The organism is Achromobacter sp. MUI-25009338 (assembly GCF_057359325.1).
This window is the reverse complement of the sequence record NZ_CM170627.1, coordinates 2,544,554-2,651,969: the sequence shown is the minus strand read 5'-3', so window position 1 is coordinate 2,651,969 and position 107,416 is coordinate 2,544,554. Positions and strand designations below refer to the sequence as shown.

Here is a 107,416-nt window from a genome sequence, read left to right as displayed (position 1 = left end):
ATGTTGCCGGATCGTAGGATGGGTGCAGCGCGAGACTGTCTGGACAAGAACGCAATCAGAAAACGCGCGGAACCCATCGTCCGCAAATCGCCCGTTTCACGCGCCCTTGCTGTCCAGCACCAGCGGCCGCCCGGCGGCGGATCTGCGGTCGTAGCGCGAAATATCCAGCCCGTCCGTGCGGATGGCCGGGCGCTGGCCCATGACCAGGTCGGCCACCAGCTTGCCCGAGCCGCAGGCCATGGTCCAGCCCAGCGTGCCGTGGCCCGTGTTCAGGTACAGGTTGCCGTAGCGGGTCGGGCCGACCACGGGCGTGCTGTCCGGGGTCATGGGGCGCAGGCCGGTCCAGAATTCGGCGCGGGCCACGTCGCCGCTGCCCGGGAACAGGTCGTTGACAACCAGTTCCAGCGTCTTGCGGCGGGCGTCTTTCAGGCGCAGGTCGAAGCCCGACAGCTCGGCCATGCCGCCGACGCGGATGCGCTTGTCGAAGCGGGTGACGGCGATCTTGTAGGTTTCGTCCAGGATGGTGGAGACCGGCGCGGCCGACTCGTCCGTCATGGGGATGGTGAGCGAATAGCCCTTGACCGGATACACCGGCAGGTCCAGGCCCAGCGGCTCCAGGAAGCCCCGCGTGTAGCTGCCGAAGGCGGCGACGTAGCGGTCCGCCGTCAGCACTTCGTTGCCCACGCGCACGCCGGTGATCTGGCCGCCCGCGGTGTTCAGGCCGGCCACGGCCTGGCCGTAGCGGAATTCCACGCCCAGCCCGGCCGCCAGTTCGGCCAGCCGGGTGGTGAACAGCTGGCAGTCGCCGGTCTCGTCGTTGGGCAGGCGCAGGCCGCCGGCCAGCTTGTCGATGGAGCGGGCCAGCGCCGGCTCGGCCGTCGACAGGCGGTTGCGGTCCAGCAGTTCGTAGGGCACGCCCACTTCTTCGAGCACGGAGATATCGCGGCGCGCGGCTTCGAGCTGCGCCTCGGTGCGGAACAGCTGCAGCGTGCCGCGCGTGCGCTCTTCATAATGGATGCCGCTGGAGGCGCGCAGTTCGCGCAGGCAGTCGCGGCTGTACTCGGACAGGCGCAGCATGCGTTCCTTGTTGACGGCGTAACGCTCGGCCGAACAGTTGGCCAGCATGGCGGCCATCCATTTGAGCTGGAACAGGCTGCCGTCCAGGCGGATGGCCAGCGGCGCGTGTTTCTGGAACAGCCATTTGACGGCTTTCAGCGGGATGCCGGGCGCGGCCCAGGGCGTGGAATAGCCCGGCGACACCTGGCCGGCGTTGGCGTAGCTGGTCTCCAGTGCGGCCGCGGGCTGGCGGTCCAGCACCGTCACTTTGGCGCCCTGGCGGGCCAGGTAGTACGCGGTCGTGGTGCCGATGACGCCGCTGCCGAGGACGATCACATGCATGATTCTTTCCGATGTTTGGTTTTATGCAGGAATTTCGGTAGTCTATGACCCTCGTCACAGTGAAAGACACTGAAAAATCCGTTTTGGCAGTGGTTTTTCCCGCCCAATACCCGTTTTCCGATCGCCCGTAGTGAAATGCGCGACCTCGACCGTATCGACCTGAAAATCCTGGATATCCTGCAGCGCGAAGGCCGGATTTCGGTCACCGAACTGGCCGACCGGGTGAACCTGTCGGCCACGCCCTGCTCGGACCGCATCAAGCGGATGGAGCGCGACGGCGTCATCACGGGTTACCATGCGCGCGTCAATCCGGCGGCGCTGGGCAAGAACCTGCTGGTGTTCCTCGAAATCAAGCTCTCGGCCAAGTCGGGCGACGTGTTCGACAAGGTCAAGAACGAGCTGCTGTACGTGCCCGAGGTCATGGAGTGCCACCTGGTTTCGGGCGACTTCGACTACCTGGTCAAGGCGCGCCTGACCGAAATGAACGAGTACCGCCGTCTCCTGGGCGAAATCCTCAAGCGCCTGCCGGCTTCGGCCGAGTCGCACAGCTATGTGGTGATGGAGGAAATCAAGGAAACGCTGTACCTGCCGGTGGACCGCTAGGCGCGCGGCGCGTTCTTCGCGGTTTGTTACCGGATGGGACCGCGCCGGCTGCTATGCTGGCGGCCCCCGGATCGCGCCTCAGCGCACCGACCCCATTTTTACTCCGCCTATGACTCGACTCTACAAGTATTTCTTCCGCGGCCTGATCACCGTGCTGCCGCTGGCGTTGACGCTGTATCTGCTCTATATCTTCCTGGCCTGGACCGAAGCGGTGGCGCTGACCTTCCTGCGCCCGTTCATCGGCGGCTTCTACGTGCCCGGCATGGGCCTGGCGCTGGGCATCCTGGGCATTCTGGCGATCGGCTACCTGGTCTCCAAGGAGCGCGTGCAGCGCGTGCTGGTGCTGCTGGAAATGCCGTTCACCAACCTGCCGGTGGTCAAGAGCATTTATTCGTCGCTCAAGAGCTTTGCCGACTATTTCTCGCCCAGCTCCAAGAACACCGCCCAGCAGGTGGTGGTGCTGCGCGTGCCCGGCCAGCAGCTGGAGCTGGTGGGCCTGGTGACCCGCCGCAGCATGGAAGGCCTGCCCGAAGGCTTCACGCAGGAAAACCGCGTGGCGGTCTACCTGCCGATGGGGTACATGATCGGCGGCTACACCGTGTTCGTGCCGCAGGAATGGGTGCAGCCGATCGAGATGTCGGTCGAGGAAGCCATGCGCTCGTCGCTGATCGCCTGGATGGCGCGCGCCGAAACCAATAACCGCCCGGCCGCGCCGGTCGCGCCCCAGCCTCCCGGCGACGCGCCGCGCAGCCAGGCCTGAGCCAGGACCTTCCATGCCCATCATCGAATTCACGCTGGCGCCAGGCTGCCCTTATATCGAAGTCAACCAATTGCTCAAGGCCGCCGGCGTCTGCGACAGCGGCGGCGCGGGCAAGATGCTGGTGGCCGACGGCATGGTCCAGGTCGGCGGCGTGCCGGAAACGCGCAAGACCGCCAAGATCCGCGCTGGCCAGATCGTGACCTGCGGCGATGCGCGCATCGTGGTGCGCGCCGCCGAGGCCGGCGACGAGCCGGCCTGATCCTCTTTTCCACCGCCCCACCGCGAGCCGCCATGAAATTCAAGATGTCCCAGAACTCCATCTTCGCCGTCCTGCTGCGCTCGCCGTGGTGGATGAGCGCGGGGGTGGCCGTGCTGCTGTCGGCGGGAGGCTTCGCCGCCCTGCCGCTGGAATACGCGGCGATGGGCGTGTTCGCGGCGATCCCGTTCGTGGTGATCGCCATCATGGCGGCCTACAAGCAGATGCGCGCCCCGTCGGACGCGCGCGTGCAGGCCGTGACGCAGGCCGCGGCCGCCATGTCCTGGGCGGAGTTCGCGCGCACCGTGGAGGCGGGCTTCCAGCGCGACGGCTGCGAGGTTCAGCGCCTGCAGGCCGCCGGCGCCGACTTCGCGCTCAGCAAGGACGGCCACGTGGCCATCGTCAGCGCCCGGCGCTGGAAGGCGGCCCGCGTCGGCGTCGAGCCGCTGCGCGAGCTGCAGGCGGCGCGCGAGCAGCGCGGCGCGCGCGAAGCCATCTATATCGCCCTGGGCGATGTTTCGGAAAACGCGCAGCAATACGCGCGCGCGCAAGGCGTGTCGCTGATGGCCGCGCCGGAACTGACCCGGCTGCTGCGCGACCTGAAAACCTGAGGCCGGGATGCGCCGATGAGCTACCGCCTGCTTGCCGACCTGGTGCTCATCGTCCATGCGCTGTTCGTGGCCTTCGTCGCCTTCGGCGGCCTGCTGGCGCTATGGAAACCCCGGATCGCCTGGCTGCACCTGCCGGCGCTGGCCTGGGGCGCGCTGGTCGTGGGCATGGGCTGGATCTGCCCGCTCACCCCGCTGGAGGTCTCGCTGCGGCGCCAGGCCGGCCAGGAGGGCTATGAAGGCGGCTTCATCGAACACTACCTGCTGGGCCTGATCTACCCCGCGGACATCGGCCGCGGTTCGCAGATCGCCCTGGCCGTGCTGCTGCTGGCCGGCAACGCCATCGTCTATGCCTTGTGGGCCCGGCGCCGCCGGCGCTGAACGCCGCGCTACAGATTGCGCGCGATGACCAGCCGCTGGATGTCGCTGGTGCCTTCGTAGATCTGGCAGACGCGCACGTCGCGGTAGATGCGCTCGACCGGGAAATCCTTCAGGTAGCCGTAGCCGCCCAGGGTCTGGATGGCCGCCGAACACACACGCTCGGCCATCTCGGAGGCGAACAGCTTGGCCATCGAGGCCTCGGTCAGCGCGGGCCGGCCGGCGGCGCGCAGGGCCGCGGCGTGCAGCACCATCTGGCGCGCGGCGTGGATCTGCGTGGCCATGTCGGCCAGCCGGAACGACACCGCCTGGTGTTCGAAGATGGGCTTGCCGAACGCCTGCCGGTCGCGGGCGTAGTCGCGCGCGCATTCGAAGGCCGCGCGCGCCATGCCGACCGACTGCGAGGCGATGCCGATGCGCCCGCCTTCCAGGTTGGACAGCGCGATCCTGTAGCCCTCGCCCTCCTCGCCCAGGCGGCAGGACGCCGGGATGCGCAGGTCTTCGAAAGCGATCTGGCAGGTGTCGGAGGCGTGCTGGCCGAGCTTGTCCTCGACCCGCAGGACCTTGTAGCCCGGGGTGTCGGTGGGCACGATGAACGCGGAGATGCCGCGCTTGCCGGCTTCGGGGTCGGTCACCGCGAACACGATCACGGTCTGGCCGTTGCGCCCCGAGGTGATGAACTGCTTGCCGCCGTTGAGCACGTAGCCGTCGCCGTCGCGGCGCGCGCGGGTCTGCAGGCTGCTGGCGTCGGAACCTGCCTGCGGCTCGGTCAGCGCGAAGGCGCCGATGTGCTCGCCGCGCGCCAGCGGCCGCAGGAAGCGTTCCTTCTGCTCGTCGGTGCCGAATTTCAGGATGGGCATGCAGGCCACCGAGTTGTGCACGCTCATGATGGTGGAGCAGGCGCCGTTGCCGGCGGCGATTTCTTCCAGCGCGACCGCGTACGACACATAGCCGCTGTCGTTGCCGTCCCATTCCTCCGGCACCAGCATGCCGAAGAATCCGAGCTGCGCCATTTCGGCGATGGCGTCGGCGGGATAGTGATGGTCGCGGTCCCAGCGTTCGGCGTTGGGCGCCAGGCGCTCCTGCGCGAAACGGCGCGCCATGTCCTGGATGCTGAGCTGTTCTTCGGTCAAAAGCATGTTTGTCTCCTGAGTGCGCCGTCCGGCCTGCGGGGTCGCGGCCCGGCACTGCGCGCGCGTCGCGGCCCGTCATGGGGACCGCGCCGACTGCGAGAATACACCGCCGCGTCAGGCGCGCGGCGCGTCCTGTTCGGCGCGCTGGCGCGCCGGGCCCATGGCGCGGCTCAGGTTGTAGGCGGTGTTGACCAGGCCGATGTGCGAGAAGCCCTGCGGGAAGTTGCCGATCAGGCGCCGGCGCACCACGTCGTATTCCTCGGACAGCAGGCCCAGGTCGTTGCGCAGGGACAGCAGCCGCTCGAACAGGCGCTCGGCGTCGTCGAGCCGGCCCAGCATCACGTAGGCGTCGGCCAGCCAGAAGCTGCAGGCCAGGAATACGCCCTCCTCGCCCTGCAGCCCGTCGTCGGTGAGGTCGGTGGAATAGCGCCGCAGCAGGCCGTCGCGCAGCAGCCCGCGCTCGATGGCCTGCACCGTGCCGGCCACGCGCGGGTCCTCGGCGGGCAGAAAGCCCACCTGCGGGATCAGCAGCAGGCTGGCGTCCAGCGCGGTCGAGCCGTAGCTCTGCACGAAGCAGCCGCGCGCGCGGTCGTAGCCGTTTTCGCAGATGTCGGCGCGGATCTGGTCGCGCAGGCGGCGCCAGGCCGCGACCGGGCCTTTCAGGCCGAAGCGTTCGCAGCCCTTGACCGCGCGGTCGAAGGCCACCCAGCACATCAGCCGCGAATGCGTGAAGGCGCGGCGCTCGCCGCGCACCTCCCAGATGCCGTGGTCCAGCTCCGTCCAGCGCCGCGCCAGCGGCTCCAGCAGCACCTTCTGCAGCCGCCAGGCCTCGGCCAGCGGCGCGAGGTCGGCCGCGCGCGCGGCGTACAGGGTTTCGATCAGCTCGCCGTAGACGTCGAACTGGCTCTGGCCGGCCGCGTCGTTGCCGATGCGCACCGGCAGGCTGGAGGCATAGCCGGGCAGCCAGGGAATCTCCAGTTCCGGCAGCCAGCGTCCGCCGGCGATGCCGTACATGATCTGCAGCTGGTCGGGGTGCCCGGCCACGGCGCGCAGCAGCCATTGGCGCCAGGCCTCGGCCTCTTCGCGGTAGCCGGCGTTGAGCAGCGCGTACAGCGTGAGCGCCGAGTCGCGCAGCCAGCAATGGCGGTAGTCCCAGTTGCGCGCGCCGCCCAGCGTCTCGGGCAGCGAGGTGGTGGGCGCGGCGATGATGCCGCCGGTGGGCTGGAAGGTCAGCAGCTTGAGCGTGATCAGCGAACGCACCACCGCGTCGCGGCGTTCGTCGGCCGGCCCTTCCCAGTGGCAGCGCTTGGCCCATTCCTGCCACCAGGATATGGTGCGGTCCATGCTTTCGACGCGGTCGGGCACGAAGTGCGGCGTGCGGTGCGAGCGGTGGTAGGACAGCGTGAACGGCACCACCCGCCCCTGGTGCACGCTGAAGCGCGCGGTGGTCTTGAGGTCGTGCCCTTCCATCTCCACCGGCGTGTGCAGTTCGACCGCGTCCGGCCCGGCGATGGCGCTCAGGCCGTAGTCGCGCCGCCGCACCCAGGGCACGGCCTGCCCGTAGTTGAAGCGCAGCACCAGGTCCATGTCCATCAGCACGTGACCGGAATCGCCGCGCACCACGCGCACCAGGTCCACGCGCTCGTCGTCTTCGCTCAACGGCATGAAGTCGTACATCGTCGCCACGCCCGAGGCGGTCTCGAAACGCGTTTCCAGCACGGCGGTGTCGGGCACGTAGCGGCGCGAGACGACGGCGCGCTGGCCATGCGGGGCGATGCGCCAGCGTCCGTGGCGCGCGTCGCCCAGCAGCGCGGCGAAACAGGCCGGCGAGTCGAAATGCGGCAGGCAGAGCCAGTCGATGGAGCCGTCGCGCGCCACCAGCGCGGCAGACAGCATGTTGCCGATGAGCCCGTAGTCTTCCAGCGGCTTGGACATACGCGGTCAGCCCGCGCCGCGGAATTCGGGATACAGCGTCATCCCGCCGTCGACGAACAGGGTCGTGCCGGTCACGTAGTCGGACGCGTCGCCGGCCAGCCAGACGGCGGCCCGCGCCACGTCCTCGGGCTCGCCGATGCGGCCGTACGGAATCAGCTTGAGCAGCCTGGCCAGGCTTTCGGGGCTGTCCCAGGCCGGCCGGTTGATGGCGGTGCGTATCGCCCCGGGCGCGATCGAATTGACGCGGATGCGGGCCGGCGCCAGTTCCTGGGCCAGCGACTTCATCAGCATCGACAGCCCGCCCTTGGAAGCCGCGTAATTGACCTGGAAGGCCCAGGGAATAAGCTCGTGGACCGAACTGATGAAGAGGATGTTGCCGCGCGACAGGCCTTTGCGCGCCGGGTCGGCCGGCTGGGATTCGTAGGCCCGGGCCGCGGCGCGGGCGCACAGGAAATGGCCGGTGAGGTTCACGTCGATGACGCGCTTCCAGTCGGCCAGCGTCATGTCGGCGACGGGCGCGGGATGCTCGATGCCGGCGTTGTTGACCAGGATGTCGACGCGGCCGTAGTGGCGCACGGCCTGCTCGAACAGATGCTCGACCTCGGCCTCGCGGCTGATGTCGGCGGCCGCGGCCACGGCCTGGCCGCCCAGGCGCTGCACGGCTTCGACCACGGCGGCCGCGCGCGCCTGCGAGTCGCCGCCCGCGCGGTGATTGACCACCACCCGCGCGCCCGCTTGCGCCAGCGCGATGGCGGTGGCCCGCCCGATGCCCGACGACGCGCCGGTCACCAGCGCGACGCGGTCCTGCAAGTCCGATCCCTGTCGCATGCCGTCTCCTTCAGGAACGGTCAGGTTAGTACCGCCCGACGGGGCGGTACAAGCCGGATGCGCAACAGGGTTTTACACGGCTACCGGACCTTGCCCTCCTTCCAGGCGGCCAGCAGCTTCTCGTACGGAATGGTCTCGCCCTTGGGCTTCTCGTTGTCGAGCTTCTTCCAGGGCGCGTGCTGGTCGGACAGCCACTTGGACGGATTGCTCTTGGCATTGAGCTTGGGCGCGCACTGCGCCATCCCCGCCCGCTCCAGGCGCGCCATGACCTGGTCCATTTCGTTGGCCAGGTTGTCCATGGCGGCCTGCGGCGTCTTCTCGCCGGTGACCGCGGTGGCCACGTTCTTCCACCACAGCTGCGCCAGCTTGGGGTAGTCGGGCACGTTGTTGCCGGTGGGCGTCCAGGCCACGCGCGCCGGGCTGCGGTAGAACTCGATCAGCCCGCCGTAGTTGGCCGCGTTCTTGGTGAAGAACTCGCTGTTGATGTCGCTGTCGCGGATGAAGGTCAGGCCGGTGATGGACTTCTTGAGCGAGACCGACTTGGACGTGACGAACTGCGCGTAGAGCCAGGCGCCGGCCAGCCGGTCGGGGTTGGTGGACTTGAAGAAGGTCCACGAGCCCACGTCCTGGTAGCCGTTCTGCATGCCGTCCTTCCAGTACGGGCCGTAGGGCGACGGCGCCATGCGCCATTTCGGCGTGCCGTCGTCGTTGACCACCGGCAGGCCCTTCTTGGTCATGTCGGCGGTGAACGCCGTGTACCAGAAGATCTGCTGCGCGATCTGCCCCTGGGCCGGCACCGGGCCGGATTCGGAGAAGGTCATGCCCATGGCCTGCTGCGGGGCGTACTTCTTCATCCAGTCCACGTACTTGGTCAGCGCGTAGACGGCGGCCGGGCTGTTGGTGGCGCCGCCGCGCGCCACCGAGGCGCCCACCGGCGTGCACTTGTCGTCGGCCACGCGGATGCCCCACTCGTCGACCGGCATGCCGTTGGGCAGCCCCTTGTCGGCGGCGCCCGCCATGGACAGCCACGCGTCGGTGAAGCGCCATCCCAGCGACGGGTCTTTCTTGCCGTAGTCCATGTGGCCATAGACCTTCTTGCCGTCGAGCTCCTTGACGTCGTTGGAGAAGAAGTCGGCGATGTCCTCGTAGGCGGACCAGTTGGTCGGCACGCCCAGCTCGTAGCCGTACTTGGCCTTGAACTTGTCTTTCAGGTCCTGGCGCGCGAACCAGTCGGCGCGGAACCAGTAGACGTTGGCGAACTGCTGGTCGGGCAGCTGGTAGAGCTTGCCGTCCGGGGCCGTGGTGAACTTGGTGCCGATGAAGTCCTTGAGGTCCAGGCCGGGGTTGGTCCATTCCTTGCCCGCGCCGGCCATGTAGTCCGACAGCGGCAGGATGGCGCCGTAGCGGTAGTGGGTGCCGATCAGGTCCGAATCCGAGATCCAGCCGTCGTAGATGGACTTGCCGGACTGCATCGAAGTCTGCAGCTTCTCGACCACGTCGCCTTCCTGGATCAGGTCGTGGTTGACCTTGATGCCGGTGATCTCGGTGAAGGCCTTGGCCAGCGTCTTGGACTCGTACTCATGCGTGGTGATGGTCTCGGACACCACGTTGATCTCGGTGACGCCCTTGGCCTTCAGCTTGGCGGCGGCGTCGATGAACCACTTCATCTCGGCCATCTGCTGGTCCTTGGACAGCGACGAGGGCTGGAACTCCGAATCGACCCATTTCCTGGCTTCCGGCTCTCCGGCCCACGCCCCCGACGTCCCGATCAGGGCGATGGCGGCCGCCATGGCGTGCATGCGCAATTTCATGACCTGTCTCCTCGATAAGTCTTCCCCGATGTACGCTGCGGACGCTGGCCCGGGAAGACGATGGCCGATAGTCCTTTACCTGCATAACGCAGGGGTCTGCGCCCCCGTTTCAGCCCTTTTTCATGATGAGCGCCAACAACAGCATCGATACCGCGAACCCGATCCAGACCGAGGGCGGTTCGTCCAGCGACAGCCATTCGGCCGCCTTCTCGCCCAGACCCACGAAGGCCAGGTTGACCCAGGCCGCGGCCATCAGGCCGATGAACAGACGGTCGCCGCGGGTGGTGCGCAGGGGCAGGAACCCCTTGCGCTCGACCGTGGGCGATTTCAGTTCCCATATCGTCATGCCCGCCAGCATCAGGCCGACGCAGGTGAAGAACACGGCGACGGGAACGGTCCATACCATCCAGCTGAACATGAGTCGGCCTCCGGGTTGCGCGCGCTACACGCGGCCCATCGCGAAGCCCTTCGCGATGTAGTGCCGCACGAACCAGATCACGATGCCGCCGGGCACGATGGTCAGCACCCCGGCGGCGGCCAGCACGCCCCAATCCATGCCCGAGGCGGACACGGTGCGGGTCATGGTGGCTACGATGGGCTTGGCGTTGACCGAGGTGAGCGTGCGCGCCAGCAGCAATTCGACCCAGCTGAACATGAAGCAGAAAAACGCCGCCACGCCCACGCCGGACTTGATCAATGGCAGAAAGATTGTCAGGAAAAAGCGCGGGAAGGAATAGCCGTCGACATAGGCGGTTTCATCGATCTCTCGCGGCACGCCGGACATGAAGCCCTCCAGGATCCACACCGCCAGCGGCACGTTGAACACCAGGTGCGCCAGCGCCACCGCCAGGTGGGTGTCCATCAGCCCGAACGAGCTGTAGAGCTGGAAGAACGGCAGCAGGAACACCGCCGGCGGCGTCATGCGGTTGGTCAGCAGCCAGAAGAACACGTGCTTGTCGCCGATGAAGCGGTAGCGCGAGAACGCATAGGCCGCCGGCAGCGCCACCGCCAGCGAGATCACGGTGTTGATCACCACGTAGATCAGCGAGTTGATGTAACCGGAATACCAGGCCGGATCGGTGAAGATGGTGCGGTAGTGCTCCAGGGTGAAATCCTCGGGCCAGAACGTCAGCGTGCTCAGGATTTCGGTATTGGTCTTGAACGACATGTTCAGCATCCAGTACAGCGGCAGGATGGCGAACACGAGATACAGCGCCAGGAATACGCCGCGCCACCAGCTCTTGTTCTCACGCATGGATGCGCTCCTCGTCGAAACCGCCGGTGGTGCCGGCGCGCTGCATCCAGTTGTAGAGGATGAAGCACAGCAGCAGGATGATCAGGAAATAGATGATAGAGAACGCGGCGGCCGGCCCCAGGTCGAACTGGCCCACGGCCTTCTGCGTCAGGTACTGCGACAGGAAGGTGGTGGCGTTGCCCGGCCCGCCGCCGGTCAGCACGAAAGGCTCGGTGTAGATCATGAAGCTGTCCATGAAACGCAGCAGCACCGCGATCATGAGCACGCCGCGCAGCTTGGGCAGCTGGATGTAGCGGAACACCGCCAGGCGCGAGGCCCCGTCGATGCGCGCGGCCTGGTAGTAGGCGTCGGGAATCGCGCGCAGGCCCGCATAGCACAGCAGCGCCACCAGCGGCGTCCAGTGCCAGACGTCCATGACCAGCACGGTGACCCAGGCGTCCGCGTCGTTGCCGGTGTAGTTGTAGTCCACGCCCAGCCATGACAGCGTCGCGCCCAGCAGCCCGATGTCGGTGCGGCCGAACACCTGCCAGATGGTGCCCACCACGTTCCACGGAATCAGCAGCGACAGCGCGATGATGACCAGCACCGCCGAGGCGCGCCAGCCGGTCGCCGGCATGGACAGCGCCAGCAGGATGCCCAGCGGGATCTCGATGGCCAGCACCGCCAGCGAAAAGCCGATCTGGCGCAGCAGCGCGCCGTGCAGCTCTTCGTCCTGCAGCACGGCGGCGTACCACTCGGTGCCGACGAACACGCGGCGCTCGGGCGAAATGATGTCCTGCACCGAATAGTTGACGATGGTCATCAGCGGCAGGATGGCGGAGAACGCCACGCACAGCACCACGGGCAGCACCAGCAGCCAGGCCCGGTGATCTATGGGTTTCATCGGATCAGCTCCTCGTCGCGGTAGAAGCAGGTGTGCGGGTTGAGCACCCCCAGCCAGGCCGTGTCCCCGGCCGCCGGGATGGCGCCGCCGTTCAGGCGCGCGCGCACCGCGACGCCCTCGTAGTCGGCCACCAGCAGCGTGTAGGTGCCCACGTCCTGCACGCGCTCGACGCGCATGGGCACGGCGCCCGGCGCCTCGGGCTCGGCCAGGCGCAGGTATTCCGGGCGCACGCCCAGCTTGACCGGCCCGGCGCCGGCCAGCGCCGCCGCCGTGGCCTCGGGCACGCCGGCCACGCGCCGGCTGCCGACCTCCAGCGCGCCGTCGCGCCATTGCGCGGGCAGGAAATTCATGCCGGGCGAGCCGATGAAATGGCCCACGAAGGTATGCGCCGGGCGCAGGAACAGATCGTCGGCGGTGCCCACCTGCACGGCGCGTCCGCGCGCCATCACCATGACATGGTCGGCGAAGGTCAGCGCCTCGGTCTGGTCGTGGGTCACGTAGATCAGGGTCAGCTTGAACTCGCGGTGGATTTCCTTGAGCTTGCGGCGCAGCTCCCATTTGAGCTGCGGATCGATCACGGTCAGCGGCTCGTCGAACAGGATGGCCGACACGTCGCTGCGCACCAGCCCGCGGCCCAGCGAGATCTTCTGCTTGGCGTCGGCGGTCAGGCCGCTGGCGCGGCGGTCCAGCACCGCGGACATGTCCAGCATCTCGGCGATGCGCCCCACCCGCTCGCGCACGCGTTCGGCCGGCATGCCGCGGTTGCGCAGCGGAAACGCCAGGTTCTCGGCCACGGTCATGGTGTCGTAGACCACCGGAAACTGGAAGACCTGGGCGATGTTGCGCGCCTGCGGCGTGCGGCCGGTGACGTCCTGGCCGTCGAACAGAATGCGCCCGTGCGAGGGCCGCAGCAGCCCCGAGACGCAGTTCAGCAGCGTGGTCTTGCCGCAGCCGGACGGCCCCAGCAAGGCGTAGGCGCCGCCGTCCTGGAAGGTGAACTTCAGCGGCAGCAGCGCGTAATCGTCATCCGTCCTGGGGTCCGCGACGTAGGAATGGGAGAGGTCCAGCTCGATCTGCGCCATCAGGCCGCCTCCCCCGCGCCGGCCGGCTGGCGCGGCGCGGCCAGCAAGGCGCCGTCGGCGCCGAAGGCATAGGTCTGGGCGGGGTCGAAGTAAAGCTGCACCGGCTGCTCCAGCGTGTAGCGGTGCACGCCGGGCAGTTGCGCCACCACGTCGCCGGCCGCGGTCTCGGCGTGCACGAACGTGTCGGAGCCGGAAATCTCGGCCAGCTTCACCACGCCCGGCAGGCGGATGTGCCCGGGGCGCGGCTCCACGTCCAGCGCGCCGGCGCGCAGGCCGGCGGTGAGTTCGCCGGCGGCTTCCGGGGGCAGCGCGCGCGCCACTTCCATCTCGCCTTGCAGGGTAAAGCCCGACGCCGTGCGGCGCGCCGGGAACAGGTTCATGGGGGGATCGCTGAAGGCGCGCGCCACCCGCAGGGAATTGGGCCGGTGGAAGACGTCGACGGTCGGCCCGTATTGCAGCAGCTCGCCGGCGTCCAGCACCGCGGTGTGGCCGCCCAGCAACAGGGCCTCGCCCGGTTCGGTGGTGGCGTAGACGACGGTGGAACGGCCTTCGGCGAACAATTCCGACAGTTCGTCGCGCAATTCCTCGCGCAGCTTGTAGTCCAGGTTGACCAGCGGCTCGTCCAGCAGGATCAGCGGCGCGTCCTTGGCCAGCGCGCGCGCCAGCGCCACGCGCTGCTGCTGCCCGCCCGACAGTTCCGACGGGTAGCGTTCCAGCAGGTGGTCGATGTGCAGGCGGGCCGCCATGGCGCGGACCTTGGCGCCGATGTCGCCGGCGCCGCGCAGCTTGAGCGGCGAGGCGATGTTGTCGTAGACCGACATGGACGGGTAGTTGATGAACTGCTGGTACACCATGGCGACGTTGCGCTGGCGCACCGGCACGCCGGTGACGTCGGCGCCGTCGGCCAGCACGCGGCCCTCGGTGGGCCGGTCCAGCCCGGCCATGATGCGCATCAGCGTAGTCTTGCCCGCCAGGGTCGCCCCCAGCAGCACCGTCATTGCCCCCTCGACCGGCGCGAGGCTCATGGGATACAGGTGGGTCTGCGAGCCCGCCCGCAAACTTACCCTGTCCAGGTTCAGCTGCATCTGATCTCCTCTACCTACTAATACGTCCCTGTTTTATTGCAACGCGGACTTCAGTATTCGGTACAGCGGCCCGGCCTGCGCCTGGCGGACGACAGGATGAGCATACTCTTTCAGATAGCTTTCGTTTTTTGTGCGTTTTACTCAAGAAGCGAACAAAAAACAATCTTGCGGTGCGTCATTATTTTTCGCTTTTGTTGTTTTATTATACGAACATGACACTGAATCCCCGCCAGAGCGCCCTGATCGAAATGGTGCGAGCCCAGGGCTCCGCCTCGATCGAAGAGCTCGCCAAACGCTTCGACGTCACGCTGCAGACGGTGCGGCGCGACGTCAATATTCTTTCGGAAGCCGGCCTGCTGTCGCGCTTTCACGGCGGCGTGCGCATCGAGGCCTCCACCATCGAGAACATCGCCTACCGCAAGCGCCAGGGCCTGCACGCCGCCGGCAAGCAGCGCATCGCCGAGGCGGTGGCGCGCGCCGTGCCGGACGGCTGCTCGCTGATCCTGAACATCGGCACCACCACCGAGGCCATCGCCCGCGCGCTGCTGCGCCATCGCGGCCTGCGCGTGATCACCAACAACCTGCACGTGGCCGACATCCTGTCGGACAACCCCGACTGCGAAGTCATCGTGGCCGGCGGCGTGGTGCGTTCGCGCGACCGCGGCATCGTGGGCGAGGCGACCATGGACTTCATCCGCCAGTTCAAGGTGGATATCGGACTGATCGGGATTTCGGGCATCGAGGCCGACGGCACGCTGCGCGACTACGACTTCCGCGAAGTGCGGGTGGCGCGCACCATCATCGAACAGTCGCGCGAAGTCTGGCTGGCCGCCGACAGCAGCAAATTCAAGCGCCAGGCCATGGTGGAGCTGGCGCACATCTCGCAGATAGACCGGTTTTTCACCGACGCGCATCCGCAGGAGCCGCTGGCGCAGGTCCTGCTGGACGCCGGCGTGCGCTGCGACGTCGCCGCGGCGCCCAATACCCTGAAGCAAACACCTTGACATCCATGAACGCTCCCCTCGCCCCCGTCGCCCCGCCCGACCGCAACCGCCTCCTGGCCACGCTGGACAACACGCATTCCTGGGACGTGATCGTCATCGGCGGCGGCGCCACCGGCCTGGGCACCGCGGTGGACGCCGCCTCGCGCGGCTACCGCACGCTGCTGATCGAAGGCGCCGACTTCGCCAAGGGCACCTCCAGCAAGGCCACCAAGCTGGTGCACGGCGGCGTGCGCTACCTGGCGCAAGGCAATGTCAGCCTGGTGCGCGAGGCCCTGCACGAACGCGGGCTGCTCAACCGCAACGCGCCGCACCTGGTGTGGCCGCTGGGCTTCGTCGTGCCCGCCTACAACCTGCTGGACCAGCCCTTCTACGGCGTCGGCCTGAAGATGTACGACATGCTGGCCGGCAAGCTCAACCTGTCGCCCAGCCGCTGGCTGTCGCGCCGCGACACGCTGGCCAACGCGCCGACCCTGGCCGAGGCCGTCAATGGCCGCAAGCTGCGCGGCGGCGTGCTGTACTACGACGGCCAGTTCGACGACGCGCGCCTGGCCGTCAGCCTGATGCGCACGCTGTTCGACCTGGGCGGCACGGCGGTGAACTACGTGCGCGCCACCGGCCTGACCATGACCGGCGGCAAGGTCGACGGCGTGACCGCGCAGGACGTCCTGGGCGGAGCCAGCTTCACGCTGCGCGCACGCTGCGTGATCAACGCCACCGGCGTCTGGGTGGACGCGGTGCGGCGCATGGAAGACAAGAACGCGCAGACCATGGTCGCGCCCAGCCAGGGCGTGCACCTGACTCTGCCGCGCGACTTCCTGCCGGGCGACCGCGCCATCCTGATTCCCAAGACCGACGACGGCCGCGTGCTGTTTGTCGTGCCCTGGAACGGCCACACCATCGTCGGCACCACCGACACGCCGCGCAACGACCTGCCGCTGGACCCGCAGGCCGGCGCCCAGGACGTGGACTTCATCCTCGGCACGGCGGCGCGCTACCTCAGCCGCAAGCCCACGCGCGACGACGTCACCAGCGTCTGGGCGGGCCTGCGTCCGCTGGTCAAGGCCACCGGCGAGGCGTCCACCAAATCCCTGTCGCGCGAGCACACCATCCTGGTGTCCAAGGCCGGCCTGGTCACCGTGACCGGCGGCAAATGGACCACCTACCGCCGCATGGCGCAGGACGTGGTCGACACGGCCATCCAGCACCAGCTGCTGACCCAGGCCAGCTGCCGCACCGAGACCCTGGCGCTGCACGGCGCCGCCGGCCTGGCGCCGTCGCAGGAACACGCCGGCACGCCGGACAGCTACTACGGCAGCGACCTGGCCGCGCTCAAGGCCCTGCCGGGCGCCGAGCGCATGCTGGTCAAGAGCAGCGGCCTGTCCGAGGCGCACGTGCGCTACGCGGCCCGGTACGAACTGGCGCGCAGCGCCGAAGACGTGCTGGCGCGCCGCAACCGCGCGCTGTTCCTGGACAGCGAAGCCGCGATGCTGGCCGCCCCCGAAGTGGCCCGCCTGCTCGCCGAGGAACTGGGCCACGACGCCGCCTGGCAGCAGCGCACGCTGCAGGACCTGGAAACGGTCGCGGCGAATTACCGGTTGTAGGTGGGGATGGTGGGATGGTGGGATGCAGTGATGGCGTGATGGCGTAGGATGGGTGCAGCGCGCAACCGTTAGGGCCAGAACTCGAACGCCAAACGCGCGTAACCCATCAGCCGGCGCAAGCCGGCATTTTTGCGTGCCAAGAAAAATGGCGGCTGGCGCCGGCTGATGGGTTACGCGCGTTCGATGGTTGAGTTTTTGCGCACGCGCTCTCGCGCTGCACCCATCCTACGCATCCGATGCGTCCGACGTATCCGATGCATCCGGCACATCCGATACATCCGATACATCCGACGCATCCGATACATCCGGCACACCCGACGCATCCAACACGTCCCGCTCCTCCCCTCACGGCACCCGCAACGGGCTGTCCTCGATCATCCGCTCGAACGCCCGCAGCAGGTCCGGGTCGCATTTGGCGCCGGCCTCTTGATGCAGGATGCGCATGATTTCCACGTGCGGGCGCGCGGGATGGTAGGGGCGCACGTCGCCCAGCGCGTCGTAGGAATCGGCCAGCGAAATGATGCGCGCATGCAGCGGGATGTGGTGGCCCGCCAGGCCGGCGGGATAGCCGGAGCCGTCGAAATGTTCGTGGTGGTGGCGTACCGCCAGCGCGATCTGTTCGCGTTGCGGGATGGCGCTGCACAGGATGATGTCGGCGCCGGCCGCGGCATGCGCCTTCATGATCGCCCAGTCTTCCGGGCCGAGGCGGCTGGGCGAGAACAGCACGCGGTCGGGCGTGCCGATCTTGCCCAGGTCATGCAGCCGGGCGGCGATGGCGACGATTTCCTGTTCGTTTTCTGGCAGGCCCAGGGCCTGGGCCAGGGCCGCGCTCAAGGCCGCGACGCGGCCGCTGTGACGGCCGGTGGCCGGGTCGCGCGCCTGCATGGCGGCAAACAGCGCGGCGACGCAGGAGCCCGGGGGTGTTGCGGGAACTTCGGAAGGCATTGGAACGGAGCGCGCAAGACGGGCTGGCGCCGTGCGCGGATTTCGCAAAAGGCGCGATTCTGACACATGAGCGGCCGCGCCCGCCGCAATCAGCGCTCCAGCCGCTCCAGCAGCATCTGCGCCACGCCCACCGACGAGGCCGGATTCTGGCCGGTGATGAGCAGGCCGTCGCCGACCACGTGCGGCTCCCAGTCCGGACCGCTGGAGTACTGCCCGCCCAGCTTCTTCAGTTCGTCCTCGACCAGGAACGGCACCACTTCGGTCAGTTGCACGGCGGCCTCTTCCGCATTGGAAAAGCCGGTGAGCCGGCGTCCCTGCACCAGCGGCTTGCCATCGGCCGTCTTGGCGTGGCGCAGCACGCCCGGCGCGTGGCATACGGCCGAGACCGGCTTGCCGGCCGCCAGCATGGCCTCGATCAGCGCCACCGACGCGGGGTCTTCGGCCAGGTCCCACAACGGGCCGTGGCCGCCGGGATAGAACACGGCGTCGTAGTCGGCCGCCTGCACCTCGGCCAGCGGGCGGGTCGCGGCCAGCAGGCGCTGGGCATCGGGGTCCTGGCGGAAACGGCGCGTGGCCTCGGTCTGGGCGTCGGGCTCGTCGCTCTTGGGGTCCAGCGGCGGCTGGCCGCCGGCCGGCGAAGCCAGCGCGACCTTGGCGCCGCCGTCCACGAATACGTAGTACGGCGCGGCGAACTCCTCCAGCCAGAAGCCTGTCTTGCGGCCGGTATCGCCCAGGGTGTCATGCGAAGTCAGCACGATCAGAATATTCATGGTGCGCTCCTGTTGTCGTCCGGGCCGACGCGCACGATGCGCTTGCCGGCGTTCTCGCCCCTGAGCAGGCCGATCAGGCCGCGCGGCGCGTTCTCCAGTTCCTCGACCACGTCCTCCCGGTACTTGATGCGGCCGTCGCGCAGCAGGCCTTCCATGGCCTGGCGGAACTCGCCGTAGCGGTGGGCGTATTCGTTGAAGATGATGAAGCCCTGCACCTTCAGGCGCTTGGTGAGGATGACCCGCATCAGCTGGCCCAGGCGGTCGGGCCCGTCGGGCGCGCGGGTGGCGTTGTAGGCCGAGATCAGGCCACACACCGGAACGCGGGCGCGCGGATTGAGCAAGGGCAGCACGGCGTCGAACACGGCGCCGCCCACGTTCTCGAAATACACGTCGATGCCTTGCGGCACGGCCCGCGCCAGCCGCGCCGGCAGGTCCGGCGTCTTGTGGTCCACGCAATCGTCGAAGCCCAGCTCCTCGACCACGTAGCGGCATTTGTCCGCGCCGCCGGCGATGCCCACGACCTTGCAGCCGTGGATCTTGGCGATCTGCCCGACCACCGCGCCCACCGCGCCGCTGGCCGCGGCCACCACCACGGTTTCGCCGGCCTTGGGCTGGCCGATGTCGAGCAGCCCCATGTAGCCGGTGAAGCCCGGCATGCCCAGCACGCCCAGCGAGTAGGAAGGATGTTCGGGATCGGGCCCCAGGCGCAGCAGGCCCGCGCCGTCCGACAGGGCGTAGTCCTGCCAGCCGGATTGCGCCAGCACCCAGTCGCCTGGCCGGTAGTCGGGATGGTTGGACGCCTGGACCCGCGTCACCGTGCCGCCCACCATGACTTCGCCGATCTTGACGGGTTCGGCATAGGACGGCGCATCGCTCATGCGCCCGCGCATATAGGGGTCCAGCGACAGATAGACGGTGCGTAGCAACACCTGGCCCGGGCCGGGCTGCGGCACTTCGCGGGTTTCCAGGCGGAAATCGCCGTCGCCGGGCTCGCCCTGCGGACGAGAGGCCAGCACGATGCGGCGGTTGATGGAGGACGATTGCGGCATGGCGGTCGGGTCTCCTGCGTAAAGCCGCCAGCGCGGCGGCATGGGGGTCGTCCCATTACACCATCGTTGTCCGAAGCCCAGAACGGTAACCCTGGCGGCCGCCCCCCTTTTAATTAATTAATAATTTAATTAAGATATCGGCCATGAACTCCCCACCGCCTGCCACGCCCCGCCGCCCCGGCCGTCCGCCGCGCCCCGACAGCGCCGCAATGCGCGCCCGGCTGCTCGACCTCGCCACCCAACGGTTCGCCGCGAGCGGCGTGGCCGCGACCACCATCGCCCACATCGCGCAGCTGGCCGGCGTCACGCCGGCCATGGTGCATTACTACTTCAAAAGCCGCGACCAGCTGATCGACGCCGTGGTGCAGGAACGGCTCGTGCCCGTCATCGCCTATGTCTGGGCGCCGGTGCCGGTAGCCGCCGGCGAGGCGCAGGAGCCGCCCGCGGACCCGGCCGCCACGGTGCGGGCCTTCATCGCCGAGATCGTCGGCCGCGTGGTGCGCAGCGCGGCCGAACGCCCCTGGCTGCCGGCGCTGTGGCTGCACGAAGTGGTCAACGAAGGCGGCCAGCTGCGCGAACGCGTGCTGCGCCATCTGCCCGCCGACCGCCTGCACGCCTTCGCCGCCCTGATCGCCGACTGCCACCGCCAGGGCGCCATCACGCCGGGCGTGGAGCCGCGGCTGGTGTTTCTTTCGCTGCTCGGCCTGACCCTGCTGCCCCTGGCCACGTCCAACCTGTGGCGGCGCGTGTGGCAAGGCGACCCGCAGGCCCAGGCCCTGGACACCGAAGCGATCGCGGCCCACGCCATCGCCATGCTGACGGGCGGCCTGTTCTCGCCGGCCGCCCCTTCCCAGGCCTCTACAGGATGCTGACCATGCGCATTTCCACCGCCTTGCGCCGCCCCCTGCCCGCCGCCGCGGCGCTGGCCCTGCTGCTGGCCGGCTGCGGCAAAGACGAGCAGCCGTTCTTCCAGGGTTATGCGGAAGGCGAGTACGTCTACGTGGCCTCGTCCGAGCCCGGGCGGCTGGCCGACCTGCCGGTGCGCCGCGGCCAGCAGGTCGCCGCCGGCGCGCCCTTGTTCGCGCTCGAAGCCGGGCGCGAAACCGCCGCGCGCGAGCAGGCCAGCGCCCAGCTGGCCGCGGCCTCGGCCCAGTTGGCCGACACCGCCACCGGCAAGCGCCCGGCCGAAGTCGACGTCACCCGGGCGCAGCTGGCGCAGGCCGAGGCGGCCAGCCAGCGTTCGGCCGCGCAGCTGCGGCGCGACACCGAGCAGCTGCGCATCGGCGGCATCGCGCGCGCGCAGCTGGACGAAAGCCGCGAACGGGCGCGCGCCGACGCCGCCCGCGTGCGCGAACTCAAGGCGCAGCTGGACGTGGCCGCCCTGCCCGGACGCGACGAGCAGCGCGCGGCGCAGGCCGCCGACGTGGAAGCGGCCCGCGCGGCCCTGGCGCAGGCGGACTGGACGCTGGCGCAGAAACGCCAGGCCGCGCCCGCCGCCGGGCTGGTGTTCGACACCCTGTACCGCGTGGGCGAATGGGTGCCGGCCGGAAGCCCCGTGGTCAGCCTGCTGCCGCCGGGCAACATCAAGGTGCGTCTGTACGTCCCGCAGTCGGCGCTGGGCGGGTTGAAACTGGGCCAGCAGCTCATGGTGCGCTGCGACGGCTGCGGCGACCCCATCCCGGTACGCATCGACTACATCTCGACCCAGGCCGAATACACGCCGCCCGTGATCTACAGCCGCGAAAGCCGCAGCAAGCTGGTCTACATGATCCAGGCCCGGCCCGCGCCCGAGGCCGCTGCGCGGCTGCATCCCGGCCAGCCGCTGGAGGCGGCGCTGCAATGAGCGCGGCGCCCGCCCGGCAAAACGCCGCCCGCCCCTACGTCATCGACGTGCGGGGCCTGAACAAGCGTTTCGGCGACAAGCAGGTGGTCGACGACGTTTCGCTGCAGGTGCGCGAGGGCGAGATCTTCGGCTTCCTGGGTCCCAACGGCAGCGGCAAGACCACCTGCATCCGGCTCATGTGCGGGCTGTTGACGCCGGACTCGGGCAGCGGCACCTGCATGGGCTACGACATCCTGCGCGACAGCGAGCAGATCAAGCGCCACGTCGGCTACATGACGCAGAAGTTCTCGTTCTGGGACGACCTGAGCATCCGCGAGAACCTCGATTTCGTGGCCCGCATGTACGGCATGCCGGCGCGCCGCGAAACCGTGGAACGGGCGCTGGAAAGCCTGGGCCTGCAAAGCCGCGCGCGGCAGCTGACCGGCTCGCTGTCGGGCGGATGGAAGCAGCGGCTGGCGCTGGCCGCCTGCCTGCTGCACGAGCCGCGCCTGCTGCTGCTGGACGAACCCACCGCCGGCGTCGATCCCACGGCGCGGCGCGACTTCTGGGAGCAGCTGCACGAACTCGCCGCGCGCGGCATTTCGGTGCTGGTCAGCACGCACTACATGGACGAGGCCGAACGCTGCCACAAGCTGGCCTACCTGTCCTACGGCCGGCTGCTGACGCAGGGCACGGCCGACGAGGTGATCGCCGAGCAGGGCCTGACCACCTGGGCCATCCGCGGGCACAACCTAGTGCCGCTGGCGCAGCGCCTGCGCGACGCGCCGGGCGTGGACCAGACGGTGGCCTTCGGCTCGGCGCTGCACATCAGCGGCCGCGACGCCGCGCTGCTGGAGCGCACGCTGCGGGACGCCGTCGCCGGCCAGGCGCTTGAACTGGAACGCATCGACACCAGCCTGGAGGACGTCTTCATCTACCTGATGAAGCGTTCCACCGACAACTACGCGAGCCCGCCATGAGTCCACGCCTGCAAGGCTTTTCCTGGTCGCGCTGGTGGAGCATGGTGCTCAAGGAGTTCCTGCAGCTGCGCCGCGACCGCATCACCTTCGGCATGATCGTGGGCATGCCCATCATGCAGCTGGCGCTGTTCGGCTACGCCATCAACACCGATCCCAAGCAGATGCCCACCGCCGTGATCGCCGCCGACCACAGCCCGTTCACGCGCAGCTTCGTGGCGGCGATGAAGGCGTCCGACTACTTCCGCATCACCGAGGAGCTGAAGGACGAGGAAGCCGGGCGCGCCGCGCTGGCCCAGGGCCGCGTGCTGTTCGTGCTGACCATCCCGCCCGACTTCAGCCGCCGCCTGCTGCGCGGCGAACGTCCGGCGCTGCTGATCGAGGCCGACGCCACCGACCCGATGGCGACCGGCCTGGCCATCGGCGCGGCCACCCAGCTGACGCAGGCGGTGGCGGAAAAAGACCTGACCGGCGCGCTGGCGCCGCTGGCCGGCGGCCAGCCGCCCTTCGAGGTGCGCGTGCACCGGCTGTACAACGAGGAGCAGATCTCGCAGTACAACACCGTACCGGGGCTGATGGGCGTGATCCTGACCATGACGCTGGTGATGATGACCGGCCTGGCCATGACGCGCGAACGCGAGCGCGGCACGATGGAGAACCTGCTGGCCATGCCGGTGCGTCCGCTGGAAGTGATGACGGGCAAGATCGTGCCCTACATCGCCATCGGCCTGATCCAGGCCAGCATCATCCTGCTGGCGGCGCGCTTCGTGTTCCACGTGCCGTTCCAGGGTTCGCTCGTCAGCGTCTACCTGGCCTCGCTGCTTTTCATCGCCGCCAACCTGACCGTCGGCATCACGCTGTCGTCGCTGGCGCGCAACCAGCTGCAGGCCATGCAGCTGACCATGTTCTATTTCCTGCCGAACATCCTGCTGTCGGGCTTCATGTTCCCGTTCCAGGGCATGCCGGTCTGGGCGCAATACCTGGGCAACCTGCTGCCGCTGACGCATTTCAACCGGCTGATCCGCGGCATTCTGCTCAAGGGCAACGGCTGGTGGGACCTCTGGCCCAGCATCTGGCCGCTGCTGCTGTTCACCGTGATCGTCATGGCCGCCGCCGTGAAGTTCTACCGCCGCACCCTGGATTGAACCGACATGCTCCGCCGTCCGTCCACGCCCTGTCCTTCCCCCGCCGCGCCGCGGCGCCTGGCCGCGCTCGCCCTGGGCGCGCTGCTCGCCGGCTGTACCGTGGGACCTGACTTCCAGGCCCCCGCATCCCCGCAGGTCGACGCCTATCTTCCGACTACGGCCGACGCCACGGCGGCCGACGCGGGCCAGCGGCTGGTGGCCGGCGCCGACATTCCGGCCCAATGGTGGCGCCTGTTCCGCTCCGAGGCGCTGGACGCGCTGGTGCGCCAGGCGCTGGAGGCCAGCCCCACGCTGGCGCAGGCCCGCGCCCGGCTGCGCCAGGCCGGCGAGGAGCTGAACGCCGAGATCGGCGGGCGCCTGCTGCCCTCTGCCGACGCCAACCTGTCGGCCGCGCGCCAGAAGGTGGACCCCTCGGCCTTCGGCGTGCCGGTGGCCGAGCCGCCGGCCCCGTTCACGCTCTACAACGCCTCCATCGACGTGTCCTACACGCTGGACCTGTTCGGCGGCAACCGGCGCGCGCTCGAAGGCCTGGGCGCGCAGGTGGACTACCAGCGCCACGAATTGCAGGCCGCGCGCATGGCGCTGGCCGCCAACGTGGTCACGGCCGCGATCCGCCAGGCCGACCTGGGCGAACGGCTGCAGGCCACGCGCGAACTGCTGGCGGCCCAGTCCCGCCAGCGCGACATCATGCGCCAGCGCCTGGACGCCGGCGGCATATCGCAGGCCGACCTCAGCAACCAGGAGCTGCTGGTGGCGCAGACGCGGGCCACGCTGGCGCCGCTGCAGTACCAGTTGTCGCAGGCCACGCACCAGCTGGCGGCCTACCTGGGCCAGCCGCCCGCCGCCCTGAGCGCGCCGCCCCTGCGGCTCGCCGACCTGACGCTGCCGCCGGACGTGCCCACCGGGGTGCCGTCGGCGCTGGTGCGGCAGCGCCCCGACATCCTGGCCGCCGAAGCGCTGTGGCACCGGGCCTCGGCCGACGTGGGCGTGGCCACCGCCAACCTATACCCGCAGTTCACGCTGACCGCCAGCTTCGGCTCGCAGCGCACCCGCGCCGGCGACCTGTCCGACGGGGTCAATGTGTGGAACCTGGGACTGGGCCTGGCCCAGCCGCTGTTTCACGGCGGCGAGCTGCGCGCCCGCCAGCGCGCCGCGCAGGCGGCATACGACGCCGCGGCCGCGGGCTATCGCCAGACCGTGCTGGACGGCTTGCGCCAGGTCGCCGACGCCCTGCGCGCCGTGCAGACCGACGGCGCGGCCTTCCAGGCCCAGGACGAGGCCTGGCGGCGCGCCGCCGAGGCCGAGCGCATCGCGCAGGGCCGCTATCGCGCCGGCGGCATCAGCCACCTGAGCCTGCTCGACAGCCAGCGCCAGCTGCTTGAGACGCGCATCGCGCGCAGCGCGGCCGACGCGGCGCGCTACGCCGACACCGCCGCGCTGTTGCAGGCGCTGGGCGGCGGCTGGTGGAACGAGGCGCCCCCGCCCTGAGGGCCGGCGCGCACCACAACGGTGCGGCAAACGCGCTTGGCCGAGAATTCGGGGCTGAAAGTGGCGTTGTGCAAGGTTTAGGAAACCGCAGGGTTCGTTGCATCATGCAGAGGCTTATGCTGCAAAGATAACAACGATTCATGAATGACTTACTCGATTTGATCGTCTTCTCCCCCGATGCCGGTCAATGCAAGCGCCGTAGCGGCGCACTGGCCGGAATGGGCTTCTCGCCGCGCCAGTGCCACGACTCCAACGGCCTGTTCCGCCTGTTCCAGGCCCGCCGCGCGCCCCTGCTGGTAATGGAGGCCGAGCTTTCCGATCTCTGCATGGCGGTGGCGGGCCTGCGCGCCATGGACACCGCCGCCGGCATCGTCGCCATCTCCAGCTTCGACTCCCCCGAAAACCGCATCCTGGGCCTGCATTGCGGCGCGGACGTCTGTTTTCCGGCCTCCGTGGACACGCCGGAAATCGTGGCCGCGCTGCAGGCGCTGGTGCGCCGCGTGCCGGCGGCGGGCCGGCGCAAGCCCGCCGAGTCCGAGCCGCAGCCGTCGGCGCAGGCGCCCAGCGGCGGCGGCAAGTGGCAGTTCCTCGACGCCGCCTGGACCCTGGTCAGCCCGCAGGGCACGCGGCTGTCGCTGACCCAGGCCGAACGCGAATTCCTGCTCAAGCTGACCGCCACCGCCGACAAGCGCCTGCCGCGCGCCGATGCGCCCGGGCTGGAGGCCCAGGGCGGACGCGAATCCATGCGCCGCACCGACGTGGTCGTGAGCCGGCTGCGGCGCAAGGCCCAGGACGTGAACGTGGAACTGCCGATCCGCACCGTGTGGGGATGGGGCTACGCCTTCACCGGCGACATCTAGCCTCCCGTCCCGCGCGGCGTATCATGCGGACCAGGATCCTCTTTCGCCCACGCCGCCATGGAAGTCTTTGAACGCCTGCAGGCCCTGCTGGCCAGCCACCAGGCCCGCTACCGCCTGATCGAACACCCCGCCGCCGGCCGCTCGGTCGAAGTGGCCGCCATCCGCGGCACCGCCGTCAGCCAGGGCGCCAAAGCGCTGGTCTGCCGCGTGAAGCTGTCGTCGAACCAGCGCAGGAACGTGCTGGCCGTTTTTCCGGCCGACCGCCAGGCCGACCTCGCCGCCATCGCCCGCGCCGCCGGCGGCAAGAAGGCCTCGCTCGCCTCGCAGGACCTGGCGCGCGAACTGACCGGCTGCGAGATCGGCGCCATCCCGCCCTTCAGCTTCAATCCCGAGCTGCACCTGCTCGTCGATCCCAGCCTGCGCCACCGGCATGAGGAAATCGTGTTCAACGCCGGCCGCCTGGACGCCTCCATCCTGCTGAACACGGAAGACTACTTCCGGCTGGCCGCGCCCGAAGAGGCGCCGCTGGTCAAGGCCGCCCCCGAACTTCCCGCCAACCAGGTCTGAACCATGTGTCTCGCCGTACTGGCCCTGCGCACGCTGCCGGGCATTCCCGTCCTGATCGCCGCCAACCGCGATGAATTCCACGAACGGCCCACCCTGCCCGCCGCGCAATGGCCCGACGCGCCCGACATCTACGCGGGGCGCGATGGCCGGGCCGGCGGCACCTGGATGGGCGTGAGCGCCCGCGGCCGCTATGCGCTGGTGACCAATTTCCGCGAACCCGGCCATTTCCGCGACCCGGCGCCATCGCGCGGCGCACTGGTCGAAGACTATCTGCGCGGCGCCGAACCGCCCGCGGCCTACCTGGCCCGCGTGCACCGGGGGGACCAAGCCTACAACGGCTTCAACCTGATCGTGGGCGACGCGCGCTCGGCCTGGTATCTGAGCAACCGCGACGGCGGCCCGCGCGAGCTCGCCCCCGGCATCTATGCCCTGTCCAACCATCTGCTGGACACGCCCTGGCCCAAGCTCGCGCGCACCAAGGCGGCGTTCGGCGCGGTGCTGCGCAGCGGCCCGCAGCCCGACCTGCCCGCGCTCATGGCCGCCCTGGCCGACCGCCAGCCCGCCGACGACGCCGACCTGCCCGCCACCGGCCTGCCGCTGGAGCGCGAAAGACTGCTGAGCAGCCCCTTCATCGTCAGCCCCAACTACGGCACCCGCAGCTCCAGCGTGCTGGCGCTGCGCGAGGACGGGGCCGGACAGCTCGACGAAAGGCGCTTCGCCCCGGACGGCTCGGTCAGCGGCGAAAGCCGGCTGACATTTTCCTGGCAGCCGGCCGACACCATCGCTTGAGATCCCGGACGCCATACGCGAACTCCGCGCGCCGGCCAAGGTCGAACCTGTTGCCGCCCCGCGTGGCGCGGCGGCGACTGCAGCCGGCTCCGAGGCCGGCGATCCTATCGAGGAGCATCTCATGAACAAGCGTATCGAACGCTGCACCATGGCCGCCGCGATGGCCGTGGGCAGCATGGCCTTTGCCGGGATACTGTCGACCGTCCAGGCCGGCCTGCCGCCGGTGCAGCGCCAGGGCGCCGTCGAATATGTCAGCGGCGGCATCGGCCTGGATGAATCCGAAGCCATGAAGGCCGCCGCCAAGGACTACCCGCTGGCGCTGACCTTCGCCGCGCAGCGCAACGGCACGGCCGACTACGTGGCCAACGTCGGCGTGTCCATCCAGGACGCGCAAGGCAAGCCGGTGCTGCAGGCCACTTCCGAAGGCCCCTACATGCTGGTGAAGCTGCCGGCGGGCCGCTACAAGGTGTCGGCCACCTATAACGGCGCGGCCCAGGAGCGCGAGGTTTCGGTGCAGGGCGGCGCCACGGCGCGCGCCGTGTTCGAATGGAAGTAGCCGGCGGCCCTACACGCCGGTAAACAGAATCGCGATCACGAAGCCCACGCCGACCGCCCAGACCAGCGAGCGCAGCGCGCCCCAGTTGGCCAGGTACATGGCCAGATAGCCCAGGCGCACGCCCAGCCAGCACGCCATCAAGGTGGCCACGTGCGCGGGCGGCGCCTGGTTGTACAGCGCGAACAGCACCGCCGCATAGAAGAACGGCAGCGCCTCGAAAGCATTGTTCTGCGCCGCGTTGGCGCGGGCGCGCCAGCCTTGCTGCCGCGCCAGCCAGGCGCGCGGGTCGTTGTTGTCGAACTGGCGGCCGCCGGCCTTGGCGATGATCGTGGATACGAAAGGCAGCAACGCCGCGGCCAGCATCAGCCACGCAATGGTCTTCATGGTGCGACTCCCGGGTGAGCGATCCGCCGACGATAACGCAAGCAGCCCGGCCGCGCTTACACTCAGCGCTTTGCGCCCCTTCCCCGCCCGTGCCGCTGCTCAGCCCCTGGTCCGCCCTGTTTCTTGCCGCCGCCATGCTCTGGCCGCCGGCGACGCGGCGCTGGGCGCTGGCGCCGCTGGCCGCGGCCTACGGCTGGGCCTGGGCCGACGGCAGCATCGATACGGTGGCGCTGGCCTGGCTGGCGCTGCTGGCGCTGGCGGCCGCACTGGTGCAATCGCCATCCCGTCCGGCCGCGCGCGGCGCGGGACATGCGCTGTTCCTGGCGCTGGCCGCGCTGCTGTTCATGCATGCGCTGCCGGGCTTTCACAATCTGCGCGTGATCGAGCCGGCGCCGCTCAGCCCCGGCGCCGTGCCTTTCGGCATGTACCTGAACCTGGACAAGCCGCTGGCCGCGTTCTGGGTGGTGCTGGCGCTGGCCCCGCCGATGGCCGCCGCGCGGGCGCGCGCCACGCTGGCGGCGGCGGTGCTGGCCTGCGCCGCGGCGATCGCGGCCTGCCTGGGATGCGCGCTGGCCCTGGGCGTCGTGCAATGGGACCCCAAGTGGCCGCAGGCGGCCCCGGTCTGGCTGCTCAACAACGCCCTGCTGGTGACGCTGGCCGAGGAAGCGCTGTTTCGCGGTTATCTGCAACAGCAGCTGAGCCAGCGCTGGCGCGGCCGTCCGTGGGGCGGCGCGGCGGCGCTGGCGGTCGCGGCCGTGCTGTTCGGGCTGGCGCACTACGCCGGCGGCTGGCAATGGGTGCTGCTGGCCACGCTGGCGGGCGCGGCCTACGGCCTGGCCTACCGCTATGGCGGGCTGGCGGCCGCGGTGCTGGCGCACCTGGGCCTGAACGTGGCGCACTTCGGCCTGTACACCTACCCGATGCGCGCCGCGTTCTGACCGCCTCAGGCCGGCAGCGCCGGATAGTCGGTATAGCCGCCAGGACCCGGCGCGTAGAAGGTGGCCGGGTTGGGCGTGTTCAGCGGCGCCTTGAGCGCGAAGCGGCGCGCCAGGTCGGGATTGGCGATGTACTGCACGCCGAAGGCCACGGCGTCGGCACGGCCGGCGGCGATGGCGGCCTCGGCGGATTCGCGCGTGTAGCCTTCGTTGGCGATATAGACACCGCCGAACGCGGCCTTGAGCGCCGGCCCCAGGCTGTCGGGCGCCTCGTGTTCGCGCACGCACAGAAAGGCGATGCCGCGCCCGCCGAGTTCGCGCGCCACGTAGCCGAAGGTCGCGGCCGGGTCGGAATCGCCCATGCTGTGGATCTCGCCGCGCGGCGACAGATGCACGCCGACGCGGCCCGCGCCCCATACCGAAATACAGGCGTCGGTCACTTCCAGCAGCAGGCGCGCGCGGTTCTCCACCGGACCGCCGTAGGCGTCGGTGCGCAGATTGGTGCTGTCCTGCAGGAACTGGTCCAGCAGATAGCCGTTGGCGGCGTGCACTTCCACGCCGTCGAAACCGGCCTCCATGGCCATCTGCGCGCCGTGGCGGTAGGCCTGGACCACGCCCGGCAGCTCCGAGGTTTCCAGTGCGCGCGGCGTGACGTAGGCGCGCCGCGGGCGCACGTGGCTGACGTAGCCCTGCGGCGCGATGGCGCTGGGCGCCACCGGCAGTTCGCCGTCCAGGAACATCGGGTCGGAAATCCGGCCCACGTGCCACAGCTGCGCCACGATCCGCCCGCCGGCCGCGTGCACGGCGGCCGTGACCTTGCGCCAGCCCTTGACCTGCTCCGGCGTCCACAAGCCCGGCGTGTCGGCGTAGCCCACGCCCTGCGGGGTCACGGCGGTGGCCTCGGTCAGGATGAGGCCGGCGCCGGCGCGCTGCGTGTAGTACTCGACCATCAGGTCGTTGGGCACGCGGCCGGGGTCGGCGTGCATGCGGGTCAGGGGCGCCATGATGACGCGGTTGGGCAGCGTCAGTTCGCCGACGCGCAGAGGTTCGAATAGCTGGCTCATGCAAATCCTCCGCCCCCTGCCGGGGGCTACATATCCTGGTTGAGTTGCCGCAGGAACGCGGCGATCACGGCTTCGTTGCGACGGAAAAACACCCACTGCCCCACTTTCGTGGCCGAGATCAGGCCCGCGCGCTGCAGCACCGCCAGGTGCGAAGACACGGTGGACTGGGACAGGCCGCAGCGGCTGTCGATGTGGCCCGCGCAGACGCCATGCTCGAAGCTGTGGCCCGGGCTTTCCTCGAAATAGGCCTGCGGCGTCTTCAGCCACGCCAGGATTTCGCGCCGCACCGGATTGGCCAGCGCCTTCAGGATGGCGTCGGCGTCGATGACGGGTTGCGCGGCATTGGAAGCAGTCATATTGAAATATCGCAATTTATCGAATCTTATATCGAAACTATTCGATATATAGTCATGCCCATGCGGATTCCAGGGCTATCGGCCGTCCGCCCGGCCCGGCTTGAGGCTGTCGGCCCAGTCGCGCGCCAGGTCGCGCCGGGCCCGCCGGTTCACCAGCGCGGTGAGCGCCATGGCGAGCACCGCGCCGGCCGCGGCCAGCGCCATGTCCTTCTGCGCATCCCAGATATCGCCCTGGGTGCCCAGGTAGGCCGCGCCCAGCTCGCTGCCCACTGTGGCGGCCGCGCCCCACTCCAGCAGTTCGTACAGCGCCGAGGTCGACAGCGTGACGTCCATGGGCAGGAAATACGCCCAGAAACCGCGCACCTCGACCACGCGCAGGAAGATCTCGCGGATGGGATAGGCCAGCAGCAGCCCGTAGGAAAAATGCACCACGCGGTCGAAGTTGTTGCGCTCCCAGCCGACCAGCGCGTTGAAGCTGCCGCCGGTCAACGCGCGCCACCAGTCGTCGTACGGCACCAGCGAATACGTGTAGTGCGCCCCTACCGCGTGCAGGCACAGGTACAGGAAGATCAGCGTGTAGGACACGCGCGAAAACACGAACCAGCGGCGCGTGAGCAGCAGCGCCGCGCCGAAGGCCAGCACCAGCGCGTTCTCCAGCGCCCAGTCGGCGCGGTCGTGCGGCGAGATCGCCAGCGCCGTCCAGATGACCGCGAACAGCAGGCCCAGCGTGTACAGGTAGCGGCGCCGCGCGTCGGCCACGGTCACTCTCCCTCGACCCGGCCGCGCAGGCGCTTGATCTCGCCGTGCCGCACCTTGCGCTGCACGCGCCGGCGCTGCGAGGCGCGGGTCGGCCGGGTGGCGTGGCGCGGCTTGTCGGGCCGCGCCACCGAACGCACCATGGCGAGCAGGCGCTCGACGGCTTCGGCGCGGTTCTTTTCCTGGCTGCGAAACGCCTGCGACTTGATCACGATGATCCCGTCCTTGGAAACGCGGTGGTCGCTGAGCGCGCACAGCGCGTCCTTGATCTCGTCGGGCAGGCTGGAGGCGCGCACGTCGAAGCGCAGGTGCACGGCGCTGGACACCTTGTTGACGTTCTGGCCGCCCGCGCCCTGGGCGCGGATCATGGAGAACGCCAGCTCGCGCTCATCCAGGTAGAGGGAATCTAGGACGTGAAGCATATGGCGGGAGTATATCCATGCCCTTGCGGGCGCGGTTACGCGGCGGCGCTGGCGAGCGATGCGCCGCGCCAAGTAAAATAACGCGCTTTGCCTGCTTTTCCGGCGTCCGGCCGCCGACACCATCCATGACTTATTCCGCCAAAGAAATCTTCAAGACGCTGCAGGGCGAAGGCGCCCATGCCGGCCGCGCGGCGGTCTTCTGCCGGTTCGCCGGCTGCAACCTCTGGAGCGGCCGCGAAAGCGACCGCGCCAGCGCCGCCTGCACCTTCTGCGACACCGACTTCGTCGGCACCGACGGCGAAGGCGGCGGCAAGTTCGCCACCGCCGAACTGCTGGCCGACACCATCGCGGCCTGCTGGGGTCCGGGCGCCGAAGACCGCTACGTGGTCTTCACCGGCGGCGAACCGCTGCTGCAACTGGACGCCGCGCTGCTCACGGCCGTGCACGCGCGCGGCTTCACCGTGGCCATCGAAACCAACGGCACCATCAAGCCGCCGGCCGGCATCGACTGGATCTGCGTCAGCCCCAAGGGCACCGCCCCGGTGGTGCTGGAGCGCGGCGACGAGCTCAAGCTGGTCTATCCGCAGGCCAACGCCCTGCCCGAGGCCTTCGCCCACCTGGACTTCGACCACTTCTTCCTGCAACCCATGGACGGCCCCGCACGCGCGGCCAACACCCGGCAAGCCGTCCAGTACTGTATGCAGCATCCGCAATGGCGGCTCAGCCTGCAAACCCACAAATACATAGGCATTCCATGATTTACCCCCGTCCCCTGCGGAGCGCGCCATGATTTCCGTGACCCGCAGGCTGGAGTTCGACGCCGGCCACCGCATTCCCGACCATCGCAGCCAGTGCCGCAACCTGCACGGCCACCGCTACGTGCTGGAGATCACCCTCAGCGGCGACGTGGTGCAGGCCCCGGGCGAGTCCGACAACGGCATGTTGATGGACTTCTCCGAGATCAAGCAGATCGCCAAGACCCACATCGTCGACGTCTGGGACCACGCGTTCCTGGTCTACGAGGGCGACGCCGCCGTGCGCGCCTTCCTGGACACGCTGCCCGGCCACAAGACGGTGGTGCTGGACCGCATCCCCACGGCCGAAAACCTGGCCGCCATCGTCTTCGCCACGCTGGCGCCCCACTACCACGGCCACTACGGCGCCGAGCTGCGCCTGACCCGCGTGCGCCTGTACGAAACGCCCAACTGCTGGGCCGACTGCAACGGCTGAGCGCGCCCCGGCCGATCGCCCCATCCGAGCCCGGTTTTCCATCCCTGGAAAACCGGGCTCTTATCTTTTCGATTGAAACAATCAATGGAGATCTTCGTCATTTTCAATTAATAGTAAGCTAATAGATAGGATACAATCTATTCCATGAACACGCCCACCGACTTCCAGCTCATGGCCACCACGTCCAACCTGATGGTGCTGTCGCGCGCCTATCGCGGCGCCGCCGACAAGGCCCTGGCCGACTACGGACTTTCCCAGGCCACGGCCTGGCCCGTCATCCTGACCGGCCGTCTGGGAGACGGCGTGCGCCAGGGCGCCCTGGCCGAGGCGCTGGGCGTCGAAGGCCCCTCGCTGGTGCGGGTGCTGGACCAGCTGGTCGCCGCCGGCCTGATGGAACGCCGCGAGGACCCGCATGACCGCCGCGCCCGCACCCTGCACCTGACCGACGCCGGCCAGGCCTTGCGCGCGCAGGTCGAGGACGTGCTGGTCGAATTGCGCCGCCACCTGTTCCGCGGCATAGACGCGGCGGACCTGGAGGCCTGCCACCGGGTCTTCGAGAGCCTCAAGGCCGCGCTGGGCCGCAGCGGCGCCGGCGCGCAGCAACAGGACGAGCAGCCGTGAAACTGCCTACCCTGCGCGAAACCATCTTCTCGCTCCAGGCGTATCTGAGCGCCGTGCTGGCGCTGTACGTGGCGTACAGCATGGGCCTGCCGCGCCCGTTCTGGGCCATGACCACCGCATACATCGTGGCCCAGCCCTGGTCGGGCGCGGTGCGCTCCAAGGCGCTGTACCGCCTGACGGGCACCTTCGTCGGCTCGGCCGTCACCGTCTACATGGTGCCGCAGCTGTCGAATTCCCCGGTCGTCATGGTCGCGGCCATGGTGGTGTGGGTGGGCGTCTGCCTGTACCTGTCGGTGCTGGACCGCACCCCGCGTTCGTACCTGTTCATGCTGGCCGGCTATACCGCCGCCATGATCGGCTTTTCCAGCGTGACCGAGCCGTCCCTGGTGTTCGACACGGCGCTGGCCCGGGTCGAGGAAATCTGCCTGGGCATCGTCAGCGCCACGCTGGTCCACAGCATCGTGCTGCCGCAAGGCCTGGCCCCCACGCTGCTGCAGCTGCTGGACAAGGCGGTGCGCGGGGCTCGCAACTGGATGCACGACACGCTCAGCGGCCAGACCGACGAGCAGAAGGACCGCGACCGCCGCACGCTGGCCAACGACATCACGCAACTGCGTCTGCTGTCCACCCACGTGCCCTTCGACACCGGCAACCTGCGCTGGACCGCGGGCGCGGTGCGCGCCATGCAGGACCAGGTCGCGGCCCTGACGCCCATCGTTTCCGCCGTGGAGGACCGCATGCTGGCGCTGCAGGCCGACGGCCAGGCGCTGCCGCAGGAGGTTTCCGCGCTGCTGCACGACATCTCCGAATGGATCAACGCCGGCGCGCTCGCCACGCACGAGGACGCCCTGCGCCTGCGCGCCGAGGCGGCCAGGCTCACGCCCGCCATCGACGGGCGCGCCACCTGGCGCGACGCGCTGCTGGCCAGCCTGATGACGCGGCTGCGCGAACTCATCGACACCTACGACCAATGCCTGGCCCTGCGCCGCGACATCCGCGCCGGGCTGCAGGGCGCGCCGCTGCGTCCGTCGCGCGCCAGGCGCGTTTCCTCCAATACCGTGCTGCACCGCGACCGCCAGCTCGCGCTGCTGTCTGCGCTGGCCGCCGGCGTGGCGATTTCGATCTGCAGCGCGTTCTGGATCGGCACCGCCTGGAGCAACGGCGGCTCGGCCGCGCTGATGGCCGCGATCGCCAGCTGCATTTTCGCCTCGCAGGACAATCCCGTGCCCGGCATCATGCAGTTCCTGACCTACACCATCTATTCCATTCCGCTGTCGGCGCTGTACCTGCTGGGCATCATGCCCGCCATCCATTCGTTCGAAATGCTGGTGCTGGCGATGCTGCCCACGGCCTTCGTGCTGGGGGTGTACATCTCGCGCCCCGCCACCGTCGGCAAGGCCATGGCCTTCGTGTTCGGCTTCGTAGGCACGCTGGCGCTGCAGGACACCCATACCGCCGACATCGTGTCCTTCATCGACGCGCAGATCGCGCAGAACATCGGCGTGGCCACCGCCGCCATCGTCGCCGCCCTCTTCCGCACGGTCAGCGCCGACCGCAGCGCGCGCCGCATCCAGGCCGCCAACTGGAAGGAACTGGAAATACTGGCAAGTTCGCCGCGCGCCCCCGAGCGCCACACCTACGCCGCCCGCATGCTGGACCGCATCGGCCTGCTGCAGCCGCGCCTGGCGCTGGCCAAGCGCCCGGACGACGTGGTCGCCGCCGACGCGCTCAAGGACCTGCGCGTGGGCCGCGACATCACCGAACTGCAGCGCGTGCGCCGCCACCTGCCCATGGCCGAGGCCGCCATCGCGCCGCTGCTGGCCAGCCTGGCCGGCTTCTTCCGGGCTCGCCAGGCCTGGCAGCCGGGACAGAAAACGCCGGAATTCCTGGCGCAGATCGACCGCGCGCTGTCCAGCGTCGCCAGCACCGCGCAGCACGAGGGCGCGCGGGCGCGCGCCGTGGTGGCCCTGGTGGGCATCCGCCGCGCCTTCTTCCCCGACGCCCCCGATTACCAACCGCCCCATCCGACGCTGGAGGGCCAGACATCATGATCGGCGAATTCAATCTCTACGGCATTTACTTCCCCTGGCTGCTGGTGCTGGGCGTGGCCACCCTGGGCATCGCCTGGGCCGTGCGCCGCGTGCTGGCCCGCGCCGGGCTGTACCGCCTGGTATGGCACCCCGCGCTGTTCGACCTGGCGCTGTTCGTGGTGCTGCTGTATGGCGTTTCCCTCATTTCCCCGTATTTTCTTCAGAGATCCGCATGAAACTCCCCAACGCCCTGCGCCCTTCCGCCATCGGCAGGTTCGCCGTGACGGCCGTCGTCGTCGCCGCGGCCGCCTACGCCGGCTGGCAGCTCTGGGTGCACTATGAAGTCGAACCCTGGACGCGCGACGGCCGCGTCAAGGCCTACGTGGTGCAGGTCGCGCCCGACGTCTCCGGCCTGGTCACCAGCGTGCCGGTGCACGACAACCAGGACGTGAAGGCCGGCGACGTGCTGTTCGAAATCGACCGCGCGCGCTTCCAGCTGGCGTTCGACCAGGCCCAGGCCTCGGTGCATTCGCAGCAGGTGGCGCGCACGCAGGCGCTGCGCGACGCCAAGCGCAACCGCGCGCTGGGCCGGCTGGTGGCCGCCGAGGCGCTGGAACAGAGCGAGACCCGCCTGCAGCAGGCCGAGGCCGCGCTGGCGCAGGCCGAAGTCCAGCTCGACACCGCGCGCCTGAATCTCGAACGCAGCCGCGTGGTCGCGGCCACCGACGGCCGCGTCACCAACCTGGACCTGCGCGCGGGCTCCTACGCCACCGCCGGCCGCGGCGTGATGGCGCTGGTGGACGCGGGCTCGTTCTACGTCGAAGGCTACTTCGAGGAAACCAAGCTGCCGCGCGTGCACGAAGGCGATCCCGTCACGGTGACGCTGATGGGCGATTCGCGGCTGATCCGCGGCCACGTGGAAAGCATCGCCCAGGGCATCGCCGACCGCGACCGCAGCACGGGCGCCAACCTGCTGCCCAACGTGAACCCGACCTTCAACTGGGTCCGCCTGGCGCAGCGCATCCCGGTGCGCGTGAAGATCGACGACGTGCCCGAAGGCGTGCGCCTGGTGGCCGGCCAGACCGCCACCGTGGCGGTCGACAGCCCGCCCCGGCATGCCTCTGCGCACACCCCGCAGTCTTCCTGATCCCGTCTTTACCCTCTTTACCCTTTACCCGACGCCATACCGTGTGATTGCCATGAATACCAGAAACCTCCTGCCGCTGATGCTGGCCCTTGCGCTGGCCGGATGCACCACCGTGGGCCCCGACTACCAGGTGCCCGCGGACGCGGTGGCCGAGCGGCAAAGCGCGCAGGCGCCTTTCGCGCAGGCCCAGGAGGACGTGTTCCGGCAGGACGCGGTGCCCGGCCGCTGGTGGCGCCTGTACAACGACCCCACGCTGGACGGGCTGGTGGAAAAGGCGCTGGCCGCCAACACCGACCTGCGCGTGGCCGGCGCCAACCTCGAACGCGCCCAGGCCGTCCTGCGCGAAACCCAGGCGCAGCAGCAGCCCAGCCTCGGCGTCAACGCCTCGCCCACCTACGGCCACGCCTCGGGCCTGCAGGAAATGCAGCCCGGCATCGATCCCCCCAACCACTGGTCATACTCCGCCGGCGCCGGCGTGTCCTACCAACTGGACCTGTTCGGCCAGATCCGCCGCGCGATCGAAGCCTCCAGCGGCGACGCCCAGGCCGCGCAGGCCGCCTACGACGCCACCCGCGTCACCGTGGCCGCCGAAACCGCCCGGGCCTACGCCACCGTCTGTTCGGCCGGCATGCAGCTGGCTTCGGCCCGGCATTCGGTGAAAGTGCAGCAGGAATCGCTGGACGCGGTGCAGCGGCTGCAGCAGGCCGGCCGCGGCACCGTGCTGGACGTGACTCGCGCGCGCAGCCAGCTGCAGCAGCTGCGGGCCAACCTGCCGCCGTTCGAGGCGCAGCAGCGCACCGCGCTCTACCGCCTGGCGGCGCTGACCGGCCAGACGCCCGCGGAAATCACGCCCGCCCTGCTGCAATGCGCCGAGCCTCCCCGGCTGGCCGACACCATACCGGTGGGAGACGGCGCCGAACTGCTGCGCCGCCGTCCCGACATCCGCCAGGCCGAGCGCGCGTTGGCCGCCGCGACCGCGCGCATCGGCGTGGCCACCGCGGACCTCTACCCCAAGATCACGCTGGGCCTGTCGGCCGCCTCGGGCGGCCCCGCCACCATGTTCGGAGACCGCGGCACCTTCAGCTGGAGCGTCGGCCCCCTGATCTCCTGGGCCATCCCCAACACCGGCGCCGCGCAGGCCCGCATCGCCCAGGCCCAGGCCGGCACCAAGGCCGCCGCCGCGCGCTTCGACGCCACCGTGCTCAACGCGCTGCGCGAAACCGAAAGCGCGCTGGTGGTCTACGCCCGCCAGCTCGACCGCGACAGCGCCCTGCGCGCCGCGCGCGACCAGAGCGCCGAGGCCGCCTCCCAGGCCAGCCAGTTGTTCCGCCTGGGCAAGACCGACTACCTGACCGTGCTGGACGCCGAACGCACGCTGGCCACCAACGAAAGCGCGCTGGCGGCCTCGCAGGCCGAACTCAGCAACGACCAGATCGCGCTGTTCCTGGCGCTGGGCGGGGGCTGGGAGAAGTAATCAGTGCACCGTGCTGCCGTCCGGCGGCGTCTGGTTCAGGCCCAGCGCCGCCTCCCAGCTGCGCAGCGGCACGCAGGTCTGCAGGCGCATGATGGCGCGCTCGATCAGGGCGGGATGCAGTTCGTGGCCCACGTGGGTGGCCACGTCGATGGTGGAATCGCCGTGCAGTTCGGTCAGGCGCGCCTGGGCGGCCTGGATGTGGGCCACGTCCATGACCGGATCGTCGGCCCCGTGCAGCAGGTGCAGCGTGGTGTATTGCGGCGCGGAGCGCGGCAGCTGGGCGTAGCGGCCGGAAAAGGCCAGGACGCGGCCGGCCATGCCGTCGTGGGCCTGGACCAGTTCCAGCGCCATGATGGCGCCTTGCGAGAACCCCGCCAGCGCCGTGTCGGACTGCAGCAGGCCGAAACGGGCCTGCGCCTGGCGCACATAGGCCTCCAGGGGCGGCAGGGCCCGCGCCACACGTTCGGGGCGGTTTTCCTCGGTCACGCCGCGCACCGAGAACCATTGGCGGCCCGCGCCGCCGCCGTCGAAGGGCTCGAAGCCCTCGGGGATCAGCACGGCCGCCGCCGGAAACGCCGCGCGCACGGCCTGGGCCAGCGGCTGCAGATTGTCGGGCGAGCCGCCCACGCCATGCAGCAGGATGAAAAGCTGGCGCACGTCGACGCCCGGATCGGGAAGGAATTCGATAGAACTGGAAGACGCCATGAGACTGCTCCGTACGGGCCTGGGGCCGCTCAGGCAGCCCCCTATTGCCGCATTGTAAAATGCGCGGCCCGGTGTCCCTGAAAGTCCGACACCCCAGATATGTGGCCCGCGTGCGCGGCCATCACCCACCCAGCAATGCAAACATCCACAACAGAAGCCGGCGCGACGCCGGCCGGCCAGAATCAGCTGCACCGCGTGCTCAAGGCGCGCCACCTCACGATGATAGCGCTAGGCGGGGCCATAGGCACCGGCCTGTTCGTCGCCTCTGGCGCGGCCATCGCGCAGGCCGGCCCCGGCGGCGCGCTGCTGGTCTACCTGGCGATCGGGCTGATGGTGTATTTCATCATGACCAGCCTGGGCGAACTGGCGACCTTCATGCCGGTCTCGGGCTCTTTCTGCACCTACGCCTCGCGCTACGTGGACCCGGGCTTCGGCTTCGCGCTGGGATGGAATTTCTGGGTCAGCTGGGCCACGGTGGTGGCGGTGGACGTGGTGGCCGCGCAGCTCGTCATGGCGTACTGGTTCCCCGACACCCCGGGATGGATCTGGAGCGTGGCGTTCCTGGCGCTGACCTTCGGGCTGAACGCGTTCTCGGCGCGCAGCTTCGGCGAGGCCGAGTACTGGTTCGCCATCATCAAGGTGGCCGCGGTGCTGTGCTTCATCGGCGTGGGGCTGGCGATGCTGGTGGGCATCATCCACGGCGGCCCCGCGGTGGGGCTGCAAAACTGGACGGTGGGCGACGCGCCTTTCGTGGGCAACGCGGCCACCTGGGTCGGCGTGGCCATGGTGGTGGCCTATTCTTTCCAGGGCACCGAACTGGTGGCCGTGGCGGCCGGCGAATCCGAGAACCCGCGGCGCAACGTGCCGCGCGCCATCAATCACGTGTTCTGGCGCATCCTGCTGTTCTACGTGCTGGCCATTCTCATCATCGGCCTGCTGCTGCCCTATACCGATCCGCAGCTGCTGCGCAACGAGGTCGAGGACATCGCGGTCAGCCCCTTCACCCTGGTATTCCAGCATGCCGGGCTGCTGTCGGCGGCCACGGTGATGAACGCCGTCATCCTGACCTCGGTGCTGTCGGCGGGCAATTCCGGCATGTACGCGGCCACGCGGATGCTGTTCAACATGGCGCGCGAAGGCCAGGCCCCCGCCCTTTTCATGCGCCTGACCCGCAGCGGCGTGCCGCTGTACGCATTGCTGGCGACCGCGCTGCTGGCCTGCCTGTGCCTGTTCAGCCTGGTCTACAGCCCCAAGGCGGTCTATATCTGGCTGCTTAACTTCGCGGGCATGACGGAATTCATCGTGTGGCTGAGCATCGCGGTCAGCCACTACCGTTTCCGGCAGGGCTATGTCAGGCACGGCTACGACACCGCCGACCTGCCCTACAAGGCCGGCCTGTTCCCCTTCGGCCCGCTGCTGGCCTTCGTACTGTGCCTGCTGGTCACGCTGGGCCAGAACTACCAGGCTTTTCTGGAAGAACGCATCGACTGGATCGGCGTGATCTCCACCTACCTGGCGATTCCGCTGTTCCTGGCCCTGTGGCTGGGCCACCGGCTGCTGCGCGGATCGCGCTGGATCCGGTACCAGGACATGCGCTTCTACGGCGTGGACCTGGCCCGCGAAACCGGCGCGCCGAGCGCCCGGCCCGCTGCCGCCGACGTTCGCGGTTAGGCGGGTACCGTATCCCTGGTTTTGGATACCGCCGTGAAGGATACGCCCAACGTGTCCATCACGCGGCGCAGCGTGCGGTAGCTTGGATTGGCCCCAGGAGCTAGGACGCGATAAAGATTGGTGCGGGCCAATCCCGACTCCTCAGCTATCGTGCCAATCCCGCGCGCGCGGGCCACATCGCCCAGCGCTTGAAGAAAAGCATCCGGATCGGCATCCTGAATCGCATCTGCCAGATAGTGGGCAATCGTCTCGTCATCGGTCAGATAGTTCGCCGGATCGAAATCACGCAGCTTTGTCATGTTGCACTCCGTTTAAGTTCGGCCCATAAGCTCTTGGCTATTGCAATATCCCGCGATTGGGATTTCTTGTCGCCGCCACACAGCAAAATGTAGATGGTCTGCCCACGACGACTACTGTATATTCATACAGCTATAATTGGTTCTCAGACCTTTCCTACGTGTTGCCATGCAGTCCCCGGAACGCATCCATCCCGCGCTATGGCGCGCCACCCAACTGGCTCAGGGCGCCGCCCGCTGCCTGCCCACCGGGCATGCGGCGCTGTCGGCCGAGCTGCCGGATGGCGGCTGGCCGCTGGGTTCGCTGATCGAGCTGCTGGCGCCGCATCCCGGCGTCGGCGAAATCCGCCTGCTGCGTCCGGCCCTGGCCCAGCTGGAAACCCGCCGCGCCATCGCGCTGGTGCAGCCGCCGCACGCGCCGCATATCGCCAGCTGGATGAGCTGGCGGCTGGACCCGCGCCAGCTGTTGTGGGTGGCCCCCGAGAAACCCGCCGATGCGCTCTGGGCCGCCGAGCAGATCCTGAAGAACGGCAGCTGCGGGGCCCTGATCTGCTGGCTGCCCCGGGTGCGGCCCGAGTCCCTGCGCCGCCTGCACCTGGCCGCCCAGGCCAGCGACCTGCTGTTCGTCGCCCTGCGTCCCGCCGAGGCGGCCCGCAACGCCACGCCCGCGCCCTTGCGGCTGGCGCTGGCGCCCGCGCCGGGCGGGCTGTCGGTGCAGATACTCAAGCGCCGCGGGCCGGCCTGCGACACGCCGCTGTATATCGGCCTGGAGCCCGGCGCCGCCTCGACTTCTCCTTCCCGCCATGCGCCTCTGGATCGCCGCCTGCCTGCGCTGCCTGCCGCTGGACGCCATACGCCCGCACTGGCCGCATGAGGGGCCGGCGTTCGCGGTCCTGGACCAGGAACGCGTCGCCGCCCTGACGCCCGCCGCCCGCCAGGCCGGCGTGCGGCCCGGCATGCGCCGCGCCGGCGCCGCCGCCATCGCGCCCCAGGTCGAACTGCTAGCGCGCGATCCGCTGGCCGAGGCCGAAACCCTGCAGGGCGCGGCGCTGGCCCTGCTGCAATACACGCCCGAAGTCGCGCTGGCGGGCGACGACACGGTGCTGCTGAACGTGGGCGCCAGCCTGATGTTCTTCCGCGGCCCGCGCGCCCTGAGCCGCCGGGTGGCCGCCACGCTGCGCGCGCTGGACCTGCGCGTCACGCTGGGCATGGCCCCCACCGCCATGGGCGCCTGGCTGCTGGCGCGCCGTCCCGGCCGGCACGCGCCCCGGCGCGTGCTGACGCTGCCCACGCTGGTCCGGCGGCTGGACGCCCTGCCCCTGGCGCTGCTGCCGCAGGCCCAGGCCCGCCGCGACTGGCTGGACGACATCGGCTGCCACAGCCTGGCGGACCTGCGCGCCCTGCCGCGCGCCGGCCTGCAGCGGCGCAGCGCGCCCGAACTGCTGCAGGCGCTGGACGCGGCCTATGGCCAGGCGCCCGAACTCTACCGCTGGATCGAACCGCCGCCCCGGTTCGAGCGGCGCATCGAACTCATGGACTACGTGGAGCACACCGACGCCGTGCTGGCGGTGGCGCGCCGCCTGGCCGAGCAACTGGCCGGCTGGCTGAGCGCGCGCCGGCTCGCGGTGCGGCGCGTGGTGCTCAGCCTGGAACACGAGCGCGGCCGCCATGCCCGGCCGCCCGCCGAGGTGGAGCTGGCCCTGGCGCAGCCGGTCTGGCAGGCGCAGCAGATCCTCGGCCTGCTGCGCGAAAAACTGGCCCGCTACACGCTGCAGGCGCCGGTGATCGCCGTCGCGCTGCTGGCGCCGGACACGCAGGAGCAGCCCGCCGCCAGCGCCACGCTGTTTCCCGAACCCGGCGGCAGCGCCGCCGACCACGCCAGGCTGCTGGACCTGCTGGCGGCGCGGCTGGGCCGCGGCCAGGTGCGCCACGCCTGTCCCGTGCCCGACCATCGCCCCGAGGCCGCCAACGCCTGGGGCGATGCGCTGGCCCCCGCGGCCCGTCCCGCCCCGCTGCCCGAGCTGCTGGACCGGCCGTTCTGGCTGCTGGACCCGCCGCTGCCCCTGAAGCTGTCCGGCCACCGTCCGCAGTACGGCGGCCATGCGCTGCGCCTGATGCGCGGCCCCGAACGCATCGAAAGCGGCTGGTGGGACCCGGACCTGACCGTGCGCGACTACTTCGTCGCCGAGGACGAGGCCGCCGCGCGCTACTGGATCTACCGCGAGCGCGACGCCGAGCACGCCCGCTGGTTCCTGCACGGGCTCTACGCCTGAGAGTCCAGATGGAACACGATCTCCCCGAGGCCGTTGCGGCCGGCCTGCCCGGCTACGCCGAGCTGCAATGCCAGTCCAACTTCTCCTTCCTGCAAGGCGCCTCGCATCCGGAAGAGCTGGTCACCCGCGCCGCCGAACTGGGCTACGCGGCGCTGGCCATCACCGACGAGTGCTCGTTGGCGGGCGCGGTCCGCGCCCACGTGGAGGCCAAGGCCCGCAACCTGCCGCTGCTGATCGGCGCCACCTTCCAGTTGCGCGCCGCGCCCGACGCCGCGCCGCTGGGCCTGACCCTGCTGGCGCAGACCCGCGAGGGCTATGGAAACCTGTCCGAACTCATCACCCTGGCGCGCACCCGCGCCCCCAAGGGCGAATACCGGCTGGCTCCGGAAGACCTGACCCACCCGCCCGCGGGCTACGCCCATCTGCGCCACATGCCCGAATGCCTGGCCATTCTCAGCCCCGCCTACGGCCTCGACGCCGAGCGCATGACGCAGCAGGCGCGCTGGCTGGCGCGCGCCTTCGGCCAGCGCGCCTGGGTCGGGTTGAGCCTGCTCCACCGTTGCCGCGACGACCTGCACCGCGCCGCGGTGGAACAGGCGGCGCAGGCCGCGCAGCTGCCCGTGGTGGCGCTGGGCCAGGTGCAGATGCACGTGCGCTCGCGCAAGCCGCTGCACGACACGCTGACCGGCATCCGCACCCGCCAGCCGGTGTCCCAGTGCGGCTATGAACTGTCCGGCAACGCCGAGCAGCACCTGCGCACGCGCATGCGCCTGGCCAATCTCTATCCGCCCCAGGCGCTGGCCCAGACGCTGGTGGTGGCCCGCCGCTGCGCGTTTTCGCTGGAGCAGCTGCGCTACGAATATCCGGACGAGATCGTGCCGCGCGGGCACACGCCGGCCACCTACCTGCGCCAGGAAACGCAGGCCGGGGCCGTGCGCCGCTTTCCCGCCGGGGTGCCGCCGGAAGTGGCCGCGCAGATCGAGAAAGAACTGAGCCTGATCGCCGAGCTGCGCTACGAAGCCTATTTCCTGACCGTCTACGACATCGTCCAGTACGCCCGCAGCCAGGGCATTCTGTGCCAGGGCCGCGGCTCGGCGGCCAACTCCGCGGTCTGCTACTGCCTGGGCATCACCGAGGTCGATCCCGCGCGCGGCAACAGCCTGTTCGAGCGCTTCATCAGCAAGGAGCGCAACGAGCCACCCGACATCGACGTGGACTTCGAACACCAGCGCCGCGAAGAAGTCATCCAGTACATCTACGACAAGTACGGCCGGCACCGCGCCGCGCTGACCGCCGTGGTCATTTCCTACCGGCCGCGCAGCGTGCTGCGCGACACCGGCCGCGCGCTGGGCGTGGACCCGGGCGTGATCGACGCGGTGGCGCGCGCCCACCAGTGGTGGGACAGCAAGAAGGAAATGCTGCGCACGCTGGGCGGCTGCGGGCTGGACCCGGATTCGCAGGTGGCGCGGCAATGGGCGGCGCTGGCGCACACCCTGATGGGATTTCCGCGGCATTTGTCGCAGCACCCGGGCGGCTTCGTGATTGCGCGCGGCAAGCTGTCGCGCCTGGTTCCGATCGAAAACGCCGCCATGCCGGACCGCAGCGTCGTGCAATGGGACAAGGACGACCTGGACGCGCTTGGCCTGCTCAAGGTGGACGTGCTGGCGCTGGGCATGCTGTCGGCGCTGCGCCGCACGCTGGAGCTGGCCGGGCAGCGCCGCGACCGGCCCTTGCGGCTGCAGGACATCCCGCCGGACGACGCCGCCACCTACGACATGATCTGCGACGCCGACACCATCGGCGTGTTCCAGATCGAATCGCGCGCGCAGATGAGCATGCTGCCGCGCCTGCGCCCGCGCGAATACTACGACCTGGTGGTGCAGGTGGCCATCGTGCGGCCCGGACCGATCCAGGGCGGCATGGTCCACCCCTACCTGCGCCGCCGCCAGAGCAAGGAAGGCGCCAGCTATCCCAGCGAAAAAGTGCGCGGCGTGCTCGAACGCACGCTGGGCGTGCCGATCTTCCAGGAACAGGTCATGCAGATCGCCGTGGTCGCCGCCGGCTTCACGCCGGGCGACGCCGACCAACTGCGCCGCTCCATGGCCGCCTGGAAGCGCAAGGGCGGCGTGGACAAATACCGCGCCAAGCTGGTCGGCGGCCTGCTGGCCCACGGCTACACGCTGGAATTCGCCGAAGCGCTGTTCCGGCAGATCGAAGGCTTCGGCGAATACGGGTTTCCCGAAAGCCACGCCGCCAGCTTCGCGCTGCTGGCGTATGCCAGCTCCTGGCTCAAGCGGCACGAGCCCGAGGCCTTCCTGGCCGCCCTGCTCAATTCCCAGCCCATGGGCTTTTACGCGCCGGCCCAGCTGGTCCAGGACGCCCGCCGCCACGGCGTCTGCGTGCTGCCGGCCGACGTCACGGTCAGCGGCTGGGACTCGGCCCTGGAGCCCCTGCCGGCGGGCCACCCCGGCGCGCGGCGCGCGCCGCATCCGCACGCGCCCGCCCCCGATGCGCCGCGTCCCGCCGTGCGGCTGGGGCTGAGCCTGCTGCAGGGCATGCGCGAGGACGCCGTGCGGCGCATCGAGGCCGCGCGCGCCGCCGCGCCGTTCGCCGACACCGGCGACCTGGCGCGCCGCGCCGCGCTCACGCGCCACGACCTCAACGCCCTGGCCGCCGGCGACGCCCTGCGCACGCTGGCCGGCCACCGCCGCCAGGCCAGCTGGGAAGCCGCCGCCAGCGTGCACAGCCGCGACCTGCTGCGCGACGCCGCCATCGTCGAAACCGCCGCGCCGCGGCTGTCCGCCCCGACCGAGAGCCAGGCCGTGGCCGCGGACTACCGCAGCGTGGGCCTGACCCTGCGCAGCCACCCCGTGGCGCTGCTGCGCGCCGAGCTGGCGGCGCGCAATTTCCAGCCCGCCGCGGTGCTCAACGGCTACCCCGACAAGCGCGTGGCGCGCGCCTGCGGCATCGTCACCGTGCGCCAGCGCCCGCAAACCTCCAAGGGCGTCATCTTCGTCACCCTGGAAGACGAGACCGGTCCGGTCAACGTGATCGTGCGCCCCGAACTGATAGAACGCCAGCGCCGCGAACTGCTGGGGTCGGCGCTGCTGGGCGTATACGGTTCCTGGCAAAGCGTGGACGGCGTGCGCCACCTGGTGGCGCAGCGGCTGGTGGATCTGTCCGAGCTGTTGGGCGGACTGTCCGCGCGCAGCCGCAACTTCCATTAGGACGGGCTCGCGCCCGCCCTGAGCACAGCGCGCCGCGGCTGGTCTATCATGGCTTTTTCGACGCGTTGTTGTAAGGAGTTCTACATGATCCGCAAGCTGATTCCCTTCCTGCTGGTCGCCAGTCTGGCCGCATGCGCCAACACCGGAGCACCGCGTTCGTCCAGCGCATCGGGCTCCAGCTCCTCCAGCGCATCGTCCTCGTCCGGCGCCGCTTCCTCCTCGGGCATGTCCAGCGCCTCCGGCTATGGCGGCAAGACCTGCGACGCCGCGGCGCTGCAGTCGCAGATCGGCCAGAAGGCCACCCCGTCCGTGATGGAAGACCTGCGCACGCGCAGCGGCAGCTCCACCGCCCGCATGCTGCGCCCGGGCCAGGTCGTAACCATGGAATACAACGCCACCCGCCTGAACCTGATCGTCGACGACAAGGACGTCATGACCGCGATCCGCTGCGGCTGAAGACGCCTCAGTCGCCGCCGGCGGCGCTGCGCGCTTCGGCCAGCGCCACCGTCAGGTGCATCACTTTTTTCTTCAGCTGGTCGCGCTCGTCCGTCAGCCGCGCCAGCAGTTCGCGCAGGCGCGCGATTTCGGCCGGCATGTCGGCGATGTTCTCGATGGGTTCCTCGGGACGCGGCTCGCGCGGCGGGGCCTTGGCCTGGCGCACTTCGCGCGCCGCCTGCTGCAATTCCTTTCTGCCGCCCGCCACCGCGGCCGCCTGCCGCTCGGCCGGAAGCGAAGACACCGCGGCGGCCGCGTTGATCGAGATCGCCCCTTCCTTGACGGCCCGCACCAGCTCGGGCGCGGCGGCCTTCTGGATTTTTTCTATCTGCCCCAGCGTGTTGCTGCTGATGCGCGCGGCGCGCGCCAGCGCCTGGCGGCTCGGGACCGGCATGGCCTGCGCCGGCAGCGGCGGCGCATCGGAACCCTCGTCCCAGGGCGGATCGTCGGGCGCGGCGGCGGCGGCGCGCGCCTGCAGGATTTCCTTCTTGCGCAGCGCCAGCACGCCGCGCTGGAAGTCCGACACGCTGCGCCGGCCCAGATGGTTTTCTATCATCCAAAGGTGCACATCCTCGATCGACTGGAAGCGCGTGTTCTGGATGGTCTGGAAGGCAATGCCGTGCTTGCGGCACAGCGCGTAGCGGTTGTGTCCGTCGACCAGCAGGTCGCCCCACAGCACCAGCGCGTCGCGGCAGCCTTCGGCCAGCAGGCTGCGTTCCAGCGCCGCGTACTCATCTTCGGTCAAAGGGTCAATATAGGCGCGCAGGCCCTCGTCTATCCTGATGTCCATTGTGTCCAAATGCAGGTTTGCCTCAAGCCAGCCCCTGGCCGCGCAGCACGTCCTGGATCGCCGCCAGCCGCCCGACCGGATCGGTCATGGCCAGCAGGCGCGCCTTGTCGTCCGGCGGCAGCGGCAGCAGCTCGCACCAGCGGTTGGCGACCCAGCCGCCGTCGTCCAGCCTGAAGGGCGGCCCCACCGGCATGCGCTCGGCGCTCACGCCTTCGCGCTGCCACTGGGCCACCAGGCGCCCCAGCGCGTCGGCGCTGGCCTGCATGGCCGCCGGCACGGGCGCGGGCGGATCGTCGGCGATGGGCTCGGCCTGCCCCATCCAAAGGCCGTATTTTGCCACCTCGCTGGACAGCAGCCGGAAACGCCCCGTGCCCACGCAGCGCAGCTCCAGCAGCGCCGGCATGGGCGCGTCCCAGGCGTCGATGCGGGCCATCGTGCCCACGGGCGCCAGCGTCTCGCCGCCGCCCGGCGTGCGCACCTCCTGCCCCGACAGCAGGCCCACCACGCCGAACTCGCTGCCGTCGGCGATGCAGCGCCGGATCATGTCCAGGTAGCGCACCTCGAAGACGCGCAGATGCAGCACGCCCGCGGGAAAAAGCGCGTTCGATAGCGGAAACAGCGGTATCAGCGACATGGCAGCCTCCTATTGGACGCAAACGCTGAAAAAACATGTCACGCGGCCGTCGTATCGCGGCGCCCGCCATTGCCCTATGATGGAGCCCGCGGCGCGGCCGGGTGCGCCGCGCCGCTTATGCGCTGCGCCCGTCGAACGGAATGCGCGTGAGCGTGTCCAGGGCCACCGCCTCCAGGCAGCGCGCGTTCACCGCGGCCGTTTCCTCGCCCTGCGGGCTCACGCCGAAAGCGAACGGCGCGCAGCCGCAATCGGCGCAGAAGTGATGCGAAATCACGTGCTTGTTGAACTGGTAGGTCGACATGCGATCGGTGGACGAAGTGATGCGCAGGCTGGCGCGCGGCACGAACCACAGCAGATAGCCCTTGCGGCTGCAGTACGAGCAATTGCATTCCAGGACCTGGGACACGTCGCCGTCGACCTCGAACGCGATCTGTCCGCAGTGGCAGCTTCCTTTTTGCATGGCCTGGCTCCTGATTACTGATTACGTGAGTCGGGCTTCCATCATAGAGCGGCGGCGGCCTTCTTGGCACCGCTTCCGTCTCATCTTCCGGAGAGAACATGCCCCAACTATCCGCCTATCTCAGCTTCGACGGCAACTGCGCCGAGGCCATGCAGTTCTACGAGCGCGTGCTGGGCGGGCGGCTGGAGGCGCTGATCCGCTACGCCGACGCGCCGCCCGACGCCGCCATGCCGCCCTTGTCGGCCGAGGACGCCGGGCGCATCATGCACGCGCGCCTGGGCCTGGACCAGCAGACGCTGCTGGGCAGCGACGCCACCGCCGCCCATCCCTATCCAGGCAAGCAGGGCGTGGCGCTGGCGCTGGCCTACCCCACGGTGTCCGACGCGCAGCGCGTCTTCGACCAGCTGGCCGACGGCGGCAACATCACGCTGCCGCTGCAGAAGACCTTCTGGGCCGAGGCCTACGGCGCGCTGATCGACCGCTACGGCACCCGCTGGATGGTCAGCGGCGGCCGCATGGCCCACTGAACACGACCTCTCCAAGGAAGCGATACCCGATGACGCATGGAATCCACGGCAGGCAGCGCTGGTGGGCGCTGCTGGTGCTATGCCTGGGCGTGCTGATGATCGTGCTGGACACCACGATCGTCAACGTCGCCCTGCCCTCTATCCGCCAGGACCTGCACTTCACCGAGACCTCGCTGGTCTGGGTGGTCAACGCCTACATGCTCACCTTCGGCGGCTTCCTGCTGCTGGGCGGCAGGCTGGGCGACCTGCTGGGACACCGCCGCATGTTCCTGGCCGGCCTGACGCTGTTCACGCTGGCCTCGCTGGCCTGCGGCGTGGCCCAGGGCCAGGCGCTGCTGATCGGCGCGCGCGCGGTCCAGGGGCTGGGCGGCGCGGTGGTCTCCGCCGTGTCGCTCTCGCTCATCATGAACCTCTTCACCGAGACCGGCGAGCGCGCCCGCGCCATGGGCGTGTACGGCTTCGTCTGCGCCGGCGGCGGCAGTATCGGGGTGCTGCTGGGCGGGCTGCTGACCAGCGCGCTGTCCTGGCACTGGATCTTCCTGGTCAACCTGCCCATCGGCGTGCTGGTCTACGCGCTGTGCCTGCGGCTGATCCCGCGCGCCGCGCCGACGGCCGCCGGCGCCCGCCTGGACGTGGCCGGCGCGCTGGCCGTCACGGCCTCGCTGATGCTGGCGGTGTATGCCGTGGTCAACGGCAACGAGGCCGGCTGGACCTCGGCGCAATCCCTGACCCTGCTGGGCGTGGCCGCGGCGCTGATGGCGCTGTTCCTGTGGATCGAGGCGCGCGTCGAATCGCCGCTGATGCCGCTGGCGCTGTTCCGGCTGCGCAACGTGGCCACCGCCAACGTCGTCGGCGTGCTGTGGGCCGCGGCCATGTTCGCGTGGTTCTTCGTGTCGGCGCTGTACATGCAGCTGGTGCTGGGCTATACGGCCATGCAGGTCGGGCTGGCCTTCCTGCCGGCCAACCTCATCATGGCGGCCTTCTCGCTGGGCCTGTCGGCAAAGCTGGTGATGCGCTTCGGCATCCGGCTGCCGCTGGCCGCCGGCCTGTCGCTGGCGGCGCTGGGGCTGGCGCTGTTCGCGCGCGCGCCGATCGACGGCGCCTTCGCCGCCGACGTGCTGCCCGGCATGCTGCTGCTGGGCCTGGGCGCCGGCGTGGCCTTCAATCCCCTGCTGCTGGCGGCCATGAACGACGTGGAGCCCAGCCAGTCGGGCCTGGCCTCGGGCGTGGTCAATACCGCCTTCATGATGGGCGGCGCGCTCGGCCTGGCGGTGCTGGCCAGCCTGGCCGCGGCCCGCAGCGCCACGCTGACGCAGGCGGGCGCAAGCGCCACCGCGGCGCTCAACGGCGGCTACCAGCTCACCTTCCTGGCCGGCGCCGTCATCGCCGCGCTGGCGGCGGCCTTGAGCGCGGCGCTGCTGCGTGCGCGCAACCGCGGCGTGCCGGCCGAGGCCGGCGCGCCGCACTGAGCCGGCCTCAGCCCCGCGCGGGCCGCGCCAGCCAGGCTTCGGCCAGCTTCACGAAGGCGCTGGCGCCGATGGGCAGCAGCTCGTCGTTGAAGTCGTAGCTGGTGTTGTGGACCAGGCAGGGGCCGGCGCCGTGGCCGGCCTCGCGGTGGTCGCCGTCGCCGTTGCCGATGAAGCAATAGCTGCCCGGCACCGCTTCGAGCATGAAGGAAAAATCCTCGGCCGCCATGATCGGCGTCTGCGCCAGCACGCGCCCGGCGCCGACCACCGAGGCCAGCGTCTCGCGCATGAAGGCGGTTTCGGCCTCGTGGTTGATGGTCGAGGGATAGTGGCGGGTGAAGACGAAATCGCACTCGGCGCCGAACATCTCCGCCACGTGGCGCGCGATCTCGCCCATGCGGCGCTCGATCAGGTCCAGCGTTTCGCGCGTGTATGCGCGCACCGTGCCGCGCAGCTCGCAGGTGTCGGCGACCACGTTGACCGCTTCGCCGGCGCGCAGCATGGTCACCGAGATCACCGCGGTCTCCAACGGCTTCTTGTTGCGGCTGATGATGGTCTGGAACGCCTCGATCATCTGGCCGGCCGCCGGTATCGGGTCGATGGCCAGGTGCGGCATGGCCGCGTGGCCGCCCTTGCCGCGTATGGTCACGTGGAATTCGCTGTTGGACGCCAGCACCGGCCCCGGCGACGACGCGAAGCAGCCGACCGGAATGCCGGGCATGTTGTGCATGCCGAACACCGCTTCCATGGGGAATCTCTCGAACAGGCCGTCGCGCATCATTTCGCGCGCGCCGCCGCCGCGCTCTTCGGCCGGCTGGAAAATCAGGTAGACCGTGCCGTCGAAATTGCGATGGCGCGCCAGGTGCTGCGCCGCGCCGAGCAGCATGGCGGTATGGCCGTCATGGCCGCAGGCGTGCATGACGCCGGCGTGCTTGCTGGCATGGTCGAACCGGTTGGCCTCCTGCATGGGCAGCGCGTCCATGTCCGCGCGCAGGCCCACCGTGCGCGCCGAGCTGCCGTTGCGGATCACGCCCACCAGCCCGGTCTTGCCGAAGCCGCGATGCACCGTGATGCCCCAGCTCTCCAATTGCTGCGCCACCAGGTCGGCGGTGCGGTTCTCTTCGAACGCCAGCTCCGGATGGGCGTGGATGTCGCGGCGGATGGCGCGGATGGAAGGCGCGTGTTCAACAATGTCTTCGATCAGGTTCATGTGGCGATGCCGGCCCCGCGCAGGGGCCGCGATAACGGGTTGAAAAGAAGGCGGGGGATCAGTCGGGCTTGATGCCCAGCTTGCGCAGCACCGGGCCGGAGGCGTCCCGTTCCGCCGCGACGCGCCGGGCGAAGTCGGCCGCCGCCAGATGGTACGGCAGCGAGCCGTGGCTGGCGTACATCTGCTTGAGCGCGCCGTCCTGCTGCGCGCGGCCGATCTCGGCGTTCAGGCGCTGCACGATCGCCTCGGGCGTGCCGGCGCTGGCGGCCACGCCCAGCCACACCGCGCCCTCGAAGCCGCGGAAGTCCTGCTCGGCCAGCGTCGGCGCCTTGCCGAAGGCGGCGTCCGGCACCGTCTCGCTGATGGCCAGTACCCGCAGCCGGCCGTCCTTGACCATGGGTTCGACCAGCGCGGTGCCGGCGAAGTACATCTGCGTATCGCCGGCCAGCACCGAGTTGAGCGCGCCGGTGCCGGTCTTGAACGGAACGTGCATGATGTCGACGCCGGCCTGCTCGCGCAGCATTTCGAACAGCACGTGCGGCGGGCTGCCGTTGCCGGACGAGGCGTAGTTCAGCTTGCCCGGCTGCTGGCGCGCCTGCGCCAGCAGTTGCCCCAGCGACTGCGCGGGCAGCTTGTCGTTGACCGTGAGCGCCATCGGGATGATGGCCAGCGGGCTGACCGGCAGCAGGTCGCGCGCCGGGTCGTAGGTCAGGGCCGGAAAAATATACGGATTCCACACCAGGTGCGCGTTGGTCACCAGCGCCAGCGTATGGCCGTCGGCCGGCGCGGACTTGAGCTGCTGCATCGCCAGCATGCCGCCGGCGCCCGGCTTGTTCTCCACCACCACGGGCTGGCCAAGCGACCGGTGCAGCCGCTCGGCCAGCGGCCGCGCGAACAGGTCGGGCAGGCTGCCGGGCCCGCCGTTGACCAGGATGGTCACCGGCCGGCTCGGCCAGTCCGCGGCGTGCGGCGCCGGGGCGATCAGCAGCGCGGCCAGCGCCGTCAGGCCGGCCGCGGCGCGGCGCAGAAAGGGCCGCCGCCGTCGGTGGGACTCGTGTAGCCGTGTCACAGTATGTCTCCTGTGCGCCTGCCGCCGGCTTGGATGCCGGTCATTCTGCGCGGCGCGCTTTTCTACGATAAGCAGCACAAATCTCGGCGTCAACAATTTTTATCGAGATTTTTTCCGCGCATGATAAAGTAGCGTCATGTCTGACGGTACTTCCCTGCCCCCGCTCGCTCATTCCGCCTCGGCCCACACGCTCGTGGGCACGGCCTACGTCAACCTGCGCCGCGACATCATCCAGGGCAAACTTCCGCCCGGCTCGCGCCTGCGGGTCGAACATCTGAAGGACGATTACGGCGTGGGCGCCGGCACGCTGCGCGAGGCCCTGGCGCTGCTGGTCTCGGACGCGCTGGTCATCGCCCACGGGCAGCGCGGCTTTCACGTCACCCCGATCTCGCTGGAGGATTTCCACGACATCACCGAGAACCGCGTGCTGCTGGAAACCGAGGCCTTGCGCCAGTCCATCGCCGTGGGCGACGACGACTGGGAAAGCGCGGTGCTGGCGGCCTTTCACCGGCTGGGCAAGGCCGAGCAGCGCCTGGCCGCCGACCCCGAAGCCCGCTTCGAGGAATGGGAACAGCGCAACCGCGAATTCCACCGCGAACTGATCCGCGCCTGTCCCTCGCGCTGGCGCCACCACTTCCTGGGCATCCTGTACCAGCAGGCCGAGCGCTACCGCCGCCTGACCGTCACCCGCAAGCCCATTGCGCGCGACCTGCACGACGAGCACCAGCGCATCCTCGACGCCACGCTGGCGCGCGACGCCGACCTGGCCTGCTCCTTGCTGGCCAGCCACATCCGCCTCACCTACGAAGCCGTCGCGAAGCTGCCGCCCGAACTGTTCACGCCTTCGGCCTGAGGCGCGCCGCTCAGCCCGCGCCGGCGCGGTGCTGCGCCAGCACCTCGCACATGGCTTGGGCCGCGCGCTCCAGCACCGGCACCGCGCGCAGCAGTTCGTCCAGCATCACGCGGGCCGTGGGCGCATGGCAGGCCACCGCCGCCACCACGCGGTCATCGGCGGCGCGCACCGGCACCGCCACCGCGCTCATGCCGCGCACGAACTCCTCGTTGTCGATGCCGATGCCCCGCGCGGCCAGGCGCTCCAGCTCTTCCTCCAGCCGCGCCGGATCGGTCAGCGTGCGCGGCGTGTTGCGGGTCAGCGGCAGCCGCGCCAGCACCCGGCTGCGCTCGAGCCGGCTCATGGAAGCCAGGAACAGCTTGCCGCTGGCGGTGCAATGCATGGGCACATGGCTGCCCACCGCGAAGAACAGCCGCAGCGGTTCGGCAGTCTCCACGCGTTCCATATAGACCACGCGGTCGCCGTCGGGCGCGGTGAGATTGCAGGTTTCACCCAGCGTGCCGACCAGCTGCGCCAGCACCGCGCGGCATTCGCGGGTGAAGGCCGAGGCGCGCAGCGTGGCCAGCGCCAGCGCCGAGGCCTGCGGGCCCGGCACGTAGCCGTTCTCGGTGGGCGTGGCGGCCACGAAGCCGGCGCGCTGCATGGCCGCCAGCAGGCGCATCAGCGATGATTTGGGCATGTCCAGCCGCTGCGCGAGCTGCGCCAGCGTGGGCGGATGCTGGGCCCGCGCCAGGTGTTCCAGCACCAGCAGCGCGCGCAGCGAGCGCGCCGTGTCCTGCGGCTCCTCCGATGCTGCGCTGCGATTTTGAAACCGGTTTTGCATTTTCTGTTCCACTTTTCCGGGCTTGCGCCGGTTGTGCTTTGCGCTGCGCGCACGCTTCCTAGAATCGCTCTCAGCGTCAGTGCCCGCAGGCCCGCGCGACGCCGGGTCCAGGCATTGCAGCGCATGGCATCACAGCGTATATAACTGCGCCCCACAACGACAAGCAGGGTAAACGCGCCGTCAGGGGCGCGCGGCGGCCCGCTGCAGGGAGAGCTTGCGGATATGTCCGATACCGTGGATTACATCGTCGTAGGCGCCGGCTCGGCCGGCTGCGTGATGGCCAACCGGCTGAGCGCCAGCGGCGCGCATTCCGTCTGCCTGCTGGAAGCCGGGCCGAAGGACAGCTATCCGTGGATCCACATCCCCATCGGCTACGGCAAGACCATGTTCCACAAGGTCGTGAACTGGGGCTACTACACCGATCCCGATCCCAACATGCTGGACCGGCGCATCTACTGGCCGCGCGGCCGCACGCTGGGCGGCTCCAGCGCCATCAACGGCCTGATCTACATCCGCGGCCAGCGGCGCGACTACGACGCCTGGGCCGCCGCCGGCAATCCCGGCTGGGGCTGGGACGACTGCCTGCCCTATTTCCGCAAGCTCGAAAACAACGACCTCGGCCCCGGCCCCACGCGCGGCACCGACGGCCCGCTCAACGCCACCTCCATCAAGACCCCGCATCCGCTGGTGCAGGGCCTGATCGCCGCCGCGCAGAACCTGGGCATTGCCCAGGTCGACGACTTCAATACCGGCGAACAGGAAGGCGTGGGCTACTACCAGCTCACCACCCGCAACGGCCGGCGCTGCTCCACCGCCGTCGCCTACCTGCGTCCGGCCCAAGGCCGCGCCAACCTGCGCATCGAAACCGACGCGCACGCCATGGCCATTCTGTTCGAGGGCACCCGCGCCTGCGGGGTGCGCTACCGCCAGCACGGCCAGGTGCGCACCGTGCGCGCGCGCCGCGAAGTGATACTGTGCGCCGGCGCGCTGCAGTCGCCGCAGCTGCTGCAGCTCTCCGGCGTGGGGCCGGCCGCGCTGCTGCGCCAGTTCGGCATCGGCGTGGTGCGCGACCTGCCCGGCGTGGGCGAGAACCTGCAGGACCACCTGCAGATCCGGCTGATCTACGAAACCACGCGTCCCATCACCACCAACGACCAGCTGCGCACGCTGCCCGGCCGCATCCGCATGGGCCTGGAATGGCTGCTGCTGCGCGGCGGACCGCTGGCCGTGGGCATCAACCAGGGCGGGCTGTTCTGCCGGGTCGATCCGGCCAGCCTCACGCCCGACACCCAGTTCCATTTCGCCACGCTGTCGGCCGACATGGCCGGCGGCAAGGTGCACCCGTTCTCGGGCTGCACTTATTCGGTATGCCATCTGCGCCCCTCGTCGCGCGGGCGCGTGCGCCTGCGCAGCGCCGATCCCTTCGAGGCGCCGTCCATGCAGCCGAACTACCTGTCCACCGAACTGGACCGCCGCATGACGGTGGCGGCGGTCAAGTACGCGCGGCGGCTGGCCGCCACGGCGCCGCTGGCGGCGATGATGAAGCGCGAATTCCGCCCCGGGCCCGAGGTGCGCAGCGACGACGAGATCCTGCATTTCTGCCGCGAGTACGGGGCCACCATCTTCCACCCCAGCGGCACCGCCAAGATGGGGCCGCGCAGCGATCCCCTGGCGGTCGTCGACGCGCAGCTGCGCGTGCATGGCGTGGCGGGGCTGCGGGTGGTGGACTGTTCCATCATGCCGACGCTGGTTTCCGGCAACACCAACGTGCCCGCAGTCATGCTGGCCGAGCGCGCGGCCGATTTCATTTTGCAGGAGCATACCCAGGCGCATCCGCAGACGCTGCAGGCCGCCGCCTGACACCCACGGCCCAGGCCCGCGCAGACGGGCCGGCCGCCACACCAAAGGAGACTAGACATGGCCAAGCAGAACGAAGCCGCGGTGCGCCGGGTCGTCGCCGCGTCGCTGATCGGCGCCACCATCGAGTGGTACGACTTTTTCTTGTACGGCGTCGTCGCAGGCATTGTGTTCAACAAGCTGTATTTCCCGGCCGGGGACCCGCTGGTCTCCACCATGCTGGCCTACACCACGTTCGCGGTCGGCTTCGTCACCCGGCCGCTGGGCGGGCTGATCTTCGGCCACTTCGGCGACCGCATCGGCAGGAAAAGCATGCTGGTCATGACCCTGATGATCATGGGCGTGGCCACCTTCCTGATCGGCCTGGTGCCCACCTACGACAGCATCGGCATCTGGGCGCCCATCCTGCTCCTGCTGCTGCGCGTGTTCCAGGGCATCGGGCTGGGCGGCGAATGGGGCGGCGCGGTGCTGATGGCCTACGAATACGCGCCGCCCGGCAAGAAAGGGCTGTACGCGTCGCTGCCGCAGATAGGCCTGGCCATCGGGCTGTGCCTGGCCTCGGGCACGGTGGCCCTGCTGTCCACCCTGCTGACCGACGCGCAATTCATGGCCTGGGGCTGGCGCGTGGCGTTCCTGCTGTCGGCGGTGATGGTGCTGGTGGGCATGTACATCCGCCTGAACATCAAGGAAACGCCGGAGTTCGCCGCGGTCAAGAAGAACAACGCCGAAAGCCGCATCCCTTTCGCAGACATGTTCCGGCGCTTTCCGGGCAACGTCTTCAAGGGCATGGGCGCGCGCTACATCGACGGGGTGTTCTTCAACGTGTTCGGCGTTTTCACGATCTCGTATCTCACGCAGACCGTGAAGATCACGCGCACCGAGGCGCTGATCGGCGTGATGGCCGCGGCCCTGGTCATGTGCTTCTTCATCCCGTTCTTCGGCCGCCTGTCGGACCGCGTCGGGCGCACGCGCGTCTATTTCTGGGGCTCGCTGATCACCGCGCTGGCCTCGTTTCCCGCTTTCTGGCTGATGCTCAACAGCCAGGGCAGCGCGGTGCTGATCTGGGTAGCCATCATCATCCCGTTCGGCATCCTGTACGCGGCCGTGTACGGGCCGGAGGCGGCGCTGTTCTGCGAACTGTTCGACGCCCGGGTGCGCTACACCGGCATCTCCTTCGTCTACCAGTTCTCGGGCATTTTCGCCTCGGGCATCACGCCCATCATCGCCACCGCGCTGCTCAAGGCCGGCGGCGGCCAGCCCTGGCTGATCTGCCTGTACGTGCTGTTCTCGGGCGTGGTGTCGGCGGCGTGCGCGTGGCTCATCGGGCGCGGCAAGCAGCCCGACGAGGACGCCGCGGCCCGCGCGCTTCAGCCGGCCGCCACGGGCCGGCCGTAGAACGGATAGTTGGGGTCGTTGTAGCCGTGCGATGAAGCGTGCCCGGGGGTCACCCAGCCGTTGACCACGGCCTCGTCCTCGGGCGTGATGGCGACGTCCAGCGCGGCGTAGTAGTCCTCCATCTGCGCCAGCGTGCGCGGCCCGGCGATGACGGCGGTGACGATGGGATTGGCCAGCACCCAGGCGGTGGCGAAATGCCCCGCCTGCACGCCGCGCGCGGCGCTGTGCGCCACCAGCTTCTGCGCGATCTGCAGCGACTCCTCGCGGAACTCGGTGGCCAGGATGCGGGAGTCGCCGCGCCCGGCGCGGGTATCGGCGGCCGGCGCCTGGCCCGGCAGGTACTTGCCGGTGAGCACGCCGCGCGCGATCGGGCTGTAGGGCACCACGCCCAGGCCGTAATGGCCGCAGGCCGGCAGGATCTCGACCTCGGGGCCGCGGTTGAGCATGTTGTAGTACGGCTGGCACACCACCGGCTGCGGCACGCCCATGCGTTCGCACAGGCGCATCACCTCGGCGATGCGCCAGCCGCGGAAGTTCGACAGCCCGTAGCTGCGCAGCTTGCCCGCGCGGATCAGGTCGCCCAGCGCCCACAGCGCTTCTTCGAGGTTTTCCTCGTGGTAGTCGCGATGCAGGTAGAGGATGTCCAGGAAGTCGGTGCCCAGCCTCACCAGACTGGCCTCGACGCCACGGATCAGCCATTGGCGCGAATAGTGCGACTGGTTCGGGCCCTTGCCCACGGCGTTGCCGATCTTGCTGGCCAGCACCCAGTCGTGGCGCTGCCCGGCCAGCAGCCGGCCCACCACTTCTTCCGAGCGCCCGCCGTTGTAGACGTCGGCGGTGTCGATGAAATTCAGGCCGCGGTCGCGCGCCGAGGCGACGATGCGCGCGGCCTCCTCGTCGGGCGTCTGCTCTCCGAACATCATGGTGCCCAGGCACAACGGCGATACCCGGAGATTGCTGCTGCCCAGCCGGCGGTAGTTCATGAGTGGATTCCTTGGGTTGTGGGGGGTTGGATACACCATACCCCGGATTATGCGCGCCGCGGCCCCGTCACGCCCCGCCCGCGTCCACCGCCGCCAGTATCCTGCCGAACAAGGCGTCGGCGTGGGCCGAATCCAGCCAGCGCACGATCACGACCATCTTGCGTTCCGGTTCGACCCAAGTGAACGAGCTGCCCGCGCCCACGCCGAAGAAGCTGGAGGCCGGCACGCTGGGGAACACGCGGCCTTCGTGGTTCAGCCAGATCAGGTAGCCGTAGTACGGCGCGATGTCGCAGGGCGTGCGCATGGCGCGTATCCAATCTTCCGACAGCACCTGGCGGCCGTTGGCGCGCCCGCCGTTGAGCAGCATCTGGCCGATCAGCGCCTGGTCGCGGGCGCTGATCGACATGCCGCCGCCCCAGTGCGAACCGCCCGGCACCGAGGGCATACGCTGGCCGTCGATCTCGACCCAGGCGTTGTCGTAGCCTACCCATCGCCAGTTCTCGCTCGCGCCGATCGGGCGCATCACCGCCTCGCGGAAGACCTCGGGCAGCGGCTTGCGGAACAGGTGCAGAAGCGCATAGGACAGCTGGTTGATGCGCACATCGTTGTATTCCCAGTACGTGCCGGGGCGCTGCAAGGGCCGCGCGTCGCCCTTCTTGCCGTCGGGCGGCACGCCGAAGGTGACGGCGCGGTAGCGGTCGGCCTGGTCGGACACGCCGAAGCGCTCGCCCTCCCATTCGCTGGTCTGCTGCAGCAGGTGGCGCCAGGTAATGTCGGCGTTCTGGCCGCTGTCGAAGCCGATGCCGGGCACGCGCCTGCCGACCGGCTCGTCCACGTCCGGCAGCAGGCCTCGGTCATGCGCCACGCCAGCCAGGATCGCCAGGTACAGCTTGGCCACGCTGAAGGTCAGGTCGGCGCGCTCGGGCTCGCCCCACTCGGCGACGGTCTTGCCGTCCACCACCACCACGCCCGAGACCGGCCCGCGGTCGTGGATGGGACCCAGCAGGCGGTTCCAGGGCGGCGGATCGTTCAGGTGCACGCCGAAGACGCCGTCGACGCTGCGGTCCCAGGCGGTTTCGTGGTCGTTGGCGAACTGGATCGCCTGCTGCATGAGGGTGTTCATTGCTTGCCTCGTTATGGTTGCGATTTCAGGAATTCCATGGCGGCCTGCACGCCGCCGGCGCGATGCGGCACCCCGGCCGCGGCCAGGCCCATCTCCACGCCGGCCAGCGCGCCGCACAGCGTCAGGTCATTGAAATGGCCCAGATGGCCGATGCGGAAGACGCGGTCGGCCAGCTTGCCCAGGCCCTGCCCCAGCGACATGTCGTAGCGCTCCAGCACCGCCTTGCGCAAGGCGTCGGCGCTGTGCCCGGGCGGCATCAGCACCGCGGTCAGGGCCGGGCTGTGCGCGGCCGGGTCCAGGCTCAACAGCTCCAGCCCCCAGGCCTGCACCGCCAGGCGCGTAGCCTGCCCATGGCGGCGGTGGCGCGCGTAGACCTGCGCCAGGCCTTCCTCGCGCAGCATGGCCAGCGCTTCGTGCAGGCCGTAAAGCAGATTGGTCGAGGGCGTGTACGGAAAGTAGCCGCGTTCGTTGGGCCCGAGCATTTCGCGCCAATCCCAGTACGAGCGCGGCAGGCGCGCCGTGTCGGCCGCGGCCAGCGCCTTGGCGCTGACGGCGTTGAACGACAGGCCGGGCGGCAGCATCAGGCCTTTCTGCGAACCCGCCACCGTCACGTCCACGCCCCATTCGTCGTGGCGGTAGTCGATGGAGCCCAGCGACGAGATCGTGTCCACCATCAGCAGCGCCGGATGCGCGGCGCGGTCGATGGCCGCGCGCACCGCGGCCACGTCGCTGGTCACGCCGGTGGAGGTTTCGTTGTGCACCACGCACACGGCCTTGATGCGGTGCTGCGCGTCGGCGGCCAGGCGCGCGCCGATGGCCGCCGGGTCCGCCGGATGGCGCCAGTCGCCTTCCAGGAAGTCGACCTCCAGGCCCAGCCGCCCCGCCAGCTTGCGCCACAGGCTGGCGAAATGCCCGGTCTCGGCCATCAGCACCCGGTCGCCCGGCGACAGCGTGTTGACCAGCGCGGCCTCCCAGGCGCCGGTGCCCGAGGACGGATAGATCACCACCGGCCCCTGCGTCTGGAACACCTGCCGGATGCCGGCCAGCACCTCCAGGCCCAGCGCGCCGAAGACCGGCCCGCGGTGGTCGATGGTGGGCTGGTCGATGGCGCGCAGCACGCGGTCGGGCACGTTGGTGGGGCCCGGAATCTGCAGGAAGTGGCGGCCGGATGAGTGCGGGTTCAGGCTGAACATATGTCACCCCAGATGGAGTAGTTTTTGTATACCAACGAAAAGCCCGGCAAACGAACAGCGTATGCCCGGCGTGCGGACCTACGGCATCCGTCACTCTATCCCATTGTTTTTACGCAATTAACCTAGGGTATACACCCATCAGGCCGCGGGGCAAGCAGGTTTATAGTGCGGAAAAACAGGGGAATTTTTGTATACCAATGAGCAGCGCGCTTAGCCTACCCGACGCCGACCCCGCGCCCGCGGCGCAGTTGTCCGGCGCCAGCCGCACGCTGCCGGCCACGGTGGCCGGGCAGTTGCGCGAGCGCATCATCCAGGGCGAATTCCCGCCGGCCTCGCGCCTGAACGAACGGGCGCTGTGCGACCTGCTGGGCGTGTCGCGCACGCCGCTGCGCGAGGCCTTCCGCCTGCTGGCCGCCGAAGGGCTGGTGCAGATCGAACCCAACCGCGGCGCCCAGGTGGTGGCGCTGTCCGAAGCCAATATCCGCGAAGCCTTCGAAGTCATCGGCGGGCTGGAAGCCATGTCCTGCCGGCTGGCCTGCGAACGGGCCACCGACCTGGAGATCGCCGAGATCCGGGCGCTGACCTACGAGATGATGGCCAGCCACGCGCGCCGCGACCTGCCCTCGTATTTCCGCCTCAACCGCGAGATCCACGAGCGCATCAGCCTGGCCTCGCACAACGGCCTGCTCAAGCAGCTGTACGACGCCCAGAACGCGCGCATCCAGAACCTGCGTTTCGTGTCCAACGAAAACCGCCAGAAGTGGGACCTGGCCATGCGCGAGCACATCGAAATGGCCGAGGCGCTGGAGGCGCGCGACGCCGACCGGCTGGCCGGCATCATGCGCCAACACCTGCAGCGCAAGTGCGACGCCGCCCTCAGGACCTTGCAGCCGCCCGCACCGGATTCCGGCTGAACCGCCCGCCCGGACACGCAGCAGATACGCAGTACGTGCAGTGACTTCCACAGGAGCCTCGCCATGGCCGATTACCGCGTCCCCCCTCGTATCGTTCCTGCTTCACTCCCGTCTCACCGCCGTCCCAGGTTCGCGATCCTGGCCGCCGCCCTGGCCTGCGCCGCCGTCCTCGCCCAGCCGGCCCTGGCCGGCAAGAAGGACGACACCCTGCGCATGGCCTACGACCAGGCGCCCGAAAGCGTGGACCCGTACTTCAACAACGTGCGCATCGGCGTCATCATCGCCGCCAACGTCTGGGACACCCTGCTCTACCGCGACCCGGTCACCAACGAGTACAAGGGGCAGCTGGCCAAGAGCTGGAAGCAGGTCGACGACAAGACCATGGAGTTCGAACTGCGCCAGGGCGTCAAATTCCACAACGGCGAGGAGTTCGACGCCGACTCGGTGGTGTACACCCTGAACTACGTGGCCGACCCCAAGAACAAGGCCGTGACGCAGCAGAACGTTGCGTGGATCGACAAGGTCGAGAAGATCGACAAGTACAAGGTGCGCCTGACCACCAAGGAGCCCTTCCCGGGCGCCAAGGAATACCTGTCCACCACCGCCGCCATCCATCCCGCCAAGTACTACCAGGAAGTCGGCCCCAAGGGCATGAACGCCAAGCCGGTGGGTTCGGGCCCGTACAAGGTGGTGGACTACCAGCCCGGCAAGTCCATCACGCTGGAGCGCAACGCCGACTACTTCAAGGATTCGCCCAAGGCGCAGCCCAAGATCGGCAAGGTCGTCATCCGCTTCATACCCGACCGCCAGACGCAGATGGCCGAAGTCATCTCGGGCGGCGAAGACCTGATCATGAGCGTGCCCAAGGACCAGGCCGAGCAGCTGGGCTCCATGCCCCAGCTGCAGATGGTCACGGGCAACACCATGCGCATCGTGTTCATGCAGATGAACATCCTGGAAGGCACGCCGGCGCCGCAGCTCAAGGACGAGCGGGTTCGCCGCGCCATCATCCACGCCATCGACCGCGAATCCATGTTGAAGAACATCGTGGGCGAAGGCGGCGGCCTCATCAACACCATCTGCACGCCGTCGCAGGTGGGCTGTACCCAGGAAGGCGCGCCGGTCTACAAGTACGACCCGGCCCAGGCCAAGAAGCTGCTGGCCGAGGCCGGCTATCCCAACGGCTTCGACATCGACATCGTGGCCTACCGCGAGCGCAACCAGACCGAAGCGATCATCAACTACCTGCAGGCGGTGGGCATACGCGCCAAGCTGAACTTCCTGCAGTACGCGGCCATGCGCGACATGATCCGCGCCGGCAAGGCCTCGCTCACGCACCAGACCTGGGGCTCCAACCTGGTCAACGACGTGTCGGCCTCCACGCCGGTGTACTTCTCGTTCGGCAACGACGACATCACCCGCGACCCGCAGGTGCGCGACCTGCTCGACAAGGGCGACCACACCATAGACGCCGAGGCCCGCAAGGCGGCCTACAAAGAGGCGCTGGACCTGATCGCCAAGAAGGCCTACGCGGTGCCGCTCTGGACGCTGCCGGCCTATTACGTCGCCACCAAGGACGTGAACTTCAAACCGTATTCGGACGAACTGGTGCGCTTCTGGGACATGAGCTGGAAGTAAGAGGCGCGCGCCGCCGGGCGGTTCCGGCGGCGCGCATCGCAGACGGAAGCGAAAGAGGCTGAGTCCTATGCTTTATTTCACGATCAGGCGCCTGGGCCTGGCGCTGCTGGTGGCGCTGACGGTTTCGATCCTGGCGTTCCTGCTGCTGCACCTGTCGGGCGACCCGGCGCTGGCGCTGGCCGGCGAAGGCGCGCGCCAGGCCGACATCGAAATGATCCGCAAGACCTACGGCCTGGACCGGCCGCTGGCCGTGCAGTATGCGGACTGGCTCTGGCACATCCTGCAGGGCGACTTCGGCACCTCGGTGTATTTCAAGACCGAAGCCGGGCCGCTGATCCTGTCCAAGCTGGAGACCACGCTGATGCTGGGCCTGGCCGCGCTGGGCTTCGCGCTGCTGGTGTCGATTCCGCTAGGCGTGCTGGCCGCGCTGTACAAGGACAGCCTGGTCGACCGCTTCTGCCTGGCCGTGGCGGTGCTGGGCCAGGCGCTGCCGAATTTCTTTTTCGCGCTGATCCTCATCATGCTGTTCTCGATCACGCTGCGCCTGCTGCCGGTCTCGGGCAGCGGCAGCTGGCAGCACTTCGTGATGCCGGCCATCGCGCTGGGCTATTACGTGGCGCCGGCCTTCATGCGGCTGATCCGCGCCGGCATGATCGAGGTGCTGGCCGCCGACTACATCCGCACCGCGCGGGCCAAGGGCCTGCCGGCGCGCAAGATCGTTTTCAAGCATGCGCTGCGCAACGCCATCGTGCCGGTGGTGGCGCTGGCGGCGGTGCAGCTGGGCTACCTGCTGGGCGGCTCGGTGGTCATCGAGACCATCTTCGCGCTGGACGGCCTGGGCTACCTGGCCTACCAGAGCATCACCTACAAGGACTATCCGGTAATGCAGCTGATCGTGCTGCTGCTGTCCGTGCTGTACGTGCTGCTGACGCTGGCCTCCGATATCGCCAACGCCTGGCTCGATCCGCGCATCCGGGTGTCCTGACATGAGCGCGCCCATCCTCACTCCCGCCGTGCCCGCCGCGCCCCCGGAACTGTCCGTCTCCGCCCTGCGCTGGCGGCGGCTGCGGCGCAACAAGGCGCTGCTGGCCGGCGGCGGCATCCTGCTGGCCATCGTGCTGATCGCGCTGCTGGCGCCATGGATCTCGCCGCACGATCCGTATTACCAGGACCTCGCCTACCGCACCGCGCCGCCGGTCTGGTATGCCAAGGGCACCTGGCTGCATCCGCTGGGCACCGACCAGCTGGGCCGCGACTATCTCTCGCGCCTGTTCTACGGCGCGCGCATCTCGCTGCTGATCGGCGTCAGCGTGGCGCTGATCTCCGGCCTGATCGGCACCGCTCTGGGCATGGCGGCCGGCTACTTCGGCGGCAAGACCGACATGGCCGTGTCCTTCCTCATCACCACCCGCCTGTCCATGCCCGTGATCCTGGTGGCGCTGGCCACGGTGGCCATCGTCGGCGGTTCGCTATGGGTCGTGATCCTGGTGCTGGGGCTGCTCAAGTGGGACCGCTACGCGGTCGTCATGCGCAGCGCCACCCAGCAGGTCCGCTCGCTGGAATACGTGGCCGCGGCGCAGGCCGCCGGCGCCTCCACCTGGCGCATCGTGCGCGGCGAAGTGCTGCCCAACGTGGTGCCGCAGCTGATCGTGATCGCCACGCTGGAGGCGGCCAGCGCGATCCTGCTGGAGGCTTCGCTGTCGTTCCTGGGCCTGGGCGTGCAGCCGCCGCTGCCGTCCTGGGGCCTGATGATCTCGGAGGCCAAGGCCTATATGTTCTTCTCGTTCTGGCTGATCGCCATACCCGGCTCCGCGCTGGCGCTGCTGATCTTCGCCATCAACCTGGCCGGCGACGGGCTGCACCAGCTCCTCGCGCCGGAAGAGAGGTCCTGAGATGAGCGGCACGGATATCGTCCTCGACGTGCAGGGGCTGACCGTCGACATCGCCACGCCGCGCGGACCGCTGCATGCGGTGCGCGACGTGTCCTTCCAGGTCAGGCGCGGCGAAACGCTGTGCCTGGTCGGCGAATCGGGCTGCGGCAAGTCCATGACCTCGCTGGCCATCATGGGCCTGCTGCCCAAGGCCGCCCAGCGCCGCACGCGGCGCCTCGCCGTGCTGGGCGAGGATCTGTCGGCCGCCCGCGCGCGCCGCGTCAACGCGCTGCGCGGCAGCAAGATGGCGATGATCTTCCAGGAGCCCATGACGGCGCTCAACCCCGCCTACGCCATCGGCGACCAGCTGACCGAACACTATGTCCACCACTGCAAGGCGGGCCAGCGGCAGGCGCGCGACCGCGCGGTCGAATTGCTGGAGAAGGTCGGCATCGCCTCGGCCGCGCAGCGGCTGGGCCAGTATCCGCACCAGCTTTCCGGCGGGCTGCGCCAGCGCGTGATGATCGCGATGGCGCTGATGTGCGGGCCCGAACTGCTGATCGCCGACGAGCCCAGCACCGCGCTGGACGTCACCATCCAGGCGCAGATCCTGCGGCTGCTGGCCGAGCTGCAGGCCGAGCTGGGCATCGCCATGGTGCTGATCACCCACGACCTGGGCGTGGTCGCGCGCATCGCGCGGCAGGTGGCCGTCATGTACGCCGGCCAGATCGTCGAGGAAGGGCCGGTGGCCGAACTCTTCGCCGCGCCCCGCCATCCCTATACCCAGGGGCTGCTGGGCTGCATCCCCGTGCCCGGACGCACGCCGCCGGGCGCGGCGCTGGGCACCATCCCCGGCGTGGTGCCGGCGCTGGTGGGCGAGCTCGAAGGCTGCGCCTTTTTCGAACGCTGCCCCCATGCGCAGCCGCGCTGCCGCCAGGCGGTGCCGGTGCATGGCCTGGACACGGGGCAGCGCTGGCGCTGCGTGCTGCATCCAGAGGGAGGCCGGGCATGAGCGCGTTGCTGCAAGCCGAAGGCGTCAGCCGCCAGTTCTCGGTGCGCGCCGGCATGTTCCGCCCGCGCAGCACCCTGCACGCGGTCAACGGCGTGGACCTGGCGGTCGAGCGCGGCGCGGTGCTGGGCATCGTCGGCGAATCGGGCTGCGGCAAGTCCACGCTGGCCCGCATGCTGCTGGGGCTGACGCCGCCCACCCAGGGCGCGGTGCGGCTCGACGGCCAGGACATCCGCGGCCTGAACCGGCGCGCGCTGGCGCGCCGCGTGCAGCCGGTGTTCCAGGACCCGTACTCCTCGCTGAACCCGCGGCGCACCATCGCCTCCATCGTCTCGCTGCCGCTGGAAGTGCACGGCATCGCCAACCCCAGGCAGCACAAGGCCATCGAAATGCTGGAGCGCGTGGGCCTGCCGCCGCGCCTGGCGCACAACACCCCGGGGCAGTTGTCCGGCGGCCAGCGCCAGCGCGTGGCCATCGCGCGCGCGCTGGTCATGCATCCCGAAATCGTCATCTGCGACGAGCCCACCTCGGCCCTGGACGTGTCGGTGCAGGCCCAGATCCTGAACCTGCTGATGGACCTGCGGCGCGAATTCAACCTGACCTATGTCTTCATCAGCCACAACCTGGCCGTGGTGGAGCACATCGCCACCCACGTGGCCGTGATGTACCTGGGCCGGGTGGTGGAATCCGCCGCCACCGCCCGCCTGTTCCACGAGCCGCGCCATCCCTACACCCAGGCGCTGCTGGCCTCGGTGCTCACGCCCGAACCGGGCCTGGGCATCCCCGACATGGGCCTGGGCCTATCCTTTCCCGATCCGCTGCGCCCGCCGGCGGGCTGCCCGTTCCACCCGCGCTGCCAGCACGCGATGGACCAGTGCAAGACCGAACGCCCCGCGCTGGCGCAGCGCGGGCAGGCCCTGGTGGCCTGCCATCTCTATCCTTCCGATCCCCAGCATGGAGCCCGCCCATCATGACCCGCGCAGACGCCCTCGCCCAGGCCCAGCAATGCTTCGATTCCGGCGCCTTCCGCGCGCTGCTGGCGCGCCGCCTGGCCATGCCCACCGAAAGCCAGAACCCCGAACGCGCGGCCGTGCTGGCCGACTACCTGGACGCCGAAATCCGGCCGGCCTTCGAAGCCCTGGGCTTCACCTGCCGCACGCTGACGCATCCCAAGGCGCTGGCGCCGTTCCTGTACGCCGAGCGCATCGAAGACCCCGCCCTGCCCACCGTGCTGGGCTACGGCCACGGCGACGTCATACGCGGGCTGGAGCGGGAATGGAAGCAAGGCCTGTCGCCCTGGGGCCTGACCGAATCCGAAGGCCGCTGGTACGGCCGCGGCATCGCCGACAACAAGGGCCAGCACAGCATCAATATGGAAGCGCTGCGGCTGGTGCTGGAGACGCGCGGCCGGCTCGGATTCAACGCCAAATACCTGATCGAGATGGGCGAGGAAACCGGCTCCATGGGCCTGCGGGAACTGTGCGAAGCGCACCGCGATCTGCTCGCGGCCGACCTGCTCATCGCCTCCGACGGGCCGCGCCTGAGCGCCGAGCGGCCCACGGTATTCCTGGGCGCGCGCGGCAGCCTGAACTTCGACCTCAGCATCGAGGCGCGCGCCGGCGGCCATCATTCGGGCAACTGGGGCGGGCTGATCTCCAACCCCGGCATCCAGCTGGCGCACGCGATTTCCACGCTGGTCTCGCCCACCGGCCAGATCCGCGTGCCGGAATGGGTGCCCGCGGAACTGCCGCCGGCGGTGCGCCGCGCCCTGGCCGACTGCCAGGTCGACGGCGGCGCCGACGGCCCGGAGATCGAACCCGGCTGGGGCGAGCCCGGCCTGTCGCCGGCCGAACGCGTGTTCGGCTGGTGCTCGTTCGAAGTGCTGGCCTACAAGACCGGCAACCCCGACACCCCCGTCAACGCCATCCCGCCGCGCGCCTGGGCGCGCTGCCAGCTGCGCTTCGTGGTCGGCGTGGACCCCGACGAACTCATCCCCGCCCTGCGCCGCCACCTGGACCGCCAGGGCTTTCCCATGGTCCAGATCGCGCTCACCCGCGAAAGCATGTTCCGCGCCACCCGCATCGACCCGGAAGACCCGTGGGTGCGCTGGGCGGTGGAATCGCTGGAGCGCACCGTCGGCGTCAAGGCCGCGGTGCTGCCCAACCTGGGCGGCTCGCTGCCCAACGACATCTTCACCGACGTGCTGGGCCTGCGCACGATCTGGGTGCCGCATTCCTATCCGGGCTGCTCCCAGCACGCGCCCAACGAACACCTGCCGCCGGAGCTGCTGCGCCAGGCGCTCGGATTGATGACGGGACTGTACTGGGACCTCGGCGCGGGCGGCACGCCGGCGCTGGCGCGCTGAACTCAGGGCGCGGACCGCGCCGCCGACAGCGGCTGGACCGCCAGGCGCAGGCCCATCGCCTTGAGTATGGCGATCAGGCTGCTCAACGCCGGATTGCCCTGGGGCGATAACGTGCGATAAAGCTGGGTCGGATTCAGGCGGGCCTGCTCGGCCACCGCCTGCACGCCGCCGTAGGCGCGCGCGAGCTGGCGCAGCACGATCAGCAACTCGGCCTGCTCGCCGTCCTGGAGAATGTCATTGATGACTTCCAGCGCAAGCGTCGGATCGTTGCGGTATAGCTCCGCCATTGCTTCGTCATGGGCTCTGCTTTTCATTCGTCGGTTCTCCGTTGCCAGTCTTGCCAGCACTGCACTGCGCGCTCGATATCCGCGTGCTGCGTACGTTTGTCGCCACCGCACAGCAGCAAAACCAGCCGTTGACCTGACATGGCGTAGTACACCCGATAGCCCCGCCCTGCATCGATACGCAGCTCCCAGACGCCATCACGGCAAAACTTGTGATCACCGAAATTGCCATGTTCGGTGCGTGCCACCCGGCGAATAATCGCGACCTTGGCCCGGATGTCGCGCAGACGCCGCAACCAATCGATGTAAAGATCCTTGTGCCCGTCAGTCAGGTAGTGCTCGATTCGATACATGGTCATTTTCGTTTATAGACGAATATCAGTCAAGCATGAGGCCTCAAGCACGCGTCCCAGGCCTCGCTTCGGCCTGAACATAGCCTATGGATATCGTGCTGTCCGACGAAGTGTGAGCATTTCGTCCAGCCGGCGCGCTCCCCGCGGCCGTCCACAGACGAAAAAAAAGCCTCCTGCTAGGAGGCGGGCTGGGGCGGCAGCCGTATTCGCATGCCTTCCAACAGCAGGTCCGTGATGAAGTCCGCCAGGCGCTCGCGCTGTTCGGCGTCGGGGGTCTGGCGGGTGAAGCGTTCGATGATGCCCATGAGCGACTGCGCGAACCAGTCGGCGCGCGGCTGCGTGCGCAACAGGCCCGCCTGCTGCTCGGCCCGCACGTTGTCGGCGAGCATCGCCACCAGTTCGTCCTTCAGGGCCTCGGCCGACGCCGCCTGGAAGAAGCCGATGCGGGTCAGGTTGGGATCTTCCTGCAGGATGTCCAGCAGCCCGCCCACGCCCTGGCGGATGCGGCCGGCCAGTTCGGCCTCGGGCAGGTCGTCCGGCAGGCGCGCCTGGCCGATGGCCTGGCGCAAGCGCTGCATGAACATGTCCACCAGCTCGTCGTACGCGGCCTGCTTGCTGCTGAAGTACTGGTAGAAGACCGGCTGCGTCACGCCGGCGCGGGCGACGATGTCGCTGATCCGGGTGTGCTGGAACCCGCGTTGCGCGAACTCCGCCGCCGCGACCGCCAGAAGCTGCAGCCGGGTGCGCTTGCCTTTGGTGAGACGCTCGTCTTGCGACGCAGGAGAAGGTGGTAACGTGATCATCGCGAGAAAATACTACCTATCAACAGTTTTAGCCACTGCCAACCCCCTACCGGACCGCCGTCCGGCCAGCCGATGAGATTGCCGTTACGCATCCTGCCCGCCGCCCCCGTTCTTGCCCTCGCGCTCGCCAGCGCCGGCTGCGTTCCCTACCCCGTCTACAAGACCCTGCAACCCGAAGCGCGCCTTACCGTGCTGGACGAGGCCGAGCGGCCCGTGGCGGATGCCCGCGTGGTGCTGATCAGCAGCGCATACCCCTACGGCCGCGAACGCTTTCGCAACGAAACGCGCAGCGCCGCCGACGGCGCGGCGGCGTTTCCCGCGATCCGCGAATGGCGCGCGGAATCGATGATGCTGCACGGCGCGCAGACCTATTTCTGGAACTGGTGCGTGGAAAAAACCGGCTATGAAACCTACGAAACCATGAACCGCGAGCCTGACGGTTTCGAGCCGCGCGCGCAGGTGCGCCTGCGGGCCGGCGAGTCGCGCTCATGCAACAGCGCGCAACCGCCCCTGACGCCGCGCCCGCAGCCCTGAAACGGCTTGAAATCCCGGTAGCGCTTGCGACAACCCGTGACGCCCGCGCAGCAGTAAAGTATTGATGTTGCCTCTTGCCGCGCGCCATGCCGGCCGGGGCGATCCAGGAGCAGAATCATGAATCGGTTTTCGGTCCGCGCCACGGCGCTGGCCTTGGCGCTGGCGGTGGTCAGCGCGCCCGCGCTGGCCGGCGGCAGGCACGGCGGCGGTTATTGGGGCGGCGGCCACCACGGCGGCTATGGCGGCTACGGCGGCGGTTATCACCACTATCACGGCGGCGGCGGAAGCAGCTCCGACGGCTGGTGGGTGGGCGGCGCGTTCGCGCTGGCCGCGATCGGCCTGCTGCTGGCGGCGGACTCGGGGCCTTCCTACGCGCAGGCCGGCGTCTATGCGCCGGGCGTGGGCTATACCACCCCGCCGGTCTACGGCGCGCCGACCTATCCGGACTCCGTGTACGAGACGCCGCAATATCAGCCTCCCGAGCCGCAATACATCCCGCCGCCGCAATACGAACAGGCCGCGCCCATGGGCTCGCCCCAGGCCGGCGCCAGCAGCGATTGCCAGCGCTGGGCCATGAACCAGAGCGGCTACGACCCGGCGCACATCTCGCAATGGACCACGCAGGTCTCGGTGGACACCTACAACCGCATGCTGCAATCCTGCATGGCAGCGGGCCGCGAGTACACCAACTAGGTTGCCAATCCCGCAGCCAGCGCCAGCGCGCGCTGCAAAAACGCAGACTGGTCATCCTTGCGGTAGCTCACGATCACCGGCGACACGAACGCATCGCCTTCGATCCGCACGTGGGCCACGTCCTGCCGTTGTAAGCGCTGCACCGAGGCCGGCACCACTGACACGCCCACGCCCGCGGCCACCAGGCCTATCGCGGTCTGCAGCTCGTTGGCCTCCTGTTCGACCTGCAGCGCGTAGCCCGCGGCGCGGAATAGCCCCAGCACATGGTCCGCAAAGTTCGGCCGCGGCCGCGCCGGATACAGCACGAACGGTTCCTGCGCCAGGCGTTGCGCCGACACGCTGCCCATCGCCGCCAATGGATGATGCAGCGGCACGGCGGCCATCAATGGTTCGGTCATCAGCACCCGGCGTTCGATCGCCGGATCATCCAGCAGGATCCGGCCGATACCTAGATCGATGCGCCCTGTTTTTAGCGCTTCCAATTGCGGCAGCGTGGTCATTTCCGCCAAGCCGACGTCCACCTTGGGATCGGCGCTGCGCAATTGGCGGATCAGCTCGGGCACGAAGCCATACAGGGTAGACGGAACAAAACCGATGCCGAACCAGCGTCGCTGCGTTTGCCCCAGACGGCGCGTGCCTTCCAGCACTTCTTCCAGCCGGGCGGTCAACAGCCGCGATTGCTCCAGCAGGAAGCGCCCGGCTTCCGTCAGCCGCAAGGCGCGGGTAGTGCGTTCGAACAGTTGCACCCCCAGTTCTTCCTCGAACTGGCGGATCTGACGGCTCAGCGGCGGCTGGGCAATATGCAGCCGGGCGGCGGCACGCGTGAAGCTCCCCTCTTCCGCCACTGCCTGGAAGTATCTTAGGTGTCTGAGTTGCATGGCATATTTATACCCAATAGATATCAATAGGAAGCCATATAGTCTTGGACTCAAGCGGAAAGCGCAAGTCATACTGCCCCTGTCATGTCATTTCTGATAATAAAAGTATGAATCTGCCAAGCATTCTCTCGGTTCAGGCCATTCTGGTGGATCTGCCCACCATCCGCGCCCATCAACTGGCCATGGCGGTCATGCAGCGGCAAACGCTCGTGATCGTGCGCCTGACGTGCAGCGACGGCATCGAAGGCATCGGTGAAGCCACCACCATTGGCGGCCTGTCTTACGGTGAAGAGAGCCCCGAAGGCATCAAGCTGGCAATCGATACCTATCTGGCTCCGGCACTGACCGGCCTGGACGCCACCAACATCCACGCGGCCATGCAGCACCTGGAAAAGGTGGCCCGCGGCAATCGCTTCGCCAAGTCCGCATTGGAAACCGCGCTGCTGGACGCCCAGGGCAAGCGGCTGAACGTGCCGGTTTCGACCCTGCTGGGCGGCGCCGTGCGCCCCCGTCTGCCGGTGCTCTGGACGCTGGCCAGCGGCGATACCGCCCGTGACATCGAGGAAGCCGAGTCGCTGCTGCAAAGCCGCCGCCACAATACGTTCAAACTGAAGGTGGGCCGCCGCGCCGTGTCGCAAGACGTGGCGCACGTGTCGCGCATCAAGCAGGCGCTGGGCGACCGCGCCCGCGTGACGGTGGACGTGAACCAGGCCTGGAACGAGGCCGATGCGGCCGGCGCCATCGCGCGGCTGGAAGCGGCGGGCGTGGACCTGATCGAACAACCCATAGCCCGCGCCAACCTGGCCGGGATGGCCCGGCTGGCCGCGCGCTTCGTCGTCCCGATCATGGCGGACGAAGCCGTAAATGGCCCGGAAGACGCGCTGGACATCGCGCGCCAAGGCGCGGCCGACGTGCTGGCGTTGAAGATCGCCAAGTCGGGCGGCCTGCACGAGATGCTGCGCACTGCGGCGGTGGGCGATGCCGCCGGCATGTCGCTATACGGCGGCACGATGCTGGAAGGCTCGGTGGGATCGATCGCGTCGGCGCACGGCTTTGCCTGCCTGCCGCGCCTGTCTTGGGGCACCGAACTGTTCGGTCCGCTGCTGCTGAAGGACGACATCGTCGTCAATCCGCCGCGCTACGCCGATTTCGAACTGGAACTTCCCGACGGCCCCGGCCTGGGGCTGACGCTGGACGAAGACAAGCTGAATTTCTACCGGCGGGACCGCTGACGGACCGCAGACACGCGACATCCGGCCGCGCCCGCCTCGAAGGGCGCACCCACAATAATTCATGCACTACGGAGACGACCATGCGCCACCTGTTCAAACCCTTTGCCCGCGTCATCCTGGCCCTATCGCTCTTGGGCGGCGCGTCCGCCGCGCTGGCCGACGGCTACCCTGACCGTCCGGTCAAATGGATCGTGCCCTTCCCGCCGGGAGGCGCCATGGACAGCATCGCCCGCACGCTGGGCGAATCCATGGGCAAGCAGCTGAACACGTCAGTCATCGTCGAGAATCGCGCCGGCGCGGGCGGCAACATCGGCGCGGCCTCGGTCGCGCGCGCCAAGCCCGACGGCTACACGATCCTGATCGTGGCCAACGGCATGGCCGTCAATCCGGCGCTGTACGCCGACCTGAACTACGACCCCATCAAGGACTTCGCACCTATCTCGCTCTTGGCCGTGGTGCCCAACGTACTGGTCACCAATCCGGCCCGCACCGGCGCGACCAGCGTGCAGGACGTGATCGCCAAGGCGAAAGCCCGGCCCGGCCACTACACCTACGCCTCGGCCGGCGTGGGCACGTCGATCCATCTGGCGGGCGAACTCTTCGTATCGATGACGGGCGTCGACATGCTGCACGTGCCCTACAAGGGCAGCGGCCCGGCCGTGGCGGATTTGCTGGGCGGCCAGGTGGACTACATGTTCGACAGCATCACGTCCGCCAAGCCGCACATCGTCAGCGGCAAGCTGCGCGCGCTGGCCGTCACCACGGCCAAGCGCTCCGCCGCCCTGCCTGACGTGCCGACCCTGCGGGAAGCCGGCGTGCCGGGCTACGAACTGATGCCCTGGTTCGCGGCGTTCGCCCCCGCCGGCACCCCGCCGGAAGTGGTGGCCAGGCTGAACGAAGCCATGCGCAATGCGTTAGTGGAACCGAAGGTGAAGGCAACCCTGGATTCGATCGGCGCGGAGTCTATCGGAAGCAGCCCGGACGCACTGCGCGACCATCTGGCCAAGGAAACCACGCAGTGGAAGGCCCTGGTCAAGGAACGCAACATCAAGATCAACTGATGCACCGGGACAGGCCCTGCGGCGACGGCTGCGGGCGCCGACACCTACAACCGCATGCTGCAATCCTGCATGACCGACCGCGGAACGGCGCGCTAAGCGCCGTCGCCCGCCTCCAGGCGCGCCAGCCAGTCCCGGGCTTCGCGCCACTGGTGTTCGCTGAACACGCGCACGCCCGCCTGCGCAAGCAGTTCGGCCGTCACGCCCGAGCCGGGGATCTTGTTGCCGGCGAAATGGCCGTCGTACACATAACCGCTGCCGCAGGACGGGCTGCCCTCCTTGAGCACCGCGACCCGGATGGCATGGCGGCGCGCTGCCGCCAGCGCCTCGCGCGCGCCTTGCACGAAGGGCGCGGTCACGTCCTCTCCCGACACCGCCACGATGCGGGCGCGGCCGGCCAGCACCGTCGCCGCCGCGGCGCCCGGCTCGATCTCGGCGGGCGGACGCGGCACGGGCAGGCCGCCGGCGACCTCGGGACAGACGGCCACCACGCGGCCCTGCTTTAGCCAGCGCGCCAGCACCGCGTTGTCGTGCGAGACGGCGCGCGCGTCGTAGCGCACCGGCTTGCCCAGCAGGCAGGAACTGACCAGCACGTATTCCATACGCAATTCCGGCAGGCTCAGGAGGATTCCTCGGCCGCCTTGCGCGTCCGCCGCGGGGCGGCGGTCTTGCGGGCCGTCTTGCGCGCGGGCTTGGCGGCCGGCTCGGCCTCGGCAGGCGCGGCGGCCGCGGGTTCGGCGGCGGTCGCTTGCGCCTTGGCCTCGGCGGCCTTGGGCGTGGTCTTGCGGGCGCCGCGGGCGCGCTTGGCGGGGGCTGGCGCGGGTTCCGCCGCCGGCTCCTCGATCTGCGGCGACGGCTTGACGAAGGTCCATTCCGTCACGTCGACCACGGGCGGCGGTGCGACCACGGCCATAGGCTGGCGCTGCGGCGGAGCGGGCTTGGGGATGGGCGGCAGTTGCGCGGCGACGGCAGGGGGCGCCGCGTCGGCCGGCCTGGGGGCCTCCGGCTGCGCATAGGCCTCGGCCGCAGCCGGGGCGGATTCTTCGCGCGGGGCGGCGTCGGGCTTCTGGCCCGCGCCCCGGCCGGACGTCTTGCGCCCGCCCCGGGCATTGCGGGCCGGCCTGGCGCCGGCGGCTTCCGGCGCCGCGGCGGCGGACGGCGCTTCGGCGGCGTCGCTGGCTTGCGCGCGCGCCGCAGGACGCCCGGCCGGCTCGCCGCCGGCGCTGTCGCGGTACACATAAGTGCCGGATTTTTCCTCGCGGCCCACTTCCAGGAAACCGCGCGACTGCGCCTCTTCCAGCAGGTTGCCGAAGGCCCGGAAGCCGTAGTAGGACTCGTTGAAATCCGGCTTGCGGCGCTTGAGCGCGTCCTTCAGCGCCGAGGCCCAGATCTTGCCGCTGTCGCCGCGCTCGGCCACCAGCGCCTCGAAGGTCTCGACCACCATCTCGACGGCCTGGGTCCGGCGCGCCTCCTGCTCTTCCTTGCGGCGGCGTTCCTCGTCGGGCGTGCGGCGCTGGCCGCCGTTGGCGCCGCGGTTGTCGCGGCGGGCCTCGGCGGCGCGCTGTCCTTCGCGCGCCAGGTCGTCATAGAAAATGAATTCGTCGCAGTTGGCGATCAGCAGGTCGGAGGTGGACTGCTTCACGCCCACGCCGATCACCTTTTTGTCGTTCTCGCGCAGCTTGGACACCAGCGGCGAAAAATCGGAGTCGCCGCTGATGATCACGAAGGTGTTGACGTGCGACTTGGTGTAGCAGAAGTCCAGCGCGTCCACCACCAGCCGGATGTCGGCCGAATTCTTGCCCGACTGGCGCACGTGCGGGATCTCGATCAGCTCGAAATTGGCCTCGTGCATGGGAGCCTTGAATTCCTTGTAGCGCTCCCAGTCGCAATAGGCCTTCTTGACGACGATGCTGCCCTTGAGCAGCAGGCGTTCCAGCACGGGCCGGATGTCGAACTTGTGGAATTTGGTGTCGCGCACGCCCAGCGCCACGTTCTCGAAATCACAGAAAAGCGCCATGCTGACGCTTTCGTTGGGGTTGTTCATGTTTTGCTCCAGTTCGGCGGCGGCCGCCGGGCGAGGCGCCGCCAGATGCCGCTCATGATATACATATCCGCCGGTCCGCCCCCATTTTGACGGATCGCCAGGCAGCGCGGGCGCGCAGGCCAAGCCGATGCTTACGGCCTATTTCGCCCCGCTTTCCGGCCGATTGAGCGGCGCCGGTCCTGGCTAGAATTTCCCGAAATTCCGGCACTCCGCGCGCGGAGCGCCTTCGTTATCGGGCAAGATCCATGAATCCGTCTACCCTCATCGGCGCCGCCGTCGGCCTGTTCACCCTGGTCATCGTGGTGGCCCTGGCGGCCACCGACCCCAGCCTCTACATCAACCTGCCCGGGCTGGCCATCGTGCTCGGCGGCACCTGCGCGGCGCTGTTCATCGCCTATCCGCTGTCCGAGGTGGTGCGGATCTTCAAGCTGGTGCGCACCGTGTTCCGCAACGACCAGCACGACCAGCAGCGCGACATCGACGAACTGGTGACCATGGCCCAGCTCTGGATGAACACCGACGTGCGCAAGGTCGAAGAGGCGCTGAAAAAAGTCTCCAATCCCTTCCTGCGCACCGGCGTGCAGCTCATCATCGACAATACCCCGGAAGACCAGATCATCGAACTGCTGCAATGGCGCGTGGCGCGCCTGCGCGCCCGCGAACAGGCCGAAGCGCAGATGTTCCGCGTCATGGCCACCTTCGCGCCCGCCTTCGGCATGCTGGGCACCCTGGTCGGGCTGATCAACCTGATGTCGGTGCTGGGCGACGGCAGCATTCAGACCATCGGCCAGCAGCTGGCCATCGGCCTGATGACCACCTTCTACGGCATCCTGCTGGCCAACCTGGTGTGCAAGCCCATCGCCCTGAAACTGGAGCGCCGCACCGCGCGCCGCGTCGAATCCATGAACATGGTGTTGCAAGGCATCGCCATGATGTGCGAGAAGCGCGGCCCCGCCGTCGTGCGCGAAACGCTCAATTCCTTCGTCATGCACATCGAAGACGAAATCCATGACGGCGGCCTGCAGGAGCCGGCCCAGCCCAAGGCCGACGGCGCGGCCAAGCCCGCCGTCCGTTCCGTGCCCCTGGCCCGCCCGGCCGCCGCGCGCCAATGAGCCTGATCTCGCCCACCCTGGCCGAGCGGATCGAACAGGCCCGCCAGGCCGAGCTGCGCGCCCGCAAGGCGGCCGCCGGCGGCGCCTGGCGCCAGGGCAGAAGCGGCCGCCAGGACCGCTACGCCCGCTGGCACGTCGAGGACAACGTAGAACCGGAATCCGAACACTGGCTGCTCAGCTACCTGGATCTGATCACGCTGCTGCTGGCGCTGCTGGTCGTGCTGCTGGCGCTGACCCGCCTGCAGGGCCTGGCTTTCTTCGGCAACGAGCAGCCGGTGCAACTGGTCGGCTCGCTGGCCGCCAGCGGCCTGCCGGCCTATGAAGGCGAATATTCCGAATTCGACGCCGTGGCCATCCCGGCCAGCTGGGCCGAGCCGCCGGCCCCGGCCGCGCCGCCCGCGGCCGCCGTGGCCGACGCCGCGCCCGAGCAGGAAGGCGAGATCGTGGCCGAAGCCGCGCCGCCGCTGCGCGCGCCGTCCAAGGAATCGCTGGGCCTGGCCGACCTGGGCAACTCGGTCGACGTCATCATCAACGAACAATCGGTCAGCTTCCGCATCAGCAACGAACTGCTGTTCCCGTCCGGCCAGGCCACCCTCAGCCCGGCCGGGCTGGACGTCATCAAGCGCCTGGCCGGCATCCTCAACAAAAACGATTACCAGGTGTCCGTCGAAGGCCATAGCGACCCGGTGCCCATCCAGACCCGGCAGTTCGCCTCGAACTGGGAACTGTCCAGCAGCCGCGCCACCAGCGTGCTGCGCGAACTGGTGCGCGACGGCGTCGCGCCGCAGCGCCTGCGCGCGGTCGGCTACGCCGAAACCCGCCCGCTCGAATCCAACGACACCGCCGCGGGCCGCGCCGCCAACCGGCGCGTGGAACTGATCATGGATATCACTGCGCCGCAGAAGGCGGCGCAGGGTCCCGCCGCGCCGCGTTCCTGAACCGCCGTCCTCAATGGCGATGGCGGCCGTAAGAGCGATGGTGGCCGCGATAGCCGTCATCGCCGCGATAGCCGGCGCGCCGGTACGAATGATGGTCGCGGCCGCGGTCGCGGTCCCAGTGGCGTCGGCCGCCGCGGCGGTGGTCGTTATCGTCCGTCAGCACATTGCCCAGCACCCCGCCGGCCGCCGCGCCGCCCAGGGTGACCCAGGGATCGCCATCCGACAGCAACGCACCCGCCACGCCGCCCAGTCCGGCGCCGATGACGGTGTTGCGCGTCTCGCGGTCGGCCAGCGCCGTGGTGCTGACGCCCAGCGCCAGCGCGCCCGCAAGTACCGCTTGAATCAGTCGTTTGGTGATGGCCATGATTATTCTCCTGTAGCCGGCGTCCCCGCCCCACGGGGATCGCACGATCGGGACCCAAATTAGCATCGCCGCCGTGTGTCAGTCCTGCTGGCTGGGATACCGGGTGTATAAGCTGTTTCAGTCGCTTTCCAGCGCCTAAACTGGACAAATGCCGCCCGCCACGCCCAAACCCATGGCCCCCGCCCTGCTGCGCCGCCTGCTGCGCGCCAAGGACCGCATCGACGCCGCCTCGCACGAGGCCTGGCCGGTCGAGCGTCTGGCCGCGGTGGCAGGCGTCACCGAAGCGCATTTCGCCCGCAGCTTCAAACAGGCCTTCGGCCTGCCGCCGCACCGCTATCTGCTGACCCGGCGCATCGAACGCGCGACGGCCCTGCTGCGCGACACCGCGCTCAGCATTACCGACGTCGCCTACGCCAGCGGCTGGGAGAGTCTGGGCAGCTTCGGCCGCGTGTTTCGCGACGTGACCGGCCACAGCCCCGGCGCCGTGCGCCGTCAGGCCCGGACTTCGCACGAACAGCTCGCCCCGGTGCCGGCCTGTATTCTGAAAGCCGCGTTGCGGCCTGAACTCGAAACCGCAGTTTTGGAGAAGCGCCGCCGCAAGAGCAGGACTACATTGCCCACACCAACCCAGGAGGTCTAATGAATCCAGGAATCAATGTGGTGGGCCTGTACGTCGACGACCAGGACGAGGCGCTCGCCTTCTATGTCGGCAAGCTCGGTTTCAAGGTCCATACCGACGTGCAGAACGGGCCGTACCGATGGCTGACGGTCCAGCATCCCGACCAGCCCTCTTTCCAGCTCGGCCTGTTCAGGCCCGGCCCGCCGGTGCACGACGACACCACCACGCAAACCCTGCTCGCCATGGTCGCCAAGGGCGCCATGCCGCCTCTGGTCCTGCACGTTTCCGATTGTCGCGCGCAATATGCCCGGCTGAAGACCGCCGGGGTCGAATTCACTCAGGAGCCGATGGAGCGCTACGGCAGCATCGACGCGGGCTTTCGCGATCCCGCCGGCAATGGCTGGAAAATGATCCAGGCGCCACGAACCTGAGCACGTACCCGCCGAGGTCCAGCACCGGACCTCCTTGCAGGACGGCCAGCCCAATCCGGCTGCGAAAACAATGGCGAAACCGCCGCGATCGGCGGTAATCTGGCGGACCCGATCCGTCGTCCGTCCAGGAAGCTCCGATGTCGTACCTGCTATTGATCGTCGAACCGGCGGGCCAGCGCGCCCAGCGCACGCCCGAGGAAGGCCGCGAGGCCTATGCGCAGATGGTCGGCTATGCCGAGGACCTGCAGGCGCGCGGCCTGCTGGTGCGCGCGGAGTCGCTCAAGTCGGATTCGGAGGCGGTGCGCCTGCAGATCCGCGACGGCGAGCGCTCCCTGGTCGACGGCCCCTATGCCGAGGCCAAGGAGATGATCGGGGGATTCTTCCTGCTGAGCTGCGAGACGCGCGAGGAAGCGTTGGCGCTGGCGGCGCAGTGCCCGGCCGCGCAATGGGCCACGGTGGAGGTGCGCGAGCTGGGCCCCTGCTTCATGTAGCCGCCGTGGCCCGGCTTCAGCAGTTGCCTTTCTTGGCCTGTCCCGGCGGACAGAAACCGCCGCCGCCGCCGCCGTAGCCGCCGTGAGGATCGACGATCACCGCGCCGTCGGGCGTATAGACGGCGCAGCCTGACAACAGGGCCGCCATCAAGGCAAAGCTGCAAAGGATTTTCATATCTGTATTCAAAGTTGTGGACGCCTGCGAGTGTAGGCAGGCGCGCTGCAACCAGGGCTGAGTGTTCGTAACAATCTGCTGGTTGTGTTGCGCCGCCGTCCCGCAGACCTGGGATTTACCCTAGGTTTTTCGCACGGATGTCGATCCGGCGCCGCGTCGTTCGTCGTGCCTGTACAAGCCCGGAAAAACACGACGGGCTGTGATTTCCGAACCCAGGAGATTCAGGAATGCGATTCATGATCCTAGTGCGGGCCACGCCCGACAGCGAAGCCGGCGTCATGCCGCCCGAAAGCATGTTCGCCGCGATGACGACCTATCACGAAGCCCTGGCCAAGGCGGGCGTGCTGCTCGACGCCAACGGCCTGCAGCCCTCCTCGCGCGGCTGGCGGGTGCATTACGACCACGGCCAGCGCTCGGTGATCGACGGCCCGTTCGCCGACACCAAGGAGCTGATCGCCGGCTACACCATGATCCAGGCGCGCTCGCGCGAAGAGGCCATGCAATGGGCCTTGCGCTTTCCCGAGCCTTTTCCCGACCAGCCCTGCTCCATCGAAGTGCGCCAGATGTACGAGCTGGACGAACTCGGCCCCAGCGAATCGATCGAACGGTTCCGGCGCCTGCCGGCCATCAGCCGCTGACAGCCATCGCTCTTGCACCGATCCCAAGCCGACCCACCGGAAACCCACATCATGCCCAAACAGATCTTCGTCAATCTGCCCATCGCCGACATGCGGAAATCGCAGGCTTTCTTCAAGAGCCTGGGCTTTTCCTTCAATCCCCAGTTCACCAACGACCAGGGCGCCTGCATGGTCGTCAGCGACGACATCTACGTCATGCTGCTGGTGACCGACTTCTTCCAGACCTTCACCGGCAAGCCGGTGGCCGACGCCAACAAGAGCACCGAAGTCCTGATCGCGCTGTCCTGCGACAGCCGCGCCGAGGTCGACGACCTGGTGGCGCGCGCGCTGGCCGCCGGCGGCAGCGCGCCGCGCCAGCCGCAGGACCACGGCTTCATGTACGCGCACGGCTTCGAAGACCTGGACGGCCACATCTGGGAGCTGGTGTACATGGTGCCCGGCGAGATGCCCGAAGCATGACGACGCAGGCGGCCACGCATCGCGCCATCGAGGCGGTCTGGCGGATCGAAGCCGCCAGCGTCATCGCCGGCGTCGCGCGCCTGGTGCGCGACGTCGGCCTGGCCGAAGAACTGGCGCAGGATGCCCTGGTCGCCGCCCTGGAACGCTGGCCCGAGACCGGCGTGCCCGACAACCCGGGAGCGTGGCTGATGACCACCGCCAAGAACCGCGCCCGCGACCGCTTGCGGCTGGACGCGCTGCATACGCGCAAGCACGAGCAGATCGGCCGCGAGCTGGAGGCCCTGCAGGCCGACGTGGAGCCGGATTTCGTCGACGCGCTGGACGCCGCGCGCCAGGACGACATCGGCGACGATCTGCTGCGCCTGATCTTCACCGCCTGTCATCCGCTGCTGTCGACCGAGGCCCGCGTGGCGCTGACGCTGCGCCTGCTGGGCGGGCTGTCCACGGCCGAGATCGCGCGCGCCTTCCTGGCCTCGGAGTCCACCATCGCGCAGCGCATCGTGCGCGCCAAGCGCAGCCTCTCGGCCGCCAACGTGCCGTTCGAAGTGCCGCGGGCGCACGAGCGCGCGCCGCGCCTGGCCTCGGTGCTGGAGGTCATCTACCTGATCTTCAACGAAGGCTATTCGGCCACCTCGGGCGATGACTGGACCCGCCCCGCCCTGTGCGACGAAGCGTTGCGCCTGGGCCGCGTGCTGGCCGAGCTGGCGTCCGGGGAAAGCGAGGTGCACGGGCTGGTCGCGCTGATGGAACTGCAGGCCTCGCGCCTGTGCGCGCGCGCCGACGCGCAGGGGCGTCCCGTGCTGCTGATGGACCAGGACCGCGCCCGCTGGGACCGCTTGCTGATCCGCCGCGGGCTGGCGGCGCTGGACCGCGCCGACGCGCTGGGCGGGGCACGCGGCCCCTACGCGCTGCAGGCCGCACTGGCGGCCTGCCATGCCCGCGCCCGCACGCCCGAAGACACCGACTGGCAGCGCATCGTGGCGCTGTACGACGCGCTGGCGCAGGCGCAGCCCTCGCCGGTGGTGGAACTGAACCGCGCCGTCGCCGTAGGCATGGCCTTCGGCCCAGAGGCCGGACTGGACCTGGCCGACCGGCTGGCGCAGGACCCGGCGCTGGCCAATTACCATTGGCTGCCCAGCGTGCGCGCCGACCTGCTGGCCAGGCTGGGCCGCCGCGCCGAGGCCCGCGCCGAATTCGAACGCGCCGCCGGCATGACGCGCAATGCCCGCGAACGCGCATTGCTGCTGGAACGCGCCAACCAGATGGATTCGCAGACATGAAGCGCGACGCCATCGCGGCGTCCTAGATCCGATCCGGCCCGCTGGCGCCCTGTACACGCGATGGATACCGTTTGCGTCGATACCGCAACGCGTCACTGTCCGATCATGGCGATCCAGTCCTTCCGGTGTGCAGATACGCAGGCCCTGTTCGAGCTGCGGCGGGTCCCCAGGTGGGTCAACGCCGAAGCCCCTGCGCTCAAGAAGCTGCGCCTGCTGCATGCGGCGCGCCAGCTCGTGGACCTGCGCACCCCGCCGGGCAATCGCCTGGAATACCTGAAAGACGGCAAGCGCGCCGGACGGCACAGCATACGCATCAACGACCAATGGCGCATCTGCTTCGTCTGGACCGCCGACGGCCCCGCCGACGTCGAGATCTTCGATTACCACTGACCCGGGACCGGCCGGCCCGAGCCATCCACGCACCGCTACAGCAGTTCCGGCAGACGGCGCAGGTCGTCGATGACCTCGCTGGCGCCTTCGTCCAGCAGCCGCTGGCGTTGCCCGGGACCGTTGTGCGAGGCGCCGACGTAGCCGATGGCGCGCATGCGCGCAGCCCGCGCGGCGCGCACGCCGGCCACGCTGTCTTCCACCACCACGCAATCCAGGATTGCCGCGCGCATCTGCCGGGCCGCGAACAGGAACACGTCCGGCGCCGGCTTGCCGCGCGCCACCTGCGCCACGCTGAAGACATTGGGCGCGAACGCGTCCCACAGGCCCACCATCCTCAAGGCCGCCTCCAGCTTGGCGGGCTGGCTGCTGGAAGCCACGCACAGCTGCATGCCGCGCTCGCGCAGCGCCGCCACCGTTTCGGCCGCGCCGGGCAGCGCGCGCAGTTCCTGGCGGAAGGTGGCCTGCAGGCGGTCGGCGTACTGCCGCGCGAACCCGTCGGGCAGGCGGCGTTCGCTTTCCTGCTGCAGGGTCTGCCACATGTCCGCGTCGGGAATGCCGGCGAAGCGGCGCGCAGCCTCTTCGGGCGTGATGGCGATGCCGTGCGCGGCCAGCGCCTGCGACTGGGCGCGCGCCGCGATGACCTCGCTATCGATCAGGACGCCGTCGCAGTCGAAGATGACCAGGCGGGGGGCAGGCGTATGCATAGTGGCTCCGTGGGAAACAAGCCCCCATGATAGGCCGGCGGCATGACGCCGCAAGGTCGGCCGCGCGCGCCTACAGCCCCGCGCCGCGCAGGCGCCGCAAACGCCACGCCAGCGCCACGCCGCCCAGCCCTGCCGCGGCCACGATGAACGAGGCCGACGTCCAGCCGTAGCGGTCGATCGCGCCGCCCACCGCCAGCGGCCCGATCACCTGGCCGAGGTTGCTGCCCTGCATCACCAGCCCCACCGACGCCGCCGCCAGGCCGGCGCGCGGCGCCAGCGTGGGCGCGGTGCCCAGCAGGGTGGCCGGTATCAGCCCGCCCACCGCCGAGAACAACACGCACAGCAGAAAGGTCGGCATCGCCGGCAACACCGAGCGGAAGATGAGCAGCGCCACCGCGCCCATCGCCACGCTGGCGCAGGCGATCAGCGTGGAACGCCGCCAGCCGCGCGCCAGCAGCACGCCGGCGCCCAGGTTGCCGATCACGTTGGCGGCGCTGGCGATGGCGCTGTAGACGCCGGCCGTGGCCAGCGACAGGCCCAGCTGCTCGGTCAGCAGCACCGGCAGGAAGGTGAACAGCGCGAAGAACATCAGGCTGTAGAGCGTGAACGTCAGCGCCAGCAGGCGCGGGCCGGGCGCGCCCAGGGTGTCCGCCGTGTCCTGGCGCAGGCTGCGCCAGGACAGGCTGGCCCCGCCCGGCGTGGCCGGGGCCAGCGCCGCGACGCTCGCCAGCGACACGACCACCGCCGCGCTGGCGCACCACCAGTAGCCGCGCCAGTCGCCGAAGGCCTGCGAGGCCAGCATCGCGATGGCCATGCCCGCCGGCATATAACAGCTCCACAGCGCGAACGCGATATCGCGGTTCGAGGCCGACACCATGCGCTGCAAGGCCGCCGGACCCGCCACCGAAATCATCAGGAATCCCAGCCCTTCCATGACGCGCGACGCCAGCAGCAGGCCGTAGGCCGGCGCCATCGCGCCCAGCGCCGCGCCCACGGCCGTGGCCGCCAGGCCGGCCAGCAGCATGCGACGCGCGCCGTAGCGGCCGATGACGCCGCCGGCCGCGATGCCGCCGAACATGCCCAGCACGGAGAACACCGCCGCCAGCGCGCCTATCGCGGCCAGGTCCAGCCCCAGATCCCGGCGCAGCAACGGCGCGGCGATGATCAGCTTGCCCACCTGCAGCGCCGCCGCCACGCCCGCGCCCACGATCGCCGCCACCGCGCCCCAGCGCGTTCCTTCCTGCCCCATTCCCGTCTCCGCCTTGTCAGAACCCGGCCAGGATGCCATCGCCAGCCGATTCCGGTAAGTGATAATCTTCTGATTGAATTGATCGATTTATTAGATCGTCCGGCGCGATGATAGACGCTCTTACCCTGGACCAGCTACGCGTATTCGCGGCGGTGGCCGACACCGGCAGTTTCCGCGCGGCCGCACGCCGCCTGTCGCGCGTGCAGTCGGCGGTCAGCCACGCCATCGCCAATATGGAAACGCAGCTGGGCGTCAGGCTGTTCGACCGCAGCGGCCACCGTCCCGTCATGACGCCCGAGGGCGCGGCGCTGTTGGCCAACGCCCGCGACATCCTGCTGCGCGTGGACGCCATGCGCGCCCGCGCCCAGGGGCTGGGCGAAGGCGTCGAGCTGGAACTGTCACTGGCCGTGGACACGCTGTTTCCCCTTGCCGCGGTGGGCGCCTCGATCAACGCGCTGCGCGCGGCCTATCCTTCGGTGGCCACGCGGATTTCGGTGCTGCCGCTGGGCGGGCCGATAGAGGCGCTGCTGGCGCGCAGCCATACGCTGGGCATCGTGGCGGGCGAGCACTTCCGCCATCCGCACATCGCCATGCAGGCCTTGTCCTCGGTGCAGATGGTGGCCGTGGTCGGCGCGGCCCACGCGCTGGCGCGCCACGTCGCGGCGGGCGAGCCGCTGGCCCCGCCCGCCCTCGCCGACCATGTGCAGATCGTGCAGTCGGACCCCTCGGCGCTCAGCCAGGGCCGCGACTTCGCCGTGCTGTCGCCGCAGACCTGCCGCGTCAATACGCAGGACGCCAAGCACGCGCTGATCGTCGCCGGCGCGGGCTGGGGCCGCCTGCCGCTGTGGCAGGTGGAGCGCGACCTGGCCGAAGGCCGGCTGCTGCGCCTGCCGACCGACAGCCTGGGCCGCGGCAGCCAGGTGGCCGCCGAAACCTATCTGGCGCACCGCATCGACCAGCCGCTGGGGCCGGCCGCCCGGGTGCTGGCGGCCGCGCTGCGCGACGCGGCCCGCTGAGGGCTCAGGACTTGGCGGGGGGCCGCGCGTAGCTCACGCCCATGCCGGCGCGCACGTCGTTCTGGATGCCGTAGGGCGGGATCGGATAGCGCAGTCCGTTAGCCGACAAGGCCTTCATGCCCTCGATGGCGATGGGCAGGTAGCGCGGCGGCATGGCCATCAGCATTTCCTCGTCCGGCACGCCGCCGTAGCGGCGCTCGGCGAAACAGGGCAAGGACAGGCTGGGTTCGCCGGTGGCCAGCGCCCTGCCCCAGGAGTCCGCACAGGCGGTCTCGCCCACCACGCTCCAGTCGAAGCGGCGGTAGTTCTTCCATTGCAGGCCATTGATGAGGATGATCATCTGGCCCGGCGTGGCGTACACCAGGCAGATGTCTGGCGGGTTCAGCCGGCCCGAGGCCAGCGGCGACACCACCATGCCCTGGTACTTGCCCGCGGGCACGCAGGACAGCGCTTCCTGGCGGGCCTGGGCGTCGGCCTGGGTGGCGTGCCATACGCCGACATAGTCCTCGCCGCGCCGCCAGGCCTCGTCCTGCGGCCCCAGCCCGATCACGGCGCGGCACTGCGCGCCCACCAGATCGTCGCCGGTGATGCCCACGGTCCAGCCCAGCCGCGCCGCCATGCCGACGATCTGGTCGGTGGTGTGCGTGGCCTGCGGACGCCGCAGGCCCTTGACCGCCGCCATGTCCTCCGCCCGCTCATACAGCTTCATGCCGATGACCGTGGTCTTCAGGCGCAGCAGCTTGTTCAGGTCATCGACCAGCGATGCCCAGTTCAGTGTCGTCTCTTCCATGCCCGTCCTTTGGACTGTCGTAGTACAGCAAGGACTATAACGAAACGGCCGGGCCTACGGACCGATGGAACGCAGCGCCCGCTTGCAGATGCGTTCGGTGGCGGCCGCCGGCCGGCCCGCCGACCAGCGCGCGCATACTTCGCGCACCCAGTCCGGGCGGCTCTTGCTGGCGTCGTTGAGCCAGTTCGCCACCGAATCCTGCACATAGACGGCCGGGTCCGCCCGCAGCGCTTCCAGCAAGGGCAGCGCCAGGCCCGGATCGGACTTCAGCGCCGCGATGTGCGCGCACCAGACGCCGCGCGGACGCAGCGACTCGCAGGCGAAACGCCGCAGCCGCTCGGACGGCTCACTGGTCCATGGCTGCAGCAATCGCAGCGCCTCCTGCAGTTGCGCCGCCAGATGCTCGCGCAGCGCCAGCCAGGCCCATTCGCGCACGCCGAAATGCGCGTCGTCGGCCAGCGGACGGATCAGATCCAGGCGCGCGCCGAGCGTCCCGGCCGGCATGGCGCCCGCCATGAAGCAGGCCCAGCCGCGCACCGTGTCGCAACGGTGCGTCTTCAAGACTTCGAAGCCGTCGGGCCCCAGGCGTTCGCCCAGGATGTGCGCGGCCAGCGCCATGCGCCGGGAAATGCCCAGCCCCGCCTGCGCGCGCATCGAAGCCACCGCCGCGGCCCCGGCCTGCGGCGCCACGGCCTGCATCAGCGCGGCGAAATCCACCGCCAGGCATTCGGTCAGCGTGGCCGCCGGTTCTCCGGCGTTCAACTGCGCCAGGCGCTCGGGCGCGATGTCTTTCACGCCCCTGCCGGCCGGCTTCGGCGCCGCAGCCTTGCGCGGGCTCACCGCGCCGGCTCCCGAATGGCGGCACGGCCCGCGTCCGTGCCTTGCCAGACCCGCTCCAGCAGGCCGGCCAGTCGCTCCCGGTCCGCGTCGCCGAAGCCCGCGAACAGCGAGCCGATCCAGTCGGTGTGCTCCTTGAAAAGCCTGGCCGCGGCCGTCCGGCCCTTGACGGTCAGCTTCACCTGGATGCTGCGCCTGTCGTCCTTGCCTGCCTGGCGCGCCACGAAACCGTCGCGCTCCAGCCCGTCGAGCAGGCCGGTCACCGTGGCGCGCGTGACGCCGGCGCCTGCGGCCAATTCGTACGGCGCCAGGCCCTGCGCCTGTTCGTGCAGCAGGAACAGCAGCACGAATTTGCCCTCGGACAGCCCGCGCGGCGCGAGCCGGGCGGCGCAATCCCGATCGATGGCCGCGGCCAGCGACAGCAACTGAAAGCACAAGCCGATGCCGCCGGCCGACGGCAACCCCCGCCTTGCCGCGATTTCCAGCAGCGCGCGGTGCTTGCGTTCCAGCATGGCTTGTCCGTCCTTCATGGCCGCTCCAAAATTAATTAGCCGACGTATAGTACGCCGGCTAATTAATATCCTGCAACCACGGGCCTGCCTTCAGCGATACAGCACCGTGGGGAGCCACAACCCGATCTCCGGGAACACGTACAGCAGGAAGATCGCGATCACCTGGATGCCCATGAACGGCATCATGCCCATGAAGATCTGGTTCAGCGTGACGTGCGGCGGCGAGACGCCCTTCAGGTAGAAGGCGGACATGGCCACTGGCGGCGACAGGAACGCCGTCTGCAGGTTCAACGCCACCAGCAGCCCGAAGAACAGCGGATCGATGCCGAAGGTGTTGAGCAGCGGCACGAAGATGGGCATGAAGATCACGATGATCTCGGTCCATTCCAGCGGCCAGCCCAGCAGGAAGATGATGACCTGCGCCAGCAGCAGGAACTGCAGCTGCGACAGCCCCAGCGACAGCACCCATTCCTCGATGATGCGCTGTCCGCCCAGCAGCGCGAAGGCCGCCGAGAAGATCGACGAGCCGACGAACAGCCAGCACACCATGGCGCTGGTCTTTGCGGTCAGGAACACCGATTCGCGCAGGACCGGCATGTTCAGCCGCCGGTACGCCAGCGCCAGCAGCGCGCCGCCCAGCGCGCCCATGGCCGCCGCCTCGCTGGGCGTGGCCAGGCCGAAGCCGATCGAACCCAGCACCGCCGCGATCATCACGGCCAGCGGGAAGAACGAGGACATCAGCATCTTGAAGATTTCCAGCCGCGCCCAGGTCAACAGGCCATAGAACGCCAGCATGGCGGCCGCGCATATCGCCGCGAAGATCCAGAAGCCGGTGGGCGCGGCGATGCCCTCGCCGGCCTCGGCCGGCGCATCCGCCGCGGCCGCGGCGGACGGCGCCGCCGGCGCGTCGGACTGGGCGCCGGGCGGTTCGGACAGGCCGCCCGCGTCATTGGAAGGCGGCTCGGCCAGTCCGCCGGACGGCGGCTCGCTCAGGCCCGAATCGAAATCCACCGAACCCAGCTGCAGTTCCGCGGGCACGTCGTAGACCACTTCGGGCCGCGTCGTGGCCTGGTAGACCACGGCCACCAGCAGCACCGTCACCGCCAGCGGCGCCAGCGCCATCGCCATGTAGCGCAGCAGCGCCGACAGCGGCACGTCGCGGTTGCGGCGCCCCTTGAACAGGGCCGCCACCATGCCGGACAGCGCGCGCACGTGTCCGCCCGAGGCCAGCGCCTTCGATTCGGGCGACAGCGGCACGCCGCGTTCGGTCATGGGCAGCGGCGGCGCCAGGTCGGGCCGCAGCTTGGCCAGGATGATGACGTACAGCATGTACAGGCCGGCCAGCATGATGCCGGGGAACAGCGCGCCCGCATACAGCTGCACCACCGACACGCCGGTGGTCGCGCCGTACACGATCAGCATCACCGAAGGCGGCAGCAGGATGCCCAGGCAGCCGCCGGCCGTGATGGCGCCGGCCGTCAGCCGCACGCTGTAGCCGGCCTTCAGCATGGCCGGCATGGCCAGCAGGCCCATCAGCGTGACCACCGCGCCGACGATGCCGGTGGCCGTGGCGAAGATGGCGCAGGTGGCCAGCGTGGCCACCGCCAGCGCGCCGGGCAGGCGCGCCAGCGCCAGGTGCATGGAGCGGAACAGTTTTTCGATGAGGTTGGCGCGCTCCACCAGGTAGCCCATGAACACGAAGAGCGGAATGCAGATCAGCGAGTCGTTGGTCATGGTGGCGTACGTGCGCTGCACCATCAGGTCCAGCGTCTGCCCGATCGAGCGCGCCGGATCGGGATTCTGCATGTAGTACGCCAGGAAGGTGAACAGCACGCCCATGCCCATGAGGGTGAACGCCGTCGGAAAGCCCAGCATGATCGCCACCACGATCAGCGCCAGCATCAGCAGCCCGATGTGCCCGGTGGTGAGGTTGTCCCAGGGTGTCAGGAAGACGATCATCAGGATGACCAGGCCGATGCACGACAGGCCGAACCACAATGCCTTGTGGATTTTCATTGGCGAGGCTCCTCGTGCGTGACGTAGCGGTCCAGGCGGGCGATGTCCTCGTCCTTCACGTGCACCATCTCCTTGAGCTTGTCGACGTCCACTTCCTCGACGTCCTCTTCACGCGCCGGCCACGCCCCGCGGCGCAGGCACAGCAGGCAGCGCATGACTTCGGCCAGCCCCTGTACCAGCAGGACCGCGCCCGCGATCGGGATGAAGGCCTTGAACGGGTAGATGGGCGGCCCGTCGGCCATCAGCGAGGAATGCTCGCGGATGGCGATGGAATAGCCGGCGTAGTACCAGCCCGCCCACACCAGGGCGATGACCCCGGGAAAGAAAAACACGATGTACAGCGTCAGGTCGAGCCCGGCCTGCATGCGCGGCGGCAGAAAGCCGTACAGGATGTCGCCGCGCACGTGGCCGTTCTTGGCCAGGGTGTACGCGCCGGCCATCATGAACAGGATGCCGTAGTACATCATCTGCAGGTCGAACGCCCACGCGCTGGGCTGGTTCAACACGTACCGGGCGGCGACTTCCCAGCACACATGCAGGGTAAGAACGACGATCAACCAGGCGAAGGCCTGCCCGACGAAGGTGGATATGCGGTCTATGAAACGTATGATTCGGATCATCTGGCGTCCTGGTTGAGGCGCAAGGCTTCCCGCCGCGCGACCTGGACGAGCGCGCGACGCATGAGACGATGTGTCAATCAGTCAAGGCGCAACGGCGCCCCGGCCCGCCTGGGCGGGCGCGGGACGGGCCCTGCGTTCAGGCCGTCTTGTTGCTGCGCGAGAAGTAGTGGTTGTAGGCCATGCGGAAGTTGACCGAGGTATCCCCGTTCCAGCGCCCCACCCGCTCGGCGAAGGCGCGCTGCGACTCCAGCACCTTCTTGAACAGCGGGTTCTCGGCCGAGCGCTTGGCGATCATCTCGTCCCAGATCTTCAGCTGCTGCTGCAGGATGGCGTCGGGCGTCTTGTAGAACTTGACGTTGTGCTCTTTCTGCAGCTTGACGTAGTCCTGCGAATAGCGGTTGGCCGCCTTCCAGGACATGTCGGCGCTGGCGGCCTGCGCGGCGTAGCTGAGGATGTGCTTGAGGTGGTCCGGCAGGCTGTCGTACTTGGACTTGTTGAACAGCACCTCGAACTGCTCCGCGCTCTGGTGGAAGCTCTGCAGCATGCAGATCTTGGAGACGTCCTGGAAGCCCAGCGCCAGGTCCGAGGACGCGTTGTTGAACTCGGCGCCGTCGAGCAGGCCTCGGTCCAGCGCCGGCACGATCTCGCCGCCGGGCAGCGCGTTGACCGCCGCGCCCATGGCCGTGTACATGTCGATGGCCAGGCCCACCGTGCGGAACTTGAGGCCCTTGACCTCGTCCATCTTGGTGATCGGGCGCTTGAACCAGCCGAACGGCTGGGTCGGCATCGGGCCGTACATCAGCGACACCACGTTCACGCCCATGGCCTTCTGGATCTCGACCAGCAGCTCCTTGCCGCCGCCGTATTCATGCCAGGCCAGCAGCATGTTGGCGTCCATGCCGAAAGACGGCCCGGACCCCCACAGCGCCACGGCCGTGTTCTTGCCGTACCAGTAGGCCACCACGCCATGCCCGCCGTCCAGCGTGCCCGCGGACACCGCGTCCAGCAGATCGAACGCCTTGACCACCGCTCCCGCGGGCAGCACCTCGATCTTCAACTGGCCGCCGGCCATGTCGTTGACCTTCTGGGCATAGTCGCGGGCGAACTCGTGGAAGATGTCGTTGGCCGGCCACGTGCTCTGGAAGCGCAGGGAAATCGGGGCATTCTGCGCCCGGCTGACCGCCGGAAATCCCAGGGCTGCGGCGCCGGCCGCGGCTGCGCCGGAGATGAACTTGCGGCGGCGGGGCTTTGTAACGTGTTGCATGGTGTGTTGTCTCCTGAAAGGACTACATGGACCAGCTAATAGTTACTTCTGCTACGTGGACGCGGGAGCGGCCCGCGGATGACGCGAAACTGTGAGCTGATTAGACCTTTCCGACTAATCGGTGACAATCAGCTTTATGTCAGGATTTACCCTAGAACTGCTTAACGCTTAAGCGCTAAGGCCTCTGCACGACTCTCACCTTGCCGCTGTCGCCGCCGCCGCAGAACAGGCGTTCGCCGGCGTCGGACTCCAGCCCCGAGACGCCCGTGCCGGCCGGCATTTCCACGCTTTGCAGCACTTCGCCGGTGCGCGCGTCCAGTTCGCGCAACTCACTGGCGCCGTCCTCCCAGGTGCCGTGCCACAGCTTTCCGTCCACCCAGGTCACGCCCGTGACGTAGCGATCCGAAGCGATCGTGCGCAGCACGCGGCCGGATTCCGGGTCCACCTGGTGGATCTTGCGCTGGCGGTACACGCCCACCCACAGGCTGCCTTCGGCCCAGGCCAGGCCCGAGTCCTCGCCGCCGCCCGGCGCGGCGATGGTGGAGACCACGCGGCCGCTGGCCGGCTCGATTTTCTGGATGCGCCCGTCGGCGATCTGGTAGAGATGCCTGCCGTCGTAGGCCGTGCCGGCGCTGGCCGCGACGTCGATGGCGCGCGTCGTGGCGCCGCTGTCGGGGTCCATGGCCAGCAGCCTGTCGCCCACGGCGAACCACACCTGGCTGCCATCGTAGGTCAGGCCGTGCACGGCGCTCACGTTCTCGAACGGGCCGTATTCGCGGATGATGCGGGCTTGGGAGCGTTTCATGTCGGTATCCTCCAAAAGAGACGCCTCCATGCTAGTCCGCCGCCAGCGCGGCCGGGAGCAACAAGGTTGTCGTGAATCCGGGCATGGGCGGGGTGATCCAGCGCCGCGCGCGGCCCTGCCCGCGCGACTGCACCTTGTCGGCGGCGGCCAGCGCATCGAGCGCGCGCTGCACCGTGCGCTGGCTGGCGTTCAGGGCCAGCGCCAGCGCCGAACTGGACCAGGCCTCGCCGTCGGCCAGGAACGCCAGGATGGCGCCGTGGTCGCGGTCGGCGTCTTCGACCGGGCGGGCCAGCACCACGGCCTCGCGTCCCGGCCGCGGCTCGAGCGCATAGCCTTCGCGCGTGGCGACGATGCCGGCCAGCGGCCGCAGCGCCGTGCGCAGCCGGCCGATTTCCACGCGCAGGCGCGCGCGGTGCGTGTCGTCGAAGTACGCGCTGCGAAAGGCCTGCCGGCTCAAGGCCTCGCGCGCGACGGCCTGCGGCCAGGCCTGCGCCAGCGCGCGGGCCAGCGCGAACAGCACCGGCCGGCTCGCCAGCGGCACCACCGCGCCGGCCTCGCGCACCGCGTTGCGGCAGGCGTCCACCACCAGCGTGTCGGACGCCAGCAGCGCCTCGACCTCGTCCAGCAGCAACAGGCGTTCGCCGCCGCGCCCGAGCAGGCGCGCGGCCGGCGCGGTCAGCACCATCGACGCGCTTTCGACCTCGGCCGCCAGCACCGGAATGCCGGCGTGATTGGCCGCGATCTCGGCCTGGGCCAGCGCGGCGCGCGCGGGCTGTATCCGCAGCCGCCGCAAGGCGATGCCGGCGGCGATCAGTTCATGGATGGCGCGCGACGCGGGCGCCAGCGCGGCCGGGTCGAGCGCGGCCAGCGCGCGTTCGGCGTCGTCGAGCCGGCCGATCAGAAGCGCCCGGCGCGCCTGCAGATGACGGGCGTGCGCGGCATTGGCCGGATCGCCGTGCGCCTGCAAGGCGGCGCGCGCGGCCTCCAGCGCCTTCTCCGGCCAGGCCAGCTCGCGCGAGACCAGCGCGATCTCGGCCTCGGCCACCACGCAGCGGGCGCGCGACAGCACGTCCTTGGCGTCGAAGCCGCGGGCGGCGCTACGCAGCAGGGTGCGGGCGCGGCGGAAATCGCCCAACTGCGCCATGGCGATGCCGCGCAGGGCGAGCGCCGGCGCGTCGCCGCGCAAGGCGACCAGATTCAGCGCGGCCAGCGGATCGCCGGCCGCCAGCGCCCGCGCCGCCGATGCGATCAGGGAATCCATGGACATTGCGCCACGTGCGCGGCTCCATTCAGTGTGCAAGCCCTAATCTATCACCGACCGGCCGGCGGGAAATTCAGCGTCAGCGCCACGCCTGCGCCGCGCAGGCCCTCGTCCAGGCTGATCTCGGCGTGATGCTGGCGGGCGATCTGCGCCACCAGCGACAGGCCGATGCCGCTGCCGCCGCCGGTGCTGCCGGCGGCGCGGTAGAAGCGGTCGAAGACGCGCCGGCGCTGGGCCGGCGCGATGCCGGGGCCGTCGTCGGCCACGCGCAGGAACGCACCGCCGTCCGGCGTAGGGCCACAGGACACGGCGATCTGCCCGCCCTCTGGCGTATAGCGGACCGCGTTGTCGAGCAGGTTGCGCAGCAGCACGCCCATCGCGTCGACTCGCCCCTGGACCGTACAGGCCCGGACTTCGAGCAGGATGCGCTGGCGCTTGCGGGTCGCGTCCGATTCGCAATCCCGCGCCAGCATCACGACCAGCTTGTCCAGTTCGATCGTCTCTGGCGCGTCGGCGCCTGCGCTCAACGCATCCATGCGGGCCTGATCCAGCAACTGCTCCGACAGGCGCGAAGTGCGCTGCGCGACCTGCCGCAGCTTTTCGATCGAGGCCGTCTCGCCGCCGGTTCCGATGCTGCGCGCCACCAGTTCGGCGTGCGCGCTGAGCGCGGCCAGCGGCGTGCGCAGTTCGTGCGCCGCGTCCTCCAGGAAGCGGCGCTCGCGGTCCATGCCGGCCTTCACCCGTCCCAGCAACTGGTTGATCGACTGGATGAACGGATGCAGTTCGCCCGGCATGCCGGCCGACGGCACGGGCGCCAGGTCGAACGGCTCGCGGCGCGCGATCGCCGCGCCCGTCTGGTCCACCTTGCGGAAAGCCCGGCACACCACCGCGCAGCTCACCGCCGCCAGCAGCACGAACAGAATGGAGACGATGATGAGGCCGCGCTTGACGCTGTACCAGGACCGCGCGCGCCATTCGCTCTCGGGCTTGGCCACCTGCACCTGCACGCGGCCGCTGGCGTCGGTGAGCGAAAACACGCGCCACGCGGCGCCGTCCAGCGTCACGTCGGCGTAGCCGTCGGCAAGCGTCGCGCTCAGCGGCGCTTCGGGCGACTCAGGCGAACGCATCAACAGCCGCCGGTCGGCCAGCGACCACACATGAAAGCGCACCCGGTCGCCGTCGACCAGTTCCGCTCCGGGCGGCGCGAAGCGTTCGGTGGGCGCCACGCTGCCCAGCAGGCTGACCGGCAGCGAGGCCAGCATCTGGGTGGCCGCGTCGCGCAGCCACAGGTCGCGCACGCCGGTCTGGGCGCGCATGGTTTCGTACTGCTGGAAGGCCGACACGCCGATCCAGGCCAGCAACAGGGTCAGCAGCAGCGTGACCGTCAACTGCCTGCGCAAGGTCTTCATGACGCCTCTTCGATGCGATAGCCCAGGCCGTGCACCGTCGTTATCAGCCCGTCGCCCAGCTTGCGGCGCAGCTGGTGGATGTACACGGCCACCGTGTTGCTTTCGATCGCGCCGCTGTCGCCATAGACGGCGGCCTCCAGCTGCTCGCGGTTGACGGTATGGCCGATGCGCTCCATCAGCGCCAGCAGCGTGCGGTATTCATGTGCGCTCAGTCCGATCTCCACGCCGGCGCGCGTCACCACCCGCCTTGCGGGTTCCAGCACCACGTCGCGGCAGCGCAGCGCCGACACCACCGTGTTGCTGCTGCGCCGGACCACGGCGCGCAGCCGGGCCAGCAGCTCATCGAGCTGGAACGGCTTGACGATGTAGTCGTCGGCGCCCAGGTCCAGGCCCTGGACGCGTTCGCTGAGCCGGTCGCGCGCGGTCAGGATGAGCACCGGAGTCGCGTCGTAGCGCGCGCGCAGTTGCTTCAGGACCGCCAGGCCGCTGCCGTCGGGCAGCCCCAAGTCCAGCAGCACGGCCTGAAAAGCATGTTCGACCAGGGCCAGCCTGGCCTGCGCGACGTCGCGCACCCAGTGCGCGTCCACCCCCGACTGACCCAGGCCGGTATGCAAGGCGTCGCCCAGCATGGCGTCGTCTTCGACTAACAGGACACGCAAGAGAACTCCAAGGCAAACGAACGAGGGCGAATCATGCCGGCGCCCATTTAAAAAATTATTAAAACCCCATGCCGACAATGCGGTTCGCGTAGGGCGAGGCAGCCGGCCCGCCTGGGAACAAAGGAAGCAATGGAATGAAGCCACTGATTTTATCAAGCAGGACGCTGGCGGCCTCGGCCGCGCTGCTGGCGGCGCTGACGGGCAACGCACGCGCCGAGAACGAGGGACAGCGCCGCAACTTCATCGGCATGGGCGTGGGCGCCATACCGGTGTACGAAGGCTCCAGCGAATACCGCGCCCTGCCCGTGCCGCTGATCCAATACCAGTCCGGACACTTCTTCATTTCACCGCGCGCGGGCCTGCCGGCCATGGGCCTGAAGTTCGACCTGGCGCCGGACTGGACCACCGGCGCCTTCGTCGGCATGGGGCTGGGACGCAAGGCCGATGACGCCGACCTCACCAAGGGACTGGAAGACATCGACTTCCACGGCACCTACGGCGCCTTCATCGAATGGTCGCCCGGGGACTTCTCGGTGATCGCGGCCTACCGGCAGGCCGCGAAAAGCGGCTATGGCGCCACGCTGGACCTGCGCGCAACCTACACGGCATGGCGCGACACGCGCAACCGCGTCTCGATCGGCGCCAACACGCAATGGGCCGACAGCGACTACATGCAGACGTGGTTTGGCGTCACGCCCTCGCAGGCCGCGCGCAGCCGCGCCGGGCTGGATACCTACTCGGCCTCGTCCGGCTTCAAATCCGTGTCGGTCTTCGGCACCTGGACACACAGCTTCAACGACCGCTGGGCCGCGGTGACCACGCTGGGCGTCAGCACCCTGGCCGGCGACGCCCGCGACAGCCCGCTGACCGACCGCGAGACCAACGCGTTCGCCCACGTCGGCGTCATCTACGCATTCTGACGGCCAGGGCCGGCCGGCCCGCAACCAGGGAGATCCCAGATGAAACGCCTGCATGGCATGGAATTGTTCGCCGAAGTGGCGAAGGCGCACAGCTTCAGCCGCGCCGCCGCCGCGCTCGGCGTCCCCACCTCCACGGTGTCGCGCCACGTGGCCGAACTGGAGCGCTCGGTCGGGCTGCGCCTGCTCAACCGCAACACGCGGCGCGTGGAACTGACCGACGCGGGCCGCCTGTACTTCGAGCGCTGCCGCCGCATCGTGGCCGAAGCCGAACTGGCGCACGCCGAGCTGCGCGAGCATTTGGACACGCCCAGCGGGCCGCTGCGGGTGCAGTTGCCGGCGGCCCATGCGCTGGACGCGCTGATGCCAGCCATGGTGGCTTTCGGGCGCCGCTACCCGGACATCCGGCTGCAGTTGTCCGTGGCCGAGCGCGAAAGCGCCGAGCGCGCGCCCGATGCCGCCGACGTGTCGATCCGCCTGGGCGAGCTGCCCGACTCCACGCTGGTGGCGCGCCGCCTGGGCGCGGTGCAGGCCGGGCTGTATGCCTCGCCCGCCTATCTGACCGCGCGAGGCGCGCCGCGCGAACCCGAAGACCTGGAACGCCACGACTGCATCGGGTTGCGCCAGGGCGCCTGCCCGGCCGGCCCCTGGCGGCTGCGGCGCGGGACCGAGCGGCGCGACGTCCCGGCGTCCCTGCGCTATGGCGCCAACGACGCCTGCATGGCCAGGCAGCTGGCCCAGATGGGCGCAGGCATCGCGGCGCTGGGCGGCGGCGCCGACGGACTGGTGCGCGTGCTGCCGACCTGGAGCCTGGAACCGGTCGCCGTGCACGCCGTGACCGAGACCCGCCTGCTGCCGGCCAAGACCCGCCGCCTGATCGACTTCCTGGCAGAGTATCTGGACGCGCCCGCGGCCGCGCTGGCCGCCGAACCGCCGCTGGCCCGCGCGGCCTAGCGCGACATGCGCCGGGTGATACGACCCCGTTTACCCGGCCCCGCCCCCTTTCCCCCCGCCACGCCGCCCGCCACCGTGTAAACTCCCCCCTTTTTGACTCTGGTGGTATGTTGCAGGCCCCCCAGCGCACCGGTTTAAGCGGCCCGACGCTCATTCGCTTGCTGACTCGCCTGACGGATGTCGATGTCGCGCAATCCAGGCAATCGCTCTCTGACCATCTGAGCCAGTGGCTCGGCTGGACGGACGCGATCGCCCTTTCGGCGGCGCTCAACACCAGCCCGCCCGTGATCGCGCCGGGCGCGCGCATGTTCAGCAGCGCCGAGGAGCGCGAATGCCAGCGCGTGCGCGCCACCCTGGCCGACGCCATCGCCAGCGATACCGCGGCCACGGCCGCCAGGCGTCCCGCGCCGGGACAGGCGCCGGCAAAGAAGCTGGCGGCCCTGGCCGAAGCCGAGGCCGATTACGCGAATTTCCGCCAGCGCTATCTGTCGTTGCAGCACACGATGGAAACCGCCGTGGGCAACCTGCGCAGCCGGCTGCGCGGCATGGTCGCGGCCAGGAATGGCGAATGGACGCGCCTGGCGGTGGTCGACGCCATCATGGACCGCGCCCTGCTGCCCAAGGAGCGCGCCCTGCTGGGCGCCATCCCGAAACTGCTGCAAGGCCATTTCGAACGCCTGCGCCAGGCCGAGGCGCAGGCCCTGGCCGAAGCCGGCGACGACGGCGCCGAGGCGCCTGCGGCCGCGGCCGGCGCCTGGCTGGAGACGTTCCGCAAGGACATGCGCAGCGTCCTGCTCGCCGAACTGGATGTCCGTTTACAACCGGTCGAGGGGCTGCTTGCCGCCCTGCGCACCGGCCAGATCCGTACACACTAACCAGGACACTATGTCCCGATACCTGATCAATCTCGTTGTTTTCCTGGCCGGCCTGGCCGTTGCGGGCTGGATCGGCCTGGGCTATGCGGGCACCAACCCGCTGGCGCTGGCCGTGACCCTGCTCATCGGCGTCTGCTATCTCGCCGGCGCGTACGAACTGTGGCGCTACCAGCGGGCCACCTCGGCCCTGAGCCGCGCCCTCTCCGGGCTGGCCGAGGCGCCGGGCAACCTGGCCAGCTGGCTGGACCAGCTGCCCGCCAGCCTGCGCAACGCCGCGCGCCTGCGCATCGAGGGCGAGCGCGCCGGCCTGCCCGGGCCGGCGCTGACGCCGTACCTGGTGGGGCTGCTGGTGCTGCTGGGCATGCTGGGGACCTTCCTGGGCATGGTGGTGACGCTGCGCGGCACCGGCCTGGCGCTGGAAAGCGCCACGGACCTCGCCGCCATCCGCGCCTCGCTGGCCGCGCCGGTCAAGGGCCTGGGATTCGCGTTCGGCACCTCGATCGCCGGCGTGGCCACCTCGGCGATGCTGGGGCTGCTGGCCGCCCTGTGCCGGCGCGACCGCATCCGCGCCGCGCAGCTGCTCGACGCCAAGGCCGCCACCGCCCTGCGCGTGTATTCGCAAGGTTATCAGCGCGAAGAGTCCTTCAAGCTGCTGCAACGCCAGGCCGAAGTCATGCAGCGCCAGGCCGAGGCCATGCCCGCGCTGGTCGACAAGCTGCAGGCCATGATGGACGGCATGACGCGCCAGCACCAGGCGCTCAACGACCGCCAGCTGGCCAGCCAGGACGCCTTCCAGGGCAAGGCCGAGGCGGCCTACGCCCGCCTGGCGTCGGTCATGGAGCAATCGATGAAGGACGGCGTGGCGCACAGCGCCCGTTCGGCCGGCGAAGCCCTGCAGCCGGTGGTCGCGGCCACCATGGCCAGCCTGTCGCGCGAAACCGCCAACCTGCAGGACACCGTGACCCAGGCCGTGCAGCGCCAGCTCGACGGCCTGACCGCCGGCCTGCAGGCCTCGACCGCCAACGTGGCCGAGATCTGGAACCAGGCCCTGGCCGGACAGCAGCGCGCCAGCGAAGCCCTGGCCCAGGACCTGCGCGCATCGCTGGACCGCTACGCCCAGACCTTCGAACAACGCTCGGCCGCGCTGCTGGATCAGGTCTCCGCGCGCCTGGAGGCCTCTTCCGGCGATATGTCGCAGGCCTGGAGCCAGGCGCTGGCGCGCCAGGAACAGGCCAGCGAAAAACTGGCCGGCGACAACCTGCAGGCGCTGACCGCGGCCGCCACCAGCTTCGAGCAGCACTCGGCCTCGCTGCTGCGCACCCTGAACCAGTCGCATAGCGCGCTGCAATCCGAACTGGCCTCGCGCGACCAGCAGCGCCTGGCGGCCTGGACCGAGACGCTGGGCGCCATGGGCGCGACGCTGCGCCAGGAATGGCAGCAGGCCGGCGCCCAGGCCGCCGAGCGCCAGCAGACCATCGCCGAGACGCTGGCGCAGACCGTGCGCGACGTCACCGCGCAGGCCGCCACCCAGGCGGGTCTGCTCGAAGGCGTGGCCGCGCGCATGGAAGCCGCCGCCAACGGCGTGTCGCAGCAATGGACCGATGCGCTGTCGCGCCAGGAAGCCGCCAGCGCACGCCTGGCCGGCGACAACCGCCAGGCCCTGGAAGCGGCCGCCGCCACGTTCGAGCAGCATTCCTCCTCGCTGCTGCGCACGCTGGAGCAATCGCACGCCGACCTGCAGGCCGCGCTGGCCGCGCGCGACCAGGAACGCCTGGCCGCGTGGAGCGGCGCCCTGGCCTCGATGACCGCGGCGCTCGGCCAGCAATGGGAAGCGGCCGGCGCGCAGACCGTGGTGCGCCAGCAGGAGATCACCGAGTCGCTGGCCCGGACCGTGCACGACGCGTCCACCCAGGCGCAGGCCCAGGCCGCGCTGCTCGAAGGCGTGGCCGCGCGCATGGAGAGCGCCGCGCGCGGCGTCTCCGAACAATGGACTGGCGCGCTGGCGCAGCAGCAACAACTCAGCGAAAAGCTGGCCGGCGACAACCAGGCGGCGCTCGAAGTCGCGGCCGCCGCCTTCGAACGGCACGCCGCCGGCCTGCTGCGCACGCTGGACCAGTCTCAGACCGAACTGCAATCCGCGCTGGCCTCGCGCGACCAGGAACGCCTGGCCGCCTGGACCGGCACGCTGTCCACGCTGGCCGAGCGCCTCGGCCACGAATGGGAACAGGCCGGCACCCAGGCCGCGCTGCGCCAGCTGGAGATCGGCGACACGCTGACCCAGGCGTCGCGCGAACTGGCCGAACAGGCCCAGGCGCATTCCAGCCTGCTGGAAAACATCTGCACCCGCCTGGAGGCGGCGGCCCACGGCGTCACGCAGGCCTGGATCGACGCGCAGGCGCGCCAGGAACAGGTCGGCGCGCAGCTGGCCGGCAGCAACCAGCAGGCGCTGGAAAGCGCGACGGCCGCCTTCGGCCGGCAGGCCGAACAGCTGCTGCAGACCCTGCAGCGCTCGCATGCCGAACTGCAGGCCGCGCTGGCCGGCAGCGACGAAGCCCGCCTGGCCGCCTGGACCGGCAAGCTCGGCGAAATGGCCGACACGCTGCGCGACCAGTGGGAACAGGCCGGCGCCAGCACCGCCAGCCAGCAGCAGCAGATCTGCGACACCCTGGCGCTGACCGCGCAGGACATCGCCTCGCAGACGCAGGCCCACGCCAGCGAGACCATCGCCGAGATCGGCCGCCTGGTGCAGGCCGCCTCCGAGGCGCCGCGCGCCGCCGCCGAGGTCATCGGCGAACTGCGCCAGAAGCTGTCCGACAGCATGGAGCGCGACAACGAGATGCTGGAAGAACGCAGCCGCCTGCTCGAAACCCTGGGCACGCTGCTGGACGCCGTCAACCACACGGCCGCCGAACAGCGCTCGGCGGTGGACGCGCTGGTGTCCTCCTCGGCCGGTCTGCTCGACCGGGTGGGCGCGCAGTTCACCGGCCTGGTCGAAAGCGAGGCCGGCAGGCTGGCCGACGTGGCCGCGCAGGTCACCAGCAGCGCCGTCGAAGTCGCCAGCCTGGGCGAATCCTTCGGCGCGGCGGTGCAGCTGTTCGGCGAATCCAACGACAAGCTGCTCACCCATCTGCAGCGCATCGAAGCGGCGCTGGACAAGTCCATCGCGCGCGGCGACGAACAGCTCGCCTATTACGTGGCGCAGGCCCGTGAGGTCGTGGACCTGAGCATGATGTCGCAGAAGCAGATCGTCGAGAACCTGCAGCAGCTGGCCAGCCAGCGCGCGGCGCCCGCGGCGGAAACGGCATGAACGAGGACATCGACGGCGGCGTGGAGCCGACGGTCCCGGCCTGGGCCGTCTTCGGCGACCTGATGTCGGTGCTGCTGGGCGCTTTCGTCCTGATCCTGGTCAGCGTCGTCGCGCTGCAATTGCAGCTGTCGACCCAGCTCGAAGAAGAGGTCAAGCAGCGCGAAGCCGAAACCCAGCGCCGCGAGACGCTGGAACAGGCGCTGGCCGGCCCGCTGGCCGCCGGGCGCGTGACCCTGATCGACGGGCGCATCGGCATCAGCGGCAGCGTGCTGTTCGCGCTGAACTCCGACCAGCTGCAGCCGGAAGGCCGCGAGGTGCTCAAGACCCTGATCGAGCCGCTGGCGGCCTACCTGAGGACCCACAACGAGATCCTGATGGTCAGCGGCTATACCGACGACCAGCAGGTGCGCGAAGGCAACCGCCGCTTCGCGGACAACTGGGACCTGTCGGCCCAGCGCGCGCTGACGGTCACGCGCGCGCTGATCGACGAAGGCGTGCCCTCCTCGTCCGTATTCGCGGCCGCCTTCGGCGCCGAGCAGCCGGTGGCCTCGAACGCCGACGAAGCCGGCCGGGCCAAGAACCGCCGGGTCGAGATCACGCCGGTTCCCCGCCCTTCCGGCAACGCGGAACAGCCTCATGGGCGCTGACGGCGCGCGCGCGGAAATGCTGGACGCGCAGGCCGTGCTGGACGGCTGGCGCGAAAGCGGCGCCGACCGCCACGCGCCGGCGCGCTTTCGCCTGATCGACGCGCTGGCGCGGCGCGCCGCCGCGCATGACGGCGCGGCGCGCCAGCGCCTGGACGCCAGGCTGGCCGAACTGATCCTGGCCTACGCCGACGACCTGCAACGCGCCGCCGGCCGGGCCGAACCCGCGCCGCAGGCCGAGGCCGCCCCCGGCCCGCTGGCCCGGCTGGCCGACGCGCTGGCCGCCCCCGCGCCGGACGAACCCGCGGAATCGCTGCCGGCGCAGCTGCGCGCCTCCTATCCGGAACTGGCGGTGCTGGAGTACTTCCAGGGCGTCTGGTCCCGGGTCAGCGCCGACCGCCAGGTGCGGCAGTCGCAGGAGCAGGTCCACAAGAACGCCGGCCCGCTCAATTCCAACCAGCTCGTGCACCGCGCGCTGTCGCTGATGCGCGAGCTGTCGCCCGGCTACCTGCAGCAGTTCCTGTCCTATACCGACGCGCTGATCTGGATGGAGCAGATGGCGGCCGCCACCGCGCCGCCGCCCAAGGAAGCGCCGCGCGCCAGCGCCAAGAAGAGCGCGCGCGGCAAGGCGCGCTAGCGGCCCGCGATTTGCGCGCGCCGCGTGCGCCGGAGTAAGATACGGTCCATATACGGTTTATATATGGATCACTTATGGGCATAGTCAAGATTTCCGAGCAGATGCACGAGAACCTGCGCGTAGCCAGCGGCGCGCTGAGCCGCTCCATCAACTCCCAGGCCGAGCACTGGATGCGCATTGGCATGCTGTCCGAGCTTTACCCCGAACTGCGCCACGCCGACATCTGCCAGATGCTGATCCGCATCGAGCAGGCCGAAGGTTTCGCCATCGCCGCGCTGTCCCAGGGCCGGCCGCAGGCGGCCCACCAGGAGGCCGCGTAAATGGCGCGCAAAGTCTCCATCAAGTCCGCCGCCGACATCGAAATGGCCCGCAAGGCCGGCGCCCTGGCCGCCGAAGTGCTGCACATGATCGCCGAACACGTGCGTCCCGGCGTCACCACCGACGAGCTCGACCGCATCTGCCACGACTACATCGTCAACGTGCAGAAGGCGATCCCGGCCAACGTGGGATACCACGGCTTTCCCAAGACCATCTGCGCCTCGGCCAACCACGTGATCTGCCACGGGATTCCCTCGGCCAAGGTGCTGAAGAACGGCGACATCCTGAACATCGATGTGGCCGTCATCAAGGACGGCTGGTTCGGCGACACCAGCCGCATGTATTACGTGGGCCAGCCCAGCCCGCTGGCGCGCCGCCTGGTCGAAACGACCTACGAGGCCATGCGCGCCGGCATCATGGCGGTCAGGCCCGGCGCCACCCTGGGCGACGTGGGCCACGCGATCCAGACGGTGGCGCACCGCGAGCACTTCAGCATCGTGCGCGAGTACTGCGGCCACGGCATCGGCCAGATCTACCACGACGAGCCGCAGGTGCTGCACTACGGCCGCCCGGGCGAGGGCCTGGTGCTGCAGCCCGGCATGATGTTCACCATCGAGCCCATGATCAACGCCGGCAAGCCCCAGACCAAGCAGCTGCCCGACGGCTGGACCGTGGTGACCAAGGACCGCTCCCTGTCGGCCCAGTGGGAACACATGGTGGTCGTGACCGACACCGGCTATGAAGTGCTGACGCCCTGGCCGGACGGCTTCGGCGCCTATCCGCCCATACCCTGACGGGCGCGGCAAGAAACGGAGTGCCGGCGGGCCGGGGCGCGATCATGATCGTGCCCTCGCCGTTCCTGCGCCCCGCTTCCATGCCCGCCCTGCCCCGCGCCTTCCGCCGCCTGGCCGCCTCCAACCTGGCGGCCCAGTTCTCCGAACAGATGGCGCTGGCCGCCGCGCCCCTGGTGGCGGTGCTGGCGCTGGGCGCCAGCGCCGCGCAGACCGGCTATCTGCAGGCCGCCCAGACCCTGCCGTTCCTGCTGTTGTCGCTGCCGGCCGGCGTGCTGGCCGACCGCATGCCGCGCCGCACCCTGATGAGCGTGGCCGAGGCCGTGCGCGCGGCCAGCCTGCTGGGCCTGCTGGCGCTGTTGTGGACGAACCTGCTGAACCTGGGCTGGCTGGCCGCCCTGGGATTCGCGGGCGCGCTGGGCACCGTGGCCTACAACGTGGCCGCGCCCGCGCTGGTGCCGCGGCTGGTCGCGCAAGCCGAACTGGCCAGCGCCAACCGCTGGCTGGAACTGGCGCGCAGCGCGGCGTTTTCGGCCGGCCCCGCGGCCGGCGGCGCCCTGGTCGGCTGGATGGGCGCGCAGCCCGCCTACGCGCTGGCCGCGGCCTTGTCGCTGCTGGCGGCGCTGCTGCTCGCCGGCCTGCCGCGCGAGACGCCCGCGCCCAGGCCCCGGCGGCGCATGCTGGCCGAGTTGCGCGAAGGCGCATCCTTCGTCGCCGCGCATCCGCTGCTGCGCCCGGTGCTGGTGACCGCCGTGTTCTTCAATACCGCCTGGTTCGTGCTGCAGGCCGTCTACGTGGCCTATGCCGTGGACCGGCTCGGCCTGTCGGCCGCGGCCGTCGGCGCGACGCTGGGCGTGTATGGCGGCGGCATGGTGGCCGGCGCGCTGCTGGCGCCGTGGCTGGCCCGGCGGTTGTCCTTCGGCGCCATGATCGGCGCGGGTCCCCTGGCCGCGCTGGCGGCCAGCCTCCTGCTGCTGGCCACGCTGGCGCATCCGTCGGGCGCGTGGGCGGCGGCCGGGCTGTTCCTGTTCGGCGCCGGCCCCATCCTGTGGACCATCACCACCACCACGCTGCGCCAGGCGGTCACGCCCAACGCCATGCTGGGCCGGGTCTCTTCGGTGATCCTCACCGCAACCTACGGCGCCCGCCCCGTCGGCGCGCTGATCGGCGCCGTGCTGGCCGCGCGGGTCGGAATCGAAGCCTGCCTGTGGGCGTCCACCGCCGGCTTCGCCGTGCAGTTCGCGGTGCTGTTCGGCTCGCCGGTGCGGCGGCTGCGCAGCCAGCCCGCAACTGTTGCGGGCTGATCGGCGCGCATCTGTATCTGGCGGCCGCGCCCGCCCGCCGCTAGACTGCCCCGTTCATACCAACGGAGCGCGCGGCGCGCACAGCATGCTGAAAATCCTCGGAAAGGCCTCATCCATCAACGTGCGCAAGGTGCTGTGGACCTGCGCCGAACTGCGGCTGCCTTTCGAGCGCGAAGACTGGGGCTCGGGGTTCAGGCCCACGGAAGAGCCCGGATTCCTGGCGCTCAACCCCAACGCCATGGTGCCCGTGATCCAGGACGGCAACTTCGTGCTGTGGGAGTCCAACAGCATCATCCGCTACCTGGCTTCGCAATACGGCGGCCAGGCGCTGTATCCGGCCAAACCGAAGCTGCGCGCCCGCGTCGACCAGTGGCTGGACTGGCAGGCCAGCGATCTGAACCGTTCCTGGTCCTATGCCTTCATGGCGCTGGCGCGGCAATCGGCCGCGCACAGCGACGCCGCCGCGATCGAGGCCTCGTGCCAGGCCTGGTCGCGCTTCATGGGCATCCTGGACCAGCGGCTGCAACAGACCGGCGCCTATGTGTCGGGCGCGGCCTTCACGCTGGCCGACGTCGCCGTCGGCCTGTCGGTGAACCGGTGGTTCCTCACGCCCTTCGACAAGCCGCGGCTGCCGGCCGTCGAGGCCTATTACGACCGGCTGGCCGAGCGCGAAGGCTACCGCCAGCACGGCCGCAACGGCACGGTCTGAGCGCCTACTTCACCACGCCGCAGACCAGGCGTCCGCCCCCGCCGCCCAGCGGCTTGGGCGTGTCGCTGTAGTTGTCGCCGCCCACGTGCACCATCAGCGCGCGGCCCTTGACGTCGGCCAGCTTCAGGTGCGGCGCGACCACCGCTTTCTTGGCCGAGCCGTCGGCCGCGACCACGATGAACGGCAGG

At 69.5% G+C, this 107,416-nt stretch carries 115 protein-coding genes (1 of these 115 only partly in view); 65 read left to right on the top strand and 50 right to left on the bottom strand.

The window, feature by feature from the left end; translation table 11 throughout:
* Window positions 1-96: 96 nt before the first annotated feature.
* Complete coding sequence (locus AC1IQ6_RS12705) at window positions 97-1,398, bottom strand: D-amino acid dehydrogenase (RefSeq protein ID WP_485866447.1); 1,302 nt, start codon at window positions 1,396-1,398, stop codon at window positions 97-99.
* 135 nt (window positions 1,399-1,533) lie between these two features.
* On the opposite strand from AC1IQ6_RS12705, the gene AC1IQ6_RS12700 reads away from it, so the two are divergent.
* The 5 genes from AC1IQ6_RS12700 (at window position 1,534) to AC1IQ6_RS12680 (ending at window position 4,006) form a co-directional block, all read left to right on the top strand.
* A complete protein-coding gene (locus tag AC1IQ6_RS12700) occupies window positions 1,534-2,001 on the top strand; it encodes an Lrp/AsnC ligand binding domain-containing protein (RefSeq protein ID WP_102771404.1) in 468 nt (155 codons plus the stop codon).
* Between the two features lie 109 nt (window positions 2,002-2,110).
* Window positions 2,111-2,761 carry a DUF502 domain-containing protein gene (locus AC1IQ6_RS12695; protein WP_485866446.1) on the top strand — a complete coding sequence of 217 codons (651 nt, stop codon included), beginning with the start codon at window positions 2,111-2,113 and terminating at the stop codon, window positions 2,759-2,761.
* A gap of 13 nt (window positions 2,762-2,774) precedes the next feature.
* The gene (locus AC1IQ6_RS12690; protein ID WP_485866445.1) at window positions 2,775-3,020 is read left to right on the top strand and encodes an RNA-binding S4 domain-containing protein; all 246 of its coding nucleotides are present in this window, start codon (window positions 2,775-2,777) and stop codon (window positions 3,018-3,020) included.
* 32 nt (window positions 3,021-3,052) lie between these two features.
* A complete protein-coding gene (locus AC1IQ6_RS12685) occupies window positions 3,053-3,628 on the top strand; it encodes a restriction endonuclease (protein WP_111825000.1) in 576 nt (191 codons plus the stop codon).
* 15 nt (window positions 3,629-3,643) lie between these two features.
* Entirely contained in the window at window positions 3,644-4,006 is a 363-nt protein-coding gene (locus AC1IQ6_RS12680) for a DUF2784 domain-containing protein (RefSeq protein WP_111824999.1), read from the top strand.
* Window positions 4,007-4,014: 8 nt separating this feature from the next.
* Here the strand turns inward: AC1IQ6_RS12680 and AC1IQ6_RS12675 are convergent, their stop codons facing one another.
* The 9 genes from AC1IQ6_RS12675 to AC1IQ6_RS12635 all read right to left on the bottom strand — a co-directional run bounded on the left by AC1IQ6_RS12675 (window position 4,015) and on the right by AC1IQ6_RS12635 (window position 14,015).
* Window positions 4,015-5,142, bottom strand: a complete 1,128-nt coding sequence (locus tag AC1IQ6_RS12675) for an acyl-CoA dehydrogenase family protein (protein ID WP_102771409.1) — start codon at window positions 5,140-5,142, stop codon at window positions 4,015-4,017.
* 108 nt (window positions 5,143-5,250) lie between these two features.
* Window positions 5,251-7,071, bottom strand: a complete 1,821-nt coding sequence (locus AC1IQ6_RS12670) for a glycoside hydrolase family 15 protein (protein ID WP_111824997.1) — start codon at window positions 7,069-7,071, stop codon at window positions 5,251-5,253.
* Window positions 7,072-7,077: 6 nt separating this feature from the next.
* Entirely contained in the window at window positions 7,078-7,899 is an 822-nt protein-coding gene (locus tag AC1IQ6_RS12665; RefSeq protein ID WP_102771411.1) for a glucose 1-dehydrogenase, read from the bottom strand.
* 80 nt (window positions 7,900-7,979) lie between these two features.
* Window positions 7,980-9,710, bottom strand: coding sequence for an ABC transporter substrate-binding protein (locus AC1IQ6_RS12660; RefSeq protein WP_102771412.1), 1,731 nt, complete (start codon window positions 9,708-9,710; stop codon window positions 7,980-7,982).
* A gap of 109 nt (window positions 9,711-9,819) precedes the next feature.
* Window positions 9,820-10,128: a DUF2160 domain-containing protein gene (locus AC1IQ6_RS12655; protein WP_485866444.1), complete on the bottom strand. Its 309-nt coding sequence runs from the start codon at window positions 10,126-10,128 to the stop codon at window positions 9,820-9,822.
* 24 nt (window positions 10,129-10,152) lie between these two features.
* The gene (locus AC1IQ6_RS12650; RefSeq protein ID WP_209166407.1) at window positions 10,153-10,965 is read right to left on the bottom strand and encodes a carbohydrate ABC transporter permease; all 813 of its coding nucleotides are present in this window, start codon (window positions 10,963-10,965) and stop codon (window positions 10,153-10,155) included.
* Complete coding sequence (locus tag AC1IQ6_RS12645) at window positions 10,958-11,848, bottom strand: carbohydrate ABC transporter permease (RefSeq protein WP_485866443.1); 891 nt, start codon at window positions 11,846-11,848, stop codon at window positions 10,958-10,960. Before AC1IQ6_RS12645 ends, AC1IQ6_RS12650 begins: the two co-directional genes overlap by 8 nt.
* On the bottom strand, window positions 11,845-12,930 hold the full coding sequence (locus tag AC1IQ6_RS12640; RefSeq protein ID WP_485866442.1) for an ABC transporter ATP-binding protein: 1,086 nt from the start codon (window positions 12,928-12,930) through the stop codon (window positions 11,845-11,847). Before AC1IQ6_RS12640 ends, AC1IQ6_RS12645 begins: the two co-directional genes overlap by 4 nt.
* The gene (locus AC1IQ6_RS12635; protein WP_111824993.1) at window positions 12,930-14,015 is read right to left on the bottom strand and encodes an ABC transporter ATP-binding protein; all 1,086 of its coding nucleotides are present in this window, start codon (window positions 14,013-14,015) and stop codon (window positions 12,930-12,932) included. Before AC1IQ6_RS12635 ends, AC1IQ6_RS12640 begins: the two co-directional genes overlap by 1 nt.
* A 212-nt stretch (window positions 14,016-14,227) precedes the next feature.
* Here AC1IQ6_RS12635 and AC1IQ6_RS12630 point away from each other — a divergent pair, with 212 nt between their 5' ends.
* Both AC1IQ6_RS12630 and AC1IQ6_RS12625 read left to right on the top strand, forming a co-directional pair.
* Window positions 14,228-15,019, top strand: coding sequence for a DeoR/GlpR family DNA-binding transcription regulator (locus AC1IQ6_RS12630; protein ID WP_013394120.1), 792 nt, complete (start codon window positions 14,228-14,230; stop codon window positions 15,017-15,019).
* A 5-nt stretch (window positions 15,020-15,024) separates the two neighbouring features.
* Window positions 15,025-16,620 carry an FAD-dependent oxidoreductase gene (locus tag AC1IQ6_RS12625; RefSeq protein WP_209166403.1) on the top strand — a complete coding sequence of 532 codons (1,596 nt, stop codon included), beginning with the start codon at window positions 15,025-15,027 and terminating at the stop codon, window positions 16,618-16,620.
* A 345-nt stretch (window positions 16,621-16,965) separates the two neighbouring features.
* On the opposite strand, the gene AC1IQ6_RS12620 is transcribed toward AC1IQ6_RS12625, so the two are convergent.
* From AC1IQ6_RS12620 to AC1IQ6_RS12610, 3 genes are all read right to left on the bottom strand, one after another.
* Complete coding sequence (locus tag AC1IQ6_RS12620) at window positions 16,966-17,565, bottom strand: HD-GYP domain-containing protein (RefSeq protein WP_102771420.1); 600 nt, start codon at window positions 17,563-17,565, stop codon at window positions 16,966-16,968.
* A gap of 89 nt (window positions 17,566-17,654) precedes the next feature.
* A complete protein-coding gene (locus AC1IQ6_RS12615; protein WP_485866441.1) occupies window positions 17,655-18,335 on the bottom strand; it encodes a type 1 glutamine amidotransferase domain-containing protein in 681 nt (226 codons plus the stop codon).
* The gene (locus AC1IQ6_RS12610; protein WP_111824988.1) at window positions 18,332-19,384 is read right to left on the bottom strand and encodes an NADP-dependent oxidoreductase; all 1,053 of its coding nucleotides are present in this window, start codon (window positions 19,382-19,384) and stop codon (window positions 18,332-18,334) included. The genes AC1IQ6_RS12615 and AC1IQ6_RS12610 overlap by 4 nt, the downstream gene beginning before the upstream one ends.
* A gap of 143 nt (window positions 19,385-19,527) precedes the next feature.
* On the opposite strand from AC1IQ6_RS12610, the gene AC1IQ6_RS12605 reads away from it, so the two are divergent.
* The 9 genes from AC1IQ6_RS12605 (at window position 19,528) to AC1IQ6_RS12565 (ending at window position 27,588) form a co-directional block, all read left to right on the top strand.
* The gene (locus AC1IQ6_RS12605) at window positions 19,528-20,256 is read left to right on the top strand and encodes a TetR/AcrR family transcriptional regulator (RefSeq protein ID WP_485866440.1); all 729 of its coding nucleotides are present in this window, start codon (window positions 19,528-19,530) and stop codon (window positions 20,254-20,256) included.
* A gap of 2 nt (window positions 20,257-20,258) precedes the next feature.
* Window positions 20,259-21,227: an HlyD family secretion protein gene (locus AC1IQ6_RS12600; protein ID WP_111824987.1), complete on the top strand. Its 969-nt coding sequence runs from the start codon at window positions 20,259-20,261 to the stop codon at window positions 21,225-21,227.
* Window positions 21,224-22,186: an ABC transporter ATP-binding protein gene (locus AC1IQ6_RS12595; protein WP_111824986.1), complete on the top strand. Its 963-nt coding sequence runs from the start codon at window positions 21,224-21,226 to the stop codon at window positions 22,184-22,186. The genes AC1IQ6_RS12600 and AC1IQ6_RS12595 overlap by 4 nt, the downstream gene beginning before the upstream one ends.
* Entirely contained in the window at window positions 22,183-23,328 is a 1,146-nt protein-coding gene (locus tag AC1IQ6_RS12590) for an ABC transporter permease (protein ID WP_102776045.1), read from the top strand. The genes AC1IQ6_RS12595 and AC1IQ6_RS12590 overlap by 4 nt, the downstream gene beginning before the upstream one ends.
* Window positions 23,329-23,334: 6 nt before the next feature.
* On the top strand, window positions 23,335-24,816 hold the full coding sequence (locus tag AC1IQ6_RS12585) for an efflux transporter outer membrane subunit (protein WP_485866439.1): 1,482 nt from the start codon (window positions 23,335-23,337) through the stop codon (window positions 24,814-24,816).
* 140 nt (window positions 24,817-24,956) lie between these two features.
* On the top strand, window positions 24,957-25,676 hold the full coding sequence (locus tag AC1IQ6_RS12580) for a response regulator transcription factor (RefSeq protein ID WP_102776043.1): 720 nt from the start codon (window positions 24,957-24,959) through the stop codon (window positions 25,674-25,676).
* A gap of 57 nt (window positions 25,677-25,733) precedes the next feature.
* Window positions 25,734-26,243, top strand: coding sequence for a YbaK/prolyl-tRNA synthetase associated domain-containing protein (locus AC1IQ6_RS12575; RefSeq protein ID WP_479731678.1), 510 nt, complete (start codon window positions 25,734-25,736; stop codon window positions 26,241-26,243).
* Between the two features lie 3 nt (window positions 26,244-26,246).
* Window positions 26,247-27,032: an NRDE family protein gene (locus AC1IQ6_RS12570; protein WP_209166385.1), complete on the top strand. Its 786-nt coding sequence runs from the start codon at window positions 26,247-26,249 to the stop codon at window positions 27,030-27,032.
* A gap of 121 nt (window positions 27,033-27,153) precedes the next feature.
* On the top strand, window positions 27,154-27,588 hold the full coding sequence (locus AC1IQ6_RS12565) for a carboxypeptidase-like regulatory domain-containing protein (protein ID WP_102776040.1): 435 nt from the start codon (window positions 27,154-27,156) through the stop codon (window positions 27,586-27,588).
* A 9-nt stretch (window positions 27,589-27,597) separates the two neighbouring features.
* Here AC1IQ6_RS12565 and AC1IQ6_RS12560 read toward each other — a convergent pair whose 3' ends face one another.
* Window positions 27,598-27,972 (bottom strand): MAPEG family protein, encoded by a 375-nt coding sequence (locus tag AC1IQ6_RS12560; protein WP_102776039.1) that lies wholly within the window; start codon window positions 27,970-27,972, stop codon window positions 27,598-27,600.
* 134 nt (window positions 27,973-28,106) lie between these two features.
* Here AC1IQ6_RS12560 and AC1IQ6_RS12555 point away from each other — a divergent pair, with 134 nt between their 5' ends.
* Window positions 28,107-28,910 carry a CPBP family intramembrane glutamic endopeptidase gene (locus AC1IQ6_RS12555; RefSeq protein ID WP_485866569.1) on the top strand — a complete coding sequence of 268 codons (804 nt, stop codon included), beginning with the start codon at window positions 28,107-28,109 and terminating at the stop codon, window positions 28,908-28,910.
* Window positions 28,911-28,915: 5 nt separating this feature from the next.
* Here the strand turns inward: AC1IQ6_RS12555 and AC1IQ6_RS12550 are convergent, their stop codons facing one another.
* The 4 genes from AC1IQ6_RS12550 to arfB all read right to left on the bottom strand — a co-directional run bounded on the left by AC1IQ6_RS12550 (window position 28,916) and on the right by arfB (window position 31,505).
* Window positions 28,916-29,971 (bottom strand): alkene reductase, encoded by a 1,056-nt coding sequence (locus AC1IQ6_RS12550; RefSeq protein WP_102776038.1) that lies wholly within the window; start codon window positions 29,969-29,971, stop codon window positions 28,916-28,918.
* A gap of 26 nt (window positions 29,972-29,997) precedes the next feature.
* Window positions 29,998-30,327 (bottom strand): ArsR/SmtB family transcription factor, encoded by a 330-nt coding sequence (locus AC1IQ6_RS12545; protein ID WP_102776037.1) that lies wholly within the window; start codon window positions 30,325-30,327, stop codon window positions 29,998-30,000.
* Between the two features lie 75 nt (window positions 30,328-30,402).
* Complete coding sequence (locus AC1IQ6_RS12540) at window positions 30,403-31,086, bottom strand: DUF2238 domain-containing protein (RefSeq protein WP_479731798.1); 684 nt, start codon at window positions 31,084-31,086, stop codon at window positions 30,403-30,405.
* Window positions 31,087-31,088: 2 nt separating this feature from the next.
* Window positions 31,089-31,505, bottom strand: a complete 417-nt coding sequence (gene arfB, locus AC1IQ6_RS12535) for an alternative ribosome rescue aminoacyl-tRNA hydrolase ArfB (RefSeq protein ID WP_102776035.1) — start codon at window positions 31,503-31,505, stop codon at window positions 31,089-31,091.
* Between the two features lie 125 nt (window positions 31,506-31,630).
* Between arfB and queE the strand changes: the two genes are divergently transcribed.
* The 7 genes from queE (at window position 31,631) to AC1IQ6_RS12500 (ending at window position 38,007) form a co-directional block, all read left to right on the top strand.
* Window positions 31,631-32,263: a 7-carboxy-7-deazaguanine synthase gene (queE, locus tag AC1IQ6_RS12530; protein WP_102776034.1), complete on the top strand. Its 633-nt coding sequence runs from the start codon at window positions 31,631-31,633 to the stop codon at window positions 32,261-32,263.
* Between the two features lie 28 nt (window positions 32,264-32,291).
* Complete coding sequence (gene queD, locus AC1IQ6_RS12525) at window positions 32,292-32,735, top strand: 6-carboxytetrahydropterin synthase QueD (protein ID WP_111824979.1); 444 nt, start codon at window positions 32,292-32,294, stop codon at window positions 32,733-32,735.
* Between the two features lie 144 nt (window positions 32,736-32,879).
* On the top strand, window positions 32,880-33,356 hold the full coding sequence (locus AC1IQ6_RS12520) for a MarR family winged helix-turn-helix transcriptional regulator (protein ID WP_102776032.1): 477 nt from the start codon (window positions 32,880-32,882) through the stop codon (window positions 33,354-33,356).
* Window positions 33,353-35,407, top strand: coding sequence for an FUSC family protein (locus AC1IQ6_RS12515; protein WP_209166382.1), 2,055 nt, complete (start codon window positions 33,353-33,355; stop codon window positions 35,405-35,407). The genes AC1IQ6_RS12520 and AC1IQ6_RS12515 overlap by 4 nt, the downstream gene beginning before the upstream one ends.
* The gene (locus tag AC1IQ6_RS12510; protein ID WP_102776030.1) at window positions 35,404-35,622 is read left to right on the top strand and encodes a DUF1656 domain-containing protein; all 219 of its coding nucleotides are present in this window, start codon (window positions 35,404-35,406) and stop codon (window positions 35,620-35,622) included. Before AC1IQ6_RS12515 ends, AC1IQ6_RS12510 begins: the two co-directional genes overlap by 4 nt.
* Window positions 35,619-36,533: an efflux RND transporter periplasmic adaptor subunit gene (locus tag AC1IQ6_RS12505; RefSeq protein WP_102776029.1), complete on the top strand. Its 915-nt coding sequence runs from the start codon at window positions 35,619-35,621 to the stop codon at window positions 36,531-36,533. The genes AC1IQ6_RS12510 and AC1IQ6_RS12505 overlap by 4 nt, the downstream gene beginning before the upstream one ends.
* Before the next feature lie 52 nt (window positions 36,534-36,585).
* Entirely contained in the window at window positions 36,586-38,007 is a 1,422-nt protein-coding gene (locus AC1IQ6_RS12500; RefSeq protein WP_485866438.1) for an efflux transporter outer membrane subunit, read from the top strand.
* On the opposite strand, the gene ypfH is transcribed toward AC1IQ6_RS12500, so the two are convergent.
* Entirely contained in the window at window positions 38,008-38,712 is a 705-nt protein-coding gene (gene ypfH / locus AC1IQ6_RS12495; RefSeq protein ID WP_111824977.1) for an esterase, read from the bottom strand.
* A 135-nt stretch (window positions 38,713-38,847) separates the two neighbouring features.
* Between ypfH and AC1IQ6_RS12490 the strand changes: the two genes are divergently transcribed.
* Window positions 38,848-40,383: an amino acid permease gene (locus AC1IQ6_RS12490; RefSeq protein WP_479731674.1), complete on the top strand. Its 1,536-nt coding sequence runs from the start codon at window positions 38,848-38,850 to the stop codon at window positions 40,381-40,383.
* On the opposite strand, the gene AC1IQ6_RS12485 is transcribed toward AC1IQ6_RS12490, so the two are convergent.
* Entirely contained in the window at window positions 40,380-40,682 is a 303-nt protein-coding gene (locus AC1IQ6_RS12485; protein WP_102776026.1) for an addiction module antidote protein, read from the bottom strand. The genes AC1IQ6_RS12490 and AC1IQ6_RS12485 overlap by 4 nt on opposite strands.
* 166 nt (window positions 40,683-40,848) lie before the next feature.
* On the opposite strand from AC1IQ6_RS12485, the gene imuA reads away from it, so the two are divergent.
* From imuA to AC1IQ6_RS12465, 4 genes are all read left to right on the top strand, one after another.
* Window positions 40,849-41,553 (top strand): translesion DNA synthesis-associated protein ImuA, encoded by a 705-nt coding sequence (gene imuA, locus AC1IQ6_RS12480; protein ID WP_102776025.1) that lies wholly within the window; start codon window positions 40,849-40,851, stop codon window positions 41,551-41,553.
* A complete protein-coding gene (locus AC1IQ6_RS12475) occupies window positions 41,483-42,952 on the top strand; it encodes a Y-family DNA polymerase (RefSeq protein ID WP_485866437.1) in 1,470 nt (489 codons plus the stop codon). Before imuA ends, AC1IQ6_RS12475 begins: the two co-directional genes overlap by 71 nt.
* A gap of 8 nt (window positions 42,953-42,960) precedes the next feature.
* Window positions 42,961-46,179 (top strand): error-prone DNA polymerase, encoded by a 3,219-nt coding sequence (locus AC1IQ6_RS12470; RefSeq protein ID WP_485866436.1) that lies wholly within the window; start codon window positions 42,961-42,963, stop codon window positions 46,177-46,179.
* Between the two features lie 84 nt (window positions 46,180-46,263).
* Entirely contained in the window at window positions 46,264-46,635 is a 372-nt protein-coding gene (locus AC1IQ6_RS12465; protein ID WP_102776022.1) for an I78 family peptidase inhibitor, read from the top strand.
* 7 nt (window positions 46,636-46,642) lie between these two features.
* On the opposite strand, the gene AC1IQ6_RS12460 is transcribed toward AC1IQ6_RS12465, so the two are convergent.
* The 3 genes from AC1IQ6_RS12460 to AC1IQ6_RS12450 form a co-directional block, all read right to left on the bottom strand.
* Window positions 46,643-47,464 (bottom strand): ParB N-terminal domain-containing protein, encoded by an 822-nt coding sequence (locus tag AC1IQ6_RS12460; RefSeq protein WP_111824971.1) that lies wholly within the window; start codon window positions 47,462-47,464, stop codon window positions 46,643-46,645.
* Window positions 47,465-47,486: 22 nt separating this feature from the next.
* Entirely contained in the window at window positions 47,487-48,098 is a 612-nt protein-coding gene (locus tag AC1IQ6_RS12455) for an LON peptidase substrate-binding domain-containing protein (RefSeq protein WP_485866435.1), read from the bottom strand.
* Between the two features lie 115 nt (window positions 48,099-48,213).
* Window positions 48,214-48,558, bottom strand: a complete 345-nt coding sequence (locus AC1IQ6_RS12450) for a GFA family protein (protein WP_209166368.1) — start codon at window positions 48,556-48,558, stop codon at window positions 48,214-48,216.
* Between the two features lie 98 nt (window positions 48,559-48,656).
* On the opposite strand from AC1IQ6_RS12450, the gene AC1IQ6_RS12445 reads away from it, so the two are divergent.
* Together AC1IQ6_RS12445 and AC1IQ6_RS12440 are read left to right on the top strand one after the other, a co-directional pair.
* Complete coding sequence (locus tag AC1IQ6_RS12445) at window positions 48,657-49,085, top strand: VOC family protein (protein ID WP_102776018.1); 429 nt, start codon at window positions 48,657-48,659, stop codon at window positions 49,083-49,085.
* Between the two features lie 29 nt (window positions 49,086-49,114).
* Window positions 49,115-50,554 (top strand): DHA2 family efflux MFS transporter permease subunit, encoded by a 1,440-nt coding sequence (locus AC1IQ6_RS12440; RefSeq protein ID WP_102776017.1) that lies wholly within the window; start codon window positions 49,115-49,117, stop codon window positions 50,552-50,554.
* Between the two features lie 7 nt (window positions 50,555-50,561).
* On the opposite strand, the gene AC1IQ6_RS12435 is transcribed toward AC1IQ6_RS12440, so the two are convergent.
* Both AC1IQ6_RS12435 and AC1IQ6_RS12430 read right to left on the bottom strand, forming a co-directional pair.
* Window positions 50,562-51,761 (bottom strand): M20 aminoacylase family protein, encoded by a 1,200-nt coding sequence (locus tag AC1IQ6_RS12435; protein WP_485866434.1) that lies wholly within the window; start codon window positions 51,759-51,761, stop codon window positions 50,562-50,564.
* Between the two features lie 58 nt (window positions 51,762-51,819).
* Window positions 51,820-52,830 carry a Bug family tripartite tricarboxylate transporter substrate binding protein gene (locus AC1IQ6_RS12430; RefSeq protein WP_485866433.1) on the bottom strand — a complete coding sequence of 337 codons (1,011 nt, stop codon included), beginning with the start codon at window positions 52,828-52,830 and terminating at the stop codon, window positions 51,820-51,822.
* A 136-nt stretch (window positions 52,831-52,966) separates the two neighbouring features.
* On the opposite strand from AC1IQ6_RS12430, the gene AC1IQ6_RS12425 reads away from it, so the two are divergent.
* Complete coding sequence (locus AC1IQ6_RS12425) at window positions 52,967-53,683, top strand: GntR family transcriptional regulator (RefSeq protein WP_102776015.1); 717 nt, start codon at window positions 52,967-52,969, stop codon at window positions 53,681-53,683.
* 10 nt (window positions 53,684-53,693) lie between these two features.
* On the opposite strand, the gene AC1IQ6_RS12420 is transcribed toward AC1IQ6_RS12425, so the two are convergent.
* Complete coding sequence (locus AC1IQ6_RS12420) at window positions 53,694-54,506, bottom strand: IclR family transcriptional regulator (RefSeq protein ID WP_479731671.1); 813 nt, start codon at window positions 54,504-54,506, stop codon at window positions 53,694-53,696.
* 222 nt (window positions 54,507-54,728) lie between these two features.
* On the opposite strand from AC1IQ6_RS12420, the gene AC1IQ6_RS12415 reads away from it, so the two are divergent.
* The gene (locus AC1IQ6_RS12415) at window positions 54,729-56,366 is read left to right on the top strand and encodes a GMC family oxidoreductase (protein WP_102776013.1); all 1,638 of its coding nucleotides are present in this window, start codon (window positions 54,729-54,731) and stop codon (window positions 56,364-56,366) included.
* Between the two features lie 57 nt (window positions 56,367-56,423).
* Window positions 56,424-57,758, top strand: coding sequence for an MFS transporter (locus tag AC1IQ6_RS12410; RefSeq protein WP_102776012.1), 1,335 nt, complete (start codon window positions 56,424-56,426; stop codon window positions 57,756-57,758).
* Here the strand turns inward: AC1IQ6_RS12410 and AC1IQ6_RS12405 are convergent.
* The 3 genes from AC1IQ6_RS12405 to AC1IQ6_RS12395 all read right to left on the bottom strand — a co-directional run bounded on the left by AC1IQ6_RS12405 (window position 57,731) and on the right by AC1IQ6_RS12395 (window position 61,057).
* Complete coding sequence (locus tag AC1IQ6_RS12405) at window positions 57,731-58,741, bottom strand: aldo/keto reductase (protein WP_102776011.1); 1,011 nt, start codon at window positions 58,739-58,741, stop codon at window positions 57,731-57,733. The genes AC1IQ6_RS12410 and AC1IQ6_RS12405 overlap by 28 nt on opposite strands.
* A 67-nt stretch (window positions 58,742-58,808) precedes the next feature.
* Complete coding sequence (locus AC1IQ6_RS12400) at window positions 58,809-59,864, bottom strand: serine hydrolase domain-containing protein (RefSeq protein ID WP_210405774.1); 1,056 nt, start codon at window positions 59,862-59,864, stop codon at window positions 58,809-58,811.
* Between the two features lie 11 nt (window positions 59,865-59,875).
* The gene (locus AC1IQ6_RS12395) at window positions 59,876-61,057 is read right to left on the bottom strand and encodes a pyridoxal-phosphate-dependent aminotransferase family protein (protein WP_111824963.1); all 1,182 of its coding nucleotides are present in this window, start codon (window positions 61,055-61,057) and stop codon (window positions 59,876-59,878) included.
* A 197-nt stretch (window positions 61,058-61,254) separates the two neighbouring features.
* On the opposite strand from AC1IQ6_RS12395, the gene AC1IQ6_RS12390 reads away from it, so the two are divergent.
* From AC1IQ6_RS12390 to AC1IQ6_RS12360, 7 genes are all read left to right on the top strand, one after another.
* Window positions 61,255-61,971 (top strand): GntR family transcriptional regulator, encoded by a 717-nt coding sequence (locus AC1IQ6_RS12390; protein ID WP_102776009.1) that lies wholly within the window; start codon window positions 61,255-61,257, stop codon window positions 61,969-61,971.
* A 63-nt stretch (window positions 61,972-62,034) separates the two neighbouring features.
* Window positions 62,035-63,609: an ABC transporter substrate-binding protein gene (locus AC1IQ6_RS12385; protein ID WP_111824962.1), complete on the top strand. Its 1,575-nt coding sequence runs from the start codon at window positions 62,035-62,037 to the stop codon at window positions 63,607-63,609.
* 67 nt (window positions 63,610-63,676) lie between these two features.
* A complete protein-coding gene (locus AC1IQ6_RS12380) occupies window positions 63,677-64,594 on the top strand; it encodes an ABC transporter permease (protein WP_102776007.1) in 918 nt (305 codons plus the stop codon).
* A 1-nt stretch (window position 64,595) separates the two neighbouring features.
* Window positions 64,596-65,501 (top strand): ABC transporter permease, encoded by a 906-nt coding sequence (locus AC1IQ6_RS12375; protein WP_102776006.1) that lies wholly within the window; start codon window positions 64,596-64,598, stop codon window positions 65,499-65,501.
* A 1-nt stretch (window position 65,502) separates the two neighbouring features.
* Complete coding sequence (locus AC1IQ6_RS12370; RefSeq protein WP_102776005.1) at window positions 65,503-66,492, top strand: ABC transporter ATP-binding protein; 990 nt, start codon at window positions 65,503-65,505, stop codon at window positions 66,490-66,492.
* A complete protein-coding gene (locus AC1IQ6_RS12365) occupies window positions 66,489-67,463 on the top strand; it encodes an ABC transporter ATP-binding protein (protein ID WP_485866432.1) in 975 nt (324 codons plus the stop codon). The genes AC1IQ6_RS12370 and AC1IQ6_RS12365 overlap by 4 nt, the downstream gene beginning before the upstream one ends.
* Complete coding sequence (locus AC1IQ6_RS12360; RefSeq protein ID WP_485866431.1) at window positions 67,460-68,854, top strand: M20 family metallopeptidase; 1,395 nt, start codon at window positions 67,460-67,462, stop codon at window positions 68,852-68,854. Before AC1IQ6_RS12365 ends, AC1IQ6_RS12360 begins: the two co-directional genes overlap by 4 nt.
* 2 nt (window positions 68,855-68,856) lie before the next feature.
* On the opposite strand, the gene AC1IQ6_RS12355 is transcribed toward AC1IQ6_RS12360, so the two are convergent.
* The 3 genes from AC1IQ6_RS12355 to AC1IQ6_RS12345 form a co-directional block, all read right to left on the bottom strand.
* The gene (locus tag AC1IQ6_RS12355) at window positions 68,857-69,168 is read right to left on the bottom strand and encodes a helix-turn-helix domain-containing transcriptional regulator (RefSeq protein ID WP_209166344.1); all 312 of its coding nucleotides are present in this window, start codon (window positions 69,166-69,168) and stop codon (window positions 68,857-68,859) included.
* On the bottom strand, window positions 69,165-69,491 hold the full coding sequence (locus AC1IQ6_RS12350; RefSeq protein ID WP_485866430.1) for a type II toxin-antitoxin system RelE/ParE family toxin: 327 nt from the start codon (window positions 69,489-69,491) through the stop codon (window positions 69,165-69,167). Before AC1IQ6_RS12350 ends, AC1IQ6_RS12355 begins: the two co-directional genes overlap by 4 nt.
* 176 nt (window positions 69,492-69,667) lie before the next feature.
* Window positions 69,668-70,294: a TetR/AcrR family transcriptional regulator gene (locus AC1IQ6_RS12345; protein ID WP_102776001.1), complete on the bottom strand. Its 627-nt coding sequence runs from the start codon at window positions 70,292-70,294 to the stop codon at window positions 69,668-69,670.
* Between the two features lie 72 nt (window positions 70,295-70,366).
* Between AC1IQ6_RS12345 and AC1IQ6_RS12340 the strand changes: the two genes are divergently transcribed.
* Both AC1IQ6_RS12340 and AC1IQ6_RS12335 read left to right on the top strand, forming a co-directional pair.
* Window positions 70,367-70,828, top strand: coding sequence for a carboxypeptidase regulatory-like domain-containing protein (locus AC1IQ6_RS12340; RefSeq protein ID WP_111824958.1), 462 nt, complete (start codon window positions 70,367-70,369; stop codon window positions 70,826-70,828).
* A gap of 117 nt (window positions 70,829-70,945) precedes the next feature.
* Window positions 70,946-71,521, top strand: a complete 576-nt coding sequence (locus tag AC1IQ6_RS12335; RefSeq protein WP_485866429.1) for a hypothetical protein — start codon at window positions 70,946-70,948, stop codon at window positions 71,519-71,521.
* Here AC1IQ6_RS12335 and AC1IQ6_RS12330 read toward each other — a convergent pair.
* Window positions 71,518-72,399: a LysR family transcriptional regulator gene (locus tag AC1IQ6_RS12330; RefSeq protein WP_111824956.1), complete on the bottom strand. Its 882-nt coding sequence runs from the start codon at window positions 72,397-72,399 to the stop codon at window positions 71,518-71,520. The two genes, AC1IQ6_RS12335 and AC1IQ6_RS12330, sit on opposite strands and share 4 nt — an antisense overlap.
* A 107-nt stretch (window positions 72,400-72,506) precedes the next feature.
* On the opposite strand from AC1IQ6_RS12330, the gene AC1IQ6_RS12325 reads away from it, so the two are divergent.
* Window positions 72,507-73,631: a muconate/chloromuconate family cycloisomerase gene (locus tag AC1IQ6_RS12325; protein WP_111824955.1), complete on the top strand. Its 1,125-nt coding sequence runs from the start codon at window positions 72,507-72,509 to the stop codon at window positions 73,629-73,631.
* Between the two features lie 80 nt (window positions 73,632-73,711).
* Window positions 73,712-74,692: a Bug family tripartite tricarboxylate transporter substrate binding protein gene (locus AC1IQ6_RS12320; protein ID WP_485866428.1), complete on the top strand. Its 981-nt coding sequence runs from the start codon at window positions 73,712-73,714 to the stop codon at window positions 74,690-74,692.
* A gap of 92 nt (window positions 74,693-74,784) precedes the next feature.
* Here AC1IQ6_RS12320 and AC1IQ6_RS12315 read toward each other — a convergent pair whose 3' ends face one another.
* The gene (locus AC1IQ6_RS12315) at window positions 74,785-75,291 is read right to left on the bottom strand and encodes a 2-thiouracil desulfurase family protein (RefSeq protein ID WP_485866427.1); all 507 of its coding nucleotides are present in this window, start codon (window positions 75,289-75,291) and stop codon (window positions 74,785-74,787) included.
* Between the two features lie 17 nt (window positions 75,292-75,308).
* Window positions 75,309-76,733: an NYN domain-containing protein gene (locus AC1IQ6_RS12310; RefSeq protein WP_485866426.1), complete on the bottom strand. Its 1,425-nt coding sequence runs from the start codon at window positions 76,731-76,733 to the stop codon at window positions 75,309-75,311.
* 245 nt (window positions 76,734-76,978) lie between these two features.
* On the opposite strand from AC1IQ6_RS12310, the gene AC1IQ6_RS12305 reads away from it, so the two are divergent.
* Both AC1IQ6_RS12305 and AC1IQ6_RS12300 read left to right on the top strand, forming a co-directional pair.
* Window positions 76,979-77,845 carry a motility protein A gene (locus AC1IQ6_RS12305; RefSeq protein WP_111824951.1) on the top strand — a complete coding sequence of 289 codons (867 nt, stop codon included), beginning with the start codon at window positions 76,979-76,981 and terminating at the stop codon, window positions 77,843-77,845.
* The gene (locus tag AC1IQ6_RS12300; RefSeq protein WP_102775992.1) at window positions 77,842-78,783 is read left to right on the top strand and encodes an OmpA/MotB family protein; all 942 of its coding nucleotides are present in this window, start codon (window positions 77,842-77,844) and stop codon (window positions 78,781-78,783) included. The genes AC1IQ6_RS12305 and AC1IQ6_RS12300 overlap by 4 nt, the downstream gene beginning before the upstream one ends.
* Window positions 78,784-78,793: 10 nt before the next feature.
* Here AC1IQ6_RS12300 and AC1IQ6_RS12295 read toward each other — a convergent pair whose 3' ends face one another.
* Window positions 78,794-79,147, bottom strand: coding sequence for a YMGG-like glycine zipper-containing protein (locus AC1IQ6_RS12295; protein WP_479731660.1), 354 nt, complete (start codon window positions 79,145-79,147; stop codon window positions 78,794-78,796).
* A gap of 148 nt (window positions 79,148-79,295) precedes the next feature.
* Here AC1IQ6_RS12295 and AC1IQ6_RS12290 point away from each other — a divergent pair, with 148 nt between their 5' ends.
* From AC1IQ6_RS12290 to AC1IQ6_RS12280, 3 genes are all read left to right on the top strand, one after another.
* A complete protein-coding gene (locus AC1IQ6_RS12290; RefSeq protein ID WP_479731659.1) occupies window positions 79,296-79,787 on the top strand; it encodes a helix-turn-helix domain-containing protein in 492 nt (163 codons plus the stop codon).
* The gene (locus AC1IQ6_RS12285) at window positions 79,787-80,197 is read left to right on the top strand and encodes a VOC family protein (protein ID WP_102775989.1); all 411 of its coding nucleotides are present in this window, start codon (window positions 79,787-79,789) and stop codon (window positions 80,195-80,197) included. The genes AC1IQ6_RS12290 and AC1IQ6_RS12285 overlap by 1 nt, the downstream gene beginning before the upstream one ends.
* Window positions 80,198-80,334: 137 nt before the next feature.
* Window positions 80,335-80,688, top strand: a complete 354-nt coding sequence (locus tag AC1IQ6_RS12280; protein ID WP_485866425.1) for a YciI family protein — start codon at window positions 80,335-80,337, stop codon at window positions 80,686-80,688.
* Window positions 80,689-80,704: 16 nt separating this feature from the next.
* Here AC1IQ6_RS12280 and AC1IQ6_RS12275 read toward each other — a convergent pair whose 3' ends face one another.
* Window positions 80,705-80,863: a hypothetical protein gene (locus AC1IQ6_RS12275; RefSeq protein ID WP_102775987.1), complete on the bottom strand. Its 159-nt coding sequence runs from the start codon at window positions 80,861-80,863 to the stop codon at window positions 80,705-80,707.
* Between the two features lie 227 nt (window positions 80,864-81,090).
* Between AC1IQ6_RS12275 and AC1IQ6_RS12270 the strand changes: the two genes are divergently transcribed.
* The 4 genes from AC1IQ6_RS12270 to AC1IQ6_RS12255 all read left to right on the top strand — a co-directional run bounded on the left by AC1IQ6_RS12270 (window position 81,091) and on the right by AC1IQ6_RS12255 (window position 83,630).
* Window positions 81,091-81,501 carry a YciI family protein gene (locus AC1IQ6_RS12270; RefSeq protein WP_102775986.1) on the top strand — a complete coding sequence of 137 codons (411 nt, stop codon included), beginning with the start codon at window positions 81,091-81,093 and terminating at the stop codon, window positions 81,499-81,501.
* Between the two features lie 51 nt (window positions 81,502-81,552).
* Complete coding sequence (locus AC1IQ6_RS12265; protein WP_485866424.1) at window positions 81,553-81,960, top strand: VOC family protein; 408 nt, start codon at window positions 81,553-81,555, stop codon at window positions 81,958-81,960.
* Complete coding sequence (locus AC1IQ6_RS12260; protein WP_479731656.1) at window positions 81,957-83,240, top strand: RNA polymerase sigma factor; 1,284 nt, start codon at window positions 81,957-81,959, stop codon at window positions 83,238-83,240. The genes AC1IQ6_RS12265 and AC1IQ6_RS12260 overlap by 4 nt, the downstream gene beginning before the upstream one ends.
* A gap of 105 nt (window positions 83,241-83,345) precedes the next feature.
* Window positions 83,346-83,630, top strand: coding sequence for a type II toxin-antitoxin system RelE/ParE family toxin (locus AC1IQ6_RS12255; RefSeq protein ID WP_102775983.1), 285 nt, complete (start codon window positions 83,346-83,348; stop codon window positions 83,628-83,630).
* 35 nt (window positions 83,631-83,665) lie between these two features.
* Here the strand turns inward: AC1IQ6_RS12255 and AC1IQ6_RS12250 are convergent, their stop codons facing one another.
* Both AC1IQ6_RS12250 and AC1IQ6_RS12245 read right to left on the bottom strand, forming a co-directional pair.
* Window positions 83,666-84,334, bottom strand: coding sequence for an HAD family hydrolase (locus tag AC1IQ6_RS12250; RefSeq protein ID WP_111824945.1), 669 nt, complete (start codon window positions 84,332-84,334; stop codon window positions 83,666-83,668).
* Window positions 84,335-84,404: 70 nt separating this feature from the next.
* A complete protein-coding gene (locus AC1IQ6_RS12245) occupies window positions 84,405-85,583 on the bottom strand; it encodes an MFS transporter (protein WP_102775981.1) in 1,179 nt (392 codons plus the stop codon).
* 107 nt (window positions 85,584-85,690) lie between these two features.
* Here AC1IQ6_RS12245 and AC1IQ6_RS12240 point away from each other — a divergent pair, with 107 nt between their 5' ends.
* On the top strand, window positions 85,691-86,599 hold the full coding sequence (locus tag AC1IQ6_RS12240; RefSeq protein WP_485866423.1) for a LysR family transcriptional regulator: 909 nt from the start codon (window positions 85,691-85,693) through the stop codon (window positions 86,597-86,599).
* Between the two features lie 4 nt (window positions 86,600-86,603).
* On the opposite strand, the gene AC1IQ6_RS12235 is transcribed toward AC1IQ6_RS12240, so the two are convergent.
* The 10 genes from AC1IQ6_RS12235 to AC1IQ6_RS12190 form a co-directional block, all read right to left on the bottom strand.
* Window positions 86,604-87,389, bottom strand: a complete 786-nt coding sequence (locus AC1IQ6_RS12235; protein ID WP_485866422.1) for a DUF169 domain-containing protein — start codon at window positions 87,387-87,389, stop codon at window positions 86,604-86,606.
* Between the two features lie 54 nt (window positions 87,390-87,443).
* Window positions 87,444-88,184 (bottom strand): DNA alkylation repair protein, encoded by a 741-nt coding sequence (locus AC1IQ6_RS12230; RefSeq protein WP_246842360.1) that lies wholly within the window; start codon window positions 88,182-88,184, stop codon window positions 87,444-87,446.
* A gap of 41 nt (window positions 88,185-88,225) precedes the next feature.
* On the bottom strand, window positions 88,226-88,756 hold the full coding sequence (locus AC1IQ6_RS12225) for a MarR family winged helix-turn-helix transcriptional regulator (RefSeq protein ID WP_485866421.1): 531 nt from the start codon (window positions 88,754-88,756) through the stop codon (window positions 88,226-88,228).
* A gap of 72 nt (window positions 88,757-88,828) precedes the next feature.
* Window positions 88,829-90,754, bottom strand: a complete 1,926-nt coding sequence (locus tag AC1IQ6_RS12220) for a TRAP transporter large permease (protein ID WP_485866420.1) — start codon at window positions 90,752-90,754, stop codon at window positions 88,829-88,831.
* Window positions 90,751-91,374, bottom strand: a complete 624-nt coding sequence (locus AC1IQ6_RS12215; protein WP_102775976.1) for a TRAP transporter small permease subunit — start codon at window positions 91,372-91,374, stop codon at window positions 90,751-90,753. The genes AC1IQ6_RS12220 and AC1IQ6_RS12215 overlap by 4 nt, the downstream gene beginning before the upstream one ends.
* A 136-nt stretch (window positions 91,375-91,510) precedes the next feature.
* Window positions 91,511-92,638, bottom strand: coding sequence for a TRAP transporter substrate-binding protein (locus AC1IQ6_RS12210; protein ID WP_111824942.1), 1,128 nt, complete (start codon window positions 92,636-92,638; stop codon window positions 91,511-91,513).
* A gap of 175 nt (window positions 92,639-92,813) precedes the next feature.
* Window positions 92,814-93,443, bottom strand: a complete 630-nt coding sequence (locus tag AC1IQ6_RS12205) for a Vgb family protein (protein WP_102775974.1) — start codon at window positions 93,441-93,443, stop codon at window positions 92,814-92,816.
* 31 nt (window positions 93,444-93,474) lie between these two features.
* Complete coding sequence (locus tag AC1IQ6_RS12200) at window positions 93,475-94,704, bottom strand: helix-turn-helix domain-containing protein (protein WP_485866419.1); 1,230 nt, start codon at window positions 94,702-94,704, stop codon at window positions 93,475-93,477.
* A 50-nt stretch (window positions 94,705-94,754) separates the two neighbouring features.
* Entirely contained in the window at window positions 94,755-96,113 is a 1,359-nt protein-coding gene (locus AC1IQ6_RS12195; RefSeq protein ID WP_485866418.1) for an ATP-binding protein, read from the bottom strand.
* A complete protein-coding gene (locus AC1IQ6_RS12190; RefSeq protein WP_102775972.1) occupies window positions 96,110-96,772 on the bottom strand; it encodes a response regulator transcription factor in 663 nt (220 codons plus the stop codon). Before AC1IQ6_RS12190 ends, AC1IQ6_RS12195 begins: the two co-directional genes overlap by 4 nt.
* Window positions 96,773-96,906: 134 nt before the next feature.
* On the opposite strand from AC1IQ6_RS12190, the gene AC1IQ6_RS12185 reads away from it, so the two are divergent.
* The 10 genes from AC1IQ6_RS12185 (at window position 96,907) to AC1IQ6_RS12140 (ending at window position 107,228) form a co-directional block, all read left to right on the top strand.
* The gene (locus AC1IQ6_RS12185) at window positions 96,907-97,692 is read left to right on the top strand and encodes a MipA/OmpV family protein (protein ID WP_111824940.1); all 786 of its coding nucleotides are present in this window, start codon (window positions 96,907-96,909) and stop codon (window positions 97,690-97,692) included.
* Between the two features lie 39 nt (window positions 97,693-97,731).
* Complete coding sequence (locus AC1IQ6_RS12180) at window positions 97,732-98,643, top strand: LysR family transcriptional regulator (protein ID WP_102775970.1); 912 nt, start codon at window positions 97,732-97,734, stop codon at window positions 98,641-98,643.
* Window positions 98,644-98,750: 107 nt separating this feature from the next.
* A complete protein-coding gene (locus AC1IQ6_RS12175) occupies window positions 98,751-99,518 on the top strand; it encodes a DUF3348 domain-containing protein (protein ID WP_485866417.1) in 768 nt (255 codons plus the stop codon).
* Between the two features lie 10 nt (window positions 99,519-99,528).
* Complete coding sequence (locus AC1IQ6_RS12170) at window positions 99,529-102,825, top strand: DUF802 domain-containing protein (protein WP_485866416.1); 3,297 nt, start codon at window positions 99,529-99,531, stop codon at window positions 102,823-102,825.
* Window positions 102,822-103,472 (top strand): OmpA family protein, encoded by a 651-nt coding sequence (locus AC1IQ6_RS12165; RefSeq protein ID WP_102775968.1) that lies wholly within the window; start codon window positions 102,822-102,824, stop codon window positions 103,470-103,472. The genes AC1IQ6_RS12170 and AC1IQ6_RS12165 overlap by 4 nt, the downstream gene beginning before the upstream one ends.
* A complete protein-coding gene (locus AC1IQ6_RS12160) occupies window positions 103,462-104,106 on the top strand; it encodes a DUF2894 domain-containing protein (RefSeq protein WP_485866415.1) in 645 nt (214 codons plus the stop codon). Before AC1IQ6_RS12165 ends, AC1IQ6_RS12160 begins: the two co-directional genes overlap by 11 nt.
* A gap of 74 nt (window positions 104,107-104,180) precedes the next feature.
* Entirely contained in the window at window positions 104,181-104,426 is a 246-nt protein-coding gene (locus AC1IQ6_RS12155; RefSeq protein ID WP_485866414.1) for a ParD-like family protein, read from the top strand.
* Window positions 104,427-105,218, top strand: coding sequence for a type I methionyl aminopeptidase (map, locus tag AC1IQ6_RS12150; protein ID WP_485866413.1), 792 nt, complete (start codon window positions 104,427-104,429; stop codon window positions 105,216-105,218). It abuts the gene before it with no gap.
* 80 nt (window positions 105,219-105,298) lie between these two features.
* Window positions 105,299-106,519, top strand: coding sequence for an MFS transporter (locus tag AC1IQ6_RS12145; RefSeq protein ID WP_479731797.1), 1,221 nt, complete (start codon window positions 105,299-105,301; stop codon window positions 106,517-106,519).
* 85 nt (window positions 106,520-106,604) lie between these two features.
* Window positions 106,605-107,228 carry a glutathione S-transferase family protein gene (locus AC1IQ6_RS12140; protein ID WP_485866412.1) on the top strand — a complete coding sequence of 208 codons (624 nt, stop codon included), beginning with the start codon at window positions 106,605-106,607 and terminating at the stop codon, window positions 107,226-107,228.
* A 4-nt stretch (window positions 107,229-107,232) separates the two neighbouring features.
* Here the strand turns inward: AC1IQ6_RS12140 and sodC are convergent, their stop codons facing one another.
* On the bottom strand, window positions 107,233-107,416 hold the final stretch of the coding sequence (gene sodC / locus AC1IQ6_RS12135; protein WP_485866411.1) for a superoxide dismutase [Cu-Zn] SodC. Its footprint extends 341 nt past the window's final position; only the last 184 of its 525 coding nucleotides appear in the window; its start codon lies beyond the right edge, outside the window; the stop codon is at window positions 107,233-107,235.

Bases quoted from the DNA above. Each gene is read 5' to 3' on its own strand.
- AC1IQ6_RS12705 (WP_485866447.1), bottom strand. From the start codon at position 1,398: ATGCATGTGATCGTCCTCGGCAGCGGCGTCATCGGCACCACGACCGCG.
- AC1IQ6_RS12700 (WP_102771404.1), top strand. From the start codon at position 1,534: ATGCGCGACCTCGACCGTATCGACCTGAAAATCCTGGATATCCTGCAG.
- AC1IQ6_RS12695 (WP_485866446.1), top strand. From the start codon at position 2,111: ATGACTCGACTCTACAAGTATTTCTTCCGCGGCCTGATCACCGTGCTG.
- AC1IQ6_RS12690 (WP_485866445.1), top strand. From the start codon at position 2,775: ATGCCCATCATCGAATTCACGCTGGCGCCAGGCTGCCCTTATATCGAA.
- AC1IQ6_RS12685 (WP_111825000.1), top strand. From the start codon at position 3,053: ATGAAATTCAAGATGTCCCAGAACTCCATCTTCGCCGTCCTGCTGCGC.
- AC1IQ6_RS12680 (WP_111824999.1), top strand. From the start codon at position 3,644: ATGAGCTACCGCCTGCTTGCCGACCTGGTGCTCATCGTCCATGCGCTG.
- AC1IQ6_RS12675 (WP_102771409.1), bottom strand. From the start codon at position 5,142: ATGCTTTTGACCGAAGAACAGCTCAGCATCCAGGACATGGCGCGCCGT.
- AC1IQ6_RS12670 (WP_111824997.1), bottom strand. From the start codon at position 7,071: ATGTCCAAGCCGCTGGAAGACTACGGGCTCATCGGCAACATGCTGTCT.
- AC1IQ6_RS12665 (WP_102771411.1), bottom strand. From the start codon at position 7,899: ATGCGACAGGGATCGGACTTGCAGGACCGCGTCGCGCTGGTGACCGGC.
- AC1IQ6_RS12660 (WP_102771412.1), bottom strand. From the start codon at position 9,710: ATGAAATTGCGCATGCACGCCATGGCGGCCGCCATCGCCCTGATCGGG.
- AC1IQ6_RS12655 (WP_485866444.1), bottom strand. From the start codon at position 10,128: ATGTTCAGCTGGATGGTATGGACCGTTCCCGTCGCCGTGTTCTTCACC.
- AC1IQ6_RS12650 (WP_209166407.1), bottom strand. From the start codon at position 10,965: ATGCGTGAGAACAAGAGCTGGTGGCGCGGCGTATTCCTGGCGCTGTAT.
- AC1IQ6_RS12645 (WP_485866443.1), bottom strand. From the start codon at position 11,848: ATGAAACCCATAGATCACCGGGCCTGGCTGCTGGTGCTGCCCGTGGTG.
- AC1IQ6_RS12640 (WP_485866442.1), bottom strand. From the start codon at position 12,930: ATGGCGCAGATCGAGCTGGACCTCTCCCATTCCTACGTCGCGGACCCC.
- AC1IQ6_RS12635 (WP_111824993.1), bottom strand. From the start codon at position 14,015: ATGCAGCTGAACCTGGACAGGGTAAGTTTGCGGGCGGGCTCGCAGACC.
- AC1IQ6_RS12630 (WP_013394120.1), top strand. From the start codon at position 14,228: ATGACACTGAATCCCCGCCAGAGCGCCCTGATCGAAATGGTGCGAGCC.
- AC1IQ6_RS12625 (WP_209166403.1), top strand. From the start codon at position 15,025: ATGAACGCTCCCCTCGCCCCCGTCGCCCCGCCCGACCGCAACCGCCTC.
- AC1IQ6_RS12620 (WP_102771420.1), bottom strand. From the start codon at position 17,565: ATGCCTTCCGAAGTTCCCGCAACACCCCCGGGCTCCTGCGTCGCCGCG.
- AC1IQ6_RS12615 (WP_485866441.1), bottom strand. From the start codon at position 18,335: ATGAATATTCTGATCGTGCTGACTTCGCATGACACCCTGGGCGATACC.
- AC1IQ6_RS12610 (WP_111824988.1), bottom strand. From the start codon at position 19,384: ATGCCGCAATCGTCCTCCATCAACCGCCGCATCGTGCTGGCCTCTCGT.
- AC1IQ6_RS12605 (WP_485866440.1), top strand. From the start codon at position 19,528: ATGAACTCCCCACCGCCTGCCACGCCCCGCCGCCCCGGCCGTCCGCCG.
- AC1IQ6_RS12600 (WP_111824987.1), top strand. From the start codon at position 20,259: ATGCGCATTTCCACCGCCTTGCGCCGCCCCCTGCCCGCCGCCGCGGCG.
- AC1IQ6_RS12595 (WP_111824986.1), top strand. From the start codon at position 21,224: ATGAGCGCGGCGCCCGCCCGGCAAAACGCCGCCCGCCCCTACGTCATC.
- AC1IQ6_RS12590 (WP_102776045.1), top strand. From the start codon at position 22,183: ATGAGTCCACGCCTGCAAGGCTTTTCCTGGTCGCGCTGGTGGAGCATG.
- AC1IQ6_RS12585 (WP_485866439.1), top strand. From the start codon at position 23,335: ATGCTCCGCCGTCCGTCCACGCCCTGTCCTTCCCCCGCCGCGCCGCGG.
- AC1IQ6_RS12580 (WP_102776043.1), top strand. From the start codon at position 24,957: ATGAATGACTTACTCGATTTGATCGTCTTCTCCCCCGATGCCGGTCAA.
- AC1IQ6_RS12575 (WP_479731678.1), top strand. From the start codon at position 25,734: ATGGAAGTCTTTGAACGCCTGCAGGCCCTGCTGGCCAGCCACCAGGCC.
- AC1IQ6_RS12570 (WP_209166385.1), top strand. From the start codon at position 26,247: ATGTGTCTCGCCGTACTGGCCCTGCGCACGCTGCCGGGCATTCCCGTC.
- AC1IQ6_RS12565 (WP_102776040.1), top strand. From the start codon at position 27,154: ATGAACAAGCGTATCGAACGCTGCACCATGGCCGCCGCGATGGCCGTG.
- AC1IQ6_RS12560 (WP_102776039.1), bottom strand. From the start codon at position 27,972: ATGAAGACCATTGCGTGGCTGATGCTGGCCGCGGCGTTGCTGCCTTTC.
- AC1IQ6_RS12555 (WP_485866569.1), top strand. From the start codon at position 28,107: ATGCTCTGGCCGCCGGCGACGCGGCGCTGGGCGCTGGCGCCGCTGGCC.
- AC1IQ6_RS12550 (WP_102776038.1), bottom strand. From the start codon at position 29,971: ATGAGCCAGCTATTCGAACCTCTGCGCGTCGGCGAACTGACGCTGCCC.
- AC1IQ6_RS12545 (WP_102776037.1), bottom strand. From the start codon at position 30,327: ATGACTGCTTCCAATGCCGCGCAACCCGTCATCGACGCCGACGCCATC.
- arfB (WP_102776035.1), bottom strand. From the start codon at position 31,505: ATGCTTCACGTCCTAGATTCCCTCTACCTGGATGAGCGCGAGCTGGCG.
- queE (WP_102776034.1), top strand. From the start codon at position 31,631: ATGACTTATTCCGCCAAAGAAATCTTCAAGACGCTGCAGGGCGAAGGC.
- queD (WP_111824979.1), top strand. From the start codon at position 32,292: ATGATTTCCGTGACCCGCAGGCTGGAGTTCGACGCCGGCCACCGCATT.
- AC1IQ6_RS12520 (WP_102776032.1), top strand. From the start codon at position 32,880: ATGAACACGCCCACCGACTTCCAGCTCATGGCCACCACGTCCAACCTG.
- AC1IQ6_RS12510 (WP_102776030.1), top strand. From the start codon at position 35,404: ATGATCGGCGAATTCAATCTCTACGGCATTTACTTCCCCTGGCTGCTG.
- AC1IQ6_RS12505 (WP_102776029.1), top strand. From the start codon at position 35,619: ATGAAACTCCCCAACGCCCTGCGCCCTTCCGCCATCGGCAGGTTCGCC.
- AC1IQ6_RS12500 (WP_485866438.1), top strand. From the start codon at position 36,586: ATGAATACCAGAAACCTCCTGCCGCTGATGCTGGCCCTTGCGCTGGCC.
- ypfH (WP_111824977.1), bottom strand. From the start codon at position 38,712: ATGGCGTCTTCCAGTTCTATCGAATTCCTTCCCGATCCGGGCGTCGAC.
- AC1IQ6_RS12490 (WP_479731674.1), top strand. From the start codon at position 38,848: ATGCAAACATCCACAACAGAAGCCGGCGCGACGCCGGCCGGCCAGAAT.
- AC1IQ6_RS12485 (WP_102776026.1), bottom strand. From the start codon at position 40,682: ATGACAAAGCTGCGTGATTTCGATCCGGCGAACTATCTGACCGATGAC.
- imuA (WP_102776025.1), top strand. From the start codon at position 40,849: ATGCAGTCCCCGGAACGCATCCATCCCGCGCTATGGCGCGCCACCCAA.
- AC1IQ6_RS12475 (WP_485866437.1), top strand. From the start codon at position 41,483: ATGCGCCTCTGGATCGCCGCCTGCCTGCGCTGCCTGCCGCTGGACGCC.
- AC1IQ6_RS12470 (WP_485866436.1), top strand. From the start codon at position 42,961: ATGGAACACGATCTCCCCGAGGCCGTTGCGGCCGGCCTGCCCGGCTAC.
- AC1IQ6_RS12465 (WP_102776022.1), top strand. From the start codon at position 46,264: ATGATCCGCAAGCTGATTCCCTTCCTGCTGGTCGCCAGTCTGGCCGCA.
- AC1IQ6_RS12460 (WP_111824971.1), bottom strand. From the start codon at position 47,464: ATGGACATCAGGATAGACGAGGGCCTGCGCGCCTATATTGACCCTTTG.
- AC1IQ6_RS12455 (WP_485866435.1), bottom strand. From the start codon at position 48,098: ATGTCGCTGATACCGCTGTTTCCGCTATCGAACGCGCTTTTTCCCGCG.
- AC1IQ6_RS12450 (WP_209166368.1), bottom strand. From the start codon at position 48,558: ATGCAAAAAGGAAGCTGCCACTGCGGACAGATCGCGTTCGAGGTCGAC.
- AC1IQ6_RS12445 (WP_102776018.1), top strand. From the start codon at position 48,657: ATGCCCCAACTATCCGCCTATCTCAGCTTCGACGGCAACTGCGCCGAG.
- AC1IQ6_RS12440 (WP_102776017.1), top strand. From the start codon at position 49,115: ATGACGCATGGAATCCACGGCAGGCAGCGCTGGTGGGCGCTGCTGGTG.
- AC1IQ6_RS12435 (WP_485866434.1), bottom strand. From the start codon at position 51,761: ATGAACCTGATCGAAGACATTGTTGAACACGCGCCTTCCATCCGCGCC.
- AC1IQ6_RS12425 (WP_102776015.1), top strand. From the start codon at position 52,967: ATGTCTGACGGTACTTCCCTGCCCCCGCTCGCTCATTCCGCCTCGGCC.
- AC1IQ6_RS12420 (WP_479731671.1), bottom strand. From the start codon at position 54,506: ATGCAAAACCGGTTTCAAAATCGCAGCGCAGCATCGGAGGAGCCGCAG.
- AC1IQ6_RS12415 (WP_102776013.1), top strand. From the start codon at position 54,729: ATGTCCGATACCGTGGATTACATCGTCGTAGGCGCCGGCTCGGCCGGC.
- AC1IQ6_RS12410 (WP_102776012.1), top strand. From the start codon at position 56,424: ATGGCCAAGCAGAACGAAGCCGCGGTGCGCCGGGTCGTCGCCGCGTCG.
- AC1IQ6_RS12405 (WP_102776011.1), bottom strand. From the start codon at position 58,741: ATGAACTACCGCCGGCTGGGCAGCAGCAATCTCCGGGTATCGCCGTTG.
- AC1IQ6_RS12400 (WP_210405774.1), bottom strand. From the start codon at position 59,864: ATGAACACCCTCATGCAGCAGGCGATCCAGTTCGCCAACGACCACGAA.
- AC1IQ6_RS12395 (WP_111824963.1), bottom strand. From the start codon at position 61,057: ATGTTCAGCCTGAACCCGCACTCATCCGGCCGCCACTTCCTGCAGATT.
- AC1IQ6_RS12390 (WP_102776009.1), top strand. From the start codon at position 61,255: ATGAGCAGCGCGCTTAGCCTACCCGACGCCGACCCCGCGCCCGCGGCG.
- AC1IQ6_RS12385 (WP_111824962.1), top strand. From the start codon at position 62,035: ATGGCCGATTACCGCGTCCCCCCTCGTATCGTTCCTGCTTCACTCCCG.
- AC1IQ6_RS12380 (WP_102776007.1), top strand. From the start codon at position 63,677: ATGCTTTATTTCACGATCAGGCGCCTGGGCCTGGCGCTGCTGGTGGCG.
- AC1IQ6_RS12375 (WP_102776006.1), top strand. From the start codon at position 64,596: ATGAGCGCGCCCATCCTCACTCCCGCCGTGCCCGCCGCGCCCCCGGAA.
- AC1IQ6_RS12370 (WP_102776005.1), top strand. From the start codon at position 65,503: ATGAGCGGCACGGATATCGTCCTCGACGTGCAGGGGCTGACCGTCGAC.
- AC1IQ6_RS12365 (WP_485866432.1), top strand. From the start codon at position 66,489: ATGAGCGCGTTGCTGCAAGCCGAAGGCGTCAGCCGCCAGTTCTCGGTG.
- AC1IQ6_RS12360 (WP_485866431.1), top strand. From the start codon at position 67,460: ATGACCCGCGCAGACGCCCTCGCCCAGGCCCAGCAATGCTTCGATTCC.
- AC1IQ6_RS12355 (WP_209166344.1), bottom strand. From the start codon at position 69,168: ATGAAAAGCAGAGCCCATGACGAAGCAATGGCGGAGCTATACCGCAAC.
- AC1IQ6_RS12350 (WP_485866430.1), bottom strand. From the start codon at position 69,491: ATGTATCGAATCGAGCACTACCTGACTGACGGGCACAAGGATCTTTAC.
- AC1IQ6_RS12345 (WP_102776001.1), bottom strand. From the start codon at position 70,294: ATGATCACGTTACCACCTTCTCCTGCGTCGCAAGACGAGCGTCTCACC.
- AC1IQ6_RS12340 (WP_111824958.1), top strand. From the start codon at position 70,367: ATGAGATTGCCGTTACGCATCCTGCCCGCCGCCCCCGTTCTTGCCCTC.
- AC1IQ6_RS12335 (WP_485866429.1), top strand. From the start codon at position 70,946: ATGAATCGGTTTTCGGTCCGCGCCACGGCGCTGGCCTTGGCGCTGGCG.
- AC1IQ6_RS12330 (WP_111824956.1), bottom strand. From the start codon at position 72,399: ATGCAACTCAGACACCTAAGATACTTCCAGGCAGTGGCGGAAGAGGGG.
- AC1IQ6_RS12325 (WP_111824955.1), top strand. From the start codon at position 72,507: ATGAATCTGCCAAGCATTCTCTCGGTTCAGGCCATTCTGGTGGATCTG.
- AC1IQ6_RS12320 (WP_485866428.1), top strand. From the start codon at position 73,712: ATGCGCCACCTGTTCAAACCCTTTGCCCGCGTCATCCTGGCCCTATCG.
- AC1IQ6_RS12315 (WP_485866427.1), bottom strand. From the start codon at position 75,291: ATGGAATACGTGCTGGTCAGTTCCTGCCTGCTGGGCAAGCCGGTGCGC.
- AC1IQ6_RS12310 (WP_485866426.1), bottom strand. From the start codon at position 76,733: ATGAACAACCCCAACGAAAGCGTCAGCATGGCGCTTTTCTGTGATTTC.
- AC1IQ6_RS12305 (WP_111824951.1), top strand. From the start codon at position 76,979: ATGAATCCGTCTACCCTCATCGGCGCCGCCGTCGGCCTGTTCACCCTG.
- AC1IQ6_RS12300 (WP_102775992.1), top strand. From the start codon at position 77,842: ATGAGCCTGATCTCGCCCACCCTGGCCGAGCGGATCGAACAGGCCCGC.
- AC1IQ6_RS12295 (WP_479731660.1), bottom strand. From the start codon at position 79,147: ATGGCCATCACCAAACGACTGATTCAAGCGGTACTTGCGGGCGCGCTG.
- AC1IQ6_RS12290 (WP_479731659.1), top strand. From the start codon at position 79,296: ATGCCGCCCGCCACGCCCAAACCCATGGCCCCCGCCCTGCTGCGCCGC.
- AC1IQ6_RS12285 (WP_102775989.1), top strand. From the start codon at position 79,787: ATGAATCCAGGAATCAATGTGGTGGGCCTGTACGTCGACGACCAGGAC.
- AC1IQ6_RS12280 (WP_485866425.1), top strand. From the start codon at position 80,335: ATGTCGTACCTGCTATTGATCGTCGAACCGGCGGGCCAGCGCGCCCAG.
- AC1IQ6_RS12275 (WP_102775987.1), bottom strand. From the start codon at position 80,863: ATGAAAATCCTTTGCAGCTTTGCCTTGATGGCGGCCCTGTTGTCAGGC.
- AC1IQ6_RS12270 (WP_102775986.1), top strand. From the start codon at position 81,091: ATGCGATTCATGATCCTAGTGCGGGCCACGCCCGACAGCGAAGCCGGC.
- AC1IQ6_RS12265 (WP_485866424.1), top strand. From the start codon at position 81,553: ATGCCCAAACAGATCTTCGTCAATCTGCCCATCGCCGACATGCGGAAA.
- AC1IQ6_RS12260 (WP_479731656.1), top strand. From the start codon at position 81,957: ATGACGACGCAGGCGGCCACGCATCGCGCCATCGAGGCGGTCTGGCGG.
- AC1IQ6_RS12255 (WP_102775983.1), top strand. From the start codon at position 83,346: ATGGCGATCCAGTCCTTCCGGTGTGCAGATACGCAGGCCCTGTTCGAG.
- AC1IQ6_RS12250 (WP_111824945.1), bottom strand. From the start codon at position 84,334: ATGCATACGCCTGCCCCCCGCCTGGTCATCTTCGACTGCGACGGCGTC.
- AC1IQ6_RS12245 (WP_102775981.1), bottom strand. From the start codon at position 85,583: ATGGGGCAGGAAGGAACGCGCTGGGGCGCGGTGGCGGCGATCGTGGGC.
- AC1IQ6_RS12240 (WP_485866423.1), top strand. From the start codon at position 85,691: ATGATAGACGCTCTTACCCTGGACCAGCTACGCGTATTCGCGGCGGTG.
- AC1IQ6_RS12235 (WP_485866422.1), bottom strand. From the start codon at position 87,389: ATGGAAGAGACGACACTGAACTGGGCATCGCTGGTCGATGACCTGAAC.
- AC1IQ6_RS12225 (WP_485866421.1), bottom strand. From the start codon at position 88,756: ATGAAGGACGGACAAGCCATGCTGGAACGCAAGCACCGCGCGCTGCTG.
- AC1IQ6_RS12220 (WP_485866420.1), bottom strand. From the start codon at position 90,754: ATGAAAATCCACAAGGCATTGTGGTTCGGCCTGTCGTGCATCGGCCTG.
- AC1IQ6_RS12215 (WP_102775976.1), bottom strand. From the start codon at position 91,374: ATGATCCGAATCATACGTTTCATAGACCGCATATCCACCTTCGTCGGG.
- AC1IQ6_RS12210 (WP_111824942.1), bottom strand. From the start codon at position 92,638: ATGCAACACGTTACAAAGCCCCGCCGCCGCAAGTTCATCTCCGGCGCA.
- AC1IQ6_RS12205 (WP_102775974.1), bottom strand. From the start codon at position 93,443: ATGAAACGCTCCCAAGCCCGCATCATCCGCGAATACGGCCCGTTCGAG.
- AC1IQ6_RS12200 (WP_485866419.1), bottom strand. From the start codon at position 94,704: ATGGATTCCCTGATCGCATCGGCGGCGCGGGCGCTGGCGGCCGGCGAT.
- AC1IQ6_RS12195 (WP_485866418.1), bottom strand. From the start codon at position 96,113: ATGAAGACCTTGCGCAGGCAGTTGACGGTCACGCTGCTGCTGACCCTG.
- AC1IQ6_RS12185 (WP_111824940.1), top strand. From the start codon at position 96,907: ATGAAGCCACTGATTTTATCAAGCAGGACGCTGGCGGCCTCGGCCGCG.
- AC1IQ6_RS12180 (WP_102775970.1), top strand. From the start codon at position 97,732: ATGAAACGCCTGCATGGCATGGAATTGTTCGCCGAAGTGGCGAAGGCG.
- AC1IQ6_RS12175 (WP_485866417.1), top strand. From the start codon at position 98,751: ATGTTGCAGGCCCCCCAGCGCACCGGTTTAAGCGGCCCGACGCTCATT.
- AC1IQ6_RS12170 (WP_485866416.1), top strand. From the start codon at position 99,529: ATGTCCCGATACCTGATCAATCTCGTTGTTTTCCTGGCCGGCCTGGCC.
- AC1IQ6_RS12165 (WP_102775968.1), top strand. From the start codon at position 102,822: ATGAACGAGGACATCGACGGCGGCGTGGAGCCGACGGTCCCGGCCTGG.
- AC1IQ6_RS12160 (WP_485866415.1), top strand. From the start codon at position 103,462: ATGGGCGCTGACGGCGCGCGCGCGGAAATGCTGGACGCGCAGGCCGTG.
- AC1IQ6_RS12155 (WP_485866414.1), top strand. From the start codon at position 104,181: ATGGGCATAGTCAAGATTTCCGAGCAGATGCACGAGAACCTGCGCGTA.
- map (WP_485866413.1), top strand. From the start codon at position 104,427: ATGGCGCGCAAAGTCTCCATCAAGTCCGCCGCCGACATCGAAATGGCC.
- AC1IQ6_RS12145 (WP_479731797.1), top strand. From the start codon at position 105,299: ATGCCCGCCCTGCCCCGCGCCTTCCGCCGCCTGGCCGCCTCCAACCTG.
- AC1IQ6_RS12140 (WP_485866412.1), top strand. From the start codon at position 106,605: ATGCTGAAAATCCTCGGAAAGGCCTCATCCATCAACGTGCGCAAGGTG.